The 115,343-nt window shown below is 61.4% G+C and carries 97 protein-coding genes, 5 tRNA genes, 3 rRNA genes, 2 pseudogenes and 1 other annotated feature (2 of these 108 running past the window's edge); of the genes and pseudogenes, 51 read left to right on the top strand and 56 right to left on the bottom strand.

The genetic code is table 11. From position 1 onward, the window contains the following. Together M1D78_RS05210 and M1D78_RS05205 are read left to right on the top strand one after the other, a co-directional pair. Positions 1-679: the 3' end of a nucleobase:cation symporter-2 family protein gene (locus M1D78_RS05210; RefSeq protein WP_243606330.1), read on the top strand. 821 nt of this gene lie to the left of the window's left edge; only the last 679 of its 1,500 coding nucleotides appear in the window; its start codon lies off the left edge, out of view; it ends in the stop codon at positions 677-679. 68 nt (positions 680-747) lie between these two features. Further along, the gene (locus M1D78_RS05205) at positions 748-1,569 is read left to right on the top strand and encodes an outer membrane protein OmpK (protein WP_437420257.1); all 822 of its coding nucleotides are present in this window, start codon (positions 748-750) and stop codon (positions 1,567-1,569) included. A gap of 74 nt (positions 1,570-1,643) precedes the next feature. Here M1D78_RS05205 and M1D78_RS05200 read toward each other — a convergent pair whose 3' ends face one another. Both M1D78_RS05200 and M1D78_RS05195 read right to left on the bottom strand, forming a co-directional pair. Continuing rightward, positions 1,644-2,348, bottom strand: a complete 705-nt coding sequence (locus tag M1D78_RS05200) for a methyl-accepting chemotaxis protein (RefSeq protein ID WP_457933578.1) — start codon at positions 2,346-2,348, stop codon at positions 1,644-1,646. A gap of 201 nt (positions 2,349-2,549) precedes the next feature. Beyond that, a pseudogene (locus M1D78_RS05195) lies at positions 2,550-3,530 on the bottom strand (cache domain-containing protein); the annotation flags it as partial. A gap of 301 nt (positions 3,531-3,831) precedes the next feature. Between M1D78_RS05195 and M1D78_RS05190 the strand changes: the two are divergent. Both M1D78_RS05190 and M1D78_RS05185 read left to right on the top strand, forming a co-directional pair. Continuing rightward, positions 3,832-4,455: a TetR/AcrR family transcriptional regulator gene (locus M1D78_RS05190; protein ID WP_437420259.1), complete on the top strand. Its 624-nt coding sequence runs from the start codon at positions 3,832-3,834 to the stop codon at positions 4,453-4,455. 171 nt (positions 4,456-4,626) lie between these two features. Then, a complete protein-coding gene (locus M1D78_RS05185; RefSeq protein WP_437420260.1) occupies positions 4,627-6,687 on the top strand; it encodes a putative bifunctional diguanylate cyclase/phosphodiesterase in 2,061 nt (686 codons plus the stop codon). 9 nt (positions 6,688-6,696) lie between these two features. Here the strand turns inward: M1D78_RS05185 and M1D78_RS05180 are convergent, their stop codons facing one another. Together M1D78_RS05180 and M1D78_RS05175 are read right to left on the bottom strand one after the other, a co-directional pair. Beyond that, positions 6,697-7,578, bottom strand: coding sequence for a GIDE domain-containing protein (locus M1D78_RS05180; protein ID WP_437420261.1), 882 nt, complete (start codon positions 7,576-7,578; stop codon positions 6,697-6,699). Further along, positions 7,578-8,156, bottom strand: coding sequence for a LemA family protein (locus M1D78_RS05175; RefSeq protein ID WP_437420262.1), 579 nt, complete (start codon positions 8,154-8,156; stop codon positions 7,578-7,580). The genes M1D78_RS05180 and M1D78_RS05175 overlap by 1 nt, the downstream gene beginning before the upstream one ends. Before the next feature lie 180 nt (positions 8,157-8,336). Here M1D78_RS05175 and M1D78_RS05170 point away from each other — a divergent pair, with 180 nt between their 5' ends. From M1D78_RS05170 to M1D78_RS05140, 7 genes are all read left to right on the top strand, one after another. Beyond that, positions 8,337-9,686 carry an imelysin family protein gene (locus M1D78_RS05170; RefSeq protein WP_437420263.1) on the top strand — a complete coding sequence of 450 codons (1,350 nt, stop codon included), beginning with the start codon at positions 8,337-8,339 and terminating at the stop codon, positions 9,684-9,686. Between the two features lie 161 nt (positions 9,687-9,847). Further along, a complete protein-coding gene (locus M1D78_RS05165; protein ID WP_437420264.1) occupies positions 9,848-11,266 on the top strand; it encodes a di-heme oxidoreductase family protein in 1,419 nt (472 codons plus the stop codon). 38 nt (positions 11,267-11,304) lie between these two features. After that, positions 11,305-12,378: an imelysin family protein gene (locus tag M1D78_RS05160; RefSeq protein WP_437420265.1), complete on the top strand. Its 1,074-nt coding sequence runs from the start codon at positions 11,305-11,307 to the stop codon at positions 12,376-12,378. A 1-nt stretch (position 12,379) separates the two neighbouring features. Then, a complete protein-coding gene (locus M1D78_RS05155) occupies positions 12,380-13,474 on the top strand; it encodes a DUF1513 domain-containing protein (protein WP_437420266.1) in 1,095 nt (364 codons plus the stop codon). A 110-nt stretch (positions 13,475-13,584) separates the two neighbouring features. After that, on the top strand, positions 13,585-15,210 hold the full coding sequence (locus M1D78_RS05150) for a methyl-accepting chemotaxis protein (protein ID WP_437420267.1): 1,626 nt from the start codon (positions 13,585-13,587) through the stop codon (positions 15,208-15,210). A gap of 248 nt (positions 15,211-15,458) precedes the next feature. Then, the gene (locus tag M1D78_RS05145; RefSeq protein ID WP_437420268.1) at positions 15,459-16,613 is read left to right on the top strand and encodes an efflux RND transporter periplasmic adaptor subunit; all 1,155 of its coding nucleotides are present in this window, start codon (positions 15,459-15,461) and stop codon (positions 16,611-16,613) included. A gap of 20 nt (positions 16,614-16,633) precedes the next feature. Then, positions 16,634-19,690: a multidrug efflux RND transporter permease subunit gene (locus M1D78_RS05140; protein ID WP_437420269.1), complete on the top strand. Its 3,057-nt coding sequence runs from the start codon at positions 16,634-16,636 to the stop codon at positions 19,688-19,690. A 62-nt stretch (positions 19,691-19,752) separates the two neighbouring features. On the opposite strand, the gene M1D78_RS05135 is transcribed toward M1D78_RS05140, so the two are convergent. From M1D78_RS05135 to M1D78_RS05115, 5 genes are all read right to left on the bottom strand, one after another. Beyond that, complete coding sequence (locus M1D78_RS05135) at positions 19,753-19,983, bottom strand: hypothetical protein (RefSeq protein WP_437420270.1); 231 nt, start codon at positions 19,981-19,983, stop codon at positions 19,753-19,755. A gap of 228 nt (positions 19,984-20,211) precedes the next feature. After that, entirely contained in the window at positions 20,212-21,852 is a 1,641-nt protein-coding gene (groL, locus tag M1D78_RS05130) for a chaperonin GroEL (RefSeq protein WP_437420271.1), read from the bottom strand. A gap of 57 nt (positions 21,853-21,909) precedes the next feature. Then, the gene (locus M1D78_RS05125) at positions 21,910-22,203 is read right to left on the bottom strand and encodes a co-chaperone GroES (protein WP_003294630.1); all 294 of its coding nucleotides are present in this window, start codon (positions 22,201-22,203) and stop codon (positions 21,910-21,912) included. A gap of 250 nt (positions 22,204-22,453) precedes the next feature. Then, positions 22,454-22,918, bottom strand: a complete 465-nt coding sequence (locus M1D78_RS05120) for an FxsA family protein (RefSeq protein WP_437420272.1) — start codon at positions 22,916-22,918, stop codon at positions 22,454-22,456. A gap of 115 nt (positions 22,919-23,033) precedes the next feature. Next, positions 23,034-23,738: a HugZ family pyridoxamine 5'-phosphate oxidase gene (locus M1D78_RS05115; RefSeq protein WP_437420273.1), complete on the bottom strand. Its 705-nt coding sequence runs from the start codon at positions 23,736-23,738 to the stop codon at positions 23,034-23,036. Positions 23,739-23,829: 91 nt separating this feature from the next. On the opposite strand from M1D78_RS05115, the gene M1D78_RS05110 reads away from it, so the two are divergent. Next, positions 23,830-24,588 carry an SDR family oxidoreductase gene (locus M1D78_RS05110; protein WP_437420274.1) on the top strand — a complete coding sequence of 253 codons (759 nt, stop codon included), beginning with the start codon at positions 23,830-23,832 and terminating at the stop codon, positions 24,586-24,588. A gap of 62 nt (positions 24,589-24,650) precedes the next feature. Here M1D78_RS05110 and M1D78_RS05105 read toward each other — a convergent pair whose 3' ends face one another. Further along, complete coding sequence (locus M1D78_RS05105) at positions 24,651-25,655, bottom strand: DUF481 domain-containing protein (RefSeq protein WP_437420275.1); 1,005 nt, start codon at positions 25,653-25,655, stop codon at positions 24,651-24,653. A 189-nt stretch (positions 25,656-25,844) separates the two neighbouring features. On the opposite strand from M1D78_RS05105, the gene M1D78_RS05100 reads away from it, so the two are divergent. Next, positions 25,845-26,213, top strand: a complete 369-nt coding sequence (locus M1D78_RS05100; protein ID WP_437420276.1) for an MGMT family protein — start codon at positions 25,845-25,847, stop codon at positions 26,211-26,213. A gap of 34 nt (positions 26,214-26,247) precedes the next feature. Beyond that, a complete protein-coding gene (locus tag M1D78_RS05095) occupies positions 26,248-27,954 on the top strand; it encodes an AmpG family muropeptide MFS transporter (protein ID WP_437420277.1) in 1,707 nt (568 codons plus the stop codon). A gap of 41 nt (positions 27,955-27,995) precedes the next feature. Here M1D78_RS05095 and M1D78_RS05090 read toward each other — a convergent pair whose 3' ends face one another. Further along, the gene (locus M1D78_RS05090) at positions 27,996-28,820 is read right to left on the bottom strand and encodes a mechanosensitive ion channel family protein (RefSeq protein WP_437420278.1); all 825 of its coding nucleotides are present in this window, start codon (positions 28,818-28,820) and stop codon (positions 27,996-27,998) included. A gap of 93 nt (positions 28,821-28,913) precedes the next feature. Continuing rightward, the gene (locus M1D78_RS05085; protein ID WP_437420279.1) at positions 28,914-29,393 is read right to left on the bottom strand and encodes a YajQ family cyclic di-GMP-binding protein; all 480 of its coding nucleotides are present in this window, start codon (positions 29,391-29,393) and stop codon (positions 28,914-28,916) included. A gap of 148 nt (positions 29,394-29,541) precedes the next feature. Between M1D78_RS05085 and M1D78_RS05080 the strand changes: the two genes are divergently transcribed. Genes M1D78_RS05080 through M1D78_RS05060 form a run of 5 tightly spaced genes read left to right on the top strand, consistent with a single transcriptional unit; the run spans position 29,542 to position 35,091 of the window. Continuing rightward, positions 29,542-30,507 (top strand): response regulator, encoded by a 966-nt coding sequence (locus tag M1D78_RS05080; protein WP_437420280.1) that lies wholly within the window; start codon positions 29,542-29,544, stop codon positions 30,505-30,507. Then, on the top strand, positions 30,507-31,418 hold the full coding sequence (locus tag M1D78_RS05075) for a putative 2-dehydropantoate 2-reductase (RefSeq protein WP_437420281.1): 912 nt from the start codon (positions 30,507-30,509) through the stop codon (positions 31,416-31,418). The genes M1D78_RS05080 and M1D78_RS05075 overlap by 1 nt, the downstream gene beginning before the upstream one ends. A gap of 43 nt (positions 31,419-31,461) precedes the next feature. Then, entirely contained in the window at positions 31,462-33,477 is a 2,016-nt protein-coding gene (locus tag M1D78_RS05070; RefSeq protein WP_437420282.1) for an ATP-binding protein, read from the top strand. Positions 33,478-33,491: 14 nt separating this feature from the next. Continuing rightward, positions 33,492-34,076, top strand: a complete 585-nt coding sequence (locus M1D78_RS05065; protein WP_437420283.1) for a cob(I)yrinic acid a,c-diamide adenosyltransferase — start codon at positions 33,492-33,494, stop codon at positions 34,074-34,076. Continuing rightward, on the top strand, positions 34,048-35,091 hold the full coding sequence (locus M1D78_RS05060) for an ion transporter (protein ID WP_457933485.1): 1,044 nt from the start codon (positions 34,048-34,050) through the stop codon (positions 35,089-35,091). Before M1D78_RS05065 ends, M1D78_RS05060 begins: the two co-directional genes overlap by 29 nt. Here M1D78_RS05060 and M1D78_RS05055 read toward each other — a convergent pair. From M1D78_RS05055 to secA, 7 genes are all read right to left on the bottom strand, one after another. After that, positions 35,088-35,864, bottom strand: a complete 777-nt coding sequence (locus M1D78_RS05055; RefSeq protein WP_437420285.1) for an alpha/beta hydrolase family protein — start codon at positions 35,862-35,864, stop codon at positions 35,088-35,090. The genes M1D78_RS05060 and M1D78_RS05055 overlap by 4 nt on opposite strands. After that, a complete protein-coding gene (locus tag M1D78_RS05050; protein ID WP_437420286.1) occupies positions 35,848-36,975 on the bottom strand; it encodes a DUF3182 family protein in 1,128 nt (375 codons plus the stop codon). Before M1D78_RS05050 ends, M1D78_RS05055 begins: the two co-directional genes overlap by 17 nt. 192 nt (positions 36,976-37,167) lie before the next feature. Next, on the bottom strand, positions 37,168-38,730 hold the full coding sequence (gene ahpF, locus M1D78_RS05045) for an alkyl hydroperoxide reductase subunit F (protein ID WP_437420287.1): 1,563 nt from the start codon (positions 38,728-38,730) through the stop codon (positions 37,168-37,170). A gap of 140 nt (positions 38,731-38,870) precedes the next feature. After that, positions 38,871-39,434, bottom strand: a complete 564-nt coding sequence (gene ahpC, locus M1D78_RS05040) for an alkyl hydroperoxide reductase subunit C (protein WP_046162591.1) — start codon at positions 39,432-39,434, stop codon at positions 38,871-38,873. Positions 39,435-39,616: 182 nt separating this feature from the next. Continuing rightward, on the bottom strand, positions 39,617-40,573 hold the full coding sequence (locus M1D78_RS05035) for a Nudix family hydrolase (protein ID WP_437420288.1): 957 nt from the start codon (positions 40,571-40,573) through the stop codon (positions 39,617-39,619). 93 nt (positions 40,574-40,666) lie between these two features. Further along, positions 40,667-41,884 (bottom strand): bifunctional glutamate N-acetyltransferase/amino-acid acetyltransferase ArgJ, encoded by a 1,218-nt coding sequence (argJ, locus tag M1D78_RS05030; RefSeq protein ID WP_437420289.1) that lies wholly within the window; start codon positions 41,882-41,884, stop codon positions 40,667-40,669. A gap of 108 nt (positions 41,885-41,992) precedes the next feature. Beyond that, the gene (secA, locus tag M1D78_RS05025) at positions 41,993-44,728 is read right to left on the bottom strand and encodes a preprotein translocase subunit SecA (RefSeq protein WP_437420290.1); all 2,736 of its coding nucleotides are present in this window, start codon (positions 44,726-44,728) and stop codon (positions 41,993-41,995) included. Between the two features lie 276 nt (positions 44,729-45,004). Between secA and M1D78_RS05020 the strand changes: the two genes are divergently transcribed. The 4 genes from M1D78_RS05020 to M1D78_RS05005 all read left to right on the top strand — a co-directional run bounded on the left by M1D78_RS05020 (position 45,005) and on the right by M1D78_RS05005 (position 46,687). Further along, positions 45,005-45,466, top strand: a complete 462-nt coding sequence (locus M1D78_RS05020) for a DUF721 domain-containing protein (protein WP_437420291.1) — start codon at positions 45,005-45,007, stop codon at positions 45,464-45,466. Between the two features lie 36 nt (positions 45,467-45,502). Further along, positions 45,503-45,967: a multidrug transporter gene (locus M1D78_RS05015; protein WP_437420292.1), complete on the top strand. Its 465-nt coding sequence runs from the start codon at positions 45,503-45,505 to the stop codon at positions 45,965-45,967. A gap of 102 nt (positions 45,968-46,069) precedes the next feature. Then, a complete protein-coding gene (locus tag M1D78_RS05010) occupies positions 46,070-46,324 on the top strand; it encodes a YebG family protein (RefSeq protein ID WP_437420293.1) in 255 nt (84 codons plus the stop codon). 93 nt (positions 46,325-46,417) lie between these two features. Continuing rightward, positions 46,418-46,687, top strand: coding sequence for a DUF3509 domain-containing protein (locus tag M1D78_RS05005; RefSeq protein WP_437420294.1), 270 nt, complete (start codon positions 46,418-46,420; stop codon positions 46,685-46,687). A 139-nt stretch (positions 46,688-46,826) separates the two neighbouring features. Here the strand turns inward: M1D78_RS05005 and M1D78_RS05000 are convergent, their stop codons facing one another. The 4 genes from M1D78_RS05000 to M1D78_RS04985 form a co-directional block, all read right to left on the bottom strand. After that, positions 46,827-49,448, bottom strand: a complete 2,622-nt coding sequence (locus tag M1D78_RS05000; protein WP_437420295.1) for a LuxR C-terminal-related transcriptional regulator — start codon at positions 49,446-49,448, stop codon at positions 46,827-46,829. A 239-nt stretch (positions 49,449-49,687) separates the two neighbouring features. Next, positions 49,688-51,049: a DUF1329 domain-containing protein gene (locus M1D78_RS04995; protein WP_437420296.1), complete on the bottom strand. Its 1,362-nt coding sequence runs from the start codon at positions 51,047-51,049 to the stop codon at positions 49,688-49,690. Between the two features lie 97 nt (positions 51,050-51,146). Further along, entirely contained in the window at positions 51,147-53,021 is a 1,875-nt protein-coding gene (locus M1D78_RS04990) for a DUF1302 domain-containing protein (RefSeq protein WP_437420297.1), read from the bottom strand. Between the two features lie 426 nt (positions 53,022-53,447). Further along, the gene (locus M1D78_RS04985; RefSeq protein ID WP_437420298.1) at positions 53,448-54,005 is read right to left on the bottom strand and encodes a hypoxanthine-guanine phosphoribosyltransferase; all 558 of its coding nucleotides are present in this window, start codon (positions 54,003-54,005) and stop codon (positions 53,448-53,450) included. A 175-nt stretch (positions 54,006-54,180) separates the two neighbouring features. Between M1D78_RS04985 and upp the strand changes: the two genes are divergently transcribed. Both upp and M1D78_RS04975 read left to right on the top strand, forming a co-directional pair. Next, complete coding sequence (upp, locus tag M1D78_RS04980; protein WP_437420299.1) at positions 54,181-54,819, top strand: uracil phosphoribosyltransferase; 639 nt, start codon at positions 54,181-54,183, stop codon at positions 54,817-54,819. 2 nt (positions 54,820-54,821) lie between these two features. Next, the gene (locus M1D78_RS04975) at positions 54,822-56,084 is read left to right on the top strand and encodes a uracil-xanthine permease family protein (RefSeq protein WP_437420300.1); all 1,263 of its coding nucleotides are present in this window, start codon (positions 54,822-54,824) and stop codon (positions 56,082-56,084) included. Between the two features lie 78 nt (positions 56,085-56,162). On the opposite strand, the gene M1D78_RS04970 is transcribed toward M1D78_RS04975, so the two are convergent. The 6 genes from M1D78_RS04970 to hemA all read right to left on the bottom strand — a co-directional run bounded on the left by M1D78_RS04970 (position 56,163) and on the right by hemA (position 61,552). Beyond that, complete coding sequence (locus M1D78_RS04970) at positions 56,163-56,681, bottom strand: acyloxyacyl hydrolase (RefSeq protein WP_437420301.1); 519 nt, start codon at positions 56,679-56,681, stop codon at positions 56,163-56,165. A gap of 84 nt (positions 56,682-56,765) precedes the next feature. Beyond that, complete coding sequence (gene murI, locus M1D78_RS04965) at positions 56,766-57,557, bottom strand: glutamate racemase (RefSeq protein ID WP_437420302.1); 792 nt, start codon at positions 57,555-57,557, stop codon at positions 56,766-56,768. After that, complete coding sequence (locus M1D78_RS04960; RefSeq protein WP_437420303.1) at positions 57,550-58,305, bottom strand: molybdopterin-synthase adenylyltransferase MoeB; 756 nt, start codon at positions 58,303-58,305, stop codon at positions 57,550-57,552. The genes murI and M1D78_RS04960 overlap by 8 nt, the downstream gene beginning before the upstream one ends. Beyond that, on the bottom strand, positions 58,295-59,155 hold the full coding sequence (gene prmC / locus M1D78_RS04955; RefSeq protein ID WP_437420304.1) for a peptide chain release factor N(5)-glutamine methyltransferase: 861 nt from the start codon (positions 59,153-59,155) through the stop codon (positions 58,295-58,297). The genes M1D78_RS04960 and prmC overlap by 11 nt, the downstream gene beginning before the upstream one ends. Positions 59,156-59,204: 49 nt before the next feature. Beyond that, positions 59,205-60,287: a peptide chain release factor 1 gene (gene prfA / locus M1D78_RS04950; RefSeq protein WP_437420305.1), complete on the bottom strand. Its 1,083-nt coding sequence runs from the start codon at positions 60,285-60,287 to the stop codon at positions 59,205-59,207. Beyond that, positions 60,284-61,552: a glutamyl-tRNA reductase gene (hemA, locus tag M1D78_RS04945; RefSeq protein WP_437420306.1), complete on the bottom strand. Its 1,269-nt coding sequence runs from the start codon at positions 61,550-61,552 to the stop codon at positions 60,284-60,286. Before hemA ends, prfA begins: the two co-directional genes overlap by 4 nt. 184 nt (positions 61,553-61,736) lie before the next feature. On the opposite strand from hemA, the gene M1D78_RS04940 reads away from it, so the two are divergent. The 10 genes from M1D78_RS04940 to M1D78_RS04895 all read left to right on the top strand — a co-directional run bounded on the left by M1D78_RS04940 (position 61,737) and on the right by M1D78_RS04895 (position 69,669). Then, positions 61,737-63,464 (top strand): tetratricopeptide repeat protein, encoded by a 1,728-nt coding sequence (locus tag M1D78_RS04940; RefSeq protein ID WP_437420307.1) that lies wholly within the window; start codon positions 61,737-61,739, stop codon positions 63,462-63,464. Between the two features lie 4 nt (positions 63,465-63,468). After that, positions 63,469-64,089, top strand: coding sequence for a lipoprotein insertase outer membrane protein LolB (lolB, locus tag M1D78_RS04935; RefSeq protein WP_437420308.1), 621 nt, complete (start codon positions 63,469-63,471; stop codon positions 64,087-64,089). Beyond that, on the top strand, positions 64,089-64,949 hold the full coding sequence (ispE, locus tag M1D78_RS04930; protein ID WP_437420309.1) for a 4-(cytidine 5'-diphospho)-2-C-methyl-D-erythritol kinase: 861 nt from the start codon (positions 64,089-64,091) through the stop codon (positions 64,947-64,949). Before lolB ends, ispE begins: the two co-directional genes overlap by 1 nt. 18 nt (positions 64,950-64,967) lie before the next feature. Beyond that, positions 64,968-65,042: transfer RNA gene (locus M1D78_RS04925), tRNA-Gln, on the top strand. Positions 65,043-65,072: 30 nt separating this feature from the next. Then, a tRNA-Gln gene (locus tag M1D78_RS04920) sits at positions 65,073-65,147 on the top strand. A gap of 83 nt (positions 65,148-65,230) precedes the next feature. Then, positions 65,231-66,172, top strand: a complete 942-nt coding sequence (locus tag M1D78_RS04915) for a ribose-phosphate pyrophosphokinase (protein WP_021208703.1) — start codon at positions 65,231-65,233, stop codon at positions 66,170-66,172. Between the two features lie 123 nt (positions 66,173-66,295). Then, positions 66,296-66,913: a 50S ribosomal protein L25/general stress protein Ctc gene (locus M1D78_RS04910; protein ID WP_437420310.1), complete on the top strand. Its 618-nt coding sequence runs from the start codon at positions 66,296-66,298 to the stop codon at positions 66,911-66,913. 34 nt (positions 66,914-66,947) lie between these two features. Continuing rightward, complete coding sequence (gene pth / locus M1D78_RS04905) at positions 66,948-67,532, top strand: aminoacyl-tRNA hydrolase (RefSeq protein WP_437420311.1); 585 nt, start codon at positions 66,948-66,950, stop codon at positions 67,530-67,532. A 128-nt stretch (positions 67,533-67,660) separates the two neighbouring features. Beyond that, positions 67,661-68,761 carry a redox-regulated ATPase YchF gene (ychF, locus tag M1D78_RS04900; protein ID WP_437420312.1) on the top strand — a complete coding sequence of 367 codons (1,101 nt, stop codon included), beginning with the start codon at positions 67,661-67,663 and terminating at the stop codon, positions 68,759-68,761. 209 nt (positions 68,762-68,970) lie between these two features. After that, entirely contained in the window at positions 68,971-69,669 is a 699-nt protein-coding gene (locus M1D78_RS04895) for a DNA-3-methyladenine glycosylase (protein ID WP_437420313.1), read from the top strand. Positions 69,670-69,676: 7 nt separating this feature from the next. Here the strand turns inward: M1D78_RS04895 and M1D78_RS04890 are convergent, their stop codons facing one another. The 3 genes from M1D78_RS04890 to M1D78_RS04880 form a co-directional block, all read right to left on the bottom strand. Then, complete coding sequence (locus M1D78_RS04890; RefSeq protein WP_437420314.1) at positions 69,677-70,792, bottom strand: metallophosphoesterase; 1,116 nt, start codon at positions 70,790-70,792, stop codon at positions 69,677-69,679. Between the two features lie 373 nt (positions 70,793-71,165). After that, positions 71,166-71,360, bottom strand: coding sequence for a hypothetical protein (locus tag M1D78_RS04885; protein WP_437420315.1), 195 nt, complete (start codon positions 71,358-71,360; stop codon positions 71,166-71,168). A gap of 78 nt (positions 71,361-71,438) precedes the next feature. Continuing rightward, on the bottom strand, positions 71,439-72,341 hold the full coding sequence (locus M1D78_RS04880) for a LysR substrate-binding domain-containing protein (protein WP_437420316.1): 903 nt from the start codon (positions 72,339-72,341) through the stop codon (positions 71,439-71,441). Between the two features lie 101 nt (positions 72,342-72,442). On the opposite strand from M1D78_RS04880, the gene M1D78_RS04875 reads away from it, so the two are divergent. The 5 genes from M1D78_RS04875 to M1D78_RS04855 all read left to right on the top strand — a co-directional run bounded on the left by M1D78_RS04875 (position 72,443) and on the right by M1D78_RS04855 (position 75,665). After that, positions 72,443-73,666: an MFS transporter gene (locus M1D78_RS04875; RefSeq protein ID WP_437420317.1), complete on the top strand. Its 1,224-nt coding sequence runs from the start codon at positions 72,443-72,445 to the stop codon at positions 73,664-73,666. A gap of 31 nt (positions 73,667-73,697) precedes the next feature. Further along, positions 73,698-74,498: a 2,5-didehydrogluconate reductase DkgB gene (dkgB, locus tag M1D78_RS04870; RefSeq protein ID WP_437420318.1), complete on the top strand. Its 801-nt coding sequence runs from the start codon at positions 73,698-73,700 to the stop codon at positions 74,496-74,498. A 117-nt stretch (positions 74,499-74,615) separates the two neighbouring features. Then, positions 74,616-74,692: transfer RNA gene (locus tag M1D78_RS04865), tRNA-Met, on the top strand. Between the two features lie 75 nt (positions 74,693-74,767). Further along, entirely contained in the window at positions 74,768-74,995 is a 228-nt protein-coding gene (locus M1D78_RS04860) for a hypothetical protein (protein ID WP_437420319.1), read from the top strand. Between the two features lie 277 nt (positions 74,996-75,272). Continuing rightward, positions 75,273-75,665, top strand: a complete 393-nt coding sequence (locus M1D78_RS04855; protein WP_437420393.1) for a VOC family protein — start codon at positions 75,273-75,275, stop codon at positions 75,663-75,665. Positions 75,666-75,827: 162 nt separating this feature from the next. On the opposite strand, the gene M1D78_RS04850 is transcribed toward M1D78_RS04855, so the two are convergent. The 4 genes from M1D78_RS04850 to otsB all read right to left on the bottom strand — a co-directional run bounded on the left by M1D78_RS04850 (position 75,828) and on the right by otsB (position 79,683). Next, positions 75,828-76,754, bottom strand: coding sequence for a DMT family transporter (locus tag M1D78_RS04850; protein WP_437420320.1), 927 nt, complete (start codon positions 76,752-76,754; stop codon positions 75,828-75,830). Beyond that, a complete protein-coding gene (gene can / locus M1D78_RS04845) occupies positions 76,754-77,401 on the bottom strand; it encodes a carbonate dehydratase (RefSeq protein ID WP_437420321.1) in 648 nt (215 codons plus the stop codon). The genes M1D78_RS04850 and can overlap by 1 nt, the downstream gene beginning before the upstream one ends. An 81-nt stretch (positions 77,402-77,482) precedes the next feature. Continuing rightward, on the bottom strand, positions 77,483-78,892 hold the full coding sequence (gene otsA / locus M1D78_RS04840; protein ID WP_437420322.1) for an alpha,alpha-trehalose-phosphate synthase (UDP-forming): 1,410 nt from the start codon (positions 78,890-78,892) through the stop codon (positions 77,483-77,485). Positions 78,893-78,906: 14 nt separating this feature from the next. Then, the gene (gene otsB, locus M1D78_RS04835) at positions 78,907-79,683 is read right to left on the bottom strand and encodes a trehalose-phosphatase (protein ID WP_437420323.1); all 777 of its coding nucleotides are present in this window, start codon (positions 79,681-79,683) and stop codon (positions 78,907-78,909) included. A 176-nt stretch (positions 79,684-79,859) separates the two neighbouring features. Between otsB and M1D78_RS04830 the strand changes: the two genes are divergently transcribed. Beyond that, on the top strand, positions 79,860-80,396 hold the full coding sequence (locus M1D78_RS04830) for a hypothetical protein (protein WP_437420324.1): 537 nt from the start codon (positions 79,860-79,862) through the stop codon (positions 80,394-80,396). A 48-nt stretch (positions 80,397-80,444) separates the two neighbouring features. Here the strand turns inward: M1D78_RS04830 and rimI are convergent, their stop codons facing one another. The 4 genes from rimI to M1D78_RS04810 form a co-directional block, all read right to left on the bottom strand. Next, positions 80,445-80,897: a ribosomal protein S18-alanine N-acetyltransferase gene (gene rimI, locus M1D78_RS04825; RefSeq protein WP_437420325.1), complete on the bottom strand. Its 453-nt coding sequence runs from the start codon at positions 80,895-80,897 to the stop codon at positions 80,445-80,447. 8 nt (positions 80,898-80,905) lie between these two features. Next, positions 80,906-81,733 carry an energy transducer TonB gene (locus M1D78_RS04820; RefSeq protein WP_437420326.1) on the bottom strand — a complete coding sequence of 276 codons (828 nt, stop codon included), beginning with the start codon at positions 81,731-81,733 and terminating at the stop codon, positions 80,906-80,908. Then, positions 81,730-83,277 (bottom strand): 2-isopropylmalate synthase, encoded by a 1,548-nt coding sequence (locus M1D78_RS04815; RefSeq protein WP_437420327.1) that lies wholly within the window; start codon positions 83,275-83,277, stop codon positions 81,730-81,732. The genes M1D78_RS04820 and M1D78_RS04815 overlap by 4 nt, the downstream gene beginning before the upstream one ends. A gap of 302 nt (positions 83,278-83,579) precedes the next feature. Beyond that, positions 83,580-84,512 (bottom strand): LysR family transcriptional regulator, encoded by a 933-nt coding sequence (locus M1D78_RS04810; protein ID WP_437420328.1) that lies wholly within the window; start codon positions 84,510-84,512, stop codon positions 83,580-83,582. 109 nt (positions 84,513-84,621) lie between these two features. Here M1D78_RS04810 and M1D78_RS04805 point away from each other — a divergent pair, with 109 nt between their 5' ends. From M1D78_RS04805 to M1D78_RS04795, 3 genes are read left to right on the top strand one after another with little or no spacing between them, the layout of a single operon-like run. Beyond that, a complete protein-coding gene (locus tag M1D78_RS04805) occupies positions 84,622-85,971 on the top strand; it encodes an acyclic terpene utilization AtuA family protein (protein WP_437420329.1) in 1,350 nt (449 codons plus the stop codon). Further along, positions 85,971-86,291 (top strand): AtuA-related protein, encoded by a 321-nt coding sequence (locus M1D78_RS04800; protein ID WP_437420330.1) that lies wholly within the window; start codon positions 85,971-85,973, stop codon positions 86,289-86,291. The genes M1D78_RS04805 and M1D78_RS04800 overlap by 1 nt, the downstream gene beginning before the upstream one ends. Positions 86,292-86,340: 49 nt before the next feature. Further along, positions 86,341-87,648: a CitMHS family transporter gene (locus tag M1D78_RS04795; protein ID WP_437420331.1), complete on the top strand. Its 1,308-nt coding sequence runs from the start codon at positions 86,341-86,343 to the stop codon at positions 87,646-87,648. A gap of 63 nt (positions 87,649-87,711) precedes the next feature. Here M1D78_RS04795 and M1D78_RS04790 read toward each other — a convergent pair whose 3' ends face one another. Both M1D78_RS04790 and M1D78_RS04785 read right to left on the bottom strand, forming a co-directional pair. Then, positions 87,712-88,956 carry a saccharopine dehydrogenase family protein gene (locus M1D78_RS04790; RefSeq protein ID WP_437420332.1) on the bottom strand — a complete coding sequence of 415 codons (1,245 nt, stop codon included), beginning with the start codon at positions 88,954-88,956 and terminating at the stop codon, positions 87,712-87,714. Between the two features lie 26 nt (positions 88,957-88,982). Continuing rightward, complete coding sequence (locus M1D78_RS04785) at positions 88,983-90,080, bottom strand: carboxynorspermidine decarboxylase (RefSeq protein ID WP_437420333.1); 1,098 nt, start codon at positions 90,078-90,080, stop codon at positions 88,983-88,985. A 316-nt stretch (positions 90,081-90,396) separates the two neighbouring features. Between M1D78_RS04785 and mksB the strand changes: the two genes are divergently transcribed. The 4 genes and pseudogenes from mksB to M1D78_RS04765 all read left to right on the top strand — a co-directional run bounded on the left by mksB (position 90,397) and on the right by M1D78_RS04765 (position 96,822). After that, the gene (gene mksB, locus M1D78_RS04780) at positions 90,397-91,638 is read left to right on the top strand and encodes an Mks condensin complex protein MksB (RefSeq protein ID WP_457933577.1); all 1,242 of its coding nucleotides are present in this window, start codon (positions 90,397-90,399) and stop codon (positions 91,636-91,638) included. Between the two features lie 105 nt (positions 91,639-91,743). Next, a complete protein-coding gene (gene mksE, locus M1D78_RS04775) occupies positions 91,744-92,430 on the top strand; it encodes an Mks condensin complex protein MksE (RefSeq protein ID WP_437420335.1) in 687 nt (228 codons plus the stop codon). Further along, positions 92,427-95,276 (top strand): Mks condensin complex protein MksF, encoded by a 2,850-nt coding sequence (gene mksF / locus M1D78_RS04770; protein ID WP_437420336.1) that lies wholly within the window; start codon positions 92,427-92,429, stop codon positions 95,274-95,276. The genes mksE and mksF overlap by 4 nt, the downstream gene beginning before the upstream one ends. Before the next feature lie 308 nt (positions 95,277-95,584). Next, positions 95,585-96,822 (top strand): annotated as a pseudogene (locus M1D78_RS04765) (IS3 family transposase). Continuing rightward, positions 95,863-95,994 (top strand) — a sequence feature (AL1L pseudoknot). It overlaps the preceding pseudogene by 132 nt. A 480-nt stretch (positions 96,823-97,302) precedes the next feature. Here the strand turns inward: M1D78_RS04765 and rrf are convergent. From rrf to M1D78_RS04710, 11 genes are all read right to left on the bottom strand, one after another. After that, positions 97,303-97,418 (bottom strand): 5S ribosomal RNA (gene rrf / locus M1D78_RS04760). Positions 97,419-97,553: 135 nt separating this feature from the next. Further along, positions 97,554-100,444 (bottom strand): 23S ribosomal RNA (locus M1D78_RS04755). Positions 100,445-100,696: 252 nt separating this feature from the next. Beyond that, positions 100,697-100,772, bottom strand: a tRNA-Ala gene (locus tag M1D78_RS04750). Between the two features lie 30 nt (positions 100,773-100,802). Beyond that, positions 100,803-100,879, bottom strand: a tRNA-Ile gene (locus tag M1D78_RS04745). Positions 100,880-100,970: 91 nt separating this feature from the next. Then, positions 100,971-102,507 (bottom strand): 16S ribosomal RNA (locus tag M1D78_RS04740). The 16S, 23S and 5S rRNA genes sit together here with 2 tRNA genes alongside, the layout of an rRNA operon. 570 nt (positions 102,508-103,077) lie before the next feature. Next, entirely contained in the window at positions 103,078-103,677 is a 600-nt protein-coding gene (gene msrQ / locus M1D78_RS04735; RefSeq protein ID WP_437422997.1) for a protein-methionine-sulfoxide reductase heme-binding subunit MsrQ, read from the bottom strand. Beyond that, positions 103,677-104,687: a protein-methionine-sulfoxide reductase catalytic subunit MsrP gene (gene msrP, locus M1D78_RS04730; protein WP_437422996.1), complete on the bottom strand. Its 1,011-nt coding sequence runs from the start codon at positions 104,685-104,687 to the stop codon at positions 103,677-103,679. The genes msrQ and msrP overlap by 1 nt, the downstream gene beginning before the upstream one ends. 57 nt (positions 104,688-104,744) lie before the next feature. Beyond that, a complete protein-coding gene (pssA, locus tag M1D78_RS04725; protein ID WP_437422995.1) occupies positions 104,745-105,578 on the bottom strand; it encodes a CDP-diacylglycerol--serine O-phosphatidyltransferase in 834 nt (277 codons plus the stop codon). A 147-nt stretch (positions 105,579-105,725) separates the two neighbouring features. Then, positions 105,726-106,742, bottom strand: coding sequence for a ketol-acid reductoisomerase (ilvC, locus tag M1D78_RS04720; RefSeq protein WP_437422994.1), 1,017 nt, complete (start codon positions 106,740-106,742; stop codon positions 105,726-105,728). Between the two features lie 43 nt (positions 106,743-106,785). Beyond that, entirely contained in the window at positions 106,786-107,277 is a 492-nt protein-coding gene (gene ilvN, locus M1D78_RS04715) for an acetolactate synthase small subunit (protein ID WP_243607532.1), read from the bottom strand. Positions 107,278-107,279: 2 nt separating this feature from the next. Continuing rightward, complete coding sequence (locus M1D78_RS04710; protein ID WP_437422993.1) at positions 107,280-109,004, bottom strand: acetolactate synthase 3 large subunit; 1,725 nt, start codon at positions 109,002-109,004, stop codon at positions 107,280-107,282. A 399-nt stretch (positions 109,005-109,403) separates the two neighbouring features. Here M1D78_RS04710 and M1D78_RS04705 point away from each other — a divergent pair, with 399 nt between their 5' ends. After that, positions 109,404-109,829 carry a DUF4124 domain-containing protein gene (locus M1D78_RS04705; RefSeq protein WP_437422992.1) on the top strand — a complete coding sequence of 142 codons (426 nt, stop codon included), beginning with the start codon at positions 109,404-109,406 and terminating at the stop codon, positions 109,827-109,829. Between the two features lie 39 nt (positions 109,830-109,868). Here the strand turns inward: M1D78_RS04705 and M1D78_RS04700 are convergent, their stop codons facing one another. From M1D78_RS04700 to mrcB, 3 genes are read right to left on the bottom strand one after another with little or no spacing between them, the layout of a single operon-like run. Further along, a complete protein-coding gene (locus M1D78_RS04700) occupies positions 109,869-110,201 on the bottom strand; it encodes a YqcC family protein (protein ID WP_437422991.1) in 333 nt (110 codons plus the stop codon). Further along, on the bottom strand, positions 110,201-110,914 hold the full coding sequence (locus M1D78_RS04695; RefSeq protein WP_437423000.1) for a tetratricopeptide repeat protein: 714 nt from the start codon (positions 110,912-110,914) through the stop codon (positions 110,201-110,203). Before M1D78_RS04695 ends, M1D78_RS04700 begins: the two co-directional genes overlap by 1 nt. Before the next feature lie 59 nt (positions 110,915-110,973). Further along, positions 110,974-113,286, bottom strand: coding sequence for a penicillin-binding protein 1B (mrcB, locus tag M1D78_RS04690; protein ID WP_437422990.1), 2,313 nt, complete (start codon positions 113,284-113,286; stop codon positions 110,974-110,976). Positions 113,287-113,441: 155 nt separating this feature from the next. Here mrcB and M1D78_RS04685 point away from each other — a divergent pair, with 155 nt between their 5' ends. Both M1D78_RS04685 and M1D78_RS04680 read left to right on the top strand, forming a co-directional pair. Then, positions 113,442-115,004 carry a bifunctional aminoglycoside phosphotransferase/ATP-binding protein gene (locus M1D78_RS04685; protein ID WP_437422989.1) on the top strand — a complete coding sequence of 521 codons (1,563 nt, stop codon included), beginning with the start codon at positions 113,442-113,444 and terminating at the stop codon, positions 115,002-115,004. A gap of 110 nt (positions 115,005-115,114) precedes the next feature. Further along, a protein-coding gene (locus tag M1D78_RS04680; protein WP_437422988.1) for a class I SAM-dependent methyltransferase crosses the window boundary here: on the top strand, positions 115,115-115,343 show its beginning. The gene runs 533 nt beyond the window's last position; only the first 229 of its 762 coding nucleotides appear in the window; it begins with the start codon at positions 115,115-115,117; the stop codon falls past the right edge of the window.

Genomic DNA, 115,343 nt, shown 5'->3' with positions numbered 1-115,343 from the left:
GGCGGGCGACCTCACCGCGAATTCGATGATTTCGCGTCAGCCGGTCAAGGGCCCGCTGTACCTCAAGCGGATCAAGGGCGGCATCCTGGGCGACGGCTGCAGCTCGCTGCTCGCCGCGACCTTCAACAGCCTGCCGATGACCACCTTCAGCCAGAACAACGGCGTGATCCAGCTCACCGGCGTGGCCAGCCGGCACGTCGGGCTGTACATCGCCGCGATCCTCATCCTGCTGGCGCTGTTCCCGGTCGTTGGCGGCGTGCTGCAACTGATGCCCAAGCCGGTGCTCGGCGGCGCGACCTTGATCATGTTCGGCACGGTTGCCATCGCCGGCATCAAGATACTCGCCGAAGCCGGGCTCAACCGCCGCAACATGCTCATCGTCGCCATCTCGCTGGGCCTGGGGCTGGGCGTGGCAGCGGTACCGGATGTGCTCAACCACCTGCCCGAGGTGCTGAAGAACATCTTCGGTTCACCCATCACCATCGGTGCCTTCAGCGCGATCCTGCTCAACTTCTTCCTGCCCCGCGAACCGGAGGAAGACGACAACTACGACCCGGACAACCTGATCGAGGACACGATCGGCACCAACACCCTGGCCGTGAACATCCCGGACTATTCCAAGACCGAGCCCAAGGCGATCACCCGCGATCCCTCCGCCCAACTCACCCCGACCGGCTGACCGCGCGCCGGGCATCGCAGCCTGGCGCGCCCCTCCGCCTACAACAACAAAACCAAAAGGGTATCCGCATGACCTCCAAGCTCGCACCGCTCTCGCTGGCTCTGGCCGGCACGCTTCTCGCTGCGCCCGCCTTCGCCGACGACATGCTGCACTGGCAGAACAACAGCCTCACCTACCTGTACGGCAAGGACTACAAGATCAACCCGCCCATCCAGCAGACGCTGACCTTCGAACACGCCAGCGGCTGGGCCTGGGGCGACATGTTCCTGTTCATCGACAACATCTTCTACAACGGCGTCAGCGGCAGCGATGGCCACACCTATTACGGCGAGTTCAGCCCGCGTCTGTCGCTGGGTAAGCTCAGCGGCCAAGACCTGGCCTTAGGCCCGGTCAAGGACGTGCTGCTCGCCGCCACCTATGAGCGCGGCGAGAGCACCGACGGCGTACCGAACCAGAACTACCTGCTCGGCCCGGCGGTTGACCTCGACGTGCCAGGCTTCGATCGCCTGGCCATCAACCTTTACTACCGCAAGCCGGACGGCAGTACCGGCAAACCGGCCGGCCAGTGGCAAGTCACGCCAACCTGGGCGATCACGATCCCGGTGGGCAAGTCCGACATCCTCTTCGATGGCTTCATCGACTGGGTGGTAAACGACGCCGGGTCCGAGCGCCGCGGGGACTTCGTCTCGAAGAACCTGCACATCAACCCGCAGATCAAGTACGACCTGGGCAAGGCACTCGACGGGGAGCCGGGACGGCTCTACGTGGGCTTCGAGTACGACTACTGGTCGAACAAGTACGGGATCGAGGATGGCGGGTTCGTCAGCCGTAACTTCGTGGGGCCAACCGACCAGAACACGGCGAGCTTCCTGGTGAAGGCGCATTTCTAGAGCCGCTGCCGCGCTTGTAAAGGAAAGGAAAAAGGCGACCTGCGGGTCGCCTTTTTCGTGGTCAGCGCTTTCGGCTACAACCGGAAACTTCCCATCTGCCGCCCCAGGTCTTCCGCCAGCTGCGAAAGCGCCTGGCAGTCGCTCCGGCAGGCTTGCACGTCCCGCGCCGTAGCCTGCGCCAGGTCGGCGATACCCTGCACGTTATGAGTGATTTCCTCGGTCACGCTGCTCTGCTCCTCGGTCGCCGCTGCGACCTGGGTGTTCATGTCGCTGATCGCCTCGACCTGCTCGGTGATGGCGCTCAGCGACTGTCCGGTGCGCTGGCTGGCCTGCACACCCGTCCCCGTCGCCGCCTGACCGGCATGCATCGAATTCACAGCGGTCTGCGCGCCGTTCTTGAGCCCCTGAATCATTTGCTGGATCTCATCGGTCGACGTCTGGGTACGGCTGGCCAGGGTACGTACCTCGTCGGCAACGACGGCGAACCCGCGCCCCATTTCGCCGGCACGGGCGGCCTCGATCGCGGCGTTCAGGGCCAGCAGGTTGGTCTGTTCGGAAATGCTACGGATCACCGCCAGCACCTTGTCGATGGACGCGACCTGCTGCGCCAGGTCAGTCACCGACTCGGCCGCGTGGCCGATCTCGCCGGACATCCGCTCGATATGCGCGATGGACTCGCCAACGACCGTGCGCGCCTGCATCGCCTCGCTGCGCGCACCTTGCGAGGCCTGCGCCGCGTTGCTCGCGTTACGGGCGATTTCCTGCACGGTGAGGCCCATTTCGTGCACGGCGGTAGCGACCATGTCCGTCATCTCGTGCTGGCGACCGGCACGCGTCGCCGTGTTGTCGACCACCTGCGCCACCTGGCCGACGGCCGTTCGCAATTGCTGGCTGGTCGTCAGCACGTCGCCGATCAACACTCGCAGGCTTGCGATGAAGCGGTTGAAGCCGCGAGCCAGGTCACCCAGCTCATCGGCGCGGCTCTCGTCCAGGCGTCGAGTCAGGTCCCCGCCGCCTCCGCCGATTTCGACCAACGCCTGGGTGACCTGCCGGATCGGCTTGACCAGCCCACGCGCGAGCCAGACGACCAAGCCCAGGAAGAACAGCGCGATACAGGCACCGATCAGGCTGATGGTCCACAAGGTGCGACGCGCCTCGGCGAAGATTTCCGCTTCCGGCACTTCGCTTACCAGGACCCAGCCTAGGCTTTCTAGCGGGCGGGCGATTGCCAGGTACGCTTCGCCGTCCCGATCGAAGCGCACCGCATCGCGTGTGCCGCCCAGCAGTTGGCGAGCGGCGTCGCTCCCGGCCAGCGTGCCAAGCTCAGTACGGTCGTTGTGCTCGGCACGTGGATGCACCTTGATCCGCCCGTCCGCGTTGACCAGATACACCTCACCCCGCTCGCCAAAACGGAAATTGCTGATCAGCTCGGACATGCTGCTCAAGCTGTAGCCGAGACCGGCGACGCCCAACGTGCGCCCGCCCGACTCAATCCGCTGGTTGATGAACAGCGTGGGCTGGCGGGTGGTCTTGTCGATGTCGATCTCGAAGCGCCGTTCGATGCTGCTGTCGGCCAGGCTATAGAACCAGGCATCACCAGCAGCACTGCGGCTGAGCGTGCGTGACAGCCCAGCCTCGGAATAGTAGTTGCCGCTCTCAAGCACGGCGATGGAGGTCGTCAACGCCTTCTGTTGAGCCTTGACGCCCTCCAGGTAGCGGCCGACCGCATCGGCATCGAGCCCCGTTTCGCCGCTGCGCAGCCAGTCATGGACCAAGGCATTGCTGGCGATCCCCGCCGTGGCAGTGATGGGCGCGGTCAACGTGCGCTCGATGTCCTTGCCGATGGCGCCGACGTTCGCCGGTAGCGCCTGCCCCACCAGGTAGCGCTCGGCCAGCCGATTGACCGCGGATGAATACACAAGGATCACGATCAGCAGGCTGGTCAGCAGGGCCGCCCCCATGCTGACGATCAACTGCCACTGGATACTGCGTTGCATGAAAGGCATAGGGTGACCCTCGAGCACAGGATTAAGTACACATCTATCAGCAAAAATGTATACAACTTGAATTTCTGACGCCAGGTATTTATCGACTGCACGGACGAGAGGCTGGAGGACCGTCCGGCGGACCGTCATGCATCAGGCGAACAGCAGCGTTGGCGACCGGCCAGCGAGCGTTCCGCTTCCTTGAGACGGCCGGGACGCAGGTGCTAGGATTCCCGCCCGGCCAACCGGCCTCGCAGGTAGTGAATCGAAGGGGCCCATGACCAGTATCCGCGAGCGCAACAAAGAACTGATCCTCCGTGCGGCAAGCGAGGAATTTGCCGAGAAAGGCTTCGCCGCGAGTAAGACGAGCGACATCGCCGAGCGCGCCGGGCTGCCCAAGCCCAACGTCTACTACTACTTCAAGAGCAAGGAAAACCTGTACCGCGAGGTGCTGGACAGCATCGTCGAGCCCTTGCTGCAAGCCTCCGAGCCGTTCAACCAGCCGGGCCATCCGGCCGACGTCTTGCGCGCTTACATTCGCACCAAGATCCGAATCTCGCGGGAGCACGCCTGCGCCTCCAAGGTTTTCGCCAGCGAGATCATGCATGGCGCACCACACCTACCCGCCGAGCGTGCCGAGCAGCTCAACGCCCAGGCGAGCCACAACGTCGCCTGCATTCAACGGTGGATCGACGACGGCTTGATGGCCCCGGTCGATCCTCACCATCTGCTGTTCAGCATCTGGGCGGCGACCCAGACCTACGCCGATTTCGATTGGCAGATTTCTACCGTGACCGGCAAGGCCAGGCTCGACGACTCCGATTACGATGCCGCCGCCGAGACCATCATCCGCCTGGTGATCAAGGGCTGCGACGTTCAGGACGCCGTGCCACACGGCTGATCGCCCCGGTCCGTCGCCCTGCCCGGCAAAGGCTTGAATCCTCGACGGGCGGCTCTGCGGCAAGCGATGTGTTTTGATAACGTTTTGCCATACAGGACGGCGCCAACTTTTGACGTATGTCCTGCGCGTATCAATACTGGCGAACAAGCGGCCCGGAAAAAGGAAATTCTTTTGAGCCACCTGCGCAGCAGCCTGTCGCGACAACTGTTACGTATCGTCCTGCTGTCGGCGCTGGCCGTCGGGCTGGTATTGAGTTGCTCGCAGATAATCTACAACGCCTATAGCACTCGCCAGTTGATAGATGCGGAGGCGCAACGCATCCTCCGCATGACGCGCGATCCGTCTACTCAGGCTATTTACAGCCTCGACAGGGAAATGGGCGCGCAGGTGATGGAAGGCCTTTTCCAGCACGAATCGATCCGCAAGGCAGCCATCGGTCACCCCGGCGAGGATCCGCTGGCGTTCAAGTCCCGTCCATTGTCCGAGCAGCCGACCCGCTGGATCACCGACCCCATCCTCGGGCGCGATCAGAATTTTTCGATCCCCCTGATCGGCCGACCGCCCTACAACGAATATTACGGCGACCTCAGCATCACCCTGGACACCGCGCGCTATGGCGAGGAGTTTGTCAGCAATTCGCTGGTCATCTTCATCGTCGGCATGCTGCGCGCGCTGACGCTGGGGCTCGTGCTCTACCTGATCTACGAGTGGCTGCTGACCCGGCCGCTGACCAAGCTCATCGAGCACCTGTCCAACATCAATCCCGATCGCCCCAGCGAGAACAAGCTGCCCATGCTAAAGGGGCACGAAGGCAATGAACTGGGCCTGTGGGTGGAAACAGCAAACGGCCTGCTCGCCTCGATCGAACGCAACATGCAGCTGCGCCACGCCGCCGAGAGCAACCTGGAGCGCATGACGCAGTTCGACTTCCTGACCGGCCTGCCCAACCGGCTCCAGCTGCAGCAGCAACTGGACCACATCCTGACCGAGGCCGCGCGGCTGCAGCGCCGAGTGGCCGTGCTGTGCCTGGGCCTCGACGACTTCAAAGGCGTTAACGAGCAGTACAGCTACCAGAACGGCGACCGCATGCTGATCGCCCTCGCCGACCGCCTGCGCAAGCAGAGCGGGCGCATCGGCGCGCTGGCCCGCCTCGGCGGCGACCAATTCGTGATGATCCTTTCCGGGTTCGACAAGCCCTACGAAGCCGCCGAACTGGCGCAGCAGGTGCTCGACGACCTGGAACGGCCCATCGTCCTTGACCGAGACAACGTCCGCCTGCGGGCGACCATCGGTATCACGCTGTTTCCAGAGGATGGGGACAGCACCGAGAAGCTCCTGCAAAAGGCCGAACAGACCATGACCCTGGCCAAGAGCCGGGCACGCAATCGCTACCAGTTCTACGTCGCCAGCATCGACAGCGAGATCCGCGAGCGGCGGGAATTGCAGAAAGACCTTGCCGAGGCCATCCAGCGCGGCGAATTCAGGCTGGTGTATCAGCCGCAGATCGATTACCGGCTCAAGCGCATCACCGGTGTCGAGGCCCTGCTACGCTGGTCGCACCCCAGCGGTCGGATGGTTCCGCCGGACATCTTCATCCCGCTGGCCGAGCAGAACGGCAGCATTATCACGATCGGCGAATGGGTGCTGGACCAGGCCTGCCGCCAACTTCGCGAGTGGCATCAGCAAGGCTTCACCGGGCTGCGCATGGCAGTGAACCTGTCGACGGTCCAGTTGCACCATGCCGAGCTCCCTAACGTGATCGGCAACCTGTTGGCGACCCACCAGTTGCCGCCGGAAACGCTGGAGCTCGAGGTAACCGAAACCGGGCTGATGGAAGACATCGCCGCCGCCACGCATAACCTGCACAGCCTGCGCCGCTCCGGCGCGCTGATCGCCATTGATGATTTCGGCACTGGCTATTCGTCGCTGAGTTATCTCAAGAGCCTGCCGCTGGACAAGATCAAGATCGACAAGAGCTTCGTCCGCGACATGGACGCCGACGAAGGCGATGCCACCATCGTGCGCGCGATCATCCACCTGGCACGCAGCCTTGGCATGCAGGTCATCGCCGAAGGCGTGGAAACCGCGGAGCAGGAGCGTTACCTGGTTACCGAGGGATGCGACGAAGGCCAGGGTTACTACTACAGCAAACCCGTTCCCGCCGACGAGCTGGTAAACCTGCTGCGCCAGTCCTTGCGCTTCGAACGCACGTTCAATCCCGAGACGCTCTGACGTGAACAGTCAGGTCCAGCTAGTTGCCACGAGTAGCGCACCGAGCATGCAGAATAAGGCGCCACCCAGCGCCTGCCAGCGATAGCGCCGCACCAGCACTTCCTCGCCATGGCTCGACAGTACGAAGGGCAGCCCCTCGTCCGGCTTGGCCAATAAATGCCGGACTGGTTGCACGCTGGCGAGACGATGCCTCGCTTCGGCTTCAAGCCCGGCAGCCAGCCGTACCCGCTGCCATTCGGCCACATCGAGCTGGCCGTCACGGTTGTTGTCGAAACGCCGCAACAGGCCATCGTACTCGCCCTTCCATTCTCGGATGACCTCCCCTCGCGCGGCCTCCAACGCCAGACCTGCTCGCCCACCACCGTCGCTACGAAAGTCTCCTACCGCATACAGGGGCTCACCCAGATGCAGCCGCTCCTCGGTATAGCGATAACGCCGGGTGCCGCCGAGCCACGCCCGCAGGCCGGTGACGGGCAGCCCGCGAGGATGACGCACGTCTCCCGACCACCGATCGCGACGGCTAGGCAGCACCTCCGCGCCGCGGGTGTCGATCAGGCAATCGCCGCTCCCGTCGAACAGCCTGAGCAAAGCGCTGCTGGCGCCTTGCTCGACGACCCGCCAGCTTCCACGCTTGCTGGTCTCACGATATTCCTCGATGCGGTAGCGCCACCACAGGCATGGTGTGCCTGTCAGCGGGGCGATTTGCTGGGGTGCGTCGACCAATTCGGCCAGCACGCCGGCGAGCTCGACGTAACCCTGTGCGGCCGAGCGGATTCGCGAGGTGGGGGTGTCCTGAAGATGACGCAGCCGCGTCCAGCGCCCGATCCAAAGCCAGCCACCGGCCAGCGCCAACGCGGCACCCACCGCAGGCTGCAGCCAAGCCCCATCCATCAGGTGCGGTCGAACAAGGGCTTGAGGTCGACATCCGCACGCTCGGCCTCGCTGAACTGCAGCAGCGCCGCTTCGCGAAAGCCAAAGGTGCGTGCCAGCAGCACATCCGGGAATTGTTCTATGCGGACATTGTTCAAGTTGACCGCCTCGTTATACAGCTCCCGGCGATCGGCGATTCCGCTTTCCAGCCCGCTGATACGCTGCTGGAGATGGCGAAAGCTCTCGCTTGCACGCAGCTCGGGGTAGCTTTCAGCCACAGCGAACAGCCTGCCAAGCCCCGCGCGCAAGCCCGTCTCCGCCTGGCCTAACGCCGCGACATCGCCCTGCTCGCGCGCGCTCGAGACGGCATTGCGCGCCTTGATGACCTGCTCCAGCGTGGACCGCTCATGCTGCATGTATTGCTTGCAGGCCTCGACCAGCTTGGGCAACTCCTCATGGCGCTGTCGCAACAGCACGTCAATGTTCGACCAGGCCTTGCCGACGCCATGCTTGAGGCGCACCAGCCCGTTATAGAGCACAACCGCATAGGTGACGGCGAGAAACAGCAGAACCAACAGGATCACGGCGCTCGGGCTCATTAGGCCACTCCATGGATAAGGGATAGCGGCATTCTAGCGACAGCCGTGCACCGCATACGCGATGGGCTGCACGCAATTTCTTTGCACAAAATGAAAATCTTTCGCATTATGCTCCGATACCGTTTGTCGCAGCCTGGCTGCCGACGCGTTCATACAAACCCGCAAGCAAAGGAACCCGCCATGCTACGCACACCCGTCTGGGCAACCGCCAGCCTGTTGGCTGTCGCCATTTCTCTCGCTGGTTGCGGCGAAGACAAAGCGCCCGCCGAACAGGCCAGCGCACCGCAAGCCACCACCCAGAGCGAGCCGGCAGCGGCTGCGCCCGAGGCTGCAGCAGCGACGGTGAACAGCGAAGCGGCCCAGGCCGTGGTCAAGCACTACGCCGACATCGCCCACGCGGTATTCAGTGACGCTCACAGCACGGCCCTCAAGCTTCAGGAAGCCGTTGACCAACTGCTGGCCAACCCGACCGACGAAACCCTGCAAGCTGCGAAAGAGGCCTGGTTGGCCGCTCGCGTCCCCTACATGCAGAGCGAAGTGTTCCGCTTCGGCAACCCGGTGGTTGATGACTGGGAAGGCCAGCTCAACGCCTGGCCGCTGGACGAAGGCATGATCGACTACGTGGACGGCGACTATCAGCACGCGCTGGGCAACCCGGGTGCGACCGCCAACATCATCGCCAACAAGGAAATTCAGGTTGGCGAAGACAAGATCGACGTCAGTGACATCACCGGCGAAAAGCTGGCCAGCCTGAACGAGCTGGCTGGCTCCGAAGCCAACGTCGCCACCGGCTACCACGCGATCGAATTCCTGCTTTGGGGCCAGGACCTCAACGGCACCGAAGCGGGCGCAGGTCAGCGTCCGGTCAGCGATTTCGTCGAGGGTGATGGCTGCACCGGCGGCAACTGCGACCGCCGTCGCGCCTACCTGAAGGCGGCCACCGAGCTGCTGGTCAGCGATCTCGAAGAGATGGTCAACGAGTGGAAACCGGGCGCCGACAACTATCGCGCCAGCCTGGAGAAGGAATCGGCGGAGAACGGCTTGCGCAAGATGCTGTTCGGCATGGGCAGCCTCTCGCTGGGTGAGCTGGCTGGCGAGCGCATGAAGGTCGCGCTGGAAGCCAACTCCCCTGAGGACGAGCACGACTGCTTCAGCGACAACACCCACAACTCGCACTACTACAACGCCAAGGGCATCCGTAACGTCTACCTGGGCGAGTACGACCGCGTCGACGGAAGCAAGCTGACCGGCCCAAGCCTGGCCTCGCTGGTCGAAGGCGTGAACCCGGAGCTCAACAGCACGCTGAAGGCGGATCTGGAAACCACCGAAGCCAAAATGCAGGTCCTGGTTACGAGCGCCGAGAACGGTGAAGCCTTCGACCAATTGATTGGCCCGGACAATAGCGAAGGCCAGCAAAAGGTTCGCGACGCGATTGGCGCGCTGGTCAAGCAGACCGGCTCGATCGAAAGCGCTGCCGCCGCGCTTGGCATCAGCGACCTGAACCCCGACACCGCCGATCACGAGTTCTGATCGCTGTCGACCGGCTGCAGCGCAAGGCTGCAGCCTTTCCAGCCCGCCAGCGCCTCATCCGAGCCTGCCTGGCGGGCCTGGCCTCCTGAATGAAAATTGCTCTTATTTAGCCGCGCCCGGCCTGCTAAGATTGCCGCCCCTTACAAGGTCCTGGTCACTCGATGCGCCCGTCATGCCGTTCAGCTCTCGTCCTGCTATTTGCGCTCGCGCTCGGCGCCTGCGACAAGTCGGCCCCTCGCTTCGAGCAGGCTGAACCTGGCGAAGCCCTCTCGGCTGGCAGCGCAACGATCAAGCGATTCGACCAGAACGCCTTCTCCATGCCCGCCGCCAACCTGGCGCCGATCAGACGTGTGGATTTCAGCGTCGGCAACAGCTTTTTCCGCAACCCCTGGGTGATCGCGCCCGCCTCGACAACGGCCCGCGACGGCCTCGGGCCGCTGATGAACACCAATGCCTGCCAGAACTGCCATATCAAGGACGGTCGCGGGCACCCGGTCGAAGGCGACGCGGGCCATGCCGTTTCGATGCTGGTACGCCTTTCCATACCCGCCCAAGACGGCCATGCGGAGGTGCTCAGGCAGCGCGGTATCGCGCCGGAGCCGACCTATGGCGGGCAGCTACAGGACATGGCCATCCCTGGCGTCGCGCCAGAGGGCAAGGTCCGTCTCGACTACCGCACCCATACCGAACGGTTCGCCGATGGCCATGAAGTCGAGCTTCGCACGCCCCTGTTGAAAATCTCGCAGTTGGGCTATGGCCCTCTGCATCCGGAGACGCTGTTTTCAGTGCGCGTGGCGCCACCGATGATCGGTCTCGGGCTCCTCGAAGCCATCCCCGAAGCGGCGCTGCTGGCTCATGCCGACCCGGATGACCGCAACGGCGACGGCATTTCCGGCCGCCCCAACCGCGTGTTCGACCAGGCGACCGGCGAAACGGTGATGGGCCGCTTCGGTTGGAAGGCCGGCCAGCCTTCGCTCAACCAGCAAAATGCCGACGCGTTCTTCAACGACATGGGATTGAGCACCCGCTTGTTCAACGGCACCAGCTGCACCGAGCGCCAGCAGGAATGCCGCGCGCTGCCCAACGGCGGTGAACTTGAGGTGAGCGACAATATTCTGGCCCAGGTGCTGTTCTACAGCCGCAACCTCGGCGTGCCGGCGAGGCGCAACGTGGGCGACGCTCAAGTGTTGGCCGGCAAGGGCCTTTTCCACCAAGCCGGCTGCCAGCGCTGCCACGTGCCCGCCTTCACCACGGCCGCCGACGCCGCCGAACCGGAGCTGGCCAACCAGCTCATCCGCCCTTATACCGACCTGCTGCTGCATGACATGGGTGAAGGCCTCGCCGATGGCCGGCCCGAGTTCGAAGCCAGCGGCCGCGAATGGCGCACGCCGCCCCTCTGGGGAATCGGGCTGACCGAAACGGTCAATGGGCATACCCAGTTTCTGCACGATGGCCGTGCGCGCAACCTGCTCGAGGCGATCCTCTGGCACGGTGGCGAAGCGGAGCAGGCAAAACAGGCCGTGCTTGGCTTTGGCCAGGTCGAACGCCAGGCCCTATTGGCCTTTCTCGAATCACTCTAGTCATGAAACAGCGATTCCATTCCACAGCGAGGAGCACCATGTACGCGAATTCCTGTCTACGGCTAGCCGCCGTCACTGCCGTGGGATTGTTACTCAGCGCCTGCGCACCTAGCGATCCTTACGCCGAAACGAGCCAAGCGCTTGCCGACGACGTCCTGCTCCCCGCCTACACCCAGTGGGCCGAGGCCAACCGGCGCATGGCCGCCAGCAGCATCGCGTTCTGCGCCGGCAACGAGGAACTGCAGGCCACACGCGAGACCTTCCTCGCCGCGCAGTTCGCCTGGGCCGGGCTGCAACCGATACTCATCGGCCCCATGGGCGAAGGCAACCGCGCCTGGCAAGTGCAGTTCTGGCCTGACAAGAAGAACCTTGTCGGCCGCCAGGTCACCGCCCTGCTCAAGCGCAAACCCAACCTCACGCAAGCGGACATCGAGAATGGCAGCGTCGTGCTGCAGGGTCTGACTGCTTACGAGTACGCGCTGTACGACAAAGCCGTGGACCTCACCGACAAGGCCACCAAGGCACGCTATTGCCCTCTGCTGGAGGCCATCGGCGAGCACCAGCAGAAGCTGTCCGCGGACATGCTGCAGGTTTGGGAAGCGGAAGATGGCATGGCTGCACAGCTCAAGGAATTTCCCAACGAGCGCTACGCCGACGCCAATGAAGCCATTTCCGACATCATGCGCGTTCAGGTCACGGCATTGGACGGCCTGAAGAAAAAGCTCGGTGCGCCACTGGGGCGTCAGAGCAAAGGCCATCCCCAGCCGTTCCAGGCTGAGGCCTGGCGCAGCGATGCCACCCTTGGCAGCATCGACGCCGCATTAGCCGGTGCTCAGCGCCTATGGCAAGGCGCGGATGATGACGGCCTGAAGCGCTTGGTGCCCGCTGATCAGAAGGAGCTGGTGTCTCGCATTGATGTCGCTTACGCCACCACGCGCAAGCACCTCGCCGACGCCATGGTGCCGTTCAGCGAGCTCATCGCCGACGAACCGGGACGTGAACGCCTCAACGCCCTCTATGACGACTTGAACACCCTGCACCGTCTGCATCAGACCGAACTGGCGCGCGCGCTGGGCGTACAGATAGGCTTCAACGCTCACGACGGAGATTGATATGAAGCGCCGCGCATTCCTAGGCCTGGGCGGTGCCCTGGTCGCTGCTACCGCAGTCGGTGGCTGGACACTCACCCACGCCTCGGATCAACCGCTCCTGTTGTCTGCACGCGACGATAGCGATGGCAGGCACTACGCGGTGGGCTATCGCCTCGACGGCACTCGCGTGTTCGCCACGCCGGTGGCCGAGCGCTGCCACGATATCTACGCCCACCCGCACCTGCCACTGGCCGTATTCGTCGGCCGCCGCCCTAGCCGCGAGAGCTACCTGATCGACAGCCGTGACGGCACCTTGCTACAGGTCATCACCGCGGCGCCGGATCGCCACTTCTACGGGCACGGCGTCTTCCATGCCAGCGGCGATCGCTTCTACGCCACCGAAAACGACACCTCCGATGCCGGCCGCGGCGTGCTTGGCGTCTACCGGGTCGAGGAGCGCCAACTGGTTCGCATCGGCGAGCACGCCACCCATGGCATCGGCCCGCACCAACTCCTCTGGATGCCGGATGGCGAGACGCTGGTCATCGCCAACGGTGGCATCCGCACCGAAGCCGATAGCCGAGAAATGATGAACCTCGACGCCATGGAGCCGAGCCTGGTGCTGCTGCGCCGCGATGGCACCCTGGTGAGCAAGGAGCAGTTGCCCGAGCAGATGAACAGCGTGCGTCACCTCGCGGTCGCGGCCGACGGTACCGTGGTATCCGGCCAGCAGTACGAAGGCGACGCCATGGACCGCGCGCCGCTGCTGGCAATCAAGCGCCCCGGCCAGCCCTTCCAGCCCTTCCCGCTTGAAGAGGCGCAGCGCATGGCGATGAACCAGTACACCGCCAGCTTGGCAATCCACGATCGCCTGCGGTTACTCGCCGTCACAGCGCCGCGCGGCAACACCGTGTTCGTCTGGGACCTGGATAGCACGGCGCTGCGTGCCGAGATCCACCTGCCCGATTGTGCTGGCGTCGCCTCGGTCGAGACCGGTTTCGTGGTGACCTCAGGCCAGGGGCGCTGCCGCTTGCTCGACTGCACCGGTGACCGCTTCGCCAGCACTCCCCTTCAACTCCCGGCAGGGCTTTGGGACAACCACATGCGCTTGGTCTGAGCACGTTCAAGTATCGAGGCCGTAGGCCGAAATAGGGTGCGACATGGACGTCGTCGGCCATCGGCGCGCCCTGCGTCAGCGGCAATACCTCACTCGATGCGAGACCGTTCATGACGCTCAATAAATCCCTGCGTGCACAAATGCTGGCGCTGATCGCCGGCAGCCTGGCGACGATGCTCATCATCGCGCTGGCCAGCTTTTCCTTCCTATCCAAGGACATTGCGGCTTACCAGCAGCTGCTTAAAGGCCCCATCGAAGCCTCACGGTTGATCGATCAAGCCAATCTTGAATTCAAGATTCAGGTGCAGGAATGGAAGAACGTCCTGCTGCGGGGCAAGTCCGTCGAAAACCTCGATAAATACTGGCAGAGCTTCGAATCGCAGGAAGCCAAAGTGCAAGCGCTCCTAACCACCCTGGTACAAGCCAACCAGCACGACGCCGCTCTGGCCACTCAACTGCAAAGTCTGCAAAACGAACACCGCAAGCTGGGTGCCGCATACCGAGTGGGTCGCGATGCATTTCTCGCCGCTGATGCAGACCCCAGCGCTGGAGACGCCGCCGTCAAGGGTATCGATCGTGCGACCAGCGACCAGCTCAGCGCACTGGTCAATCAATTGCGCAACTCCGCGCAGCAAAGCGCCTCGACGATCAGCCAGGCGGCAGACCAGGCAATCGTCGCGGGGTCACTGATCATGTTGGCCGCTGGCGTGCTGGTCTCGCTGTTCAGCCTCTGGCTGGTCAACCGCAACCTGATTTCGCCGATCCGCCATTTAATCGACCACATCGCCCGCCTCAGCCAGGGGCAGTTCGCCGAGCGGGTCGACAGCAGCCGCCAAGATGAACTGGGTCGCCTGGCCGTAGCGGCCAATGTGCTTCGAGATTTCCTCGCCGACACGTTCACCCGTCTCCAGCGCAGTACCTCGGACCTGGACAGCGCCAGCGGCGAGTTGAACGCGATTGCCGCCCTCATGGGCCAGGGCACCCGCGACCAGTTCTCGCGCACCGACCAGGTCGCCACCGCTATGCATGAGATGTCCGCCACAGCGCAGGAAGTCGCGCGCCACGCCGCCGAAGCGGCACGTGCCGCTGACGCTGCCGACGGCTCGGCCCAAGACGGCGAACAGGTCATGCGCTCAACCATCGACACCATCACGTACATGCGCGGTGAGATCAGCAACACCGCCAACGTCATCCGCCGGCTTGAAGCCGACAGCGGGCGCATCGGCAAGGTGCTCGAGGTGATTAGGGGGATCGCCGACCAGACCAACCTACTTGCCTTGAACGCGGCGATCGAAGCGGCACGTGCCGGCGACGCCGGGCGGGGGTTCGCCGTGGTGGCCGACGAGGTTCGCACCTTGGCGCGCCGCACTGCCGATTCGACTGCTGAAATCCACCAGATCATCGACACCGTACAGACCGGTGCCGTGGACGCGGTCAAAGCGATCGAAAGCGGGCAGACCCATAGCGACAAGGGTGTCGAGCAAGTGACCGAGGCGGGCGACATGCTGCAGCGCATCACCCAGGAGATCGAGGCGATTCGCGATATGAACCGTCAGATCGCCACCGCTGCCGAAGAGCAGACCTCAGTGGCCGAGGACATCTCTCGCAACCTGATCGAGATCACCCAAATCGCGACGACCAATCTGGACAACGTCAATCGCACCGAGAGGGCCAGCCAAAATCTGCATGACCTGTCGACCGGCCTGAGCGACGTCACCCGCCGCCTGGCCAGCTGACCCGGCACACCGTGGCAGGCCGGCCACTCTGTCGTGCCTGCCTGCCCTGTCCGCTTTCGCCGGCCGCGAATGCCCGCCCTCCCCTTTACTTGCGTTCGCTTCGCGGCTAACGTCTCTCGCCTCAGTGGACTGCCTGGTCCAGATAACAACACAACGAGGCTAGCCGAAGGCTGCACTCGTGATGCGTGTCCCTCGGCTGCCTCTCAACGGCATTAGCAGCCGGCTCATCTCTCCAAGGAATACGGAACATGTGGCGCCGCATGCTGTTCATGCTCGGCGCGGTGATCGTCGTGGTACTGATCCTCGCCGCGCTCAAATTCAACACCATCTACTCGCAGATCCAGCAGTTCAAGGCGCCCAAGCCACCCATCGCCGTGGAAGTCCACGAAGCACGCCGTGAGCCATGGCAGAGTCGACTGCCGGCCATCGGTACGCTGACCGCCTCGCAAGGTATCGACCTCACCGTCGAGATTGCCGGCACGATCAGTGACGTCCAGTTCCGCTCCGGCGAACGAATCGCGAAAGGCCAGCCCGTGGTACTGCTCGACAGCGAGGTCGAACGCGCCAGCCTGGCCGCCGCCGAGGCCGACCTGCGCCTGGCCAAGGCCGAGTTCGAGCGTGCGCGCAGCCTGGTGGACCGCCAGGCCATCTCCCGCAGCGAATACGACCGTCTCAACGCCGAGTCGCAAAAAGCCGCTGCCACCGTGGCGCAACTCAAGGCCACCCTGGCGAAGAAGCGCATCGTTGCGCCCTTTTCCGGGACCATCGGCATCCGTCAGGTCGACGTCGGGGATTTCGTCGCTGCCGGTACGCCATTGGCGACCTTGCAGGATCTGTCCACCCTCTTCGTCGATTTCTATTTGGCTGAGCAACAGGTGCCGCTACTCGCCCTCGACCAAACGGTGCAAGTCCGAGTCGCGGCGTTTCCTGGCGAGCGGTTCGACGGCCGGATCGTGGCCATCAACCCCAAGGTCGAGGTCACCACGCGAAATGTTCAGGTTCGTGCCGAGCTGGCGAACCCCGGTCAACGCCTGCTGCCCGGCATGTTCGCCGATCTGCAGGTCGTGCTGCCGAAGAACGCGCCGCAAGTGATCGTTCCAGAGACGGCGATCACCTACACCCTCTACGGCAACTCGGTGTTGGTGGTGAAGGAAGGTCAGCCGCCCGAAGGTGAGGAAGCAGAGGCAACGGACCGGGGCACCGAACCCTACCTGGTTGTCCAGAGACGCTTCGTCAGGACCGGCGAGCGTCGGGATGGCCAGGTAGTGGTCCTCGAAGGCCTCGAGGCTGGGGAGCAGGTGGTCGTAGCGGGCCAGCTCAAGCTCGACAATGGCGCCCACGTGTCGATTGCCGAGTCACGCACCCTGGAGCGCGCACCAGACGCTCCTTCCACCTCCCGCTGATTGGGCGCTAGGGACACGCTATGGCCTTTACAGACCCCTTTATCCGTCGTCCGGTGCTCGCCAGCGTCATCAGCCTGCTGCTCGTGCTGCTCGGGCTCCAAGCGTTCACTAGCTTGGTGATCCGCCAATACCCGCAGATGGAAAGCGCGCTGATCACCGTGACCACCGCCTACCCCGGCGCCAATGCCGAGACCATTCAGGGCTACATCACCCAGCCGCTGCAGCAGAGCCTGGCCAGCGCCGAAGGGGTCGACTACATGACCTCGGTGAGCCAGCAGAACGTTTCCATTATTTCCGTCTACGCCCGCATCGGCGCCGATACTGACCGGCTCTACACCGAGCTGCTCAGTCAGGCCAACTCGGTCAAGAACCAGCTACCGCAAAATGCAGAAGACCCGGTACTGAACAAGCAGGCCGCCGATTCGACCGCGCTGATGTATATCAGCTTCTACAGCGACCAATTGACCAACCCGCAAATCACCGATTACCTGTCGCGCGTGATCCAGCCGAAACTGGCGACGCTCCCAGGGATGGCGGAAGCGGAAATCCTCGGCAACCAGGTGTTCGCGATGCGCCTGTGGCTGGACCCGGTGAAACTGGCTGCCTACGGCCTGGCCGCCTCGGACATCAACGATGCCATTCGCAAATACAACTTCCTCGCCGCCGCTGGCGAGGTGAAAGGCCAATACACCGTCACCAGCATCAACGCCGACACCGAACTGAAGACACCGGAAGCCTTCGCCCGCATTCCGGTCAAGACCGAAGGCGACAGTCGGGTGCTGCTCGGCGACGTAGCGCGGGTCGAGATGGGCGCCGAAAGCTACGACGCCGTCAGCTCCTTCGACGGTATTCCTTCGGTCTACATCGGCATCAAGGGCACACCCAGCGCCAACCCGCTGGACGTGATCGAAGAAGTCCGCGCGGTGATGCCACAGATCGAGTCGCAGCTGCCGCCCGGCCTGAAAGTGACCATTGCCTATGACGCGACGCGCTTCATCCAGGCGTCCATCGACGAGGTGGTCAAGACGCTCGCCGAAGCGGTAGTGATCGTCATCGTCGTGGTATTTCTCTTCCTCGGGTCGCTGCGCTCGGTGCTGATCCCGGTGGTGACCATCCCGCTGTCGATGATCGGCGTGCTGTTCGTCATGCAGGCCATGGGGTACTCGATCAACCTGCTCACCTTGCTGGCGATGGTTCTGGCGATCGGCCTGGTGGTGGACGACGCGATCGTCGTGGTGGAGAACATCCACCGGCACATCGAGCAGGGCAAGACGCCCTTCCAGGCGGCAATCGACGGCGCCCGCGAGATCGCTATGCCCGTGGTCACCATGACCATCACGCTGGCGGCGGTCTATGCACCCATTGGCTTCCTGCAAGGGCTGACCGGTGCGCTGTTCCAAGAGTTCGCGTTGACGCTGGCGGGCGCCGTGCTGATCTCCGGCATCGTGGCGCTGACCCTGTCGCCGATGATGTGCTCGCGGCTGCTGCGCCACGAGGAGAATCCCAGCGGCCTTGCCCACCGGCTGGATCTGCTGTTCGATCGCTTGAAGCGGCGATACCAACGTGCCCTGCACAGCACGCTCGACACCCGCCCGGTCGTGTTCGTTTTCGCGGTGATCGTACTCGGCCTGATTCCGGTATTGCTGATGTTCACCGAAAGCGAACTGGCGCCCGAAGAGGACCAAGGCATCATCTTCATGATGGCAAGCGCGCCGCAGACCGCCAACCTCGACTACCTGAACGCCTACACGGACCAGTTCCTCGAGATTTTCAAGTCGTTCCCCCAGTACTACTCCTGGTTCCAGATCAATGGATTCAACGGCGTGCAGAGTGGCATTGGCGGCTTTCTCATGACGCCGTGGGATGAACGCGAGCGCACACAGATGGAGGTGCTCCCCGAGGTGCAGGCTAAGATCGACCGAATCCCAGGGCTGCAGGTGTTTGGCTTCAACCTGCCTTCGTTACCTGGCACGGGCGAAGGCTTGCCGTTCCAGTTCGTGATCAACACGGCCAGTGACTATGAGTCGCTGCTGCAAGTGACTGAACGCATCCGGGAGAAGGCGCAGGCCTCAGGCAAATTCGCTTTTCTCGACGTCGACCTGGCATTCGACAAGCCCGAGGTGGTCGTGGACATCGACCGGGAAAAGGCCGCGCAGATGGGCGTCAGCATGGAAGACCTCGGCCTGACCCTGGCGACTCTACTCGGTGAAAGCGAGATCAACCGCTTCACCATTGAGGGCCGAAGCTACAAGGTGATCGCCCAGGTAGAGCGTGCCTACCGCGACAATCCAAGCTGGCTGAGCAATTACTACGTGAAGAACGAGCGCGGCGAGATGCTGCCGCTGTCGACGCTGATCACCGTCAGCGACCGTGCCAGGCCAACCCAGTTGACGCAATTCCAGCAACTCAACGCGGCGACCATTCAGGGCTTCCCCATCGTCAGCATGGGCGAGGCCATCGAAACGTTACGCAGTATCGCCTCCGAGGAAGCGCCGCAGGGCTTTACCTTCGACTATGCCGGGGCGTCGCGCCAATACATTCAGGAAGGCACCGCCCTGTATGCGACCTTTGGTCTCGCGCTGGCAGTGATCTTTCTGGTGCTTGCTGCGCAGTTCGAAAGCTTCCGCGATCCGCTGGTAATCCTGGTCACGGTACCGCTGTCGATCTGCGGCGCGCTGGTGCCCCTATTCCTGGGGCTATCGAGCATGAACATCTACACCCAGGTCGGGCTGGTGACGCTGATCGGCCTGATCAGTAAACACGGGATCATGATCGTCGAATTTGCCAACCAACTGCGCCGCGAGCGTGGCCTAAGCCGCCGGGAGGCGGCCGAAGAAGCCGCGGCCATTCGCCTGCGGCCCGTACTGATGACCACCGCGGCGACGGTGTTCGGCATGGTTCCGCTTATCGTTGCCAGCGGGGCCGGCGCGGTCAGTCGCTTCGACATCGGCCTGGTGATCGCTACCGGCATGACCGTAGGTACGTTGTTCACACTGTTCGTGCTGCCGGCCGTCTACAGCCTGTTGGCGAGCCCCGACCGGCAAACGGATGGGCAGGAACACGCGCACCTGGCATAGCAGGCCGCTCGGTGGCTCGTCCGTTGACGGGCCTCCGCCCGTTTTTGGAATGTGCCGCGCTGTCAGCTACGGCTGACCAGGCTCTGTGACAGCCCGTACATGAACAGCAAGAGATCATGATCCGGCCGAACGTCCGCTGGAGAGGCCTGGACCACACGCGGAGTGGGACACAGGCTGCCGAGGTCGCTTCGGGCGATCACTCGGGCGTCGGGCTCGCTCCAAGCCGCGGCGCACAACGAAGCGACGCCCAGCGCGCCGACCATGAACAGTCCTCGAGCTAATTCCAGCTTCATCGCGCAACCCTTTGATATGTCGTGATTCGAGAACCTGACCATAGACCAGGGAAAAGCCTGTCGCTCGGTCTAGCGACCAACGGTCAATCGCTTCTGTGCAGCGAGCCGACAGCGTCGCGATCCAGGTTGCCAGCGACGGATGACGGCGCCATGACTTGCACGCGGCGGGCAAAAAAAAGCCCCGCACGAGGCGGGGCTTTTTTTACAGCGAGGCAGGTGCCAGTCGGCTTACATCATGCCGCCCATGCCACCCATGCCGCCCATGTCCGGCATGGCCGGAGCAGGCTTGTCTTCTACGATCTCAGCGATCATGGCTTCGGTGGTGATCATCAGGCCGCCAATGGACGCCGCCGCCTGCAGAGCAGAACGGGTGACCTTGGCCGGGTCGAGGATACCCATTTCGATCATGTCGCCGTACTCGTCGGTCGACGCGTTGAAGCCGTAGTTGCCCGAACCCTGCTTGACCTTGTCGACCACGACGCTCGGCTCGCCACCGGCGTTGGCGACGATCTGGCGCAGCGGTGCTTCGACAGCACGACGCAGCAGCGTGATACCGACGTTCTGGTCTTCGTTCTCGCCCTTGAGCTCGGAGATGGCCTGCAGCGCGCGCACCAGGGCAACACCGCCGCCAGGTACCACGCCTTCTTCGACGGCTGCACGAGTCGCGTGCAGGGCGTCTTCGACGCGGGCCTTCTTCTCTTTCATCTCGACTTCGGTGCCGGCACCGACCTTGATCACGGCAACACCGCCAGCCAGCTTGGCCAGACGCTCTTGCAGCTTCTCTTTATCGTAGTCGGAGGTGGTGTCTTCGACCTGCTTGCGGATCTGCGCAACGCGGGCTTCGATGTCGACCTGCTGACCAGCGCCGTCGATGATGGTGGTGTTTTCCTTGTTCAGCACGACGCGCTTGGCGTTACCCAGGTGCTCCAGGGTAGCGGTTTCCAGGCTCAGGCCGACTTCTTCGGAAATCACGGTACCGCCAGTCAGGATGGCGATGTCCTGAAGCATGGCCTTGCGGCGGTCGCCGAAGCCAGGCGCCTTGACAGCCGCGACCTTGACGATGCCGCGCATGTTGTTGACGACCAGGGTCGCCAGCGCTTCGCCTTCGACGTCCTCAGCAACGATCAGCAGCGGACGGCCAGCCTTGGCAACACCTTCCAGCACCGGCAGCAGTTCGCGGATGTTGGAGATCTTCTTGTCGACCAACAGCAGCATCGGGCTGTCCAGTTCGGCAACCATGGTGTCCGGCTTGTTGATGAAGTAAGGAGACAGGTAGCCGCGGTCGAACTGCATGCCTTCTACGACGGACAGTTCGTTTTCCAGGCCCGAGCCCTCTTCAACGGTGATCACACCTTCTTTACCAACTTTTTCCATGGCTTCGGCAATGATCGCGCCGATGGAGCTGTCGGAGTTGGCAGAGATGGTGCCAACCTGAGCGATGGCCTTGAAGTCAGCGCAAGGCTTGGACAGGTTCTTCAGCTCGCTGACGATGGCGATGGTCGCCTTGTCGATGCCGCGCTTCAGGTCCATCGGGTTCATGCCAGCAGCGACGGCTTTCAGGCCTTCGTTGACGATGGCTTGAGCCAGAACGGTCGCGGTAGTGGTGCCGTCACCGGCCTCGTCGTTGGCCTTGGACGCGACGTCCTTGACCAGCTGTGCGCCCATGTTCTCGAAGCGATCCTTAAGCTCGATTTCCTTGGCAACGGAAACGCCGTCCTTGGTGATGGTCGGAGCGCCGAAGCTCTTTTCCAGAACCACGTTGCGGCCTTTCGGGCCGAGGGTCGCTTTTACCGCGTCAGCCAGGACGTTGACGCCAGTGAGCATCTTCTTGCGAGCGGAGTCGCCGAACTTAACTTCTTTAGCAGCCATGTTGATTCTTCCTCAAATTCTGTTGATGGAACGCAGTCGCTTAGCAGCGAGCGCTGATCAGGCTTCGACGACGGCGAGGATTTCGTTCTCGCTCATCACCAGCAGGTCTTCACCGTCGACCTTGACGGTGTTGCTGCCGGAGTAAGGGCCAAACACGACCTTGTCGCCAACCTTGACGGCCAGGGCGCGCACTTCGCCGTTGTCCAGAACGCGGCCAGTGCCAACAGCGACGACTTCGCCACGGTTCGGCTTTTCGGCAGCGGAGCCCGGCAGGACGATGCCGCCTGCGGTCTTGGTTTCTTCTTCGCTGCGACGAATCACGACGCGGTCATGCAGAGGACGAAGCTTCATTGTCGATCTCTCCTAGTACGGTGGTTTCCATGCCGACGCTCATGCATCGGCGGGTTGGGCAAATCCGGCGGTGCCGGTTGCGGCCCGCAATGCGAGCCGCGGAAGACGGACTGTCAAATCGCGACAGCGACCTTTCGGTGTCCGCTACATGCGGGCGGGCAAAATGAATTCAAGGGGCGAGTCGCGATTTTTTTCATTGAGAAACGAAAAAGGCATGCTGGAGCATCCCTTTGATCGATCGCCTCGTTTCTTACTTGTCGCGGCGCTCCCACTCCCCTTCGATCACATTCGGACGCTGGTTGGCCGGCTGCTCGCCGCTTCGCTGGCGCAGGTCATCCTCGAAGGCGCGGCGGCGCTGCGCCTGGAGCTCGATACGGCGCCCGACCATGCCCAGAAAAAAGCGGCGGGTCGGCGGAAACAGCACCAGCAGCGCGATCACGTCGCTGATGAATCCTGGCAAAAACAACAACCCACCGGCGACCGCCATCATCAGGCCCTGGAGCATTTCCTGCTCTGGTAGTTCGCCACGTGCGAGTCGCTCGCGGGCGCGCCAGGCCGTGGCGAAGCCGGCCAGACGCAGTAACAGGATGCCGGCCATGCCACTGATGACCAGCAATAGTAGGGTCGCCAGCACCCCAATAGCGCTGCCGACCTTGATCAGCACGGCCAATTCGGCGATCGGAAAGAGCAGAAACAGAAGCAGGAAGATACGCATCGAAGATCCTTTGGCGGAAGAACGGCTTCCGAAGTGGTGTAGATGACGTCGAGTGGGAGCGGATTCAACCCATGACCGCACCCACCCTGTAACGAATTATTGGTGCCTCGTTCGATCAGGCGCGTGCCATCGATACCAACGCCTGGCGCACAGCACCAGGGTTCCTGCATGGCTCGGGAAACGCCAACCAGTGGATGGCCTGGCCGATGCGCAGGTGAAAGCCTTCGCTGTCGATGCCCACTAACTGTGCTGGCTCGCTTGTCGGCAGGCCGGCCTGCCGGACGTAATGGGCAATCGCAGCGGCATGGTCGGCGTTCATGTGCTCGATCATGCCGCGCTCGAGATCGCTCTCACCGGCAAACGGATTGGCCAACGCGACCTGGTCAAGCCAATGGATGGCACCGAAACCTCCGATGAAACGCCAGCGCACCGGCTGTAGGCACCAGAAATCGAAGTCGTGCGCGCGGTGATAATCACGCGACTCGGGAAAGTATCGGTAGTAGCGCACGGCGGCGGCTTCGATGGCAGACGCACTCTCAAGCTGTCGAGCCTCGGCCAGCACGGTCAATCGACCAGCCGCTTGCACATCCTCGGCGCCGCGCTCCCCCACCAGCAGCGAGCAGCGCAGATCGGCCTTCAGATTGCGGGTGTGCTGGGCGATCCGACTGATCAGCAACAGCGGCCAACCGGCCTCGTCGAGGCAATAGGGTACGGCCGAACCGAAGGGAAATCCTGGCAAGGCATGGGAGTGCGTGGAGAGCACGCCGCGGTATTCCTTGAGCAACAAGAGTCGGGCATGCTTGGTGGCTTCTGCGCTCACGGAGGCTCCTCGGGGCGGGTCGCGACTGGGTCGCACCAGCATACCGATTCGACTTCGCGGCGTCGCGAGCGCCTCGACAGCAGGAGATCACATGCAGCTCGACGACAAGGTCATCATCATTACCGGGGGCGGCCAGGGGCTCGGCCGCGCCATGGGCGAATATCTCGCGGCCAAAGGGGCAAAAGTGGCGCTGGTCGATCTGGACCAGGCGCGACTGGACGACGCGGTGGCCGCCTGCAAGCAGGCCGGTGGTGACGCCCGTGCTTATCTATGCAACGTGGCCGACGAAGCACAGGTCAGCCAAATGGTTGCACGGGTCAGCGAGGATTTCGGCGCACTGGACGGCCTGGTCAACAATGCTGGAATCCTGCGCGACGGGCTGACTGTCAAGGTCAAGGATGGCGAGCTGTCGAAGATGAGTCTGGCTCAGTGGCAGGCCGTGATCGATGTGAACCTGACCGGCGTATTCCTTTGCACGCGGGAGGTCGCAGCCAAGATGATCGAGCTGAAGCGCCCGGGCGCAATCGTTAACATCTCGTCGATCTCACGCGCCGGCAACATGGGCCAGGCTAACTATTCAGCCGCAAAGGCAGGCGTCGCAGCAGACACCGTCGTCTGGGCAAAGGAACTGGCTCGATATGGCATTCGTGTCGCAGGCGTAGCGCCCGGCTTCATCGAGACCGAGATGGTGGCCAGCATGAAGCCCGAAGCACTGGAGAAGATGGCGGCGGGCATCCCGCTGAAACGTCTGGGCAAGCCGATGGAGATTGCCCACTCGGTCGCCTACCTCTTCGAGAATGACTACTTCACCGGACGCATCCTGGAGCTCGACGGCGGGCTGCGCTTGTGATGACAGGCAATTGATCGAGCAGGGGCGCTTGCCACCAGCGCCCCTTCTCGTTTCAGCCAGCCTTACCAGCCGATACCGAAGCCGATGCTATAGCGGGTTTCGTCGAGGTCGCTCTCAGCGCCGCTAACGATGTCCTTCTCGGCCTTCATATTAAGGGACGCCCAGTCGGTCACTTTGTAGCGCAGGCCGACGGCCGCATCGAGTTCGTAATCCGCGACGTTTTCCAGGGGCTTGCCGATCTCGCCCTGGCTGAACAGCTCGAACGTCTTGCCGACGAGGTAGCGGTTGTAGTCCCACTTCATTGCCAGCGAGTAGAAGTCTTCCTTTTCGCCGCTGGCAAATTCGTAGTCACTGCGGTTGAGCAGCGACGCCAGCGAGAACGCGCCAAGCTCGTTGTCCCAGAACTGATAACCGGGACCGGTACCGATGGTGCGCTGGCGGCGCACGTCCTCGATCTTGTCACGCTTGTACTGTAGCCGCCCCTGCCAGAACCAATGCTCGTCGATGAAACGGTCGAGCGCGTACTCAGCGTCCCAGTTGTCGGTGGCCGTTACGCCGTCACGGTATTCACGGTTGTAACTGCCCTTGCCGTTATGCCGCCACAGGCCGTGACGGGCCGAGGTGTCGAAGGCGATGTCGTAGTCGTCCGTGTCGGTTTCGGCGCGCTTGTAATCCACTGCGACGTCGACATTCCCTTTCCAGGTCAGATCTTGAATCAGCGGCTTGGGATGGATGATCTGGGTGATGCTCTTCAACGCGACCGTGCGCGGCGCGTCACCATTGGTCAGGGTGACCTTGCCGTCATCGGCAGCCTGAAGGGATTTCGCGACCTCACCGGTCACGTCATCCTGCTTGACCAGCAGTTGCTGGTCGCTCTCCAGGGTCGCTACCTGGCTCCACTTCACGGGGATGGAGCCGCCGTATTCGGTTTCGATCAGCAGCTTGCCACCGTCGAGCACGCTGATCTTGCCGGTCAAACGGTCGCCATTCTTCAGCCATACGGTATCGGCAAGTGCCGGCAGGGTCAGGGTCGACAGGGCTACGCAAAGCAGGGTTCTGGGAAACATCTTGGGAGGTCTGCGAGAGGGCTAAATGAGAAAGCCTGCCATTATCCTGATGCGCTCGCGGACAACAAGGGCAGACCGCTGAACGGAGCCGCCTGCACACCATCCAGCCCCTGCTTGCCCACGAACCGAGCATGGCCGAAGCTTTGCCGATACGCCCGGCCGATGCCGGCTCACCAGCGGATGCACATGATGAAAGCCAACGAAGAGCGGCACCCAAACGCGCTGCACCCTCTTGATGCCGAGAGCCGCCGGGCTGCCCTGTATCTGGTGCTGGCGCAGATCCCTGAAGGCTGCGTCACCAGCTATGGCGAACTTGCCGCCATGGCCGGCCTCGGTCGCGCGGCTCGCTGGGTCGGACGTGTGCTGTCGCAGCTGCCAGACGATACTCGCCTGCCCTGGCATCGCGTGATGGGTGCCGGCGGGCGGCTGAGTCTGCCAGCCGGCAGCGCGGCTGGCGACGAGCAGCGCGCACGGCTTCGCGCCGAGGGAGTGATGGTCGTCAATGGCCGCGTCGACATACGTCGACACGGCTGGCATTCGCCGGAGCACAGCGGGTAGAGTGCGCGTTCACTTGCCCATGCCCGATTTGCCCATGTCCCGTGAAACCTGGCGTGCCGCACTGGCCGCCTATGCCAGCCCCGCCTCGCTAACCCTGTTGGTCCTCGGGTTCGCCGCCGGTCTTCCCGCGATCCTGGTGTTTTCCACCTTGTCGGTCTGGCTACGCGAGGCTGGGGTTTCCCGGGAAACCATCGGGTTCGCCAGCTGGATCAGCCTAGCGTACGCCTTCAAGTGGGTGTGGTCACCGATGCTCGATCAATGGCGGCTGCCCTGGATCGGCAAGCTGGGCCGGCGGCGTTCCTGGCTCGTCCTATCGCAGGCGGCCATTGCGGTCGGGCTGGTCGGTATGGCGCTATGCAACCCGCAAACCAGCCTGACCATGCTGATCGCGCTGGCCGTGGCCGTCGCCTTCGCCTCGGCCACCCAAGACATCGCCATCGATGCCTACCGGCTCGAAATCGCCGAGGACAAGCTGCAGGCGACGCTCGCCGCCAGTTACATGACCGGCTACCGCATCGCCATGCTGCTAGCCAGCGCCGGCGCCCTGTTCCTGGCCGAATGGCTGGGTTCGAGCAACCTTCAATACAGCCAGTCGGCCTGGACCACGACCTATATCGTCTTCGCGCTGCTGATTTTGCCGGGCCTGCTGACCAGCCTGCTGATTCCCGAACCGGACGCTGGCGTGCCACTGCCCAGCGAGCCTTCACGCTACAGCTTCAATCATCAGTTGGCCGCGGTAGGCCTGCTGCTGGTGCTGCTGATTTCGGTGCCGGCACTGATCAATGCACTGATCGCCCAGGCCTGGCCACGCGCCACGCTTTACCTGTTGTTCATCGTCGGTTCGCTGTCCCCGGCGGGCCGCAGCCTGCTGGTGCCCGTTCGCCAGATGCTCGGCCAGGCGAAACAGCGACAACGCCCGCTGCACTTCGATTTCGTGCATCAGGCCGTCTCGGTGATCCTGCTGATCATTCTGCTGGTCGCCACGGGCGGCATGTTCCAATCCTATTGGGGTGGCTACTGGCCGCGCGGAACCATGTACCTGCTGATCGTCTGGGGTTGCCTATCCGCACCGGGGCGCATCCTCATGGGGCCGGTGCTGACGCCGATCACCGATTTCATCCTGCGCTACCGTTGGCAAGCCTTGCTGCTGCTCGGGCTGATCGCGACCTACCGGATGTCCGACACGGTCATGGGCGTGATGGCCAATGTGTTCTACATCGACCAGGGCTTTTCGAAGGATGAAATCGCCAGTGTGAGTAAGCTGTTCGGCCTGGTGATGACACTACTGGGGGCTGCGTTTGGCGGCTTGCTGATCGTCCGGTTCAGCATCCTGCCGATCCTCTTTCTCGGCGGTGTGGCCTCGGCGGCGACCAACCTGATGTTCGTGCTGCTGGTGGGCATGGGCGCCAACCTAAACATGCTGATCGTCACTATCTCTTGCGACAACTTCAGCGGCGGCCTGGCCTCGACGGCCTTCGTCGCCTACCTGTCGAGCCTGACCAATCTCAAGTTCTCGGCGACTCAATACGCCCTGCTGAGCTCATTGATGCTACTTCTGCCCCGGCTGATCGGCGGCTACTCCGGCGTGATGGTCGAACACCTGGGCTACAGCGATTTCTTCCTGGTGACGGCGCTGCTCGGCGTGCCGACACTGGTGCTCATTGCGTGGCAATGGTCGCGTAGCCGCAACCCGCCTCAAGCGAGTGCGCCGCTACCCGGCACCGAGCAATCTTCACCATGAAAAAAAGCCGGCATTGCCGGCTTTTTTTCATGTTCGCGGTTTCAGCTCTGCACCAGGTGCACCACCCGCTGCGGGAACGGAATGCCGATGCCCGCCTCGTCGAAACGCTCCTTCAGCCGCTCGGTGAAGCTGAAGGTCACGGGCCAGAAATCACCAGTGGCCACCCACACACGCAGCGACAGATTGACCGAGCTGTCGCCCAGGCCGGTCACGAATACCACCGGCTCCGGATCACGCAGAACCCGCTCGTCTTCCGCTAGCTCGAGCAGGATCTTGCGGGCCAGCTTGATATCCGCGCTGTAGTCGATGCCAACATTGATGTCCGCACGCCGGCGCGGCTCGCGTGAATAGTTGGTGATGTGCCCGTTGGACAGGCTGCCGTTGGGGACGACGATGGTCTTGTTATCGGCGGTCTTGAGCACCGTGTGGAAGATCTGGATCGAATCCACGGTGCCCGCCACGCCCTGGGCTTCGATCCACTCGCCGACGCGGATCGGGCGGAAAATCAGGATCAGCACGCCGCCCGCGAAGTTGGCCAGGCTACCCTGCAACGCCAGGCCGATCGCCAGGCCCGCCGCACCGATCATCGCGATGAACGAGGTGGTCTCGACACCGATCATCGAGGCGACGCTGATCAGCAGCAACACCTTGAGGATGATGCCCGCCAGGCTCTCGATGAAACCGTGCAGGGACGGATCGATCTGGCGCCGCTTGAGCAGGCTGCCCACCTTGCCGATGAGCGCGTTGATCAGCCACCAGCCGATCAGGAACGTGACCAGCGCCAGAGCCACTTGGGCGCCATATTGAAGAACGATCGGTAGCCAGGCCTCGGAAAGATCGACCAGGTAATCGACACTCAAATCCATCAGTAAAAGTCTCCTTGAAACAACCGAGCACACACGGGCAGGCGGATGCGCAGCGGTTCGAACGGAAAGGCTCCCCAGGGGAGCCGGAGGGGATCAGTCGCGGAAGTTGTTGAACTGCAGGGGCATGCCCAGGTCCTTGCTGCGCAGTAGCGCGATGGCTTCCTGCAGGTCGTCACGCTTCTTGCCCGTGACGCGCACCTGCTCGCCCTGAATGGCAGCCTGCACCTTGAGCTTGGCATCTTTGATGAAGGCAACGATCTTCTTCGCCAACTCCTTGTCGATGCCTTCGCGTAGCACGACGTCTTGCTTGACCATCTTGCCGGAAGGATAGGCGTCCTTTATTTCAAGGCACTGGATATCGATCTTGCGCTTTACCAGGCTCAGCTTGAGAATCTCGAGCATCTGCTCCAACTGGAAATCCGCATCGGCGGTCAGGGTGACGGTCAGTTCCTTGAACTCGAAACTGCCTTTGCCGCGAAGGTCGTATCGCCGGTCAAGTTCCTTGACGGCGTTGTCGACGGCGTTGGTCACTTCGTGCTTGTCCAGCTCGGACACCACGTCGAACGAGGGCATGGGCTTCCTCCATTGGTTGATATGACGGCGCTATGCTGTGATCCAGCGCGCGTAGCTTGACGGTTCAAATGGGCCATCATTATAACTGCTTCACGTTGACAACCCGGCCGCCGAATGCGTTTAGGCTGCTACCCCCACCGAGCATCGCATGCCTAACCCCCAACTCAGCATCCTGGTCGTCGATGACGCCAAGTTTTCCAGCGTCATGATCGGCCGCGCATTGACCAAGGCAGGCTATGAGGACGTACGCTTCGCCAACAGCGCCGGCGCCGCGCTGAAGCTGATCGAGGAGCGGCCCGCCAACGTTCTGCTCGCCGACTGGCTCATGCCCGAAATGGATGGGCTCGAACTGACGGCACAAGTGCGTCAGCAGGACGAGATGACCGATCACTACACCTACATCGTCCTGCTCACCGGCCGAGACGGCCCCGACGTGCTTGGCCACGCCTTCGACCGCGGAGTCGACGACTTCATCAGCAAGTCCACCATGAATGAGCAGCTGGTCCCGCGCGTCTATGCTGCTGACCGCATCTGCGGCTCGTTCCAACGCCTGATGCAGGAAAATCGCCTGCTCACTCAGAACATCGCCAGCCTCGAGCAGCGCAACCTGATCGACGCCGTGACCGGCCTCGGCAACGCCCGCTATCTACACCAGCGACTCGGCGACAGCCTGCGCCAGCTCGAAAGCCGCGGCGGCGCGCTCTGCTACCTGCTGATCGGTCTGCCCGAGATCGAGGCTCAACGGCAGCGCTACGGAGACCCGTTCCACCACGAGTTGCTGCGCGGCGTCGCCCGGCGGCTGCAGCAACTGGTGCGTCCGCTTGACACGCTCACGCGCCTGGACGATCACCACTTCGGCCTGCTGACCATGATCGAAGACCTCAAAGCCTGCTCGCCGAGCAGCTTCAAACGTTTGCACGAAGGGCTCAACCTCAAGGCATTCAAGACCAGCGAAGGGTTTATTTCCATCAAGGCCGGTGTCGGGCTCGTCAGCCTGGACGCCAGCGCCCTGCCGGTCGACGGGCGCCAACTCACCGAGCGCGCCGAGTCGCTGCTGGCGGATGCCTACACCACCGGGCGCATCGTCCCCTACCGCTTCAAGCACCCGTCCTGATGACATGGCACGTGCTGGGCGCGGGAAGCCTGGGCTGCCTCTGGGCCGGGCGCCTGCACCGTGCAGGCATTGCCACCCGCCTTATCCTGCGCAACGAGCAACGGCTCGCTGCTTACACGATTGCCGGTGGCCTTCGGCTGGTCGAAGCAGGCGTGAGCCAGCGGTTGGCGGTGCCAGCGGAACTACCAGATTCAGCCGGCGCGATCGACCGGCTCCTGGTGGCCTGCAAAGCCTACGATGCCGAGGCGGCCGTAGCGTCCGTTTCGGGGCGCCTGCATGAAGGCAGCGAGATTCTGCTGCTGCAGAACGGCATAGGCAGCCAGCAGGCCGTTGCGCAGCGCTGGCCCGCGCAGCGATGCATCATGGTGTCCGGCACCGAGGGCGCCTATCGGCGTGATGCGTTCGAGATCGTGCATGCCGGGCTCGGGCAAAACTGGCTGGGTGACCCGCGCGACCCCGCACCGCCGCACTGGTTAAGCGACCTGGACGTAGCCGGCATCCCCTACCAGTGGACAGACACGATCCTCACACGGCTCTGGCGCAAGCTGGCCCTCAACTGCGCCATCAACCCGCTGACGGTCCTGCATGATTGCCGCAACGGCGCACTGCTCGCCCACCGCGACGAGCTGCACGCGCTCTGCGTCGAGTTCGAACGCATCCTGCAGGCGTGCGGGCAAACCGATGCGGCCCGAGGGCTCGAAGCGGACGTATTCGTGGTCATCGAGAAAACGGCGCAGAATTATTCATCGATGCATCAGGACGTGACCAACGGTCGACGCACCGAGATCGCCTATCTGCTTGCCCAGATGTGCCAAGCCGCGACACAGAATGGCATCCCGGCCCCAAGATGCAGCGCCCTGCTTCTTCGTCTGCAGGCACGGCTACGCCAGCTCGGATTGCCGGCCGACTGAGGCACCGCTACCCTGCGGGAAGGTTCCTCCACCGTGCCCCGCCATGACCTTGCGCCAACGCCTCGAAAATTTGCCCGTCGGCCGCAAACTGCTGATCGCCCTGCTGGTGCTGCTGGCCGCCGTGCTGCTGGTGTCCAACCTGGCCTTCATCAGCGCGGCGTATTGGATTTCGCGCCAGAGTGTCGCCCCCCAGGCGATGCACACGCTCGGCGCCCTGTTCGCGACACCGGAGCTGAGCGAGCGCGCCCTGCAATCGCAGGCCGCGGCAAACGCACTGCTGCGCAAGCTCGACGACTATGCGCCCCTGCGTGCGGCGGTCATCTACGACAGCGCCGGCAACAGCCTCGGCCAGCTCTACCGCGGAGATTCCCTCCACCTTCCGCAGCGCCTTCAGGGCCTGCCTGAATGGCAGAAGACTGAAATGCGCGCCAACCTGCTGGTCGAACTTCCGCAACCAGACGGGCCGCCCGGGCATCTGCTGATGGTCGCCAGCAGCGAGCTACCAGGCGCGTTCTACACCGGCACACTGACCGCCAGCCTGGCGATTCTGCTCGCTAGCCTGCTGCTCTGGCTGTTGGTCGCACGGCAGATACGCCAATTCGTTACCCGACCGATCCGCGACCTGGAGTCGCTCTCCCGACAGGTCACGCGTGAAGAGAATTACTCCCTGAGGGCCGCCGCCCGAAGCCAGGACGAAATCGGGCGGCTGGCCGATGCCTTCAATACCATGCTGTCACGCATGGAAGCCCGTGAGCAGCAGCTCAAGCGGGCACGCGACGACGCCCAGGAAGCCTTCGATCATGCCCAGGGGCTGGCTGAGGAAACCCGCCACTCCAACCGCAAACTGGAGCTGGAAGTCCAGGTGCGCAGCAAGATCGAAAAGAAACTCACGGGGTTTCAGAACTACCTGAACAGCATCATCGACTCGATGCCCTCTGTGCTCATCGCCCTGGACGAGCAACTCTACGTCACCCAGTGGAACCAGCAGGCAAGCGTGCTTTCCGGTACCTCGCTGGATGACGCACTGAACCAGCCGGTATTCATCGCCTTCGAGCCGCTGAAGCCCTTTCTCACGCAGATCCGTCGGACCTCGGAACGGCATCAGGTGGAGAAAGTCGAGCGCGTCACCTGGACCGTCAACGAGGAACCCCGGCATTTCGCCCTGACGCTCTACCCCCTAATGGGTGGCGGCGGGCGCGGCGTGGTGATCCGCATCGACGACATCACCGAGCGCATCAATATGGAAGAAATCATGGTGCAGTCAGAAAAGATGCTCTCGGTCGGCAGCCTCGCCGCCGGCATGGCGCACGAGATCAACAACCCGCTCGGCGCCATTCTGCACAACGCCCAGAACATTCGCCGGCGGCTTTCGCCGGACCTCGAACGCAACCGTGAAGCCGCCGACGAAACCGGCGTGTTGCTCGACGCGGTGAACCAGTACCTGCAGCGTCGCGAGATTCCGCAACTGCTCGACGGCATCCAACAGGCCGGCTCGCGCGCGGCGAAGATCGTCAGCCATATGCTGAGCTTCAGCCGCCTGAGCAACCGCCAGCTCGCCGACTGCCAGCTACCGGTACTGATCGACCAGGCGCTGGAGATCGCCGGCAACGACTTCGCCCTGATCGAAGGCTTCGATTTTCGCGCCATCGACATCGTGCGGGACTTCGACCCTCAGGTCGATCGCGTGCCGTGCATCGGCAACGAACTCGAGCAGGTGCTGCTCAACCTATTGAAGAACGCCGCGCAAGCGATCCATCAGAAACCGGAACGCGCGCAGGGCCAAATCATCTTGCGCACGCGCCTGAATCCCCCCTGGGCGGAAATTCAGGTCGAGGACAACGGCGGCGGCATACCCGAGCACATCCGCAAGCGGATTTTCGAACCCTTCTTCACCACCAAGGAAGTCGGCCAGGGAACCGGACTGGGGCTTTCCGTTTCGTATTTCATCATTACCAACAACCATAAGGGGCAGATGGAAGTGCAGAGCCGGCCAGACCAGGGGACGACATTCACCCTGCGCCTGCCGCTGACCTCGCCGTCCGAAGCCACCGACAGCTAGACAAGGACTGATCCATGGGTAACCGCCTCTCGAAGCTCTACACCCGCACCGGGGATGCCGGGCAGACCGGCCTGGCCGATGGCCGCCGCGTCCCGAAGGACCACCCGCGCATCGAAGCCATGGGTGAAATCGACACGCTCAACAGCGAGTTGGGCCTGCTGTTGGCCGAGCTCGCCGAGGCGCAAGCGCAGTGGCCTGCGCTGGCCGAGCTGATCGAAGTTCTCAGCCCTTGCCAACACCGTCTGTTCGACCTCGGCGGCGAACTGGCCATGCCGGAGTACAAGGCGCTGAACGAGGCCGAGGTTTCCCGTTTGGAGTCGGCCATTGACCATTGGAACGCCGAGCTAGGGCCGCTCGAAGACTTCATCATGCCAGGCGGCTCTCGACTGATCGCCCTCGCCCACCTCTGCCGCAGCGTGGCGCGGACCTGTGAGCGCCGTTGCCAGCAGCTCAATGCCGTCGAGCCGCTGCGGCCGGTCGGCCTGGCCTATGTGAATCGGTTGTCGGACTTATTCTTCGTCGTGGCACGCCTGATCGCTCGTCGCCAGGGCTGCGCCGAAATTCTTTGGCATGCCGCCAGTGCCCCTGCCGATGCCTGATCAGGCTAGGGCTCGCCAGCGCAGGCTCGATGGGCTGCATGCCGGCTGGGAAGCGTTCATCGTCCTGCTGGTGTGCATCAATCTGGGTCTGATCCTGTTTGACAGCCTGTTTGCACTGACGCCCCTGCGGGAGCTGTTCGCCACGTGGCTGCCGAATTTGCACGATCGCTACGAGGCGTTGATTCACCGGAATTTCCAGCACATCGACCTGGCCTTTGTCGCCATCTTCATTCTGGACGTGCTGCTCGGCTGGACCATTGCGCTGTTCGAGCGTCGCTATGCGCGCTGGTACTACTACCCCTTCGCCCACTGGTACGACGTGCTCGGCTGTATTCCGCTGGCCGGGCTGCGCTGGTTGCGTGTACTGCGCGTCGGTAGCCTGCTGATCCGCCTGCAGCGCCTCGGGCTGATCGACATGCGCAAGTGGGCTATCTACGGCGTCGTTCGCCGGTACTACGTACTCGTGCTGGAGGAACTGGCCGACCGGGTCATGGTGCGCCTGTTTAGCCGGATGCAACAGGAGATCGGCGCCAGCGATGACCTCTCGCGTCGGCTACTTGAGGATGTAGTACGCCCCCGAAAGGAACGCCTGCTCAACGACCTGTCGCGGCGTATGCACGCCATGCTCGAAAGCGGCTACCGCGATAACCGAGGCGCCATCGAAGGTTACGTGGGTGGCCTCATCCACCAAGCCTTGGCGAACAACCCCGAAGTGGCCGGCCTGCGTCGGTTGCCCTTAGGCGGGCGGGTTGCCGACACGCTCGACGATGCGCTGGCGGATATCGCTGCCCGCCTGATCCAGGGCGCCGCCGATGGGCTACAAAGCGCCCAGTTCCAGCGTCTGGCGCGGAATTTAGCGGATGAATGCTTCGAGGCCTGGGTCTATCAGGACGACACAACCGACCTGGCACTCGAAGAACTCTTGGTCGACATTATCGAAGTGCTCAAGCAGCAGGTCTTGGATAGGCGCTGGAGCCGTTTCGTTGGCCCCGTCGAGCCGCCGACACCCCGCTAGCGCAGGCTTGTCGCGGCTTTCGCCCCTTCGCCTTGGTCCAGGCGCGCCCCGACGACCATCTCCGTAGCCCAGTTCACCAGGATGCCCGTGTAGGCCTTCTGGCAACATTCGCTGGTGAGCGCATGGTCGGCGCCCAGGATAATCCGGTGGGTCAGGGAATGCGTCTGCTGGAACGCTGCGCGGTAGCTCATGATGGTCGCATGCGGCACCAAGTGGTCGTGCTCCGACTCCACCAGCAGGACATCGCCTCGGAACGCGGCACAGGCAGCCAGCGCGCGGTTTTCTTCCGCCGTCACACGGCGGGCGCGCAGCTCATTCAGGCGGTCCCGGCTCAGCATGCGCTTCGGCACTTGCCAATCGTCGTCGGCATACAGCGCCGGCACGCGCATCGCGAGCCATTTAACCGGGCGCAGCGCTGTGAGCAAAGCTGACAGATATCCGCCGTAACTGGTGCCGACCACGGCGATCGCGGATGGATCGATATTCGGATGCTGTGCGAGCAAGTCATAGGCGGCGAGCAGATCGTTGAGGTTCTGCTCACGTGTCACCGTCTGTTGCTGCGCCAGCGTCAGGGCATGGCCGCGCAGATCGAACGACAAACAAATGCAGCCCAGCCCGGCGATGCCCCGGGCGCGAGTCAGATCGCGTTCCTGGCTGCCCCCCCAGCCATGCACGAAAAGCACACCGGGAAGTTTCGTCGGAGGTGACAGAAAAGTGCCGGCGATGTGCTCGCCATCCACCAGGATGTCCACGCATTCACTTTGAGTTGCCATCGCGCTCTACCGTTACGTACTTGGTGATGAAGCCAACCTCGGGATCCTCGCCACGAAACAGCACAGTGGCACCGGCCGGCACTCGTTCCTGCTCGCCATACACCTCCACCGTGGACGCGTGAACCAGGCCGTGGGCCCCTTCGATGACCGCTTCGAGCGCAGCGATTTCGGCACCGCTCGCGCCACCAATGCGCCAGGACTGCTCCAGCACGCCCGAGCAAGCACGCCCACGGCCATCGATGCCCTGAGCGATATCGTAGTTACGCCGGGATGCAAAGAAGCCGCGGAAGCACGCCGATGCTGCCGCGTCGTACTCCTGCGCCTGAGCGACGGCAAGCTGAGTGCGTTCAGGCAGGTCGACCGCCAGCAACGCATCGAAGCCTCCATCCACTACGAACAGGTCGGACCCACCGTAGACCATCTCACCGGCGTTGTCGGTGGTCAGGCGCTGCGTGCCGTAATAGCTCAGGGTGTGCCCAGCGGTGCGAATCTGCCCGACGCTGAAGGTGGTGACGTGCTCGAGGTTGGCCTCCAGCACCAGCCCTCGCTGTTCCAACTCGGCGACATCGACGCGCTCCAGCGCCTGATCCAGCGCCAGCTCATTGTCGATGCGCTCCTGCCCACGGCCGCCCGTAGCACCTACCGGTTTCAATCGGATCGGCCCTTCGGGCAGCAACCGCCGCCCAGCTTCACGCGCGTCCGCCAGCGAGAAAACACTGTAGCCAGGCAATACGCTGCCCCTGACCCGCTCGGCGAAATCCCGTGACCAGCCATAGGGCGCATCGGCATCCGGCCGCACCAAAGGATGGGTGATGACCTTGGTCTCGACGAACGCCTGCGGCACTACGCCGCCGAACAGGTCGTGTTCATCGTCGAGCCCGAGCTTGCGTGCGTCGTCCGTCCCGACAAGCGTGCCGGACGGTACGAAATACAACGGCCGCCCATAGTGGACGTCGGGATCGAAGGCCCCCAGGAACTCCATGCCCTGAAGCATGGCGAGTTTGCGCGCCAGCTGTTCGTGGACGACCGCCTCGTGTTGCGGTTCCCGCGTACGGCTGGCCAGGGTTACGGCTGCTCCACGAGCAGCCTGCGGTTTGTCCGCATTGGTCATATTGCTTCGCCCCATGGACTGCATGTACAGGTGCGATGCGAGGCTGGGCCGCGCTGGTCGCTCGTGCTGACCGGCCCGATGGCAGGCCGGTACACTCGGTAGACCCCGTTGCGACGCTATCTATCCTTCGTCCTGACAGGCGCTAGATACAAAAAGGGGAGCCCATAGGCTCCCCATTCGCTCACGCTGTGCTCAGTGAACCGAACTGCGGATCAGGTGATCGAAGGCACTCAGCGAGGCCTTGGCGCCCTCACCGACGGCGATGACGATCTGCTTGTAGGGCACGGTAGTCACGTCGCCCGCTGCGAAGATGCCGGGCAGCGAGGTCTCGCCACGTGCATCGACGATGATCTCGCCGCGCGACGTCAACTCCACGGTGCCCTTGAGCCAGTCGGAGTTGGGCAGTAGGCCGATCTGCACAAAGATGCCTTCGAGCTCAAGCTGGTGGAACTCGCTGGAGTTACGGTCCTTGTAGGTCAGCCCGGTGACTTTCTGGCCGTCGCCATGCACTTCGCTGGTCAGCGCGCTGGTGATCACCGTGACGTTGGGCAGACTGTGCAGCTTTTTCTGCAGCACGGCATCGGCACGCAGCTGGCTATCGAACTCGAGCAGCGTCACTTGAGCGACGATGCCAGCCAGATCGATAGCTGCTTCGACGCCGGAGTTGCCGCCGCCGATGACTGCTACACGCTTACCCTTGAACAGCGGGCCGTCGCAGTGCGGGCAGTAGGCAACGCCACGGGCGCGGTATTCCTGCTCGCCGGGCACGTTCATTTCACGCCACCGGGCACCAGTCGCGAGAATCAATGTCTTGGCTTTCAGCGAACCGCCGTTCTCCAGCTTGATCTCGTGCAGGCCGCCTTCGCTTGAGGCTGGGATCAGCTGGGCGGCGCGCTGCAGGTTCATGATATCGACGTCGTATTCGCGTACATGGTTTTCCAGCGCGCGGGCCAGTTTCGGACCTTCTGTCTCGTTGACCGAGATGAAGTTTTCGATGGCCATGGTGTCCAGCACCTGACCGCCGAAGCGCTCGGCGGCAACCCCGGTGCGGATGCCCTTGCGCGCCGCGTAGATGGCCGCAGCAGCACCTGCAGGTCCGCCACCTACAACGAGCACGTCGAAGGCATCCTTGGCGCTCAGCTTCTCCGCATCACGTGCCGAAGCGCCGGTGTCCAGCTTGGCCAGGATCTCTTCCTCGCCCATGCGGCCCTGGCCGAACAGCTCGCCATTGAGGTAGATGCTCGGTACGGACATGACCTGGCGAACCGTGACTTCTTCCTGGAACAACGCACCGTCAATGGCGACGTGGTGGATGTTCGGATTGAGCACGGCCATCAAATTCAACGCCTGGACGACGTCCGGGCAGTTTTGGCAAGACAGCGAGAAGTAGGTTTCGAAGTGGTACTCGCCGTCGAGACTCTTGATCTGCTCGATGATCTCCGGCGCGGTTTTCGACGGATGGCCGCCGACCTGCAGCAGTGCCAGGACCAGCGAGGTGAACTCATGCCCCATCGGGATGCCGGCAAAACGCAGGCTGATGTCGCCGCCGATGCGGTTGAGCGCGAACGACGGCTTACGGACATCGTTGCCGTCGGTGCGCAGAGTAATCTTGTCGCTCAGGCTGGTGATTTCTTGCAGCAGGCCGAGCATTTCTTCGGACTTGGCGCCCTCACCGAGGGACGCAACGATCTCGAATGGCAGGGTGACCTTTTCCAGGTAGGTTTTCAGTTGCGCTTTGAGATTGGTGTCCAACATGAGCAGCGGGCCCCTTCTTTCGGGTTTCGGTAAGTAAAACGCCCGGACGGTTCGCGTCCAGGCGTTCGATTGCGGACCTACTCGATCCGCCGACAGTGCAGAGGCGCTGCGAACGATCGCAGCGCCACGCTAGGCCTGTCTTAGATCTTGCCAACCAGGTCCAGGGACGGAGCCAGAGTGGCTTCGCCTTCCTTCCACTTGGCCGGGCAAACTTCGCCCGGATGGGCAGCGGTGTACTGGGCAGCTTTCAGCTTGCGCAGGGTTTCGCTGACGTCACGAGCGATTTCGTTGGAGTGGATTTCCACAGTCTTGATCACGCCTTCCGGGTTGATCAGGAAGGTGCCACGCAGGGCCAGACCTTCTTCTTCGATGTGCACGCCGAACGCGCGGGTCAGCTGGTGAGTCGGGTCACCGATCAGCGGGAACTGAGCTTTGCCGACCGCAGGAGAGGTTTCGTGCCAAACCTTGTGGGAGAAGTGAGTATCGGTGGTGACGATGTACACCTCGGTACCGGCCTTCTGGAACTCAGCGTAGCTGTTGGCAGCGTCTTCGATCTCGGTCGGGCAGTTGAAGGTGAAGGCTGCCGGCATGAAGATCAGCACCGACCACTTGCCCTTCAGGGACTCTTCGGTGACTTCGATGAACTTGCCATTGTGGAAAGCGTTGACTTTGAACGGCTGGACTTGGGTGTTAATCAGAGACATCTACTAACTCCTGTGGGATTTAGAAATTCAACGGGTGCCTACGATAGCGCAAGATTCTAAATAAGGTAATTGATTGACGGAATTGCTCCGATAGCTTTTGACTATCCGATCCGTATGAAATCTTCGCCGCACACGCTGCGACAGCATGATCGAACAGGAATTCACCGAAGCTTCCCCGGCATTCACAACCGCGCTGAGGTCTCAGGCCAGAGCCCTCGAATGGCCGCAACACCCTGGCTTCCGATCGCCCTGGCCTGCGTCAGATCGGTCTCGCTCAGGCCGCCTAGCAGATAAACCGGCTGCGGAAATCCGAGAAGCAATTGTGCAGCGCAGGACCAACCCAGGGGTTTGGCATCAGGATGCGACGCCGTATTCAAGACCGGCGACAGCACGACGAAGTCGACGCCGATTTGCGCCGCCATTTCCAACTCCGCTGCATCATGGCATGACGCTGCGAGCCAGCGCCCCGGCTCGACCGGCCTTTGCGAAGCGGCAAACTGTCGCAGCTGCTCGGATGTCAGGTGCCAACCGGCAGTGGGGAAATCGTCGATCCAGTCGAGTGGGCCCTTGAGCATCACCAGCGCTCGCCCAGCACAGCACGCGGTTACCCGTGCGGCGAGGGCACGGTATTCAGCCAAGGGCAGCGACGGCGCACGCAGCTGAACCAGCCGGATACCCTGATCCAGCGCCGTAGACACGCCTGCCAGCAAAGCATCCGGCGCTAAGAGATCCGGCGTAATGAGATACCGGTCCGGCAGCCGTGCGGCCGCGATGATCGGTCGGTTCGCGGCAGGAAACGGATAGCGCGGCAACTCATCGGGCGCGACCCAAGCCAGCGGCTGGCCTTCCGCCCCATGCGGCTCACCGGTAAAGGCGAGCACCTCGTGAACGTCCAACAGGACCTGCTTGTCCGGATAATCGTGGCGGACCTGGATCAGCGGCCGCGACGCGGTCACCGTGATGCCCAATTCCTCGTCCAGCTCGCGCGCCAGAGCAACCGTGACGGACTCCCCCGGCTCGACCTTCCCACCGGGAAATTCCCATAAACCGCCCTGGTGCTTGTCCAGAGGGCGCTGGGCGATCAGCACCTGTCCATTGGCGGAGCGAATGACGGCAGCGGCAACGTGGAGGCGGGACATGGGCGCTCAGAAGTGGAGGAAGGCTGGAAGTGGGCGCGGCGCCGGTGACAGGATCGTCAACCGGCTCCATTTGGTTCGTGCGGCAGGTTCGGATTAGGTCCGGTATTCGGCATTGATCCGAACGTATTCGTGGGACAGATCGGTTGTCCAAATCGTCTCGCTGCAGTCGCCGCGACCCAGTTCGATGCGGATCTGGATTTCCTCCTGAGCCATGACTGCGGCGCCCTGCTCCTCGGTGTAACTCGGCGAACGCCCGCCTTGCGCCGCGATGCAGACGTCCCCCAGGAAAACGTCGATCCGGCTAACATCCAGTTGTGGAACACCGGCACGCCCTACCGCTGCCAGGATGCGTCCCCAGTTCGGATCGGAGGCAAACAATGCGGTCTTGATCAACGGCGAGTGCGCGACGGCATAGCCGACATCAAGGCACTCCTGATGATTTTCACCACCGTTGACGACCACGGTAACGAACTTGGTCGCCCCTTCGCCGTCTCGAACGATGGACTGCGCCACGTCCATGCTGACCTCGAACACGGCTTGCTTGAGCTTTTCGAACAATGCGCCGCTGGCCTCGCTGATTTCAGGCAGCGCCGCCTGGCCGGTCGCAACGAGCATGCAGCAGTCGTTGGTCGAGGTATCGCCATCGATGGTGATGCGGTTGAACGACTTGTTCGCCGCATCGCGTACCAATTCCTGCAGCACATTTTGCGCAACCTTCGCATCGGTCGCGATGTAGCCCAACATGGTCGCCATGTTCGGCCGGATCATGCCAGCCCCCTTGGAAATACCCGTCACGGTGACCGTCACGCCATCATGCTGGAACTGGCGGCTCGCGCCCTTGGGCAGCGTATCGGTCGTCATGATGCCCGTCGCGGCGTCAGCCCAGTGATTTTCGTCCAGGTCGGCGAGAGCTGCCGGCAACGCCGCCTCGATCTTCTCCACCGGCAACAATTCACCGATGACGCCGGTGGAAAACGGCAGGACAGCCTTATCCTCGACGCCCGCAAGGCGGGCCAGACTGGCGCAACTGCGAATCGCCGCTTGCATGCCCGGCTCACCGGTGCCGGCATTAGCGTTGCCGGTGTTGGTCAGGAAATAACGAACACCCTCGCCTGCACGCTGCTTGGCAAGGATCACCGGTGCGGCGCAGAACGCGTTGAGGGTGAATACCCCGGCGACGGTCGAGCCTTCGGCACAGCGCATCACGACGACATCCTTGCGCCCGGGGCGCTTGATGCCGGCCGATGCGATGCCCAGTTCGAAGCCAGGCACAGGATGCAGGGTAGGTAAGGGACCAAGACCGACGGCCATCGTTACGCTCCTCGAGGAAATGGGTGGCTCACACCACCGGAAAACAGGGCGAAAAACGCCGCGAGCGGCAGTGCCGGTCGCGGCGTGGGTCAAACAGGACGTGTCCGCTTATTGGACCTGCCCATGGCAATGCTTGTACTTCTTACCGGAGCCGCAAGGGCAGGGCTCGTTGCGGCCGATCTTCTGCTCCGCCCGTGCAGGTGCCGCAGCCGTGGCCACATCGGCATCCTGCTCGGCCTCGTCGACCGGCTCCAGGGCCGAGACCTCTTCGTGTTGGAACTGCATGCGGCGCGCCAGTTCCTCGGCCTCGCGGCGCAGGCGCTGCTCTTCCTCGACCGGGTCTTCCCGGCGAACCTGCACGTGGGACAGGACGCGGATGCTGTCCCGCTTGATCGACTCCAACAGGTCTTGGAACAGGGCGAAAGACTCGCGCTTGTACTCCTGCTTGGGGTTCTTCTGCGCATAACCACGCAAATGAATGCCGTGGCGCAGGTGGTCCATGGTCGACAGATGATCTTTCCAGAGATCATCCAGCACACGCAGGACGATTTGCTTCTCGAAGGTGCGCAGCGCCTCGGCCCCCGCAAGCTCTTCTTTCTCTTTATACGCTTCGACCAGCGCCTCGAGGATGCGCTCGCGCAGGGTTTCCTCGTAGAGTTTTTCGTCTTCGTCGAGCCACTGCTGGACCGGCAGGCGCGCACCGAAGTCGCTGTAGAGCACAGCCTCGAGCCCGGCGATATCCCATTGCTCAGGCAGCGACTGCGGCGGGATATGCTGGCTGATGGCGTTGTCGAGCGCCTCGCGGCGGAACTCGCTGATGGTCTCGCCGATCTCTTCGGCGCTGAGCAGGCTGTTGCGCATGTGATAGATCACCTTGCGCTGCTCGTTGGCGACATCATCGTACTCGAGCAATTGCTTGCGAATATCGAAGTTGCGGCCCTCGACCTTGCGCTGGGCCTTCTCGATGGCGTTGGTGACCATCCGGTGTTCGATCGCCTCGCCCGACTCCATTCCCAGGGCCTTCATGAAATTCTTCACGCGGTCCGAGGCGAAGATACGCATCAGGCTGTCTTCGAGAGACAGGTAGAAACGGCTGGAGCCGGCGTCGCCCTGGCGACCGGCGCGGCCGCGCAGCTGGTTGTCGATACGTCGCGACTCGTGCCGTTCGGAGGCAATTACATGCAGACCGCCGGCCTCGAGTACGGCCTGGTGACGTTTTTGCCAGTCAGCCTTGAGCTGAGCGACTTGCTCGTCGGTCGGGTTCTCGAGTGCCGCGACTTCGACCTCCCAGTTGCCGCCGAGCAGGATGTCCGTCCCGCGGCCGGCCATGTTCGTGGCAATGGTCACCGCACCCGGGCGACCGGCCTGCGCGATGATTTCGGCTTCCTTGTCGTGGTGCTTGGCGTTAAGCACCTTGTGCTCGATGCCTTCCGTTTGCAGCAGTTGCGAAACATATTCGGAGCTCTCGATGGTCGCGGTCCCGACAAGCACCGGCCGGCCGTTGTTCTGGCAGTCCTTGATGTCGGCAATGATGGCGGCGAATTTTTCTTCCTGGGTCAGGTAGACCAGGTCGTTGTAGTCCTTGCGCGCCAGCGGCTTGTTGGTCGGAATGACCATTACCGGCAGGTTGTAGATCTGCATGAACTCGAAGGCTTCGGTGTCGGCGGTGCCGGTCATGCCCGACAGCTTCTTATACAGGCGAAAGTAGTTCTGGAAGGTCGTGGACGCAAGCGTTTGGCTTTCCGGTTGGATCGGCAGACCTTCTTTTGCTTCGATCGCCTGATGCAGACCTTCCGAGAGCCGCCGCCCCGGCATGGTCCGGCCGGTATGCTCGTCGATCAGCAGGACCTGGTTGTTCTGCACGATGTACTCGACGTTGCGGTGGAACAGCTTGTGCGCACGCAGGCTGGAATAGACGTGAGTCAGCAACCCCAGGTTATGAGCCGAGTAGAGGCTTTCACCCTCGGCCAACAGGTCGGCACGCGTCAGCATTTCCTCGACGAACTGGTGGCCCGACTCGTTGAGCTCGACCTGGCGAGTCTTCTCGTCGATGGTGAAGTGGCCTTCCTGGGTAACGACGCCCTCTTCTTCTTCGATGTGCTGCTTGAGAAGCGGAATCAGTTGGTTGATCTGTTGGTACAGCTTGGAGCTGTCTTCCGCCTGCCCGGAGATGATCAGCGGCGTACGGGCCTCGTCGATGAGAATCGAGTCGACTTCGTCGATCACCGCAAAGTTCAGCTCGCGCTGGTTCTTTTCCTGCAGGCTGAACGCCATGTTGTCGCGCAGGTAATCGAAACCGAACTCATTGTTGGTGCCGTACGTGATGTCGGCAGCGTAGGCGGCGCGTTTCTCTTCGGGCGGCTGGAATGGCGTGACGATGCCTACTGTCAAACCCAGGAATTCATATAAAGGACGCATCCAGTTGGCGTCGCGACGGGCCAGGTAGTCGTTCACCGTGACCACGTGTACACCCTTGCCGGCGAGCGCGTTCAGGTAGACCGCCAGGGTCGCTACCAGCGTCTTGCCTTCACCGGTACGCATTTCGGCAATCTTGCCCTCGTGGAGCGTCATGCCGCCGATAAGCTGTACGTCGAAGTGCCGCATCCCCATCACGCGCTTACCCGCCTCGCGGCATACCGCGAAGGCTTCTGGAAGGATCTGATCGAGCGTCTCGCCTTGGGCAAGGCGGGCCTTGAACGCTTCGGTCTTGCTTCGCAACTGCTCATCGGAAAGCGAAAGCATCTGCTCTTCGAGCGCATTGACGGCTTGTACCGCCTTGAGCATGCGCTTGACCTCGCGGTCATTCTTGCTACCGAAGAGCTTCTTCATTAAAGGCGCAAACATATCGACAAATACTTCCATGCTGAGGATGGAGGCACGCCTGCGGGGCCACCACGGAACGTGCAAAGGGGGCATTCTACTCGGAAACGCCAGGGAGGAAAGCGTGCCTACCGCGCAGCTGTGCAGGCACCAGGGAGCAAATGTGCGGGCATCTTGGCGAATTTCAACCGCAACCCGAAACGCAGCCTTGCCGCCTCGTGACTGGCACGGACGACCACGGCGGTCGGCCCAAGGCCGTCTGCTATGATGGCCGCACTTTACTCGCTATTCCGGTCGCCCATGTCCTTGCGCCCCTCCCCCGCCCGCCCACCGGCCGCCCTGCTACGCGAAGCGAAACCGCTACGCGCGCTGTTCGGCGAGGCCAGGCGGCTGGATCGGCTGCAAGCGTTGGTCAACAGCCAGTTGCAACCCGCGGCACGTGCGCATTGCCATGTGGCCTCGCTGCGCGATGGCACGCTGCTCCTTATCGTGACCGATGGGCATTGGGCAACTCGGCTGCGCTACCAGCAGCGCCGCTTGCATCGGCAACTGGCGGCCATCGAAGAGTTTGCAGGCTTGGTTCGCATCCTGTTCAAGGTCCAGCCCCCAGATACCCCTCGCTACAAACCGGCACCGCCGCCAAAACTGTCTTCCCAGGCTGCGGGGAATATCGAGGAGACGGCGCAAGGTATCCGCGACCCGCGACTCAAGGCCGCGCTCGAGCGCCTGGCCAGTCATGCTCGGGACCATGACCGAGGCTGAGCGCATGTCGACCAATCCAGCCACTGAGGAACTTTCATGCTCATCGGCGCGCTACTGATCCTGACTTGGGTGATTCTCCTGGTTCGTTATCCGATGCGAGCGGTGCCCATCTCGCTGGGCGCATTGCTTGGCCTGGGCCTGGTCGCTGCGTGGGTCATCTGGCAGGAACAGCGCGAAGCGCATCTGCTCGGGCAGATACATGTTCGCGTGGAGTACGACCCCAAGCGTTGCGGTGCCGGTCAGCCGTTGCGCGCCGAATTGGAGAATCGCAGCCCAAGGACGTTGACCGCCTTGCGCTGGGACCTCAAAGCGCACTCGCCCGGCTCGGACCTAGACCTGGTGCAGTCCGGCTACGACAACCCGCGCTACAGCGGGCCCGGTGATTTACAGCCTGGCGAGCAGTGGACGGCTTGCCTGCCGCTTCCACCGCTTCGGCCCGGATATCAGGCCAGCCAGCTCAGATTCCAGGCGCTGCGTTTGCAGGGCCGCTTCGCCGATTGACGCGACGAGCCGCCGCTGCGTGCACGCCGCTCTTTGCAAGCCGAACGGCAGCGCTTATGCTGTATATCCAAACAGTATCAATCAACAGAGCCGAGGTGGTAGATGGCCGTCGAAGTGGTGTACCGCAGCAGCCGGGACCTGGAGCGCTTGTTCATGGATAAAGCCGAAGCCGATCGTCACGACAAGATGCTGGAGCTTGCCGAAGCACTCTCGGCCGCGCTTCACAAAGCAACCCCATCCCTGAGCGAGCAACAGGCGGAAGACCTTGGCATTTTCATGGCCAGGCACCGTGATCTGTTCGCCAAGGCCTTCAAGAACAACCCCGAAGCCCTCGCTGAGCTACCTGTCGAGCCTTGATGCTTCGTTTTGTCGCAGCCCGCTCGCCGAGCGGGCGAAACTAGTCAAACGGCACCCGGTCCATTGAGTGCAGTCACTCAACAGGTAATCGGCATGGAAAGTCCATTCAAGAAGATCAGCGACGTCTTCCAACCCAGCTACAGCGTAAACTTCAGTATCGAGAAGCCCGACGGCAGCATCCTGCTCACCCTCACCGATGCCGCCGGCGTAGCAGTGAAGCGCTACATTGCGGCGAGCCAGTGGCGGGACGAGCAACAACTCGAGCGGTTGATCACCAGCCTGCAATTCAGCCTCGCGATCGAGCGCGGCGAACAAACCAGCACTTACCGCCTGACCAAGCACGCATTCACCGCCGCGCAATAAACGAACCCAGCCTGACGCCTGCAGGCTGCAACCGCTTAATTCTGATAACAAGAACCCACTGAACGCCTGATGCCGCCGCCTATGCAGCGACGCGCGTCCCTGCGCGCGGCTCGCGGGCCCGGCGACCGGACCGTTTCGCTCAGAACCAGCCCAGCGCCTTGGCTCGTGCCACGGCCTGCGTACGCCTGGCCACGCCAAGCTTGGTGTTGATTCGACGTGCGTGGGTCTTGACCGTGTGCAGGGAGATAAACAGCTGCTCGGCGATTTCCTGGTTGGAAAAGCCTTGCGCGATCAGGCGCAGCACCGTCAATTCTCGGTTGCTGAGGATCATGTCATCCGCGCCACTCATGCCCTCTTCGGGCTCACGCTCGAACTGTAACAGGCGGTCGCGCAGGCTCTCGCCTTTACCGGCAGGCAGAACCCGCGCGAGCCATTGCGGCTGACGGTGCTGAAATTCATACAGTGGCTTGACTAGCTGCTGCCGGGCCGCCTCGTCCACCGCCTTACGCAACTCCTGCTCGGCCTCGACCTGCTGGCCATGCATATGGAGGGCTTCGGCGAGCGTGAACCGGCACTCACATGCCAAGGCGAACCGCTGGGTCCGCACGCTCTGCTCGATCAATTCGCGCAAGGTCTCGATCGCCAGCGCACTGCGCCCGCCGAGCATGTCGATGACGGCCAGATAGCGATGCACCCGCGGGAGAATTTCGTAGAAACCGGACGGGGCGAGAAAGGTGTGCCCGTCGTACAGATCGAGTACCTGAACGAAGATCGAACGCGCCTTCTTCAGTTGCCCCTGGTGCAGCCAGGTCGCTCCGGTTAACAACGCGAGAATGCCGCGAAACCGAGCCTCAGGTACGTGCCGCCACTGGGTCAACCGCTCGACTTCACGGAGCCAGTGATAGGCCGAAGGAAACTCCTGATTACGTGCCGCGAGTTCCGCCAGGCCTGCATAGCCGAAAAAGACATAGGAATCGCCGCACGTCTCGGTCTCGATGCGCCCTTGCTGAAACGCCTCACGCGCCGCGTCGTCAAGGCCCTGATATGCCAGTAGATGTCCTTGCAAAAGCTTCAGCCTGCCGATGATAGGGCTATGGCGCACGCTGTCGCGCAGCGCCATGAGCGATTCGTCAAGCACGCCCGCGGCCCGCTCGAATTCCCCTGCAAGCTCGAGCAATTGGATGCGATCGACGCTCAGCATCGCCTCGTACAACAGGCTGCCCTTGAGCCTGGCGAGCTTCATGCCCTCGCTGTTGTAGTGCTGCGCCAGCTCGAGCTTGCCCTCGGCCATTGCCTGCTGCGTCAGTACCTGAAAACACAACACTCGCTGCGCCCAGGCATGGTCGGACAGCACATCCAGCGCCTGCAGGCAGTAATCACGGGCTTCGGGTTCGCCGCGCAAGCGCGCCTGAAATCCCCGAAGCGCCTGCCATTGAGCCAGCAGTTGAGCCTGCCGCCGCGCATCGGGTTGTGGAAAGAACTTCGCCAGGTTGGCAAGGCACTCATCGACCTCATCGAGCCTAGCCGAGAGAATCAGCGCCCAACCGTGCAGCACGATCAGCCGTGTCGTGCTGTTGAATAGATCCTGCGGCAGCTCGCTGCGCCAGCGCATGAACTCCGAAACGTTGTCGCCAATGAGCAATTGCTCTTGCCCGTAGCGCTGAAGAAAATTGGCCGCAACCTCCGGCTGGCCTGCCCAAAGGGCGTGTTCGACCGCCTCGCGCATCTCGCCGCGGTTGGCAAACCATTGGCACGCCCGCAGATGCGTTTGCGTAGGTGATAGGCCGGCAGACATACGTTGAAGGATCGATGCGAGCGGCCGCCAAAGGCGGAACCACTCGCCGCAATTGTCGATCTGCCGAATGAACAGCTGATTGCTCTTGAGCGAATCGAGTATTTCACCCCCATTGCCGTCAAGTACGTGCTCGCACAGATGCTGCGAAAACCTGGGCATGCGTGCCAAGGCGAAAAGCGACCGCCGAACCTCCTCGCTCTGCGGCTCGAGCACCTCCCGCTGGACGTAGTCCCGCAAGACTGGCGTACCAGCGCCCAAGCGCTCGCGCACCGCCTGCTCATCAGCGTTGAACAGCAGCAGGCTAACACCAGCCAACCACCCCTCACTGCCTGTCATCAGCTGCCTGAAGGTATCGTCGGCCAGATCCAACCGATGCGCCCGCAGCAGCTGCCGCAGCTCTGCCGAGCCAAGCGCCAGCGACTCGGCCTGCACCTCAAGCAAGTCGCCCTGCAACAAAAGGCGAGGCAGTTTCCAGGCTGGCTGGCGTCGGCTGGTCACCCACCAGCTGATGGACTCCGGTCCTTGTTCAAGCAACATGTCAAGGCAGGCATCGAACGCCGCATGCGGCTGCCGGGGGAAGTCATCGAGCATGACCCACAGCGCGCCACGAGCGGCGCGCAAGAGCTCGAGCAGGTCACGCTGCGCGTCGCCGGTCGGTAGCGGCGCACCGGATAGGTATTTGCGCAGCCGCTCGTACAAGTCATCCGGGGTGAGCTGTCGCCCACCAATATCCAGCCATATCAGTTGCGTGTCGGCCGGTATCTGGCGCGCGCACTCGCTCATCAAAACGCTCTTGCCGAACCCTGCCGGTGCGCAGATCAGACGCAAACGGCACCGGGCTTCTACCAGCGGATTGACGAGCCGAGGCCGGGGCACATGGACCGGCGGTAGCCGCGGAATAGTCGCTACCTGGACCGGCGCAGCGGCATCCGTGCCGAGAGCGACAGGGTTGAAGCGTACGGACATAACCATCTTTCTCTTGTTCTGTATCAGTCCATTGACGGCCGCGTACCGGTTGGCAATCCTCGGCAGCGTGCCTTTGTGCGGCCAACGCTGCACCATCCGGAGCGCTTTGTCGATATCGGGCGGACCGACCGTCGCGGTCGTACCCAGCCGCTACTGGCCAGAAACTATCACTGTCACGTACTTGGGCAAAAAAAAGGCGACCCGAGGGCCGCCTTATTCACAAGCTAAATGGACTGCGATTAACGCACCCCTGCATTTCGCAGCGCAGCAGGTGTGAAATCGCGCGCCGAAGCCTTGTAGCCAAACTCATGCGGCTTCTCTTCGTTGCTCATGCCGATCGCAATGTAACGGCCAGAGATGACGTCATATAGGGCTTCGAAGGCAAACGCCGGTACTTTGTGCTGGTAGTACTGGACCAGATGGCCTTCACCCACACGCCACAATTGACCGCGACCGTCATACAGCTCGGACTGGACGATGGTCCAGGTATCTTCATCAACGAAGAAACGGCGCTTGGCATAAATGTTCCGCTCGCCATTCTTAAGCGTCGCCTCAATCTCCCAGACGCGATGAAGCTCGTAGCGCGCCAGATCCTGGTTAACGTGACCTGCCTTCAGGATGTCGCTGTATTTCACATCGCTGGAGTTGATCTCATAGCTGTTGTACGGAATGTAGAGCTCCTTCTTGCCGATCAGCTTCCAGTCGTAACGGTCGGGCGCACCGCTGAACATGTCGAAGTTATCGGTGGTACGCATCCCGTCCGATGCAGTACCCGGGCCGTCATAAGCCACCTGCGGTGCGCGGCGTACGCGGCGCTGGCCAGCGTTGTAGATCCAGGCTTGACGAGGCTCCTTCACCTGATCGAGCGAGTCGTGGACGAGCAGTACGTTGCCTGCCAGGCGCGACGGGGCAGTCACGCGTTGCTTGAAGAACAGCAGCGCGTTCTTTGCGCGTTCCGGATCCAGGTCCGTCATGTCGCTCGGGAAGGCGACTTCATCTTCAAAATGTACGAGCGTGTAGCTGCCGTTGGTCTGTGGCGTCGCCTGGACGATGTTGCGCCGGACGTTGCCACCGCGGTAGCGCGTGATGTGGTTCCAGACTACCTCGAGGCCGTTCTTCGGGATCGGGAACGCGTAGTAGCGACTGTCCGAGAAGTTGGCGATGCCGTTGCCGCCGTCAACCAGTTCGGCGTTCAGCGCGCTCTGTTTGGCGGCCTCATAGATGCGGTCTGGCAGCGCCGCGGTACGGTGCGTCGGAAACACCCGAATCTTGTAGGTTTCGGGGTAGCGTTTGAACATCGCCAGTTGGCCAGCGGTGAGCTTGTCTTTGTACTGATCGACGTTCTGGGCGGTGATGACGAACTTCGGTTGCTCGTCTTTGAAGGGGTTGGTCAGATGGCCATCGTCTAATGGCGCCGCATTCTCCGACAAGCCGCCCGTCCAGGCTGGAATGGTGCCGTCGGCGTTGCCGGATTTTTCCGCGCCCAGGGGCGTGAGCGATTCACCAAGCTTTGCCGCTTCCTCAGGGGAAACGGCGGCCGTCACGCTGCTCGCAAGCAACGAAAGGGCCAAGACACTGAATAGTTTTCTTGTTGTTTTCATACGCTTCCAGTTCCTCTTGATCTTGTATGGCCGGAGGCCTTGCGTAACGCATCTTGCACAACGGGACCAAGCGGCCCCGTGCGCCGAAAAAACCTCCTTAGAAGTTCACACCCACGCTAAGCGCGAGGAAGTCACGATCGACCAGCGTGTTGTAGTCACCGCCGAAGAAATCGGTGTACGACAAGCTGGCGGTATAGGCGTTCTGGTAAACGGCATCGACGCCTACGCTTATGGCCTTGGAACCTTCGTTGAACAAGCCGTTCGGGCCGTAGCCGTCCACGTCATGAGAGAAGGAAATGTTTGGCGTCAGGTTCACGCCAGCGAAGACGTTGCTGTAATCAGCCAGTGCGCGAAGGCGATATCCCCAGGAGTTGGCGGTTACGAAGCCGTCATCCCCATATGCGGCGAGTTGTGTGGCATCGTCTGGCGTTCCATATATCGCATCACGCCCATAACGAAGCTCGCTTTTGCTTTCTAGCGCGCCAACATGCGCATAGCCCACTTCACCAACAAGAGTGACGCGGCCAGCACCAAGCACCTGATCAAAGAAGTGCGTAAAGGTTGTTTGGATCTGAGTGATTTCCTTGCGGTTATACCCTCGGTTATCAGCGCCGAAGGTGCTGGCAACCGGCGAAGTACCCGGGGCGATCGGATTGAGCAGCGCGCGCGTTACGTCCGTGGTGTTGATCTGTACGGGGGCGTTTGGTCGATAGCTTATCTCCCCCGCCCACGCTGTACCGGTGGGCAAGGTGGTCGAAAAACTCAGGCCGTACAATCGGATATCTTCTGGATATTCCAGGTAGTACTGGCCATTGCCGAGCATCACACTCTGCGCCAGCCCGGCTACTGTTGATCCATATGCAGGGTTACCGTAGCAACCAGGCGCACCTCCGAAAGCGATACCACAAACGCTTCCAAGAATGCCTCCAGTTGGTCCGGCAAGTGGGTTGCCGTTTCCTAACGCTGCCGCAGTACCCAACCCAGCCGATTGAGTGCTAACGATCGGGGTCCGGCTGTGATAATTCATAAAATAAGCGCCGTACTCGGTCGCGTCACCAAGCCAGCGAAGGGCCAGGCCAAACTGCCCCGAATCTTTCGCATCGCGATCACCACCGCGCGGCAGTACAACGCCTTCTGAACTGACGTCGAATCCCTGGCCGAACGCCGCAGCAACAGGTTGTAGCGGTGCGATAGCCGGACTACCTACGTTGTAATTGTTGTTGCAGCCATCTTGGGCAACATCAACGGCGAAGAAGGTCCCGCAGTTGTCGACAATCGTCTGGTCCCACTCAAGCTGATAAAAAGCCTCCATGCTCAACCGATCAGTCACGCTCTGGGACACGTAGAGCATATTAACGGGAATGAGACCTTCCTTGATTTCGGCACCCGGTCGGCGAAACGCAGCGGCATCGAGCGGGTTGATCGAGTTAATTGAGTTACCGATAAAGGTACTTTCACCCCAGCTGACCACCTGCCTGCCGACACGAACAGTTCCTGGTAAATCGCCGAGGTAATAGTTGTGATAGAGAAATGCGTCGAGAATCTGCGCACCGGAAGACTGTGCTGCTTCTTTTCGATTGCTGTCACTGATGTCTTTGAACAGACGACCCTCGTCTTTCAGTTCAAAGTCATACCAGTACTTGCCACGAATGAAAGCGCCGCTATCACGGTAACGGAGCTCAAGATCGTGAACCCCTTTAAAAATCTTGGAGAAGGTTTCACCTTTCTTGAAGTTCAACCGACCGTCATCACCCGTCTGGGTATAACCGGTACCCCCATTATTGATACCAACCAGATCCATGTCCCGATCAGTTGTCGACCAACTGGCCCCAATGGAAAGCGATGAGTCGAACTGCCCCTCCACTTCGCCGATATTGAAATTCACGGCATAGGCCGGTGCAACGGTCCCAAGGGCTACGGCAAGTGCCAAAGTCCTGGGCTGGAAGATTCCTTGCCTTGTTGTTTTTGTCATGAGGCGCTCCTGGTTGGTTCGAAGTACGCTCACCCTAGCGACACGGCGGCAGAGGGTTAAGCGCACTAAGGTTTGATTTGTTTTGTAATTCTTAAGTATGAACAGCCTTCCCACTGCTGGGCTTCAAGCCCGTAGGGCAGCGGGACGCCGGTGAAGCTAACGGAGAGCTTAGTCGCGCCCCGGCCATGCGCAAGCCCCGTAATAGAGCGTTTGCGAGCCGGTAGGCGAATTTAACGAAAGGTAATCCAGGCACAAGGCCACCATGCCGACTGTGCGCTTGCACCCGTCGGCCGTCGAGCGGGCACAGTCAGCCCTTGCCCGAACGGAAAGTTCGGAAGTAGGCGTTACCGCCAGCGGTGGAATTGGGGAGAAAGGAAACAGGGGGATCAGCGGCGCGATAATCACGCCGCTGCAAAATGGAGCCTGTTACAGGCCCTTGACTGCATAGATACCCGGGGCGTTGCGCCAGTAGCCTTTGTAGTCCATCCCGTAGCCGAAGACATACCGGTCCACGCATGTGAGTCCGACGAAGTCTGCCTTGAGATCGGGACGCGCCTTGCGCTCGTGCTCCTTGTCGACAAGCACCGCGGTGTAGACGTTGGACGCACCGGCGTGCCGGCAAAAGTCGATGATCGCGCCGAGGGTGTGCCCCTCGTCCAGAATATCGTCGACGATCAGCACGTCTCGATCGATGAACGAAATCTCAGGCTTGGCCTTCCAGAACAGTTCGCCCCCGCTGGTTTCATTGCGGTAGCGCGTGGCATGAAGATACGAAAGCTCCAGCGGGAAGTTCAGTTTAGGGACCAACTTGCCGGAGAAGATCAAGCCGCCGTTCATGACGCAGAACACGACTGGGTTCCGATCGGCCAATTGAGCATTGATGCTCGTGGCGACGGCATCGATAGCCGCTTCGACTTCGGCCTCTGGGTGGAGGCAGTCGGCTTCCGCCATGACTTGGCGGATATGAGCAAGATCGGCGGACATTGGCGATGCTCCATTTAAAAGTGCGACAGGGCGCGGCAGTCCCGCCCAAGAAATCGAAGGGGCGCGACGATACCGATGCAATGACAGACACGGCAAGTGCTTATTTGACTCATCAATAGCCGCCCCAGGCACGATGCATTAATCTACGCCGGTTTATCTACCCGCCGGAGCCGCCATGAGCATTCGAGAAATTCGCCACCCCTTGATTCGTCACAAACTGGGGCTCATGCGCCGGGCGGACATCAGCACCAAGAATTTCCGCGAGCTGGCGCAAGAGGTTGGCTCCATCCTGACGTACGAAGCTACCCGTGACCTGCCGCTGGAAAACTACAACATTGAAGGCTGGTGCGGCCCGGTCCAGGTCGAGAAAATTTCCGGGAAAAAGATCACCGTCGTGCCAATCCTGCGCGCGGGCATCGGCATGCTCGACGGCGTACTCAGCCTGATCCCCGGCGCAAAAGTCAGCGCGGTAGGCATCGCGCGCAACGAAGAAACGTTGCAGGCCCACACCTACCTCGAGCGCCTAGTGGACGATCTGGACCAGCGCCTGGCGATGATCATCGACCCTATGCTGGCTACCGGCGGCTCGATGGTCGCCACTATCGACATGCTCAAGAAAGCCGGCTGCAAAGAGATTCGGGCGCTGGTGCTGGTCGCTGCGCCCGAGGGCATTCAGGCAGTCGAAGCGGCGCATCCGGACGTCATTATCTATACCGCGTCGATTGACGATCATCTGGATGAAAACGGCTATATCGTCCCTGGTCTGGGCGATGCCGGCGACAAGATTTTCGGCACCAAGCAGAAGGACGTCTAAGCATGTCGCATCCGATGGAGGAGTCGCTCGGCCGTCAGGTGCTCGCGGGCGCGCAGATGTTATTCGTAGCCTTCGGCGCGCTGGTGTTGATGCCGTTGATCACCGGGATGGACCCCAACGTTGCGCTGTTCACTGCCGGCCTTGGCACGCTGCTATTCCAATTGGTGACCAAGCGCCAGGTGCCGGTCTTCCTGGCATCGAGCTTTGCTTTCATTGCCCCGATCATTGCTGCCAAGGCCGATTTTGGCCTGCCGGCGGTGCTTGGCGGCGTGGTCGCGGCCGGCGTCGTCTATATCCTGCTGAGCTTCGCGGTCCAGCTGAAGGGGCCTGGTTTCATCGACCGGCTGCTGCCGCCGGTGGTGATCGCGCCGGTGATCATTTCTATTGGCCTGGCACTTTCTCCTGTCGCGGTGAACATGGCGATGGGGAAATCCGGTGACGGCAGCGCCCAGCTCGTGCCTTACGAAACCGCCATGCTCATTTCCATGCCGGCGCTCGTCACGACCTTGCTCGTCGCGGTGCTTGGCCGGGGGCTGTTCCGCCTGGTGCCGATTCTCGCGGGTGTCGCGGTGGGCTACGGCCTGGCGTTCGCCTTCGGCGTCGTCGATACCACCGGGATCGCTGCGGCGCCGTGGCTGGCGATCCCCAAGTTCGTGGCGCCGGAGTTCCACTGGGGCGCCATCCTGTTCATGGTGCCGGTTGCTCTGGCACCCGCGATCGAGCACATCGGCGGCGTAGTTGCCATCGGGGGAGTCACTGGCAACAACTTCATCAAGAAGCCCGGCCTGCACCGCACCCTGCTTGGTGACGGCCTGGCCACGTCCGCTGCCGGGCTATTCGGCGGCCCGCCCAATACCACCTACGCCGAGGTGACGGGTGCGGTAATGCTGACGAAAAACTACAACCCGAAAATCATGACCTGGGCCGCCATTTTCGCCATCGTGCTCGCCTTCATCGGCAAGTTCGGCGCCGGCCTGCTGAGCATTCCAGTGCCAGTAATGGGCGGCATTCTCTGCCTATTGTTCGGCTCGATTGCGGTGGTCGGCCTGAGTACCCTGATTCGACACCAGATCGATCTTTCCGAGGCGCGCAACCTGATCATCGTCTCCGTCACGCTGGTGTTCGGTATCGGCGGCATGGTCGTCGGGCACGGTGAGTTCAGCCTGTCGGGTATTTCCCTGTGCGCGATCGTCGCGCTGGTGCTGAACTTGCTGCTACCCGGCGGTGAAGGCTGGAAGAACAAGCAACTCGAGGAGCAACCCTGACCCTGCAGCCCGGCCATGCGCCGACTGGCTTCGGGGTGACTGGCACGCAACGGCGCCGGTCACCGTGAAGAAATGGGGTCAGAACGCAGCCCGGTAATGAATCGAATAGCTCTCGATCCCGTCGTTGGGCTTCTTGATCCCGGCATTGGAATAGTGGATCGCACGCAGGCCTACCTCGTGGCCGCCAGCAAAACGCAGTCCTGCACCGAAACGGTCTTCGAACTGGAATGAAGACCCCAGCTCATTGCCCTCCACCTCGGTATTTTCGAACGCTGCGATGCCAATCCCCGCCTCCAGGTAAGGCTTGACCGACCCACCGTTGAACTCATAGACGAAAACCGGGGCGAGCGAGATGCTGTGGTTGCTCGAGGTTTCATCGCCTTCCCAGTAAGTGTAGCCCGCATCCCAATAGCCCGTGAGGCGCCCCACCCCGCTCTGGAACCAACTACGGTTGAAATCCATTTGTGCCCCAAGGCGATAGGTCATGGTCGATTCGCCCGTACGCCCAACGGCGGCGGTTAGATCCAGCGCATTGGCGGTCGCTGCCTGACCCAGCAGAACAGCCGCAACGGTCGCGAAGGACATCAGCTTCTTCATACGAAATTTCCTTATCGAAATTAGGCATCGCTTTTATTTGTTCGGTGCCTCCAGAGTTCAGAGGCTGGACGAAGCGGGGAGTTCCTAAACAGAACAGTTCGAAACTGTACCGTTTTCGCCCCAAAGTATAGGAAGAACCCGGGACATTCGCGAGGGATCGCCACTGCTCCAGAACTGGACCGAAGCGCTGCCACTAGCCAGTTGGTTACGCATTTGCAGCAACGTTTCGAGGTGCCGCGCCACGGCCTCGCCCGTATCCACCAGCGCGACGCCCGGAGGCACCATGGCGCGCAGAAGCGGCTTGATGAAAGGATAGTGCGTGCAACCCAGGATCAAGGCGTCACAGCCCGCCTCCAGCAAGGGCTGGACGAACCCGGCGAGCAAGGCGCGGGTGGCGGGCGTATCCAACTCACCCGCCTCGATGCACTCCACCAACCCCGGGCAGGGCTGGGTAACGACGCGAATGTCGCTGGCGAAGCGGTCGAGCAGCGCCGCGAACTTCGCGCTCTTGAGCGTGCCGGTGGTGGCCAGTACCCCTACGACCCCGCTGCGGGTGGCCTGCGCGGCAGGCTTTACAGCAGGCTCCATGCCGACCACGGTCAACCCCGGGTAGCGCTCACGAAGATCCGAAATACCTGCCGCCGTAGCGGTATTGCACGCCAGCACCAAGGCCTTGACGTCGCGCTCCAGTAGAAAGTCGGCGATGGCTCGGCAACGCTCACGGATGAAGTCCGGGCTCTTTTCGCCGTAAGGCACATGCCCGCTATCAGCCACGTAAAGCAGGGATTCATGAGGCAGCCGTACCCGAATCTCGCGCAAGACCGACAAGCCGCCCACACCGGAATCGAACACACCGACGGGCGCCTCGTCAGTCATGCAGCCCTCCGCAAACGGCACACGCCGGATCGCGCTTGACCTTCAATTCCCGGAACCGGCCGGCCAGCGCATCGATCAACAACAGGCGCTCCACCATCGGCTCGCCAAAGCCCGCCAGCAACTTCAACGCCTCGAGCGCCTGCAGGCTGCCGACCATCCCGACCACCGGCCCCAACACACCCGCCTCGCTGCAGGTCAGCTCGGCTTCGGTACCGTGCCCGTACAGGCAGTGGTAACAAGGGCTGTCTGGCTGCCGAGAGTCGAATACCGACAGCTGACCTTCCAGGCGGATAGCCGCACCACTGACCAAGGGCTTGCGTGCTGCCACGCAGGCGACATTGATCGCCTCGCGGACCGCGAAGTTGTCGGTGCAGTCGAGCACAAGATCGACCTGGGCGACCGCCTCCCCCAATGAGTCCGCATCCAGGCCGGCATGGTGAGCGACCAGTTTGATGTGCGGATTGATCGCCGCCAGGCGAGCCATCGCCGAATCGACCTTGGGCTGGCCGACCGACGCCGCGTCATGGAGAACCTGACGTTGCAGATTGGACAAATCAACCCGGTCGAAATCAGCCAGATGCAGCTCTCCCACCCCGGCGGCGGCAAGGTACAGCGCGACAGGCGAACCAAGGCCGCCCATACCGACAATCAAGGCGCGACTGCGTTTGAGCCGAAGCTGACCCTCGATATCGAATTGCTTGAGCAGGATCTGCCGGCTGTAGCGCAGCAGCTCTTCATCATCCAGCATCGCGATTCCCCGTTGTGTTGGCGCCAGCCAAGCGGCCAAGGCTGATCCGCTCGTGCCCACCGAGATCACGCCGGCTGGCCGCGTCGACGAAACCAGCCGCAACGAGCAAAGCCCGCACGGTCGCGGCCTGGTCGTAGCCATGTTCGAGCAGCAGCCAGCCACCCGCTTCCAGGTGCGCCGGTGCGCCGTCGATGATTCGGCGGATATCGTCCAGCCCGTCGTCACCAGCGACCAGCGCACTGGTCGGCTCGAAACGCACATCACCCCTTCCCAGATGCGGGTCACTCGCAGGAATGTAAGGCGGGTTGCTGACGATCAGGCCATAGCGGCGGCAGGCTAGCGAGGCGAACCAATCGCTGTGCTCGAAGTTCAGGTTGGTCAGCCCGAGGCGGGCGGCATTGCGCTCTGCCAGAGCCACCGCCTCAGCGACGCGGTCGACGCCGGTCACTTGCCAGGCGGGGCGCTCAGTCGCCAATGCCAACGCGATGGCGCCGGTTCCGGTCCCAAGGTCCAAAGCCTGCACGGGGGTGCGGGGCGCCAGGCCCAATGCCGTTTCGACCAGCAATTCGGTGTCCGGCCGAGGGATGAGCGTGTGCGGTGCGACTTCCAGCTCGAGGCTCCAAAAGCCCTGGCGGCCGAGAATATAAGCCACCGGCTCGCCCGCCCGCCGGCGTGCCAGGCTCGCTTGGAACCGCGCCTCGGCTACCGCGCCTACCTCACGATCGGACCAAGTACGCAAATAACTGGACGGTTTGCCCAGCGCGTCGGCGAGCAGCCATTCGGCGTCCAACCGCGCAGTGGGCGAGTCGGGTAGTTCGGCGCTACGCAGCAGCGATTCGATCGTGGCCATGGTCACCTAGCGAAAGATGGGCGTCTTACTGCACGCACGTTGCGCGCCATCAGTCGCCGAGCGCGGCGAGCTGGTCGGCCTGGTATTCCTGCAGCAGCGGCTCGATGACTTGCTCGACCGCGCCGCCAATCACTTCATTCAGCGAATAGAGCGTGAGATTGATGCGATGGTCAGTCACCCGCCCCTGCGGGAAGTTGTAAGTGCGGATGCGCTCGGAACGATCGCCGGAGCCGACCAGCAACTTACGAGTCTCGGAAATTTCCTTGTGCGCGGCGCTGTCCTGCACGTCCTGCAACTTTGCCGCTAACCAAGCCATGGCTCGCGCACGATTCTTGTGCTGCGAACGTTCTTCCTGGCATTCGACGACGATGCCGCTCGGCAAGTGGGTGATGCGTACCGCCGAGTCGGTCTTGTTGATGTGCTGCCCACCCGCGCCGGACGCGCGGTAGGTGTCAATGCGCAAGTCAGCCGGGTTGATCTCGATGGCGACCTGCTCGTCCGGTTCGGGCAGTACCGCGACCGTGCAGGCAGACGTATGGATGCGTCCCTGGGATTCGGTTTCCGGCACGCGCTGCACGCGGTGCGCACCGGATTCGAACTTGAGCTTTGCGTAGACGTTATCGCCCTCGACGCGCGAAATGACTTCTTTATAACCGCCATGTTCGCCGGGGTTCTCGGAAAGAATCTCGACGCGCCACCCCTGCCGCTCGGCGTAGCGTGAATACATGCGGAACAGGTCACCCGAGAAGATCGCCGCCTCATCGCCGCCAGTGCCGGCGCGGATTTCGAGGAATACATTGCGCCCGTCCTTCGGGTCCTTCGGTAGCAGCATTCGCTGCAGTTGCCCCTCCACCTCGGCCAGCTGACCGTGAGCCTCGGCAACCTCCTCCTCGGCCATTTCGCGGACATCCGGGTCCGTGTCCTTTAACAGTGCCTGGGCACCTTCAAGGTCGGACTGAAGCTTCAGGTAGCGGCGATAGGTCGCGATCACCGGCTCGACCTCGGCGTATTCACGCGAATAGGCCCGGAAGCGTGTCTGGTCGCTGATGACCTCGGCGTCCCCGAGCAGCGCCGTCAGCTCTTCGAAACGGTCCTGCAGAATGTCGAGTTTGTTCAGCAGCGACGCTTTCATGATTTTTCCGTGCTGTTCTGTAGGGCAAAGAGTTCCTGAACGATGCTCAGCGCCTCGACGCGCCCTTCGGCAGAAAGTTTTTTCAGCTGCACGCTGGGGGCATGCAGCAACTTGTTCGTAAGCCCTCGCGCCAACTGCGCCAGGGCCTCCTCGGCCGTCGCCCCATTCGTCAGCAGCCGCTGAGCCTTGACCAACTCGTCGTCACGAATGCGCTCGGCATGCTGGCGGTAGGCCTTGAGCACATCCACGGCGGCCAGCTCGCGCAGGCGACCCATGAAATCCTCGGTACCGGCGGCGACCAGCTCTTCGGCGGCCTGCGCCGCTCCCTGGCGGCTCTTCAGATTTTCCGCGACTACCTCATGCAGGTCGTCGACCGTGTAGAGATAGACGTCATCCAGCTCGCCAACCTGCGCTTCTATGTCGCGGGGCACGGCGATGTCGACCATGAACATCGGCTTGTGCTTGCGCTTTTTCAGCGCCTGCTCGACCGCTCCCTTGCCCAGGATTGGCAGCTGGCTGGCCGTCGAGCTGATGACGATGTCGCTGTTGTAAAGCTCCTGGGGAATGTCGGCGAGCAGGATCGCGTGGGCGCCAAACTGCTCGGCCAGGGCACTGGCCCGCTCCAATGTCCGGTTGGCCACAACGATTCGCTTGACGCCCTGCTCATGCAGATGCCGAGCGACCAGCGTGATGGTCTCACCGGCACCGATCAGCAGCGCCTGGCTGCGATCGAGGCTGGCGAATATCTGCTTGGCCAGGCTGACCGCGGCAAAGGCGACCGACACGGGGTTCTCACCGATGGCGGTGTCGGTACGCACGGTCTTGGCGGTGCTGAACGTCGCCTGGAACAGCCGCCCCAGCAGCGGCCCGACGCTACCCGCCTCACGCGCCACAGCGTAGGCGGACTTCATCTGACCGAGAATCTGCGGCTCGCCCAGCACCATCGAATCCAGGCCAGAAGCGACACGCATCATATGGCGCACGGCTTGGTCATCGACGTGCACGTAGGCACAGGCCTTGAGGTCGTCGAGGTTCAACCGGTGGTACTGCGCCAACCAGGCGAGCACGGTCTCAGCCTCGACCTGATCCTGTTCCAGATACAGCTCACTGCGATTGCAGGTCGACAGAATCGCCGCTTCGCGCGTCGGCGTGACACGGCACAGCTGCTGCAGCGCCTCGACCATCTGCTCGGGCGTGAACGCCACACGCTCGCGCACATCCACCGATGCGGTCTTGTGATTGATGCCAAGCGCGATGAAAGCCATGCAGGTCGCTGATTCGAAAAACGGAGCGCGCGATTCTCCTACTTCGCCTGACTTAGAACAACCGTTGCAGGTCATTGTCTGTACCTGACCAAGCCGACCCAAGAGGCCGGCCCGGCGGCCCATGGGCTTGCCCGGCCGCTTGTGTCATCATGCCGCGACCGCAGATAAGCCAAACCTCCCTTATATGAACAAACTCCTCGTCCTCAGTGCCGCGCTGTTCCTGGGTGGCTGCCAAAGCTTCATGCAGAGCACGCCCGATGCCGGCCCGCCAGTTGAGGACGCAACGCCCGCGCCGGTCGCCAGCGAGCCAAGCGAGTACGGTTCGTTCCGCGCCGACACGCTCTATGCGCTGCTGGTTGCCGAACTCGCCGGACAGCGCAATCGGTTCGACATCGCCCTCGGTAATTACGTCCAGCAGGCCAACGCCACCGAGGACGCTGGCGTTGCCGAGCGGGGCTTTCGCATCGCCGAGTACCTGAGGGCCGATCAAGCAGCGCTTGATACCGCGCTGATCTGGGCACGCAACGCTCCAGAAAACCTGGACGCTCAGCGCGCTGCCGCTGTGCAACTGGCGCGCGCCGGTCGTTACGAGGAATCGCTCGCCTACATGGAAACCGTCCTGCAAGGCCAGGGCGATACGCACTTCGACTTCTTGGCCCTGTCGGCCGCCCAGACCGATCCTGACACGCGTGCTGGCCTGCTTCAGAGCTTCGACCAACTGCTGGTCAAGCATCCCGACAATCCGCAGTTGAAGTTTGGAAAAGCGGTGCTGCTGCAGCAGGACGGCAGGCCCGAAGAGGCGCTCGACCTGCTCGAGGCGCAGCCGGCGCGCAATCAGGAAATACCCTCGATTCTTTTGCAGGCACGCCTGCTGCAAGTGCTGAACCGGGGCGAGGAAGCGCTTCCGCTGCTCGAGAAGAGCTTACGCCAGCATCCGGAAGACAAGCGTCTGCGCCTGACGTATGCCCGTCTACTGGTCGAGCAGGAGCGACTCGAGGACGCCATGGGCGAATTTGCGACCCTGGTCCAGCAGTATCCGGGCGACGATGACTTGCGCTTTTCCATGGCGCTTGTCTGCCTGGAAGCCGAGGCCTGGCGTGAGGCGATCGTCTATCTGCAGGAATTGATCGCCCGAGGCAGTCACCTGGACGCCGCCCAATTCAACCTTGGCCGTGCCTACCGCGAACTGGGTGAGCCAGAGCAAGCGCTGGAGGCGTTCGCCAAGGTCGGGCCCGGTAACGAGTATCTGCCAGCGCAGCTCATGCAGAGCGAAGTGCTTTTCTCGCTCGGCCGCCACGACGAAGCCTCCCGCCTGCTCGCGCAAGCCCGGGACGAGCAGCCCGACTATGCCATCCAGCTCTACCTGATCGAGATCGAGGCGCTGTCCAACCAGCAGCAAACCGAACAGGCCTGGCAACTTGCCGAGCAGGCCCTCAAGCAATTCCCCGAAGATCTGACTCTCCTTTACACGCGTGCGATGATCGCGGAAAAACGCGGCGATCTGGCGCAGCTGGAAAAGGACCTGCGCTTCATCATTGAACGCGAGCCGGACAACGCCATGGCGATCAACGCGCTGGGCTATACGCTGGCCGATCGCACTGACCGGCACGAAGAAGCCCTCGCCCTTATTCAGCAGGCGTACCGGCTCAATCCAGATGACGCCGCCATCCTCGACTCCCTTGGCTGGGTCAACTACCGACTGGGCAACCTTCAAGAGGCCGAAGCTCAGCTGCGCCAAGCCCTCGAGCGCTTTCCCGACCACGAAGTCGCTGCCCACCTCGGCGAAGTGCTCTGGGCGGCTGGCAAACAACGCGAAGCCCGCCGGGTGTGGGCCGAAGCACTCGAGCAGGAGCCTGACAGCCAGATTCTGCGCGACACCATCAAACGCCTGACAGGCTCGGAGACCCTCTGACGTTATGAGACCAATGCGCAACCTGCTGATCTACGCCGTTGCTTTGCTGCTTGCTGGCTGTGCCGGGCTCGCTCCTCAGGAGACGGTCGAGGGCCCCGGCAACCCCGAGGACTGGAGCGCACATAAAACGCGCACCAGCGAGATAGACGGCTGGCAGATCAACGGCAAGATCGGTATTCGCGCGCCGCAGGACTCGGGCAGCGGAACCTTGTTCTGGCTGCAACGCCAGGACTACTTCGATATCCGGCTTTCGGGCCCGCTGGGACGCGGCGCGACCCGATTGACCGGCCGGCCCGATGCCGTCGCCCTCGAAGTCGCCGGCCAGGGCCGTTTCGAAGCCGACTCACCTGAAGCATTGGTGGAAACTCAATTAGGTTGGCGCCTGCCGGTGTCGAACCTGCTCTGGTGGGTGCGCGGTCTGCCCGCGCCGGGTAGCCGCAGCCGCATCGCAATTGATGCTGACGGTCGCCTCGCCAGCCTCCAGCAGGATGACTGGGATGTTCAGTATCTGAGCTATGCCGATGAGGATGGCTATGCCCTGCCGACACGCATCAAGCTGGCGGGTCGCGACCTGCAGATCACCCTGGTGATCAAGGACTGGCAGCCACGCCAGCTGGGCCACTGATGCCTCCGCTGGTCCTGCCTGCGCCCGCCAAACTCAACCTGATGCTGCACATTCTCGGTCGGCGCGACGACGGCTATCACGAGCTGCAGACGCTATTCCAGTTTCTCGACCACGGCGACGAACTCAGCTTTACCTTGCGCGAGGACGGTTGCATCCGCCTGATCACGCCGCTGCCGGGCGTCGATCACGACAGCAATCTGGTGGTTCGCGCGGCGCGCCTGCTCCAGGCCGAAAGCGGCTGCACCTTGGGGGCCGATATCGAGCTGACCAAGCGACTGCCCATGGGCGGCGGTATCGGGGGTGGCAGTTCCGACGCCGCGACCACCCTGCTCGGCCTCGACCGCCTCTGGCAAACCCATCTGGGCGAAGAGCGCCTGGCGCGGATTGGCCTTACGCTCGGTGCTGACGTACCAGTGTTCGTCAGAGGCCGCGCGGCGTTTGCAGAGGGGGTCGGAGAGCGTCTCGAACCAGTCGAACTCAGCGAGCCCTGGTTCCTCGTGATCGCGCCGCAAGTCTCTGTTAGTACAGCGGAAATATTTTCCGACCCAGAGTTGACACGTAATACCCCGGCCATTACAGTTCGCAGCCTTCTTGAAGGGGGTGGTCGTAACGACTGCCAGCCGGTTGTAGAGAGGCGTTACCCCCAAGTGCGTAACGCCTTGAGCTTGTTGAACAAATTTGTTCCAGCAAGAATGACCGGCACTGGGGCTTGTGTGTTTGGGAGCTTCCCAAACCAGGGTGAGGCTGATAAAGTCTGCCGCCAACTTCCAGCTGACTTGCCAGCGTTCGTCGCCCAAGGTCGCAACATCTCGATGCTGCACCGCAGGCTTGCGCAACTGGCACAGGAAGTGAGTGTCTAGCATCAGGTTATACGTTACAGGGGCGTCGCCAAGCGGTAAGGCAGCAGGTTTTGATCCTGCCATGCGTTGGTTCGAATCCAGCCGCCCCTGCCATAACCTTTCCAGACATTCAGCTAGACCTATAGGGGCGTCGCCAAGCGGTAAGGCAGCAGGTTTTGATCCTGCCATGCGTTGGTTCGAATCCAGCCGCCCCTGCCATATCTCACGAAAGCTGTTCAAGAAGCCTGGCCTTTTGAACAGCTTTTTGTTTCATCGGATCCACCCTCAGGCAGGTACTGCGCGTGTCCAAGATGATGGTCTTCACGGGGAACGCCAACCCCGACCTGGCCCGGCGTGTCGTACGTCAGCTGCATATCCCGCTCGGTGATGCTTACGTCGGTAAATTCTCCGACGGCGAGATCAGTGTCGAGATCAACGAAAACGTTCGCGGCAAGGACGTTTTCCTGATTCAACCGACCTGCGCCCCCACCAATGACAACCTGATGGAACTGGTAGTGATGGCCGACGCCTTCCGCCGCTCCTCCGCCACACGCATCACGGCTGTCATCCCGTACTTCGGTTATGCCCGCCAGGATCGGCGCCCGCGTTCTGCACGCGTGCCGATCAGCGCCAAGGTTGTCGCGGACATGCTCGACGTCGTAGGCGTCAACCGCGTTCTGACCGTCGACCTGCACGCCGACCAGATCCAGGGTTTCTTCGACATGCCCGTGGACAACATCTACGGCTCGCCCGTACTGGTCGATGACATCCAGGCCCAGCGGTTTGAAAACCTGATGATCGTCTCCCCCGACATTGGTGGCGTGGTACGTGCTCGCGCCGTTGCCAAGTCGCTGGGTGTTGATTTGGCCATCATCGACAAGCGTCGCCCGAAGGCCAACCAGTCCGAAGTGATGCACATCATCGGTGATATCGAAGGCCGTACCTGCATCCTCGTGGACGACATGGTCGATACCGCGGGCACCCTGTGCCACGCAGCTACCGCTTTGAAAGATCATGGCGCAGCCAAGGTCTTCGCGTATTGCACTCACCCTATCCTCTCCGGTCGCGCCATCGAGAATATCGAAGGCTCCGTACTCGACGAGTTGGTGGTGACCAATACCATCCCGCTGTCCGCAGCGGCCCAAGCCTGTACCCGTATTCGCCAATTGGACATCGCGCCAATGGTCGCTGAAGCGGTCCGCCGCATCAGCAATGCCGAATCGATCAGCGCGATGTTCCGCTAAGCCTCGAGCTCAGCTTTCGCGCCGAACGAAAATGTGCCCCGCCTCGTGCGGGGCTTTTTGCCCAACCGCCCGGCGGTGCTGGTCGCGAGCACCTCGGGCGCGTTGTCATCTTGGAGAAACACAATGACTGACTTCACCCTGAATGCCCAAGTGCGTTCCGACCTGGGGAAAGGTGCGAGCCGCCGCCTGCGTCGTAACGCCAACCTCGTCCCGGCCGTAATCTACGGCGGCGACAAAGCTCCGCAATCCATCAGCCTGCTGGCCAAAGATCTGGCCAAGCTGCTGGAAACCGAAGCGTCCTTCAGCCACGTGCTGACCCTGAACGTCGACGGCCAGAACGAATCCGTTCTGATCAAGGCGCTGCAGCGTCATCCGGCCAAGAGCTTCGTACTGCACGCTGACTTCGTCCGCGTCGTCGAAGGTCACAAGCTGACCGCTACCGTCCCGCTGCACTTCATCAACCAGGAAACCTCGGTTGGCGTGAAGCAGCAGGGTGGCGAAATCCTGCACAACATCAACGAAGTTGAAGTGTCCTGCCTGCCGCAGGATCTGCCGGAGTTCATCGAAGTCGACATGGCCAAAGTTGAAGTCGGCCAGGTTCTGCACATGACCGACCTGACCCTGCCGAAGGGCGTCGAGCTGGTTTCCCTGGCCCACGGCAGTGACCTGCCGGTCGCCAACGTTCATGCCCCGCGCGTGAACAAGGAAGACACTCCGAAAGAAGAAGGCGCTGACGAGTAATCCACTCGCCAAGACCTGAGGAAGGGCCTCTGTCGTGACTGCCGTAAAACTGATCGTCGGCCTGGGTAACCCAGGCCCAGAATACGACCAGACCCGGCATAACGCAGGGGCCCTTTTCGTTGAGCGTCTGGCAGCCCGCGAGGGCGTCAACCTCAGCGTGGATCGCAAGTACTTTGGTCTGGTCGGCAAGTTCCGCCATCAGGGCGAAGACGTCCGGCTATTGATCCCCACCACTTTTATGAACCGCAGCGGTCAGGCGGTGGCGGCACTTGCCGGCTTTTTCCGAATTCCCCCTGAGTCCATCCTGGTCGCCCATGATGAACTCGACATGCCTCCTGGCATCGCCAAGCTCAAACAGGGCGGCGGCCACGGCGGCCATAACGGGCTACGCGACATCATCGCCAAGCTCGGCAACCAGAATAATTTCTACCGTCTGCGTCTGGGCATTGGGCATCCGGGGCACAGCAGCCTGGTAACCGGCTATGTGCTGGGGCGTGCGCCCCAGGCCGAACGCGAGAAACTGGACGCCAGCATCGATTTCGCATTCGACGTGCTTCCCGAAATTCTTGTTGGTGACTGGACGCGCGCGATGCAGCGTCTGCATAGCCAGAAGGCCTGATCGAGCTCGACGCAGGAACGCAAAACAAGGCAACGGCTTGGCATTAACTGCACGTTACGAAGCCGTTTAACGCAGTTTGGCAACGCCGGTAGCGCATTCGCTGCCAGCCAGTACCGAGGCAAGACACCATGGGATTTAATTGCGGCATCGTCGGCCTGCCCAACGTCGGCAAATCTACCCTGTTCAACGCGTTGACCAAGTCCGGTATCGCTGCGGAAAACTTCCCCTTCTGCACCATCGAGCCGAACAGCGGCATCGTACCGATGCCCGATGCGCGCCTGCAGGCGTTGGCTGATATCGTCAATCCCGAGCGCGTCCTGCCGACCACCATGGAGTTCGTGGACATCGCCGGCCTCGTCGAGGGTGCCTCCAAAGGCGAAGGCCTGGGCAACAAGTTTCTCGCCAACATCCGCGAGACCGATGCCATTGCGCACGTGGTGCGCTGCTTCGAAGACGAGAACGTCATTCACGTTTCCAATTCGGTCGACCCCAAGCGCGACATCGAAATCATCGAGCTGGAGTTGATCTTTGCCGATCTGGATAGCTGCGAGAAGCAATTGCAGCGTGTGGCGCGCAACGCAAAGGGCGGCGACAAGGAAGCGGTGGCGCAGAAGGCGCTGTTGGAAAAACTGATCCCCCACTTTACCGAAGGCAAGCCGGCACGCACTCTGCTGAAAAAGCTCGGCGAGGAAGAGGCTCGCATGGCGAAGGGCTTCCACCTGCTGACCAGCAAGCCGGTGATGTACATCGCCAACGTGGCGGAGGATGGCTTCGAGAACAACCCGCACCTCGACGTGGTCAACGCCATTGCAGCCGAGGAAGGCGCAGTCGTGGTGCCGGTGTGCAACAAGATCGAAGCCGAAATTGCCGAACTCGATGACGGCGAGGAAAAAGACATGTTCCTCGAGTCGCTCGGTCTCGAGGAGCCCGGCCTTAACCGCGTCATCCGCGCCGGCTACGAACTGCTCAACCTGCAAACCTATTTCACCGCTGGGGTGAAGGAAGTACGCGCCTGGACCGTGAAGGTCGGCGCTACCGCACCGCAGGCCGCCGGCGTCATCCACACCGATTTCGAGAAAGGCTTCATTCGAGCCGAAGTGGTCGCCTACAACGACTTCATCCAGTACAAGGGCGAAGCCGGGGCCAAGGAAGCTGGCAAGTGGCGACTGGAAGGCAAGGAGTACATCGTCAAGGATGGCGACGTAATGCACTTCCGCTTCAACGTTTAATAAGATGCGCCCCAGAAAGCCCCGCGAGCAGTAGCAAGCGGGGCTTTTCGTTTCCGGCCGTTAGTAACGACCGAACGGTCTAACCTCGAACGATCGACGACTCCCCGGGGTACTTATCGACGACCGGCAGGTAATCCTGGTCGCTGTTGCGGAATATTCGCGCCGTTTATGCGGTCGGAACAGGCAGACTTGCCGAAGCCGGAGTTCCGATGAACAGCCTTGCCGAACCGCCGTTGCACCACCTCGATGACAGTTTTTTCGACCGCGACGCCCAAGTTGTCGCACAGGATCTCCTCGGGACGGTGATTCGTCACTGCGTCGACGGGCTATGGCTGTCGGCCCGAATCATCGAGACGGAAGCCTATTATGTCGATGAAAAAGCCAGCCACTCCTCACTGGGCAACAGCCCTTCGCGACGCGCGATGTTCATGCCGGCCGGCCATCTCTATCTCTACTACTCCCGTGGCGGAGACTCGCTGAATTTCAGCGTCCGCGGCGATGGCAACGCCGTCTGCATCAAGGCGGGCTATCCCTGGGTCGACTCACTCTCGTGCGAGGAATCCATCGAGCGGATGCGAACCAATAGCCCAGCTGCCGCAGGTGGTCTGCGGCCCCTCACCCGCCTCTGTTCTGGCCAGACGCTGTTGTGCAAGGCGCTGGGCCTGACCGTGACAGAGTGGAACGCACAGCGCATGGACCCCGCCCGGCTGCGCGTGGACGATATCGGCGCACGCCCAGACATCGTCCAGACCACTCGCCTCGGCATCCCGACCGGTCGCGACGAACACCTGCCGTACCGTTTCGTCGATGCGGGCTTTGCCGCCCATTGCACCCGCAACCCCCTGCGCCGCGGGCAGCAGGAGGGCCAGGACTACGTCGTGCTGCGCCGCGAACTGCTGGCGAGCTAGCTCTCGATCAGCCGGCGCCGACCAGGCGAATCCGAGTAATTTCCGACGGCGCGCCGAAGCGCAATGGCGGCCCCCAATAACCGGTGCCACGGCTGATGTAGATCTGCATCGCTCCGAGACGCTGCAGCCCCGCCACCCACGGCTGCTGCCATCGCACGAAGTGCATCCATGGCCAGAACTGACCTCCATGGGTGTGACCGGACAACTGAAGATCGCAGCCGGCCTCGACCGCCGCCTTCGCCGAGCGCGGCTGATGCGCCAGCAAGATGCGCGGCACGTCATCGGGCGCACCGGCGAATGCTGCGACCGGATCGCTTCGATGGCTAGGCCGGAACAGCTCAGCTGAATAGTCAGCGATGCCCGCCAGGACCAAGCGAGCACAGCCATGCTCGAGCTGAACATGACGATTGAGCAGCACCGCCATGCCCAGGCGCTCGAACTCGGCAATCCAGCTGTCGGCACCGGAGTAGTACTCGTGGTTACCGGTCACTACAAAGGTGCCGTGATGGGCGCTCAGCTGAGCCAGCGGCGCAATGTCATCGGCCAAGTCGGCCACACTCCCATCCACCAGATCACCGGTGATGACGATGAGGTCCGGCGAAAGCCCATTGACCCGTTTGACGATCGCATCGATATAGCCCTGCTTGATCGTAGGCCCTACATGGATGTCGCTGAGTTGCACAATGCTGAACCCCTCCAACGCGGGTGGAAGATTCCGCAGGACGATGTCGCGCTCGACGACCCGAGCCGTGCGCCGCGCATTGAGCACACCGCACAGGGTGACCGCTGCCACCGCAACGATGACTGCCAGCGCCGAGCCCTGAGCAACAGCAGCCGACTCCCAGCCCAGCAGCGAGCCCACCACCAATACAAAGGCTCGCAGCAAGGCGAAAATCGCGAGACTGGAAAAGATGCCCATCGCCAACAACCCGGTCCACGCCAACAGCGCATTGCCTGCACCGCGCACCAGCACCCCGTAGCGCATCAGCACAGCCGAGAGCGCAAGATAGCCCCACGCCAGAACGCTGCCGAAGCGGCCCAGGGAAAGATCTGGAATCAACGTGATACCGACGAACACATGCAAGCCAATCAGCAACACAACAACCAATAACCGCCTGATCATGCGTTACGTCTCTTGAGCGAAGGGAGCACATTGTTACGCACCCAGCCGACTGGCTGCGTATCGATATATAAGAATTTTGAATGGGCGACGGGCAAGGAGCCGTCTCGCTGCGGAAGCCAAAGTGCATCCACTATCGGCAAGCCCCTTGGCCGCGCATGAGCCCAGAAACTTGTTGAGCCACAAAGCCAAGGAAAAAGGCTGCGGCCGAGATTCGAGATCCTATCCATGGGATCAGCCACAAGACTCCGATGAGCACGGCTCAGCAACGCCCTCGCGCGTGCAAGCTGAAGTTCGCTGCATGTAACGGAGCCCGCCAATCAAAGCCGCAAGTCGCTAGTACCGCAGGGTCCGGAAGCTACAACCAACCGATCCTTTACATCACGCCTGGATCAGGCATCGGGTCTGGCGGCGGTGGCTCCTTCTCTAGCTGTTCCAGCACCTCGTCCGGCAGCGTATCGCCGTCGTCCAGCTCGGTATCGCTTTCGGCGTCATCCAGGTCGTTCAGCGGGGATTCATCTGCCAGCCAGGGATGGAGCGGCGGATCGCTTGGTAGGGTCACGCTGAGCATGGGGATATTCTCACAGGTTTGCCTGTTGGATTAGGCAGGCCTAGCCCCCCATCGTTCGGCCCGGTCGTCTCCTGCGCACTACCGCGTCCACAGCTGCTCAGCCAAACACTCGCTCAGGTAGTCGAGGAAACAGGTGATGCGCGCGGCCAGCGCGGTGTTGCGGTAGTAGACCGCATGGATCGGCTGCAGCACCTCGGTATTCGCCTCGGCCAACACCTCGACCAGCGCTCCCTCGGCGCGATCGCGAGCGGTCATGAGGTCCGACAGGCAGGCGATACCCTGCCCGGCCAGCGCCAGGTGCCGCACGGTCTCGCCGCTTGATGCCCACAGGCTCGGCACGATGGGCCAGGTCTCGCCGAGCGGATGACGCAGCGGCCAATGATTGAGGCTCTCCGGCTGGGTGAAGCCGATCAGGCTGTGCTTCGCCAGGTCCTCGACCTGCTGCGGCATGCCGCGCTGCGCCAGATAGTCAGGGCTGGCCACGGCCCGAATCCGGCTGCGCCCCAGCGGCCGTGCATGCAGGGTGGAATCGCGCAGCGGCCCGTGGCGCAGCGCCAGGTCGGTACGGTGCTCGAGCAGATCGATGATCTGGTCGCTGCTGTGCAGCTCTAGCTCGATGTCCGGGTAGCGCTCGCGGAAGCCGCCAATAAGCGGCACCAGTACATGCAGCATGAAAGGTGCGGAAGCATTCACCCGCAACCTCCCGGCCGGGCGTTGCAAGCGGCGCGACATCTGCTCTTCGGCCTCTTCCACCGCTTCGAGAATCCGCCTGGCCTGAACAAGAAAGGCCGCGCCCTCCTCCGTCAGCTCCAGGCGCCGAGTCGTGCGGCGCAACAGCGTGGTGGCGAGCTTGGTTTCCAGCCGGCTCAGGGCCCGGCTGACGCCCGAGGCGGTCTGCCCCAGCTGCATCGCCGCGCTAGAGATGGAGCCGGTATCGATGACAGCCGTGAACGCCTGCAATTCGTCGAGCGTGGTTTTCATCTGTGACTCACAGTCAATTATGTTTGGCCTGAGACCCGGTTTTTCCGCATGAGTCTGCGGTAGACACTGCGCGCCATGCAATCCAACCGGAGTTTCATCCCATGCCCATCGCTTTGTTCGCGCTAACCCTCAGCGCATTCGCCATCGGCACGACGGAGTTCGTCATCGTCGGCCTCATCCCCACCATTGCCGGAGACCTCGGCGTCAGCCTGCCCTCGGCCGGGCTGCTGGTCAGCCTCTACGCCTTGGGCGTCGCGGTCGGCGCCCCGCTGCTTACCGCCCTGACCGGCAAGGTCCCTCGCAAGCTGTTGCTGCTGTCGTTGATGGTGCTCTTCACCGCCGGCAACCTGCTAGCCTGGCAGGCGCCGGGCTACGAGTCGTTGATACTGGCGCGCATCGTCACCGGCCTCGCCCATGGCGTGTTCTTCTCCATCGGCTCGACCATCGCCACCAGTCTGGTCTCGAAAGAAAAAGCCGCGAGCGCCATTGCCATCATGTTCACTGGGCTCACTGTCGCGCTGGTCACCGGCGTACCGCTCGGTACCTTCATTGGCCAGCAGTTCGGCTGGCGGGAGACCTTTCTCGCGGTGTCGCTGCTCGGCGTGATCGCCTTCATTGGCAGCCTGCTCTTCGTGCCGCGCAACATTCAGCACAGCAAACCCGCTTCCCTCGTCCAGCAGCTGGCCGTACTGAAACAACCCCGCCTGCTCCTGGTCTATGCCATGACCGCGATCGGCTACGGCGGCACCTTTATCGCGTTCACCTTCCTCGCGCCGATCCTGCAAGAAATCAGCGGCTTTGGTGAAGGCGCGGTGAGCCTGGTTCTGCTTGTCTATGGTGTCTCGGTGGCTGTGGGCAACATCTGGGGCGGCAAACTGGCCGACCGCCGCGGGCCGATCAGCGCGCTCAAACTGATCTTCACGCTCCTAGCGGTCGTGCTGTTCGCCCTCTCCTTCACCGCCGGCAATCCCTGGCTGGCGCTGGCCACCGTACTGCTCTGGGGCGTCGTGGCCTTCGGCAACGTGCCCGGCTTGCAGGTCTACGTGGTGCGCCAGGCCGAGCACTACACACCGAAGGCTGTGGACGTCGCCTCAGGCCTGAACATCGCCGCTTTCAACCTCGGCATTGCCGGTGGGGCATGGCTCGGCGGACATATCGTCGCCTCCATGGGTCTCATCCATACCGCTTGGATCGGCTCGCTGGTGGTGCTGGCTGCCCTGACGCTCACCTACTGGAGCGGCCACCTGGATCGCAAGGCCGGTACAGCACCAGCCCATACCCCAGGTACAGATACGCACGAGCCAGTGCTTACCGCCTCGCAGTGACTTCATCAAAGAACCTACAGGAGAACGCTCAATGACCATTCCTGCATTCGGCCTCGGCACCTTCCGCCTCAAGGGTCAGCAAGTCATCGACTCAGTGAAGATGGGCCTCGAACTCGGCTACCGCCACATCGACACCGCGCAGATCTACGACAACGAAGCGGAAGTCGGCCAAGCCATTGCAGAGAGCGGCATCCCGCGCAACGAGCTATTCGTGACCACCAAGGTCTGGACGAGCAACCTCAGCGCCGACCGCCTGATCCCCAGCCTTGAGGAAAGCCTGAGCAAACTGCGCATGGAACAGGTCGACCTCACCCTGGTGCACTGGCCGTCGCCCAACGATGAACTGGCAGTCGCCGACTACCTAGCCAGGATGCTGGACGCCAAGCAGCGAGGCCTGACCCGCGCCATCGGCATCTCCAACTTCACCATCAGCCATATGCACCAGGCCATCGACGCCATCGGTGCCGAGAACATCGCCACCAACCAAGTCGAGGTGCATCCCTTCCTGCAGAACCGCAAGGTCATCGAGTTCGCCCGCAGCCAGGGCATCCACATCACCGCTTACATGCCGCTCGCCTACGGCAAGGTGATGCAGGACGAGGTGCTGCAACGCATCGGCGAAGCCCACAACGCCAGCCCCGCGCAGGTCGCCCTCGCCTGGCTACTGCAACAGGGCTTCGCCGTTATCCCCTCCTCCACCAAGCGCGAGAACCTCGCCGCCAACCTCGAGGCGCAGAAGCTGCGGCTGATGGACGGAGAGATGCAACAGATCGCCGAGCTGGACCGTAACGAGCGCCTGGCCAACCCCGGATTCGCGCCAAAATGGGACTGATCGACAGCGCACCGGCAACCGCCGGACCGGCGGCATAAGCATTTGAAAAAGCAGGTAGAAAAAGCGCATCAGGAGGGTTGACACACAACCGCGCGGCGCGAATAATGCGCGCCACTTGGCTACGTAGCTCAGTTGGTTAGAGCATAGCATTCATAATGCTGGGGTCCGGGGTTCAAGTCCCTGCGTAGCCACCAAATTCAAGAAAGGGTTCAGCGAAAGCTGAACCCTTTTTTTGTGCCTGCCGTTTAGCCAACCGCACCGAGAGCACCATGAGAGACAGCTTCGACAACATCCGCGCCGAGCGCGAAACGCCCTACCGCACCACCTCAGCAACCCAATCCAATCAATACGCCGGGCTTTGGAAACAGATCGCCATCGGCATCGTTGTCGGGCACCTGTCGTTGGGGTTGATGGGTGCGGTGGTCTGGATGGTGGCGGCGCAGCTGCTGGTTGGGGATTTGCAGATCCTTGTGCCGTGGGCGGGGAAGCAAGGTTAGGGAACCATTGCAGGGCGCTACTAGCGCATCGTTACTCGAAAATAAGTGTCCGTTTTCCACTTCACTTGCCCCCAATGTTTACTCGCGGAATGGGCCTGTCTGCACATGGAAAGCAATGCACGAGCGCCAGCGCGTGAAATGAAGAAGCGCTCGACCGTTCTGCTTTTGACTTACCAGCCGTACATGAATGGTTGCGCGAGTCTTGGCGGCCCTCTTCGTGCCGGTGCTACAGTTCGGCACCCATACTGTTCATCCAAAACCACGTAGCGAGGCCCTTATGCTCAACCATGTGATGGTCGGTTCGAATGATCTCGAACGGTCGAAGCGGTTCTACGATGCAGTACTCGGCGTGCTCGGTGCTGGCGAGCCGATCCGAAACACCGGCCCCACCGGGCATACCCGCCTCTTCTACCGGCACGACGGCAGCTTGTTCGGCGTCACTGAACCTATCAACGGTGAAGAAGCCACCGTCGCGAACGGCGGTACGATCGGCTTCAAATGCAGCTCACCCGAGCAGGTACAGGAATTTCACGACGTCGCGGTCGCCCACGGAGGCACCAGCTGCGAAGACCCGCCGGGCTTGCGCGAAAGCAGCCTGGGCGCAATGCATCTGGGCTATGTTCGCGACCCCGACGGCAACAAACTGTGCGCCATCTATCGCGCTCCCTAAGCGTCAACCCGGCGCCACACGACCCACGTTCGGCGTGAGCCTGAACGGCCAAGCAATCCTCAAGCGGGGCATTCGGTGTACTGACGAAACAACGCGGAACGTCTCGCATCATCTCGCTCCGGTCGCCCCCGGCACGCAGGGTCAGCCTTGTAAGCCTTTGCCTTATTGTTTCGCCTGTTGTGCCGTTGCGCTGCAAGCTGTGGTGCGGGTCGCCAGCAACAACCCGGCGAAGATCAGACCGCCGCCGATCCAGTGGAACGTCTTCAGGCCTTCTCCCAGCAGCAGCCAGCCAAGAATTGCAGTGAACACCGGCATGAGGTAGGTAGCCATTGCCGCCCGGGCGGCGCCGACGGTTTTCACGCCATGATTCCAAGACAGGTAGGCGACCAGCGAGGCGAATATCGCGGTATAGGCGATCACCGAGAGGTTAGCCAGGCTTGGTGTAAAGCCGCCGACACGGGCGAGCTCGAGCAGGTAAAACGGCAGGATAAGGGGCGTGCCCAGCGCCATCAGCACGCCGAGCAAGGTAAGCGGTGGCAGTTGCAGAAAGCTGGCCCAGCGCCGCAATGACAGCGTGTAGAGCGCCCAGACCAGTACCGCCACGAGCATGATCAGATCGCCAGCCTGGAATGCCAAGCCGGTGAAAGCCACCCAGCTACCGCGGCTGATCAGGTAAACGAGGCCGCCTGCGGCGATCAGCATGCCGAACCAGGCGCGGCGCGCGGGCCACTCCCCCAGGAGCAGCCCGCCGCCAATGAAAGTAAACAGCGGCAGACAGGTGTTAACCAACGTCAGGTTGATCGCTTCGGTGCTCTGCGCTGCAGTGTAGAGCAGTGAGTTGTAGCTGCTGACACCCAGCGCGGCGACGACTGGCAGGCGCCAGCCTGCAGCACGAAGCGTGGCGCGATGGGCCCAGATCGAGCGCGCCACAAAGGGCAGGAGCAGGCAAGTCGCCAAGACCCAGCGCCAGAACGCCAGGGTCAGCGGCGGTATGGCGTCGTGAAACGCGCGCGCCACGAGTGCATTGCCGCTCCAGCAGAGCACCGCCAATAGCAGGCCACCAAAGGCCCATCCCTGATGGCCTCGCATCAAACGGCTCGGTTCGGGCGCAGGCGATACTGCGGGGGCAGCTGGTCAAGCCCGCTGACGGTGACGTTGAGATTCTTCCAGATGCCGTCTTTGATGCCATAGATGCAGCCATGCACCGACAGCGGCTGGCCGCGGTGCCACGCATTCTGGACGATGCCGGTGTGGCTGACGTTGGCGACCTGCTGGATGACGTTGAGCTCGCACAGCCGGTCGACCCGCGCCTCCTCGTTGGGAAAGCCAGCCAAATGGTCACGGTGCTCGTAGTAAAGGTCGCGGATAGTACGCAGCCAGCCGTCGATGAGACCCAGCTGGTCGTCCCGCATCGAGGCGCGCACGCCGCCGCAACCATAGTGGCCGGTGACGAGGATGTGCTTCACCTTCAGCACGTCCACCGCGTACTGGATCACCGACAGGCAATTGAGATCGGTGTGCAGCACGACATTGGCGACATTGCGGTGCACGAACAGATCACCGGGCAACATGCCGACGATTTCATTGGCGGGCACTCGGGCGTCCGAGCAGCCGATCCAGAGGTATTCGGGGACCTGCTGCTTGGCCAGCTTGGTGAAGAACTCAGGATCCTCGTCAAGGATGGCCTCGGCCCAGCGCGCATTGTTATCGAACAGCTGTTGAAGATCGTTGCTCATCGCCTGCCCCTTACATTCGGACCCGCACGTTACGAACCGCTCGGGTTTTTGACAAGCACGCGAGCCCCAACCACCCTCGGCTCAGACCGTGAACAAGGGATTCGATGGCACCTCTGCACGCGGCCTGGATGAAAACGCGCGTAGATCTCTAAGGAAATTGTCTCGCCAGGCATTGAGGTCCGCCGCCCGTATTGCACGCATCATGTGCTCGTAACGATCCTTACGCTCGGTCAGCGACATGCGCATCGCTCGGTCGAGCGCCTCGGCCATGCCGATGCAGTCGTAGGGGTTGATGATCAGCGCGGAGGTGAGTTCGCGCGCCGCACCGGCGAAACGAGAGAGCACCAGCACGCCGGGGTCTTCCGGGTCTTGCGAGGCGACATATTCCTTGGCGACGAGGTTCATGCCGTCGCGCAGGGGTGTGACGAAGCCAATGTCGGCCTGACGGAACAGGCCCATCAGCGTCCGACGATCATGGCTCTTGTTGAGGTAATGAAGCGGCGTCCAGTCCAGGTCCGACAACCAGCCATTGATGTGCCCGGCCAGGCTTTCGAGTTGCTGACGGATGGTCTGGTACGTCTTCACATCAGAGCGAGAAGTGGGCGCAATCTGGATGAAATCGACAGCGCGACGGTGCTCGGGGTAACGCTCCAGAAAGGCCTCGTACGCTCTGAAACGCTCCAGCAGCCCCTTGGAATAGTCGAGCCGGTCTACGCTGATGATCTTCTTGCGGGCCACGTCGGTCGTGCGCCGCTGATGCCGTGGCCCCACCTTCGCGGTTTCAGCGAGCTGCTGGATCTCGTCCGGCACCACGCCAATCGGGTACACCCCAGCCCGGAAGTTCTGCCCGTAAGCCGTTAGGCTGCCGTCCGATTCGAGGATGCCGCGAACTTCGCGAGTCATGTAGTCCTGGAAGGCCAGACGGTCTGTTTCGGTCTGGAAGCCGATCAGGTCGTAGAAGCACAGCGTCTTGAGCAGCTCGTTATGCGGCGGGATGACGGTAAGGATTTCCGGCGGCGGGAAAGGAATGTGCAGGAAGAAGCCGATGCGGTTACGAATGCCAAGTTGACGGCAGGCCTCGGCGAAGGGAATCAGGTGGTAGTCATGAATCCAGATGATGTCGTCGGGCTTGAGCAGCGGCTTAAGTTTTTCCGCCAACATGGCGTTGACCCGTCTGTACCCTTCGTATTCCTGGCGGTTGTAGCGGGCAAGGTCGATGCGGTAATGAAAGATCGGCCACAGCGTGGCGTTGGAGAAGCCCCGGTAATACTGGTCATAGTCCTGTTTGGTCAGGCCCATCGTCACGTAAGTGATATTGCCGACCACCTCGGTATTGGTCTGCGGCGTGCTGCTGACGTCGCCGCTCCAGCCGAACCAGATGCCGCCGGCCTGTCGCAACGCATCGTAGACGCCGACCGCAAGCCCGCCCGCGGCGACCTTCCCCGCCTTGATTGGCGCTACTCGGTTGGAAACCACAACTAGTCGGCTCATGGGCAGTTCTCGCTTCAGTCTGGTTGTGTTGGATGTGCTCGCTGCTCGGACAGGGCCTGTTGCAGCTGGTCGAGCCAGTCGGCGACCGCCGAAACCGATTCGAGGCGGCCGGTGGCCTCCGTTTCGCCGCTGCCGACCTTGATGCTGACGCCACCCAGTTCATTGACGACGGCGAAACCGGCTTCATCGGTCAGGTCATCGCCGACGAAAACCGGCCTGTGATCGGCGAATGGCGGCTCCTGCATAAAGGTGCGGATGACCTCACCCTTGCTGGCACCGCGCGGCTTGAGTTCGAACACGCATTTACCTGGCTGCAGCGCCAGTACGTCGCGATAGCGGTTGACGAAATCCTCGGCGAGCCACCTGGCCACGTCTTCCAGATGCGGTGCCTGGCGAAAATGCAGAGCGAAAGCGACGCCCTTGTTTTCCAGGTCGAGGCCAGGCTGTTCGGCACACGCAGCGGCCAACTCTTGCTGAATGGCGTCGAATACCTGGTCATCGAGCGCCAGGTTTTGCATCGCTCCACTGGCCGGGCGTCGCTGCGCACCGTGCACACCAGCCGCCGGTAGCACCAGTGGTTGTAGCAGCGCATCAAGCTGTTCGATCGGGCGTCCTGACACCACGGCCACCGGGACGCCCCTCTCATGCAGGTATCGCAATGCAGCCAGTGAGCGGGGCGGGATGAAGACGAGTTCAGGGCGTGGCTGGATCTCGGCAAGCGTGCCATCCACATCGAAGAAAAAGGCGCAGCGGTGCGGTGCTAGCGCAGGCAGATCGTTTTGTTTGCTCATGGGTTGTGAGACTCCCGATCAACGGCAGTGGTTCGCGTTTTTTTCCGCCCAACGGCCGTCTCATTGCCGCATGCAGTCCCCTTCCCGCCGATACGGACCGGTTAGCGGCGTGCCTGAATCTTCCTATCCGGGCCGGGTCACAACCTGCAAGACGAAGGTTCAAGCAGGAGGTTGTCATGAACGATCGCAAGCCCTACACACCCCAGGAAATCGACGACACCGAAGACCGCATGGGTTCTATCGAGCAGCTCGATTTTGACCAGCACCGCGACGACCGCAAAGGCCGGATTGGCGATGAAGTCCCGGCGCAAGAGCTCGAAGACGAATTCCCGCCGGAGCGCGTAGCCGAGGCCGGGATGACCACCGGAGAAGTGCCTGGCGGCCAGCCGACGATGGACGACCTGGCGCCTGAAACGCAGATTCCCGACGACGGCGCGCGGTCGCCGCACGAACGCGGCCATGGGGGGCCGGTAGACCAGGACCTGAGTGTCGTCTCGGAGCATGAGATTGGCGCCGACGTGGAGTTGGACGAGGCCGAAGCGGCCCGCTACGACCCGTTGGATGGCAAACCGTGGGATGGTCCGGCCGATGGCGACCCGGACACCGGGTTAGGCGGCGGCGATGCCGTTCTTCATGAGAACGACGACGTGCTGGATGACAACGAGCTGGAAGGCGACGCCCCGCTCGACTCTGGTCGTGACAGGGCCCCTTAACGACTGTGGCCGGCAGCGGCCTGCCCAACTGGCGAGGCCGCTAGCCGTCTAATCGATGAGCGTACAAGCCATCACCAGCGCATCCTCACGACCATCGGCCGCCGGATAGTAGCCGCGCCGCCGGCCCACCTCATTGAATCCGTAACGCTCGTACAGCCGATAGGCTGCTGCATTGCTCGCGCGCACTTCCAGAAAGCACTCCCGGCCGCCGCGAGCCTGGGCTCGCTGCATGAGGTGGTCAAGCAGGCACAAGCCGAGCCCGCGCCCCTGGCTTTGCGGTTTGACGGTGATATTCAGCAGATGCGCTTCGTCGAGGATCACATTGATCACGCCATGCCCAACCTGCTGTTCACCCTCGAACATGACCCAGCACTCGTAGGTCGTCAGGGCATCGGTAAAAATGCCGCGCGTCCACGGATGACTGAAGGCCGCATACTCAATTTTCAGCACGGTTTCGAGGTCCGCCGGGGTCATCGGGCGGAAGCTCACTGCATCATTCATCACGGCGCTCATAAGCCCATCACCCAACGCGGCATGCTACGCCGCATGGCCTGCCACAGCTGTGCTTTGCTATCAGGCTGCTCCATCAGCTGCTCGAGTCCAGGCATGGTCAACGCCGGCCCGAGCCCTTCAATAGTCAGTTCGCGGAAGCAGGCGTCAGCCTCGACTTCCCCGGCGAAGCGCAGCGCTGGCGCGCCAATCAGCCAGAGGCAGGCGCAACCCATGCCTTCCAACTCGGCGGCAACGACGCCTTGGACGTAATCGCGTGCGGCGTCGGCGCCCTGGTCAAGGCTGCCGCGATGCAGCAGCGGCCAGCGAATCGGCTCACCGTCGCCGACCTGCTGGGGGCTGTCCGGCAGGCGCGCTGCTCGCAGGATGTCTTTGAGCAGGATGTAAGCCGGGTCTCGGCTCTGGAACGATTCGCCTGTGGGCAATTCGACCAGTAGAAGCACATTACCTGCGCGCATCAACTGCAACGCAAAGCGAGGCGGCGGTGCGATGGAGGGCTGCTCCGTCGCCTCTCCTTGCGATTCGTCGGCGGACACCACCGGCTTCTTGGGATCGGGCTTGGCGACACGCTGCATGGCCGCTCGCACGGCGTCCGCTGCAGGACTCGCCGATGCGGCGACCGCCTCCTCCACTGGCTGGGCAGCAGGCCTGCTCGGCTGCTCAGCAGGTCGAACCGGCACCTGGGCCGGGGCCGGCTCGGCTGGCATGCTCTCGAATTGCAGCAGCTCCAGCCGGGAGGGAGCGGCAAAGGGCAATTCGCTGCGTGGCAGCCAGACGGCTACCTGCATGGCCTCCAAATAGGCGCGGCGCCTCTGTTCGCTGATCAAACGCCTTCCACCTGCGGATGCGCCTTGGCGCCAACCTGCATGAGGTTCAGCGCGTTGAGATAAGCCTTGGCCGACGCGACGACGATGTCGGTGTCCGCACCATTGCCGTTGACGATACGCCCACCCTTCTCCAGCCGCACCGTGACCTCGCCTTGCGAGTCGGTGCCCTTGGTGATGGCGTTGACCGAATAAAGCTGCAGCGTGGCGCCAGAGCTGGCGACCGACTCGATGGCCTTGAAGGTGGCATCGACCGGCCCGGAACCTTGGGCGGATGCCGGGCGCTCGCTGCCCGCCACGTTAAGCACAATCTTCGCGTCCGGCGTCTCGCCAGTCTTGCTCGCGACTTCCAGCGTCACCAGCCGGAAATGCTCGGGTAGCTCTTCAGCCAGCGTGTCGGACACGAGCGCCTGCAGGTCTTCGTCGAAGATTTCATGCTTCTTGTCCGCCAGTTCCTTGAAACGCGCAAAGGCTGCGTTCAGCTCACCCTCTCCTGGCAGAACGATGCCCAGCTCCTCGAGCCGGGAGCGGAACGCCGCACGCCCGGAATGCTTGCCCATGACCATCTTGTTGGCGTTCCAGCCGACCGATTGGGCGGACATGATTTCGTACGTCTCGCGGTGCTTGAGCACGCCGTCCTGGTGAATGCCGGACTCATGCGCAAAGGCATTGGCGCCGACAATCGCCTTGTTCGGCTGCACCGGAAAGCCAGTGATGCCCGAGACCAGGCGCGAGGCGGCGAGGATGTGCTCGGTCTCGATGCGGGTGTGCACGTCGAGCAGGTCTTGACGGGTCTTGATCGCCATGACGATTTCTTCCAGCGCGGCGTTGCCGGCACGCTCGCCAAGACCGTTGATGGTGCACTCCACCTGGCGCGCACCGGCGACCACTGCGGCCAGCGAGTTGGCGACGGCCAGGCCGAGGTCGTTGTGGCAATGCACGGAGAAGACTGCTTTGTCGGCATTGGGGATGCGTTCGAGCAACTGGCGAATGGTATCGGCGTACTGGTGCGGGATCGCATAGCCGACGGTGTCCGGAATGTTGATGGTCCGCGCGCCGGCATCGATAGCGGCCTCGATGATGCGGCAGAGGAAGTCGATCTCGGAGCGGCCGGCGTCCTCGCAGGAGAATTCCACGTCAGCACACAGGCTGCGCGCCTTCTTCACCGCACGCACCGCCTGCTCGACCACCTGATCCGGCTGCATGCGCAGCTTGTACTGCATATGGATCGGGCTGGTGGCGATAAAGGTGTGGATGCGCCCGGAGTTGGCGCCGGCCAAGGCTTCAGCGGCGCGCTCGATATCGGCATCCACCGCACGCGCCAGGCTGCAGACAGTGCTGTCCTTGATGTTGTCAGCCACGGCCTTCACCGCGGCGAAGTCACCCGGGCTTGCGATCGCGAAGCCCGCCTCGATCACGTCCACCTTCAGCCGCTCCAGCGCCTTGGCGATGCGCAGTTTTTCTTCGCCAGTCATGGACGCACCGGGGCTTTGCTCGCCGTCGCGTAGGGTCGTGTCGAAAATGATGACGCGGTCGTTGCTGCTCATAGGACTGTCCTCACGGCTGCCGAGCGCCTCAGGCAGGGCGCTTGTCGCCTGGGGATTGTCGCGTGAAATGGACGGGGCGGGAAGGAGCAGCTGCAGGCTGCACGGCGGACGCCCCCAAGCGCACCAGGGTGGGCGCCGCAAGTCAGTCACCGAGGTATCGCCCACCTTGCCCTGTAGCGGTAAGAGTGGCTCCTCAGCTCGACGGCGCGGCGAGGTCGGCCCGGAGCGTGACGACGCGAGCGCCGCCGGCATGGCGTCAGGCGAACATTGGCGCTTTACTCGAGCTATCCAGCGCGATCGGCTCAAGAGCCGAAGTCGTTGCGTGGCTCGGTAGTCGTGGGTATGCCCCAAGCCCCACCCACCTGCTGTTGCAACAGCGAGACAAAGACCTGCGCCGGCGGGCTTAGGTAGCACGGCTTGCGCTGCAGCAGGCCGATGCTGCGCGCAGGCGCCTCGTCGAGCTGGTGCACGGCGAGGCTGCCGTCGCCGTTGAAGGTATCTGCGACGCTGGCCGGCAGCAGGGCGAAGCCCAATCCTGCACGCGCCAGCGCGGCGGCGCTGCTCATGTACGCCACTTCCCAGGCAGGATCGCGCAGCAATCCCATACGGAGCAGAGTTTCATCGGCCATGCCGCGCAGGCTGGTATCGCGGGTGGTGGCGATGTAGTCCTGCTCACGTAGCGCTGCGAGCAACGCTTTGCCGCGCAGGCGCTCGTGGCCGCGTACCAGCAGCACTAGGCTGTCGTCGTACAGCGGCTGGAAATCCAGCGCGCCGAGGTCGTCGGCCGCCGAGGTGATGGCGAAATCCACCTCGGCCGCACTCACCCACTGGCGGATTTCCCCGGCGCGACCGTCGTGCAGGCTGATGTCGATACCGGGATAGCGCCGCCGGTATTCCTGCAACACCCGTGGCAGAGGCTCGATGGCCACGGACGGCAACACAGCGATGCGCAGCGAACCACTCTCCAGATGCAGTTGCTCATGCGCGTCGTGCACGGCGTTGTCCATGTCACGCAACAGGCGGCGAGCCTGTTCGAGAAAACGCAGGCCGGCGGCGGTCAGCTCCACGCTGCGCGTGTTGCGCGCCAGCAGCGACAAGCCGAGGGCGTCTTCGAGCTTGCGCAGGCTGTAGCTAAGCGCCGGCTGTGACAGATGAACCTGCTCGGCGGCGCGACTGAAACTGCGGTGTTCGGCAATCAGGACGAAGGCCTGAAGCTGGCGAAAGCTGATGTCCATAGCTCGGCAACTTATAAAATTCTCTTATCAATTCATATCACATTTCGAATTCACAACTAAATCCACAGGCATCACCCTGGCTGCATACCTGACCGTAAATGGATCGACAATGACCACAACAGCTCATATCGGGTGCGGCGCGGGCTTCGCCAATGATCGCCCCGATGCCGCGCTGGCGCTGGCCAACGACCTCGCCGGTCGCGACGGCCGACGCTTCCTGTTCTTCGAACTGCTGGCCGAGCGCACCCTGGCCGAAGCCCAACTGCGTCGTCTCAACGATGTCCAGAGCGGCTACGCCCTGCGCCTGTTCGACTTTCTCGAACCGGTGCTGGAGACCTGCTTGGATGCCGGCATCGCCATCGTCACCAACGGCGGCGCTGCCAACCCCACCGCCGCCGCCACACGCCTGCGTCAGCAGTTGCAGGGCACGCGACACGCTTCGGCGCGCATCGCCTGCGTACTGGGTGACGACCTGCTCGACAGCGGCATCAATCTGCAGCAGTGGCTGCCCGCGCAACTCGATGGCGAGGTGGTCTCAGTCAATGTCTACAGCGGTGCCGGTGGCATCGTCCAGGCGCTGGATCAAGGCGCTGACATCGTCCTCTGTGGCCGTGTCGCCGACCCCAGCCTGGCGGTCGGACCGCTGCGCCATGCTTTCGGCTGGCAGGCCGATGACTGGGACCGCATCGCCCAGGCCACGGCAGTCGGTCATTTGCTCGAATGCTGTACCCAGGTCAGCGGCGGCTACTTCGCTCATCCCGGCCTGAAAGACGTACCGGACCTGGCCAATGTCGGCTGCCCCATCGCCAGCGTCACGGCCGATGGGCAGATCGTCATCGGCAAGGCGGCTGGCACCGGAGGTTGCGTCACCGAACGCACGGTCAAGGAACAACTGCTCTACGAGGTGCACGACCCGGCCAGCTACCTGACGCCGGACGTGGTCATGGACCTGAGCCAGGTGCGTGTCCGGCAGGTCGCAAGCGATCAGGTGGCGGTCGAGGGCGTGCGCGGCAAACCGCAGCCGAAGCACCTCAAGGGGCTGGTCGGCCTGCGCGGCAAGTGGTTCGCCGAAGCGGAGATTTCCTACGCAGGCCCTGGCGCCGTGGCTCGGGCCGCGTTGGCGCGCGACATCCTGAAGCAACGCTGCGCCAAGCTGGCGCCGCAGCTCACGCCGTGGATCGATGTGATCGGCGTCGCCAGCCTGTTCAACGACGCTGGCGGTCAGTGGCTTCAGCAGCGCCTGACTCAAGCGGTCGATTGCCAGGACGTGCGCCTGCGCATCAGCTTCCTGGATCGCGACAAGGCCCTGTTGGAACGCCTGCTGCTCGATGCCGAATCGCTCTACACCAACGGCCCCGCCGGCGGTGGCGGCGTACGCCGGCATATCGGCGAATCCCTCGGCACCGCCAGTTTCTTTATCGAGCGCACCGCGGTGCGGCAACGACTGGAGTGGTTCTGATGACCGACGTACTGCTGTGCGACTACGCCCACGCCCGCGCTGGCGACAAGGGCAACACCCTGAGCGTGGCGGTGTTCGCCTTCGCCGCCGAGCACTATGCCTGGCTGGCCCGTGAGCTGACCTGCGACCGAGTCGCCGGCTGCCTGAACCACCGCGCCATCGGCACGGTGAAACGCTACGAGCTGCCGAATCTGGGCGGCCTCAACTTCGTGGTAGAGCACGCACTGGAAGGTGGCGTCAACGCCAGCCCCGGGCTGGACCGTCACGGCAAGAGCCTGAGTTACGCGCTGCTCGGCCTGAGGCTGCCGCCTCCGGACTGAGCCGCCATTTCACCCTGTCTCCAACAATAACAACACCGGAGAGATCGACATGATCACCGCCCTGGGCTTCGGCCTGATGTTTCTCATCGTCACCCTGATCCTGCTGCGCCGGATCAGCCCGCTGGTCGCCTTCGTCACTCTGCCGGTGATCGCCAGCGCCCTCGCCGGTTTCGGCCTGGGGGAAATCGGCAAGTTCATCACCGAGGGACTGAAAGCCGTGGCTCCAACAGCCACGCTGTTCATCTTCGCCATCCTCTACTTCGGCGTCATGCGCGAGCGTGGCCTGTTCGCGCCGCTGGTCAACTTCCTGCTGCGCAGCACCGGCGGCAAGCCGCTGGCGGTAGCGGTGGTCACTGTCGCGGTGACGGCGGTGACCCACCTGGACGGTATCGGTGCAGCCACCTTCCTGCTGGTGATTCCGGCTCTGCTGCCGCTGTATCTGCGCTTGGGCATGAAGCGAGAAATGCTCCTTTGCCTGGTGGTGCTCAGCGCCGGGGTGATGAACATGGTGCCTTGGGGCGGCACCACCGCACGCGCCTCGGCGGTGACCGGCATCGACGCCTCGCTGCTGTGGGTCTCGCTGATTCCCGTGCAGGCGGTAGGCCTGGCACTGGTCATGGCGCTGGCGGTATTCCTTGGCCTGCGTGCCCAGCGCAGCTTCCATGGCCATGGCGTGGTCGCCGGCCACCAAGCCGCGCAGACTGCTGAAGCTGGCGACGACAGCCGTCAGCTGAGCCCAATGAACTGGCGCTACTGGGCCAACCTGGCGCTGACCCTGATCATCCTCGTCTGCCTGTTCACTGGCGCCTTTCCGCTGTTCGCCTGCTTCATGGTCGGCCTAGGCGTCGCCCTGGTGCTGAACTACCCGAGCCTGGCGGAGCAGAACCAGGCCGTCTTGCGCCATGCCAGCGATGCCATGCAGATGGCCCTGGTGATGCTTGCGGCCGGCATCCTGCTCGGCGTGCTGTCCGGCGCCGGCATGTCCGACGGTATGGCGCACTGGATGATCAACGTGCTGCCCGAAGGCTCGGCCAACTGGCTGCACTTGATCATCGGGGCCTTCGGCGTGCCGCTGGGCATGCTGTTCTCGCCGGACGCCTACTACTTCGCCCTGCTGCCGGTGATTCGCGACGTTGCCGTGGCTGCGGGTGTCGATGCCCAAGCCGTGGCCAGCGCCATGCTGATCGGTGAGAACACCGGCTTCGGCATCAGCCCGGTGGTGCCGAGCGTTTACCTGGCCATCGGCCTGGCCGGTGTCGAGCTGTACAAGCACATTCGCTACACCGTGCTGTGGGCCTGGGGCATCAGCTTGGTGATGCTCGCAACGGCCGTGCTGTTCGGCGTGGTCACGGTCTGAGGTTAGGTCTGAAACGAAAAAAGGATCGCCGAGGCGATCCTTTTTTCATTCAGCAGAGAGGAATCAGAGAGCCTGATCCCACGCCCGGTCGCCGTGCTCGTCTTTAATCCGGGTTGGCAGCCCCATCACATCGAGCAACTTAAGGAACGGCTGGGCCGGCAGCTCTTCGACGTTGACCATGCGCTTGGCATCCCACTCGCCACGGGCGATCAGGAGCGCGGCGGCGACCGGCGGCACGCCAGCGGTGTAGGAGATGCCCTGGCTGTCGGTCTCGGCGTAGGCCTCTTCGTGGTCGGCGACGTTATAGATGAACAGCTCGCGCGGCTGCCCGTCCTTGGTGCCCTTGACCAGATCGCCGATGCAGGTCTTGCCGGTGTAGCCCGGCGCCAGCGAGGCGGGATCGGGCAGTACGGCTTTGACGACCTTGAGCGGCACGACTTCAAGCCCTTCGGCCGTGCGCACCGGCTGCTCGGAGAGCAGACCGAGGTTCTTCAGCACGGTGAAGACGTTGATGTAGTGATCACCGAAACTCATCCAGAAGCGGACGTTCGGTACGTCGAGGTGCTTGGAGAGTGAGTGCACCTCGTCATGCCCGGTCAGGTAGAGGTTTTGTTCGCCCACAACCGGCAGGTCGTCGGTGCGTTTGACCTCGAACATGCGGTTGGTCGTCCACTGGCTGTTCTGCCAGCTGTACACCTGGCCGGTGAATTCGCGGAAGTTGATTTCCGGGTCGAAATTGGTGGCGAAATACTTGCCGTGGGAACCGGCGTTGACGTCGAGGATGTCGATCGACTCGATCTTGTCGAAGTATTCCTGCTGCGCCAGGGCAGCGTAAGCGTTAACCACGCCGGGGTCGAAGCCGGCACCGAGGATGGCGGTGATGCCCTTCTCCTGACACTCGGCCAGGTGCTTCCACTCGTAGTTGCCATACCACGGCGGCGTTTCACAAATCTTGTTCGGCTCTTCGTGAATGGCGGTGTCGAGATACGCGGCGCCGGTTTCGATACACGCGCGCAGCACGGCCATATTCAAGAAGGCTGAGCCGACATTGATGACGATCTGCGATTCAGTTTCGCGAATCAGTGCTTTGGTCGCTTCCACGTCCAAAGCGTCCAGCGCATAAGCCTTGATGTCGCCGGGCTGCTTCAGCCCGCCCTTGGCCTGAACGCTGTCGATGATGGCCTGGCATTTGGAGATGCTGCGCGACGCGATAGCAATACGACCGAGTTCGTCGTTGTGCTGCGCGCACTTGTGGGCCACCACCTTGGCAACACCTCCTGCACCAATGATAAGAACGTTTTTCTTCAATTGTTTCACCCCCTTGTACTGTGGCCTTAGGAAAGGCTGGACAGGTAATCGTTAAAGTCGAACTCACGAACCACCTCGACGCTGCCGTCGAGCTGCTTTACCACGATGGACGGCATTTTCAGGCCGTTGAACCAGTTTTTTTTGACCATGGTGTAGCCTGCCGCGTCGATGAACGACAGCCGATCGCCGATGGCCAGCGGACGATCGAATTGGTACTCGCCGAAGATGTCGCCGGCCAGACAGGATTTGCCGCACACCATGTAGCTGTGCTCGCCGTCGTTGGGCGCCATCTTGGCGTTGAGGCGGTAGATCAGCAGGTCGAGCATGTGCGCCTCGATGGAGCTGTCGACCACCGCGAGGTTCTTGCCGTTGTACAGGGTGTCGAGCACCGTGACTTCCAGCGAGGCGCTCATGGTGATCGCCGCTTCGCCGGGCTCCAGGTAGACCTGTACGCCGAACTTTTCCGAGAACGCCTTCAGCCGTGCGCAGAAGGCATCGAGCGGGTAGCCTTCGCCGGTGAAGTGGATGCCACCGCCGAGGCTGACCCACTCCACTTTTTCCAGCAGATGGCCGAAGCGCTCCTCGATGGTTGTCAGCATCTGGTCGAACAGCTCGAAGCTCGCGTTCTCACAGTTGTTGTGGAACATGAAGCCGCTGATCTTGCCGATCACCGCCTCGATCTTCGTCGGATCATGCTCGCCCAGGCGGCTGAACGGGCGTGCCGGGTCGGCCAGCAGGTAGTCGGAGCTGCTCACCTGCGGATTGACGCGCAGGCCGCGAATGGTGCCCTCGGTGCCCGCTTCGAAGCGCTCCAGCTGCCCGATGGAGTTGAAGATGATCTTGTCGCAATTGGCGACCATCTCTTTGATCTCGTCGTCGGCCCAGGCCACGCTGTAGGCATGGGTTTCGCCCGCGAACTTCTGCCGACCGAGCTTGAGCTCGTACAGCGAGGACGAAGTGGTGCCGTCCATGTATTGCTGCATGAGGTCGAACACCGACCAGGTGGCGAAGCACTTGAGAGCCAGCAACGCCTTCGCGCCGGACTGTTTGCGCACGTAGGCGATCTTCTCGAGATTGCCCAGCAGCTTCTGTTTGTCGATGAGGTAGTACGGCGTCTTGATCATGTCTACGTGCCCCCAAGGTAGTTTGCTGCCAGGAGCCGCCAGCTCCCCGTTTGCAAAAGCGGCGAATTGTGCCGATTACGGAAGCAGATCGAAATAGATTTTCAACACTTCGTCACCATTGAAAGACGTCCGGCAGTTCCGAGCGGCCCCCGAAGGCCGACGCTAGACAAGCTAGCGCGTGAGCGATGACGCCCCGGTGAATCGCCTCGTTACTTGAGTGAGGTCGCTTTCGGCGCGTCCAGTTGTCCGGCCGGCCTTCACCCAGCCGTCAATGCAGTACAATTTGCGCTTTTTTACTGGCTGGACTGGCGCCACGATGATCGAACCCAAGCGCGTACTGCGTGCCCTCGCCGAACACTGGACGTTGCTTGAGCCGCTGTGCGAACGCTTCGACGCCGGCACCCTGAGCCTGGTCGAACTTCGTCATCAGCTGGCCGCGCAATTGCCGGAAGGCACGCCCACCGATATCACAGCCCTGCTCGACCAGTGGATCCGCCTGGATATCCTGGTGCCAGTGGCGAAGAGCCCCAATCGCTTCGAGCTGAACGCACAGATCCACGACTTCCTTGCCTACCTGCGCCGCGAACATCGGCTGGGCTTATGCCTGGAAATCGAAGCGTACCTGCGCCATCTCGAACGCCTGGCCGGGCATATCCTCGATGCGTTTGAGATCCGAGACGGCCAGGACCTGGCCCGCCAACTGCGCCTGCTCGACATGCGCGTGCGCGACGTGCTGAAGAAGCTCGCCAACGACGAGCAGGCGCTTATCGGCGTAGCCGATCGGGCCAAGACCAGCGACCGGCAGATCCCGCTGCGGCAACGTTACGCCGAGGTGCTGGCGACCTGGGACGAGTATGTCGAGCCGATGATCCAGCTGGTCGCAGCCGACGGCGCCTTCGAGCAAGGCGTCTATCGCGTCGAGCAGGTATTGATGAAGCTGCTCGGTGAACAGCAGAGGCTGGGTCAACTGGTCGACGACGATCTACTGCTACGCACTCATGCACGCATCCTGGACATGCAGAGCACCGCGCAACTGACGCTGCGGCACGCCCGGGAACTGCTCCTGCCGCTGCGCGAGGAAGCGCGCCGCCACAATGCGGTTACCCGCGGCGCCGCGCTGGCCCTGTCGGCAATTCGCAAGAAGGGGCTGGACGCTGTACCGCAGGCCTCGATGCCGCTGTTCACCCGGCCTCAGAGCACTTTCCTTGGATCGGCCAGCCAGGTCGAAGCCTATGTCTATGCGCTGGCCCGCTTCGAGGCAAAACCCGCGCAATTCCCCAAAGGCGGCGGCAAGCGCAGGGCCGAAGCGCCACGCTCACCGCTGACGGCGCGCGAAATGCTCGATCGCTGCGAGCAGGCGCTACCACTGCCGGACCTGATGCAGTGGCTGCTGGAGCAGGAGCCCGAAGGCGCAACCGACGAGCTCCTCTACTGGTTCTCACGCCTCTCTCGCGACGGCCGCTTTCAACGCGACCGACTGGAGCGCCGCGAATACCTGACGCGCGATCATCAAGTCAGCCTGAGCTCTTACGCGCTTTTGGGGAATGCCGATGTGTGAATCGCGCATAGCCTGGGCGACACGCTTGCCCCGCGTTTATTTTCTGAATGTCCCGATGAAACTGGCCTTGCCGCGTTCCATCCCCAGCCTCTCCGAGCCCCGCTAATGAACATCGATCTCAAGGAAATGACCCAGCTAGCCCCGATCTTCCGGGAGCTTTTCAAGGGTTATCACCTGTCTCGCAGCGAGCCTGAGTGCTACGCCCAACTCTCGAACATGCAGGACCAGTACCGCGCACTCTTCAAGGCGCTCGGCTTCGAGCTGGTCTGCGACCCGCGCGGATTCTATTACTTCGTCCCTGAGCAGATGGGCGCGCAGGTCAACAAGACGGCCCAGCGCCTGGCGCTGTTTACCTTCATCCTGGTCGAGCACCTGGCTGATCAGGGGCGCGATCCGCTCGCCGTGCTGGATGGGGGCAGCCTGGGCCGCGACGAGCTGCCCGCCCTGCTGGAAAAGTACCGCGACCTGTTTGTGCAGGCCGAGATCACTACGCAGGAGGAGCTCGAAGAGAAGGTGGTGCGCCGCCTGACGCAACTGGGGTTTGCCGAGGACAGCAATGGGGTCTACCGATTCCTGCCGCCCATGCACCGCTTCCTCGACGTCTGCCTGTCGGTGCAGCAGGACCGCGACCTCGCCGCAAACCTGCACAGCAGCGACCTGTCCCTACCTGTGCCGCAACTGATGGCCGAGGATGATGAGGAAATCATCGTTCTGGACCGAGCCGAGCACGATGCGTCCGAAGAGGATGCCTTAGCGCGTGCCATCGCCGAAGAAAAGGAGCTTGAAGCATGAGCCAGGAACGCTACGGCATTCGCCGCTTTGCCCTGCTGAACACCGCGGGCTACAGCTTGGGAGTCTTCCCGCTGGAAACTCCGCTGTCGGTCTACGGCGCGAACAACCTCGGCAAGTCCGCCTCGATCAACGCACTACAGTTTCCGATCCTGGCGCGCATGTCCGACATGAGCTTCGGCAAGTACAGCCTGGAGCAGTCGCGCAAGTTCTACTTCGGCAGCGATACCAGCTATATCCTCGTCGAAGTCGCGCTGCCCCAAGGTCCGCACGTGATCGGCGTTGCTGGCCGTGGACCGGGTGGTGGCTTCGGGCATCAGTTCTTCGTCTATCAGGGCTCGCTGGACCTCGATCATTACCAGTTCAACGGCACGTGCCTCCGTCAGCGCGAACTGTTCAACAATCTCGAGCGCGCCGGTATCAAGGCCTATGAGGCCAAGCCGGACGAGCTGCGCCGACTCCTGGTCGGCGGGCACACCTCGATCCCGCTGGACATGACGCTGATCCCGCTGCGTTCGACCAGCGAGCAGAGCCTGAAGACATTTCGCGCTCTGTTCATCAACTTGCTGCACATGCGCGAGATCACCGCCGCCAAACTCAAGCAGCTGTTTCTCGACGCGTTCGAGCACAGCCTGCGCTCTGGCAGCGTTGACTACATCGCCGCTACCGAAGAAGCCTTCCGCGACGTGCGCCGCATGGAGCAGGATTACCAGGCTTTGGTCGCCGCCGGCCCGCTGGTCGAAGCGCTTGCCGCTGGCGTAGCGCAACGCGAAACCCTGCGTGGCAAGCTGCATCGCCTGTCACCCTTGCTCGACTCGCTACTCGGCACGTGGCAGGACTATGCCGGCGCGCGCAAGGAGGAGTTGGTCATACAGGCTGAACACTATCGTCGCGAACAGGACGGCCTGCAGAACGAACAGCGTGGCAGCACTGCCGAACTGATGCGTCTGGAACGTGCGATCAGCGAGATTCAACGCTGGCTGGGCGAACTCTCGGCGTTGAAGAACCGCTTTGCGCTGGTCGAAGATGCGCACGTGCTCGAACAACAGCTGCTGGCCGCTAAGGACGCCCACGACGAGCTGGCAGGTGCGCTGTCGCAATCGCGCCAGTTCTCCAGCGAAGATCTCGACGAGCGTCTGCGCGATCTGGAAAAGCGCCTCAAGTCGGTACGCCAGCAACTGGACCATGCGGACAACAACAGCTATTCGCGCCTGCGCGAAGAGTTCTCCCAAGCCGATGTCGATCGTCTGATGCGCCTGTTCAACGCGCAGCTGTTCAGCCTGCCGCTGGGTGACAAAGGTATCGCCACAGACGACGGCGATACTTGGGTCAAATCGCTCGAAGCGGTGCTCGACGGCTTCAAGGGCGAGCGATTCGAAGCGCCCGGGCTGTCCATCGACCTGTCCCATATCGAGCCACCGGCCTTGCAGGCGCTGGCTGACCGCGCTGCGTTGCGAGACCAGAAAGACCGACTGGAGCGGGAACTGAAACAACTCAAGGCTCAGCATTCGGTAGCGGTCGACCGCGCCGCGAGCAAGGCGCAGGCCGAGCAGCTGTACCAACAGGTGCTAGACGCTCAAAAGGCATTGGAGGATTTCCGTAGCTGCCAGACGCTCACAGCCGAAGAGGACGGCAAGCTTGAGCAGCTGGCGCAGGCCGAGGCGGCGCAGGACGAACTCAAGCGGACCAGCGACGCCTTCACCGAACGAGTCCAGCACCTCTCGGCAAAACTGCAGCTGGTCGGCCGACAGCTGGCCGATCTCGAGGCCAAGGAGCGTACGCTGGAGGACGCGCTGCGCCGCCGCCAGTTGCTCCCAGCCGACCTGCCATTCGGCACACCGTTCATGGATCCGGTGGACGACTCGCTGGATAACCTCCAGCCGCTGCTTAACGACTATCAAGACAGCTGGCAGGCATTGCAGCGAGTCGATGGTCAGATCGAAGCGCTTTATGCGCAGGTGCGTCTCAAGGGCGTCGCCAAATTTGATAGCGAAGAAGATCCAGAGCGCCGTTTGCAGCTACTCGTGAACGCCTATGCACATCGCCAGGACGAAGCCCTGACGCTCGCCAAGGCGCGCCGCGCCGCGGTGACCGACATTGCCCGCACCTTGCGCAACATCCGCAGCGATTACGACAGCCTCGAGCATCAGCTAGCTCTGTTCAACCGTGAGATCAACAAGCGGCAAGTCTCGAACCTCGAAAGTTTCCGTATTGTCCTGGCGCCGAACAAGGATGCACTCAAGCATATCGATCAGATCATTCACAGCGCCGGCCAATACGAGCAAGGCGAAACGCTGTCGGTGTTCGACCTACAGCAAAGCAGCGAACAGGACAGTAAGAACGAGGAAGCTAAGGAATACCTGGCCCGCCTGGTCGCTGCCAATAGCAACCAGTTGGGCCTGAAGGACTTGTTCGAGTTGGCGTTCGAAATTACCAAGGTTGGCGGCCAGCCTGTGATTCATACGGATATCGACGGTGCTGCTTCGAACGGGACGACCATGACCATCAAGGCACTGACCAATATGTACCTCCTGCTGCACTTAATGGACCGCGAACAGGCGGCTCGCATCCGGCTTCCGTACTACCTTGACGAGGCCGCGGACATCGATGAGCGCAACCAGCAAGCCCTGATCGAGACCAGCCAGCAACTTGGCTTCGTCCCAATCCTGGCCTCCGTCAAGCCTCAAGTCTCCGCCGACGTTGCCATCGACCTGGAAGGCGGAAGCGGCCCAAGCGGAATCTACATCGACGAAGCGGACTGGAAATTCATCAAACGACGCCAGCCAAGCGGACAGATGGGCACCGTAGCGGTCGAACGTAGAGCTGAAGAAGCCGAAGCAGCTGGATAATTAGGCATAACACGTCGGCACGACATCAACGCTGCGCCCATTTGAACCGCAGCGTTGCGGCCGGCTAGTCTAGGCAGTAATCGAAATCATCAGAACGGGCCGAACTTTGCCGCGCCATGGCAGTGCCGTCTCGATTGAGCAATAGCAACCGCGCCGAGTGCCGCTTTCGACAGGGCGCGATGCTTCTCCTATCTGAACAGTAACGACGCTAACATTAAGCAGACCTACTGATTTCAGTCTTGCTCAATCTCCTGCGTCTGAATCGCCCCGGGTTTCGTAGAGGCCTCAACTCTTGAGAAGATGAGGCCATGAGAAAGACTACTACCTACTCCCCTGAAGTCCGTGAACGTGCTGTGCGCATGGTTCTGGAACACCTGAACGACTATCCGTCCGAGTGGGCAGCCATTGAGGCCATCGCTCCGAAGATTGGCTGTGCCGCGCAAACCCTGCATGGGTGGATTCGTCGCCAGCAGACCGATGCGGGGCAGCGCCCCGGTCAGACCAGTGAAGAGCGCGAGCGCATCAAAGCCCTGGAGCGCGAAAACCGCGAACTGCGTAAGGCAAACGAGATATTGCGCCTGGCTAGCGCGTATTTTGCCCAGGCGGAGCCTGACGGGCAGGCCTTCCTGCGCCGCACCAAGTCCTGAGGGCATTTGTCGATCAGCATCGTGACCGTCTCGGGGTCGAGTCGATCTGCCGCGTGTTGCAGATCGCCCCGTCCGGTTACCGCAGGCACGTGGCTCAGCAGCGCAACCCGGCACTGCGCTGTTGTCGTGCTCAGCGCGATGACGCATTGACCCTGGAAATCCAGCGAGTGTGGGATGCCAACATGCAGTGCTATGGCGCGGTGAAGGTCTGGAAGCAGCTGCGGCGAGAAGGCATGGAGGTCGCCAGATGCACGGTGGAGCGATTAATGCGTCGAGCCGGATTGCAGGGCATCAGACGTGGCCAGATCGTGCGGACAACGGTGGCCGGCGACAAGGCCTTTTGCCCGCTGGATCGTGTCCAACGCCAGTTCCATGCCGACCGCCCGAACCAGTTGTGGGTGTCGGACTTCACCTATGTATCGACCTGGCAGGGCTGGCTGTACGTGGCGTTCGTGATCGACGTCTTTGCACGCCGGATCGTCGGCTGGCGAGTCAGTACCAGCATGAAGACCGACTTCGTATTGGATGCCCTGGAGCAAGCCTTGTATGCCCGTCAGCCGCATTGCACGGGTGGTCTGATCCATCACAGCGACCGTGGAAGCCAGTACGTCTCGATCCGCTATACCGAACGGCTGGCAGAGGCCGGCATTGAGCCCTCGGTGGGTAGCAAGGGCGATAGCTACGACAACGCCTTGGCCGAAACCATCAACGGGCTGTACAAATCCGAGCTGATTTACCGTCAGTCATGGAAGAGCCGCGAAGCCGTCGAAATGGCGACCTTGAAATGGGTGCACTGGTACAACCACCAGCGCCTGCTGAGCTCAATCGGTTATATCCCGCCTGCGGAGGCTGAGGCAAACTTCCACCAGCAACAAACAGGTCAGGCCATGGCGGCCTAACTTAAACGAAACGGCCTCCACAAAAGCCGGGGCGATTCACCTAACGCGCCTCAAAATGCTTTCAAACGAGGCTCTTTAGGGAGCCGATTCAACCGAGCCCGGTGGCGAGCACAGCGAATATGTGAAGTTTCTGCATTCAGGGCTTTTAGGCTCGGCATGAAGTCGGGCCGTCAGAGCAGCTTTTGTCGATTCGCCGCCTCCACACCGCTGGCTAATGCAGACGTCCCTGAACTCGCTCCTAGACTCAGGTCGCCCCGCCTACATCACAGCGCATGACTTTGCCCTCAGGGGCACCAACAACAGGCGAACATTCACGACAGGCAAGACAACAGCTTTGCGTGCTTGCGCAGCGGAGCGGATCTCAGCAACCAATACACCGCGAACAAGCCTGGCAGATACCGCCACCCGCCCGTAGCTTATTTTCGAGCCCGCAAAGACAAACCCCCGGCCATCATAGATGGTCGGGGGTTTGGTGTATAAGCTTGACGATGACCTACTCTCACATGGGGAAGCCCCACACTACCATCGGCGATGCGTCGTTTCACTTCTGAGTTCGGGATGGGATCAGGTGGTTCCAACGCTCTATGGTCGTCAAGCAATCTGGTTGGGGAGTCGGTGTTGAGTCGCTTCCCCGAATTGGGCATGTGGTGTTTTGCGAGTGATGCTGATTTTCGGTTTGTTTGTCGACTTCGACCGTCTGACACACAAACATCAAATTGTTTGGGTGTTATATGGTCAAGCCTCACGGGCAATTAGTATGGGTTAGCTCAACGCCTCACAGCGCTTACACACCCCACCTATCAACGTCGTAGTCTTCGACGGCCCTTTAGGGAGCTCAAGGCTCCAGTGAGATCTCATCTTGAGGCAAGTTTCCCGCTTAGATGCTTTCAGCGGTTATCTCTTCCGAACATAGCTACCCGGCAATGCCACTGGCGTGACAACCGGAACACCAGAGGTTCGTCCACTCCGGTCCTCTCGTACTAGGAGCAGCCCCTCTCAAATCTCAAACGTCCACGGCAGATAGGGACCGAACTGTCTCACGACGTTCTAAACCCAGCTCGCGTACCACTTTAAATGGCGAACAGCCATACCCTTGGGACCGGCTTCAGCCCCAGGATGTGATGAGCCGACATCGAGGTGCCAAACACCGCCGTCGATATGAACTCTTGGGCGGTATCAGCCTGTTATCCCCGGAGTACCTTTTATCCGTTGAGCGATGGCCCTTCCATACAGAACCACCGGATCACTAAGACCTACTTTCGTACCTGCTCGACGTGTCTGTCTCGCAGTCAAGCGCGCTTTTGCCTTTATACTCTGCGACCGATTTCCGACCGGTCTGAGCGCACCTTCGTACTCCTCCGTTACTCTTTAGGAGGAGACCGCCCCAGTCAAACTACCCACCATACACTGTCCTCGATCCGGATAACGGACCAGAGTTAGAACCTCAAAGTTGCCAGGGTGGTATTTCAAGGATGGCTCCATGAGAACTGGCGTCCCCACTTCAAAGCCTCCCACCTATCCTACACAAGCAAATTCAAAGTCCAGTGCAAAGCTATAGTAAAGGTTCACGGGGTCTTTCCGTCTAGCCGCGGATACACTGCATCTTCACAGCGATTTCAATTTCACTGAGTCTCGGGTGGAGACAGCGCCGCCATCGTTACGCCATTCGTGCAGGTCGGAACTTACCCGACAAGGAATTTCGCTACCTTAGGACCGTTATAGTTACGGCCGCCGTTTACCGGGGCTTCGATCAAGAGCTTCGCTTGCGCTAACCCCATCAATTAACCTTCCGGCACCGGGCAGGCGTCACACCCTATACGTCCACTTTCGTGTTTGCAGAGTGCTGTGTTTTTAATAAACAGTCGCAGCGGCCTGGTATCTTCGACCGGCATGAGCTTACGGGGTAAACCCTTCACCCTCACCGGCGCACCTTCTCCCGAAGTTACGGTGCCATTTTGCCTAGTTCCTTCACCCGAGTTCTCTCAAGCGCCTTGGTATTCTCTACCCAACCACCTGTGTCGGTTTGGGGTACGGTTCCTAGTTACCTGAAGCTTAGAGGCTTTTCCTGGAAGCATGGCATCAACCACTTCTCCTTCTAAAAGAAGGATCGTCATCAGTTCTCGGCATTAAGATCCCGGATTTACCTAAGATCTCTGCCTACCACCTTAAACTTGGACAACCAACGCCAAGCTGGCCTAGCCTTCTCCGTCCCCCCATCGCAGTAACTAGAAGTACGGGAATATTGACCCGTTTCCCATCGACTACGCTCTTCAGCCTCGCCTTAGGGGCCGACTCACCCTGCGTCGATTAACGTTGCGCAGGAACCCTTGGTCTTTCGGCGTGCGAGTTTTTCACTCGCATTGTCGTTACTCATGTCAGCATTCGCACTTGTGATACCTCCAGCAAGCTTCTCAACTCACCTTCACAGGCTTACACAACGCTCCTCTACCGCTCATCTTGCGATGAACCCGTAGCTTCGGTACCTGGTTTGAGCCCCGTTACATCTTCCGCGCAGGCCGACTCGACTAGTGAGCTATTACGCTTTCTTTAAAGGATGGCTGCTTCTAAGCCAACCTCCTAGCTGTCTAAGCCTTCCCACATCGTTTCCCACTTAACCAGGATTTTGGGACCTTAGCTGACGGTCTGGGTTGTTTCCCTTTTCACGACGGACGTTAGCACCCGCCGTGTGTCTCCCGTGCTGACACTTGCTGGTATTCGGAGTTTGCATCGGTTTGGTAAGTCGGGATGACCCCCTAGCCGAAACAGTGCTCTACCCCCAGCAGTGATACACGAGGCGCTACCTAAATAGCTTTCGAGGAGAACCAGCTATCTCCGAGCTTGATTAGCCTTTCACTCCGATCCACAGGTCATCCGCTAACTTTTCAACGGTAGTCGGTTCGGTCCTCCAGTCAGTGTTACCTAACCTTCAACCTGCCCATGGATAGATCGCCCGGTTTCGGGTCTATTCCCAGCGACTAGACGCCCTATTAAGACTCGCTTTCGCTACGCCTCCCCTATTCGGTTAAGCTCGCCACTGAAAATAAGTCGCTGACCCATTATACAAAAGGTACGCAGTCACCTAACAAAGTAGGCTCCCACTGCTTGTACGCATACGGTTTCAGGTTCTATTTCACTCCCCTCTCCGGGGTTCTTTTCGCCTTTCCCTCACGGTACTGGTTCACTATCGGTCAGTCAGTAGTATTTAGCCTTGGAGGATGGTCCCCCCATATTCAGACAAAGTTTCTCGTGCTCCGTCCTACTCGATTTCATTGACAAGAGACTTTCGCGTACGGGGCTATCACCCACTATGGCCGCACTTTCCAGAACGTTCCGCTAATCTCAAATCAACTTAAGGGCTAATCCCCGTTCGCTCGCCACTACTAAGGGAATCTCGGTTGATTTCTTTTCCTCAGGGTACTTAGATGTTTCAGTTCCCCTGGTTCGCCTCACACACCTATGGATTCAGTGTGTGATACCTGACTTGTGTCAGGTGGGTTCCCCCATTCAGATATCTCCGGATCAAAGTCTGTTTGCCGACTCCCCGAAGCTTTTCGCAGGCTACCACGTCTTTCATCGCCTCTGACTGCCAAGGCATCCACCGTATGCGCTTCTTCACTTGACCATATAACCCCAAGCAATCTGGTTATTGTCTATAACGTGAAGACGACATTCGCCGAAAATCCGCATTCGCTCTTTCGAGCAACTCGCAAATTTTGCCTTGACTTGAACAATCACCAGTGAAAATGATTGTTCAAATCTACTTCTATCACATGCCCAAATTTTTAAAGAACAGTTCTGGCGCAAAGACCAGAAATCAATACACTCCAAGCGGAACGCATTCATTTCTGAGCTTTCAGCGATTTGTCGAGAATAATGGTGGAGCCAAGCGGGATCGAACCGCTGACCTCCTGCGTGCAAAGCAGGCGCTCTCCCAGCTGAGCTATGGCCCCATCTACAGATCGGCCACATCCCATGACAATTGGTGGGTCTGGGCAGATTCGAACTGCCGACCTCACCCTTATCAGGGGTGCGCTCTAACCAACTGAGCTACAGACCCAATCGTCTCTCTCGGGTCGAAACCCAATCGCTTTTCGCTAGTGAATCAAGCAATTCGTGTGGGTACTCATGACGCAGCTGTGATCGTCGATTAAGGAGGTGATCCAGCCGCAGGTTCCCCTACGGCTACCTTGTTACGACTTCACCCCAGTCATGAATCACTCCGTGGTAACCGTCCCCCCGAAGGTTAGACTAGCTACTTCTGGAGCAACCCACTCCCATGGTGTGACGGGCGGTGTGTACAAGGCCCGGGAACGTATTCACCGTGACATTCTGATTCACGATTACTAGCGATTCCGACTTCACGCAGTCGAGTTGCAGACTGCGATCCGGACTACGATCGGTTTTATGGGATTAGCTCCACCTCGCGGCTTGGCAACCCTTTGTACCGACCATTGTAGCACGTGTGTAGCCCAGGCCGTAAGGGCCATGATGACTTGACGTCATCCCCACCTTCCTCCGGTTTGTCACCGGCAGTCTCCTTAGAGTGCCCACCATAACGTGCTGGTAACTAAGGACAAGGGTTGCGCTCGTTACGGGACTTAACCCAACATCTCACGACACGAGCTGACGACAGCCATGCAGCACCTGTGTCAGAGCTCCCGAAGGCACCCATCCATCTCTGGAAAGTTCTCTGCATGTCAAGGCCTGGTAAGGTTCTTCGCGTTGCTTCGAATTAAACCACATGCTCCACCGCTTGTGCGGGCCCCCGTCAATTCATTTGAGTTTTAACCTTGCGGCCGTACTCCCCAGGCGGTCGACTTAATGCGTTAGCTGCGCCACTAAGATCTCAAGGATCCCAACGGCTAGTCGACATCGTTTACGGCGTGGACTACCAGGGTATCTAATCCTGTTTGCTCCCCACGCTTTCGCACCTCAGTGTCAGTATTAGCCCAGGTGGTCGCCTTCGCCACTGGTGTTCCTTCCTATATCTACGCATTTCACCGCTACACAGGAAATTCCACCACCCTCTGCCATACTCTAGCTTGCCAGTTTTGGATGCAGTTCCCAGGTTGAGCCCGGGGCTTTCACATTCAACTTAACAAACCACCTACGCGCGCTTTACGCCCAGTAATTCCGATTAACGCTTGCACCCTTCGTATTACCGCGGCTGCTGGCACGAAGTTAGCCGGTGCTTATTCTGTCGGTAACGTCAAAACACTAACGTATTAGGTTAATGCCCTTCCTCCCAACTTAAAGTGCTTTACAATCCGAAGACCTTCTTCACACACGCGGCATGGCTGGATCAGGCTTTCGCCCATTGTCCAATATTCCCCACTGCTGCCTCCCGTAGGAGTCTGGACCGTGTCTCAGTTCCAGTGTGACTGATCATCCTCTCAGACCAGTTACGGATCGTCGCCTTGGTGAGCCATTACCTCACCAACTAGCTAATCCGACCTAGGCTCATCTGATAGCGCAAGGCCCGAAGGTCCCCTGCTTTCTCCCGTAGGACGTATGCGGTATTAGCGTTCCTTTCGAAACGTTGTCCCCCACTACCAGGCAGATTCCTAGGCATTACTCACCCGTCCGCCGCTGAATCATGGAGCAAGCTCCACTCATCCGCTCGACTTGCATGTGTTAGGCCTGCCGCCAGCGTTCAATCTGAGCCATGATCAAACTCTTCAGTTCAATACTGCTTGGGTTTTGAGAAAACCCTAAACTTGGCTCAGCAATCGCAAACTCTTCTCCTAAAAGAAGAGCACTCAATGATTTCTCGTTGAGTATTTGTGATGCTGATAATCTTGCAGATCATCAGTCTTACCTCACAAGCACCCACACGAATTGCTTGATTCAGTTGTTAAAGAGCGTTTCGATCAAGCCTTTCGTCTCAACCGAGGCCGCGCATTCTACAGCAGCCTTGCTTCTCGTCAAGCTGTTTTTGAAGAATTTCTTTCCTTCTCAACCGCTTGCGCTTCCGTTCAGCTTTAAGCCTCTCGTCAGCGGGAGGCGAATCATACAGCGTCTAAACCCGCTGTCAACCACCTCTTTCAACCCTCTCCGATCAACCTGACCAGAGCCACCAACAGTGCCAAACCACCACCCTGTCAGCGCGGCGCATTCTACTCGAATTCGCCCTCCGTGCAAGCCATTATTTTCGTTAACCTATTGATTATAAAGGGGTTTATCGAAAGGTCTGCGCCGGAGAAGGTGCGCATTATAGGGCGACAAGCGAGACCGTCAATAAGAAATTTAGCATCGTCACATTTTTATCCGCTTTGCCGCAGCCCAACGTTGGACGCTTGGAAATCGAATAACGAGCAGAGCCGCACCAATGGATGCGTAGAGCGCCCAACGGCCGGCGTCCGCTCTAACGACCCATAACATATGCAACAGGGCCAACAGCAATACCGGATAGACCAATCGATGAAGACGCTTCCAACGCTTGCCAAGCTTGCGCATGCTCCAGCGACTTGACGTAGCTGCCAAGGCGAGCAGCGCTAGCCAAGCAAGTGCGCCAACCATGATGTAAGGACGCTCCAGCAACTCGGCTGGCAGACTTGCGAAATCCAAGCCGAGAAGAAACACCAAATACCCGGCGACATGCAACGTGGCATAGGCGAAACACCAGAGCCCGAGCTGACGGCGTATCGCCATCCAGCCCGACCAACCCGACAATCTCTGCAGCGGTGTCATGGAAAGCGAACACAGCAAAAAGACCAATGCGCCCTGCCCTAGGTTATCGACTAAGACCTTGCCCGGATCCGGCGCCAGCGCGCCGGTAACACCCAGGTAAAGCCAATAACCCAGCACACAGGTTGCAACGACAAAGACAAACAACCGCAACGACAGGTGTCGCATCAATAGTCCTTGCTCAGATCCATCCCAGCGTACAGAGCGGACACTTCATCGGCATACCCATTGAACATCTGGGTATCGCGAACGTTGGGATTGAACAGCGATCCAGGCAGCCTCCTCTCGCGAGCCTGCGACCACCTTGGGTGGGACACCTGCGGGTTAACGTTCGCATAGAAGCCGTATTCTTGAGGAGCCATGGTTTGCCAAGTCGTGCTCGGCTGCTCTGCCAAGAAACTGATCCTGACGATCGACTTGATACTTTTGAAACCGTACTTCCAAGGTACGACGAGGCGAAGCGGCGCTCCATTCTGATTGGGCAAGATTCGGCCATACATCCCGATCGCCAGCAAGGTCAACGGATGCATGGCTTCATCCATGCGCAACCCCTCAACGTAAGGCCAATCGATCAGCGAGAAACCACCGCGCATACCAGGCATCTCTTCTGGTCGCGCAAGCGTTTCGAACCTTACAAACTTGGCCTGCGAGGTTGGCTCGACGCGACGAATCAGCTCCGACAATGGGGAACCAAGCCAAGGAATGACCATCGACCATGCCTCTACACAGCGCAGCCGATAAATGCGCTCTTCAAGCCGAGGGGGGGCGACGAGATCTTCCACCGCAAAGCGTCCCGACTTGGCGACCTCACCGTCAATCGTTACGGTCCAGGGGTCAGTCTTCATACCGGAGGCGTGTCGCGCCGGGTCGTCCTTATTCGGGCCGAACTCATAAAAATTGTTGTACGACGTCGCGTCGGGATAGGGCGTGACAGCCTCGCCATCGGTATCCGTCGTCTCCCACCGGGCATCCGACAACTTTCTCTCGAACCACTCGGGGGCGTCTACCGGATCGACGCTGGCATAACGCGCATCGTCCGCATGCACGGGTAGCGGCAGTACCGAAGCAGCTCCCGCCAACAGCGAACCTTGAATGAATCGGCGTCGATCAAGGTAGAGCGCCTCCGGTGTGACCTCCGATTCGTGACACTCGCTGCGCCGACGACTTTGGATAAGCATGATGTGCTCCGCTGCCCATGGTTGGGACCACCAATAGACAGCGGAACAGGAGAGAAATCAACCTTCGGCGCGCCGACGACGACGCATCAGAAACTGGACGGGACCGGATACGGCGTAGGCCAGGAAGATGAGGAGCAGCACACGAGGAGGATCACTGAAGACAACCGCAAAAACCAGCACTACTACGAGAATTGCTACGAAAGGCACGCGCCCTTTCAAGTCGAGGTCCTTGAAACTGTAGTACTTGATGTTGCTGACCATCAACAGGCCAGCACCAGCCACGAGCATCGCAAACAACATGACCGCGGCAAGGGGAAGGTCAAGGCCCCGTATGCCCGGCTCGTCGAGCGCCCAAATTGCCCACACCGAACCGGCCACCACGCCTGCGGCTGCCGGGCTCGCGAGCCCGATGAACCAGCGTTTATCTACCTTGCCAATCTGAGTATTGAAGCGGGCCAACCTGAGCGCGGCACAGGCGACGTATATGAACGCGACCGTTAGCCCTACGTTTCCGAGGCTCGACAGCGCCCACTCATATGCCAGAACAGCCGGAGCAAGACCAAAAGCGACCATATCCGACAGCGAGTCATATTCGGCGCCGAACGCACTTTGCGTATTGGTCAAACGAGCCACACGACCATCGAGACTATCGAGAACCATCGCGACGAACACCGTCGCGGCAGCAACATAAAAATTGCCGTTGATGGCTGTAATGATGCAGAAAAAACCTGCGAATAGGTTCGCGGTCGTAAATAGGTTCGGCAGGAGATAGATGCCACGATGCCTGACCTTGCGGCCTTCCGAGTCCTGCGTCTCCTCGACGTGCTCGTCAATCGGAAGCAAGCTCTCCGGCTCGACGGGGTTGTTTGGCTCTTCGGGACGCTCATTCATGCACTTCACCCTACAGCTGCTTTAAATTTTTTCGACATAGACCGGCTTGGTGGGTTCACCTGGGACGGCGCCGCTTTTATATCAGAGTTGTGCTGACCTAACGAAAGAACGCGGCCGAGGCCGCGTTCTTGTTGGATCAGGACTGGTTCAGTTCTTGGCTTTGTCGACGATCTTGTTCGCAGCGATCCAAGGCATCATCGAACGCAGCTTTTCACCCACTACCTCGATGCCGTGCGCCGCATTGTTACGACGGTAGGCGGTCATGGATGGATAGTTCGCCGCACCTTCAGTGATGAACATCTTGGCGTACTCACCGTCCTGGATACGCTTGAGCGCATTACGCATGGCAGCGCGTGACTCCGCGTTGATCACTTCCGGACCAGTTACGTATTCGCCGTACTCGGCGTTGTTGGAAATCGAGTAATTCATGTTGGCGATGCCGCCTTCGAACATGAGGTCAACGATCAACTTCAGCTCGTGCAGACATTCAAAATAAGCCATCTCAGGGGCATAGCCCGCTTCGACCAGCGTTTCGAAACCTGCCTTCACCAACTCGACGCAACCACCGCACAGAACAGCTTGCTCGCCGAACAGGTCGGTTTCGGTTTCGTCTTTAAACGTCGTCTCGATGATGCCGGTGCGACCGCCACCAACGCCCGAGGCGTAGGAAAGCGCGACGTTCTTCGCGTTGCCGGACGCGTCCTGGTAGATGGCAATCAGATCGGGGATGCCACCACCTTTCACGAACTCGGAACGAACGGTGTGCCCTGGCGCCTTCGGTGCGATCATGATGACGTCCAGATCCGCGCGCGGCACGACCTGGTTGTAATGAATAGAGAAGCCATGTGCGAAAGCCAGCGTCGCGCCCTTCTTGAGGTTCGGCTCGATTTCGTCACGGTACAAGCGTCCCTGAAATTCGTCAGGCGTCAGGATCATCACTACGTCAGCAGCAGCAACGGCGGCAGCAACATTATCAACTTTGAGGCCATGGGCTTCGGCCTTGGCAACCGAGGGGGAGCCAGCGCGCAGGCCTACGGTCACGTCAACGCCCGAATCCTTCAGATTGCATGCGTGTGCATGGCCCTGCGACCCGTACCCAATGATCGCTACTTTCTTTCCCTGGATGATCGAAAGGTCGCAGTCTTTGTCGTAGAAAACTTTCATGGTGTTACCCCTGTTGCCGGCCGTTCGGCCATTCGATAGATGATTAGATGCTCAGTACTTTGTCGCCACGGGATATTCCGGTGACGCCGCTGCGCACGACTTCCAAAATGGAGGTGGTGCCGATGGCCTGTATAAAGCTGTCGAGCTTGTCGCTCGTTCCGGCCAGCTGAATGGTGTAAACGTTCGACGTTACGTCCACGATTTGCCCGCGGAAGATGTCGGTGGTGCGCTTGACCTCGGCGCGCTGGGCACCCGTTGCTTTCACCTTGATGAGCATCAGCTCGCGTTCGATGTGGGCGCTTTCCGAGAGGTCAACCAACTTCACCACCTCGATCAGCTTGTTGAGGTTCTTGGTAATCTGCTCGATCACTTCCTCATGGCCGATCGTAGTCAACGTCAACCGCGACAGTGTCGGGTCTTCCGTCGGCGCAACGGTCAAACTCTCAATGTTGTAGTTGCGCTGAGAGAACAGACCGACCACACGGGAAAGTGCCCCCGGCTCGTTTTCCAGCAACAGAGAAATGATGTGTCTCATGATCAGGTCCGCTCCGTCTTGCTGAGCCACATGTCCCGCATCGCACCATCCTTGATCTGCATCGGGTAGACGTGCTCGCTCGTGTCCACGGCGATGTCGAGGAAAACCAGGCGATCCTTCATTGCGAACGCCTCTTCCATGCGCGGGCGCAAATCCTTCAGATCGGTGATGCGCATGCCGACGTGCCCGTAGGCCTCAACGAGCTTCACGAAATCAGGCAGCGATTCCATATAGGAATGCGAGTAGCGGCTGTTGTACTGCATGTCCTGCCATTGCCGGACCATTCCCAGCGCGCCATTGTTCAGGTTTACGATCTTCACCGGCAGGTCGTACTGCAAGCAGGTGGAGAGCTCCTGAATGTTCATCTGGATACTGCCTTCGCCAGTCACGCAAGCGACATCGGCATCGGGGAAATTCAGCTTGGCGCCCATGGCTGCCGGGAAGCCGAAGCCCATCGTCCCGAGCCCGCCCGAGTTGAGCCAACGATTAGGCTTGTTGAACCGGTAGTACTGTGCAGCGAACATCTGGTGTTGGCCCACGTCGGACGCAACATACGCCTCGCCCCGCGTCACCTCACAAAGCATTTCCACGACGGCCTGCGGCTTGATGATGGTCCCGTCACCCTTGTCGTACGGAAACAAGCCGCGGCTGCCGCGCCATTCTTCGATCTGCTTCCACCAGCTCGCCACTGTTTCGGCATTCGGCGCCTGGCCGATTTCCTTGACGATCGCGACCATTTCAGTCAGCACGCTATCGACCGGGCCGACGATCGGAATGTCCGCCTTGATCGTTTTAGAGATCGACGCAGGATCAATATCGATATGGATGATCTTGGCGTTCGGGCAAAATTTCGTCGCGCCGTTGATGACCCTGTCATCGAAACGCGCGCCAACGGCCAGAATGACATCGGAGTGATGCATGGCCAGGTTGGCGGTGTAGCTTCCATGCATGCCCAGCATGCCGACGAACTGGCGATCGCTACCCGGATAACTACCCAATCCCATCAGGGTGTTGGTGACCGGAAGATTGAGCATTTGGGCCAGTTCGGTCAGCTGGGCCGAAGCGTCGCCCATGATCACGCCACCGCCTGCATAGATGATCGGGCGTTTGGCCGAGAGAAGCAGCTCGGCTGCTTTGCGGATCTGCCCGGAATGACCGCGCACCGCAGGGCTATATGACCGCAGCTTTGCCTTCTTCGGGTATACGTACTCGAACTTTTCGGCCGGATTGGTCATGTCCTTCGGAATATCTACGACAACCGGGCCTGGGCGACCAGACTGGGCCAGGTAGAAAGCCTTTTTCATCACTTCGGGGATCTCCGAAGGATGCTTGATCATGAAACTGTGCTTAACGATCGGACGCGAAATGCCGATCATGTCGGTTTCCTGAAAGGCATCGGTACCGACCATATTGCTCGCAACCTGGCCGGAAATGACGACCATCGGAATGGAATCCATGTACGCGGTTGCGATGCCGGTAATCGCATTAGTCGCGCCGGGGCCTGACGTCACCAGCACAACGCCCGCCTTGCCCGTCGCGCGCGCATAGCCATCAGCCATATGAGTCGCAGCCTGCTCATGACGGACGAGGATGTGAGTGACTTCCTTTTCCTTGAACAGCGCGTCGTAGATGTGCAGCAGGGCGCCGCCCGGATAACCGTAGATGTGCTTAACGCCTTCGTCGCGCAAGAAGCGGACGACCATTTCAGCGCCGGATAAAAGTTCCACGTTGTTCACCTCTAGAACGCCAGTTAGCCGCTCCGCGTCGGGCCGGCCAGAATGTAGGTTTACTGCCAAACAGCGGCGTGAGCGACGGTGGTCGCCGACTACGTCAGCTGCTGACTTGGCAATCAGGAAGGTCCCAAAGTGTTGCGGGACGCTCCTCCCAGCGCGAGGTAACGCGTTGCGGGTGTAGCAAGTCGGCGCGGGTGAGCGCCTATTGAAGGACCGAGCGCACCACTACGTGGGCGCTCGGAACAGCAAGCCCTGAATTGTTGGGATTAGACAACGGCAAGTCAAGCCCAGCGTCTAGTTCCGAGCTGCTTCAGCTGTGATACAGCGCAGCATGAGCGGGGCGCGTAATTGCGTATAGTAGGGCTCGGTTTCGCTTCAGGAAAAGGGATAAGCATGCGATTGACGATACTTGCGGGTACGTTACTGCTCGCATTGAGCGGTAACGTAATGGCGGGGCAGGTCTACAAATGGGTGGATGCGCAAGGCACCACCCATTTCGGTGCCCAGCCGCCAGCAGGCCAGACCGCCGAAGCTTTCAGTACTGCCGTTCCCGTGCCCAGGCCAGCCAGCCCACCGCCGCACCAGGACGAGGCTGAGCAAGAGCAGCAGGCGATCGACAAGAAAGTGAAACAACAGGTCGCTAAGCAAGAGGCGGAACTCAAAAGCTATTGCACGACCCTGCGCACCAATCTCGCACAGCTTGAAAACAATCCGCGCGTCAGGATCGAAGAAGCGGGAAAAATGCGTCGCTTAGGTGAAGAGGAACGACAGCAGCGCATCAGCGAAACCCAGCGGAAGATTAGCGAAACGTGCTCCTGATCGAGGCCGGGCCAGGCTGTTCGCCTGGCCAATGCCCGATTATTTCGTCCCTATCCCGATTAGCACATCGAAGCGCTCGAGTGCCTGAATCAGGCCCGCAGCTCGCTGCGCATCGTCGCGATAAACCATCTCAGCCATGGCACAAATCCCGGAAGTTGCGGGGAGCGCTCGTCCCTCCTCGAGAATGACCTTCATCCGCGGCAGAAAGATCCACTGTAGCCACTGCTCGAATGACAGCGTGTCCACACAAAACGGCTCCTGGCTGGCCAACGCCTGAGGCTCAGGCTGCTGCTCACCCCACAGCCTCAGGGCACGCAACTCCTTCTCGATAAGCAAAAGCTGCTCGGCCAGCATTGCAATTCGCTGATCCATCACAGGCGGACCTTGGCACGTTCCCGCGCCTGTGTAGCACCAGCCGTGTCGCCCTGCCGCTCGCGAGACTGAGCGATCAATTCCCACAAGCTGGCCTGAAGCGCCGGCCGATCCGTTGCATATCCTAATGCCCGCCGCGACAACTGCTCAGCCTGTACGGCATCGCCTTGCGCCAAGCGCACTTGGGCCAACCGGTAAAGAACCTGCGGCTCACGTGGTGCAATACGCTGGGCCCGCTCCAGGCTCGACGCCGCTCCGTTAAGATCGCCGCCGCCTTGCAGCTGCTGAGCGGTGGTCAGCAATGCGAGCACCGGACCGTCCAGCTGTTCGTCTGCAGACAGCGTGCCCGCCGAGGGAATACCGCTTGGCGCTGGGCGCTCCGCAGGCACCGATGAAGGATAAGGCGCCGGTTGTGCTGTCTGCGTTGGCTGCGACGGCGGGGTCCATTGACCGGGCGCATTCGCCGACCCGCCGGAAAACGCGCCATCTGGGGCTGCGAATGTTTGCAACGGTTCGGAGCGCTGGGGCGGCACCATGACGGTGACGCCCGAATCTTGTGTCGCAACGCCAGGGGCCATGCCCGCCGGAGCCCCTGACGCAGCAGCCCGCCGAGACGCGACCTCTTCTGAAACCGGCGCACCCGCATCGACCACGGGAATCGCCCCCCTTTTTACCGAGGCGCAGCCCTGTATCAGCACAATGCCCGCCGCCATGGCCACCCAGTACTTTTTCAATATTCCATCCTCAACAAATCAACCCCAACAGGCCGAGATCAGGGCAGCCAGCCGCGCACCCAATCCATCACGGATTCGGCAGGCGCTCTCAAACCGCACCCAGGGCCGGGCGCGGGCTCACTGCCCCGTATATAAGGCATCTGCACGGCATCCGGGCAATTCTCCGCCGTACCTTGACCGGTATGAGCGTCAACCCAGGCCATGACTACGTTACTTGGTACCGGCGTCTGCAGGGGCAGCGGATCGGCCCGGCGCATGAAGTCCGCCCATACCTGCAGCGCACCAGTCGCGCCGGTCAGGCTGGTTTTGCCATTGTCGTCGCGGCCAAGCCAAACAACAGCCAGCAGGTCTTGGCTAAAGCCCGCAAACCAGCTGTCTCGCGAATCGTTGGTGGTTCCGGTCTTGCCGGCTAGCGCCAACGACCTTGGGACGTAGTTGTAGGCGGACCGCCCCGTGCCCTCGAGCATTGTCCGTTGCATCGCATACTGCGTGAGGTAGATCGCACCGGCATCGAAACGCTGCTGGATCTTGAAGGGGTAGCGGTTGAGCGGCTCACCATTGGCTGCCACGACACTCCTGATGGCACGTAACGGGGTATTGAAACCGCCATTGGCCAGGGTTTGATAAATGTCGGCCACCTCGATCGGCCGCAACCCGCCCGCGCCCAGCAGCATGGACGGGTACGCCGGCCACTGGGGAGACGCACCGAGCCGCTCAAGCGTGCGCAGGACATGCGGAACGCCAAGATCCATTCCAAGCCGTGCAGTCGACAGATTGTAGGAGTTGGCAAGCGCCTGGTAGAGATAAACCGTACCGTGCGCCGTTCGCCCGTAGTTCTGCGGCTTCCAGACCTTGCCGTCTGCGCCTTTGACAGAAAAAGGCTCGTCCTGGAGGAGACTGGTCAAGGTGTACTCGCTAGGCTTTTCCAAAGCCGCGAGGTAGATGGCCGGCTTGATCAGCGAACCGATGGGACGCGACGCATCCAGCGCCCGGTTGAACCCTGCAAAACCGGGTTGCCGGCTACCCAGCATGGCCTGCAGTTCCCCAGTTTCGGGATTGGTCACAAGCATCGCACCCTCGACACCGTCGGCAGCCTTGCCCAACCGCTTGAGCGTCTCAGTCATGGCCTTTTCGGCTTTAAGCTGCAGAATCGGGTCGAAACTGGTAAAGACCCGAAGCCCCTCTTCCGTAAGATCCTCGTCGCGATAATCCTCGCGCAACTGCCGCTTGACCAGATCGAGAAAGGCCGGATAAGAACTGTCTGCCATACTGCCGCGCTGGGTGACGCCCAACGGCGCCTTGCGGGCGTCAGCCGCCTCCTCGGAGCCCACCACTTGCTGCTGTTCGAGCAGATCGATGACCAAGTTGCGCCGCTCCAGAGCGCGCTCCGGGTGGCGCCGCGGGTTGTAGTAGGTTGGCCCTTTGACCATGCCAACCAGCAACGCAACGTGTTGGAGTTTCAACTCAGCCAGCGGCCTGCCGAAAAAGTACTGACTGGCCAGACCAAAGCCGTGAATGGCGCGCCGACCGTCCTGACCGAGAAAAACCTCGTTGAGGTAGGCTTCAAGAATCTCTTCCTTGTCGTAATGCAGCTCCAGCAGCACCGCCATCATTGCCTCGGTGGCCTTACGGCTTAGGCTGCGCTCGTTGGTCAGGTAAAAATTCTTCACCAACTGCTGCGTCAGGGTACTGCCGCCTTGGCGCACCTCGCCGGCAGTCAAATTCACCCAAACGGCGCGGGCGATGGATTTGGGCGATACGCCGAAATGATCAAAAAACTCTCGATCCTCGACCGCCACGAGCGTTTCCACTAGATAAGGCGGGACCTGATCCAGCTTGATCAGAATGCGATCCTCGTTGTGCGCCGGATATAGACCGCCGATCACGAGCGGCTCAAGCCGGGCCACGGGAAGCTCACCGCCGTCGGCCTGCGTGAGGCCGGCCACGAAATCGCCGGAGAAACGCACGCGGATGCGCCTCGATTCCTCGAGCCCCTCATAGAACTGAAAACCGCGGGTTTGCAACTCTATGGCGTTGCTGGCTACGGATACCGACCCTGGGCCGCCAACGGCACGCTCGCGTCGATACCCCAGCGCATCCAACTCGGCGAGAAAATCATCCTTATGTAGCTTTTGTCCCGTAAAGAGTTCCAGCGGCCGAGCATAGACGGTGGCCGGAATGGTCCAACGCTTACCAGAGAACTTCTCCTGCACCACCGCGTCGAGATAGACGGCGACGCCAGCGAGTATCACCAGCGCGACGATGGACAGTTTTACGACCCAGCCCAACCAGGGGCGTGAGCCGCCAGAACGGCGTTTGTTGCGGGAACGAGCGGAGCGAGATTTAGTCATGGCGGCGGATTATACGCACTTCTATCTGGCTGCAAGACGGCCTCCTGGCGGTTTGCACACGTGAGCGGGATCTACATAATGGTGCGTTTCCAGACTGTGTGAACTGTGTCCCGAAGTGCTCACACGCCCGTCCAAACGCTTCGAAAGGAATGACCGTGAGCCAAGCATTGATCGCCGCGCTGCAAAACCCCGCCCTGTACCCGCACCCTGTCGACGGATTCAAAGTCATTGAAACCCATATTTCCTGGGTAATCCTGACTGGCGCCTACGCCTACAAAATGAAGAAACCGGTAGATTTCGGCTTTCTCAACTTCACCGAACTCGCCTCGCGTAAGCATTTTTGCGAAGAAGAGTTGCGCCTGAACCAACGCATGGCGCCTGCTCTGTATTTGCAAGTTCTACCCGTGACGGGCAACCCAGACGCGCCCATCCTTGGCGGCGACGGCGAGCCCATCGAATACCTGTTGCAGATGCGTGAGTTTCCGCAAAGCCAATTGCTCGCAGAGGTCCAGGCCCGGGGTGAGCTGAGCGACGTCCACATCGATGCCCTCGCCGAGCAGATCGCCCAGTTCCACCTAAAAACCCCTCAGGTGGCACATGACCATCCGTTGAATAGGGCCGACGCCATCGTCGCCCCCATGCGCCAGAACTTCGAGCAGATCCGTCCACTGCTGACGGAGCCGGCCGACCTGCTGCAGCTCGACGCGCTTCTGGACTGGACCGAAACCAGCATCGCTCGGTTGTGGCCGCTGCTCGAGCGCAGATCCGAGGATGGTTTCATTCGCGAGTGCCACGGCGACCTTCACCTGGGCAACGCGACGCTGATAGATGGAGCGGTCGTGCTGTTCGATTGCATCGAGTTCAACGAGCCATTCCGCTTGATCGACGTAGCCTCCGATGCCGCGTTTCTGGCGATGGATCTGGAGGATCGGGGTCTCAAATGCCAGGCCCGACGGTTTACCAATGCCTGGCTAGAGCGCACCGGCGACTATGCGGCGCTCGAACTATTCAACCTTTACAAGGCTTATCGCGCACTGGTTCGAGCGAAGGTCAGCCTGTTCCGTCTGGATCAGGAGCAGGATCCGGTCCAGCGCAAGGTCATCGTCCGCCAGTACCGAAGCTATGCAAATCTTGCCGAAAGCTACAGCGCTATTCCGTCACGCTTCCTGGCGATCACGCATGGCGTGTCGGCCGTAGGCAAGAGCGGAGTCGCACTGCGACTGGTCGAAGCACTCGGAGCGATCCGCCTGCGTTCCGACGTCGAGCGCAAGCGTCTATTTGCGGACCAGTCCGATGCCGGCGCTGGACAGACCGGGCAAGGTATCTACAGCGCCCAGGCAAACCAGGCGACGTATGAACACCTGCACGACATGGCCACCCGTGCGCTCAACGCAGGCTTCTCAGTGGTGATCGATGCCACCTATCTCAAGCATGAACAGCGCCGAACGGCCTGCCAGGTCGCAGAGGCCACCGGCGTGCCTTTCGTGATTTTGGATTGTCAGGCGCCGGATGCGGTCGTTGCGCAGTGGCTGGCCCAGCGTCAGGCGGACGGGCGCGACCCGTCCGACGCCACGCTCGAGGTCGTCAACGCACAACAGGCGAACCGCGAGCCGCTGACCGACGCCGAGCACCTCCTGGCGCGACGCGTGGATACTCCGGACGCGGGCAGCCTCGACGAAGTGGTCGCCGCGATCCGATCGAAACTTCCAGGGCTCTGAGCATTGGACGCGGCGCCAGCAGAACCTGGCGCCGCATCTATACTCATGCAGATATCTGCGGAAGATAGCCATGCCAAGCCGTCCGACAATCCTCCAAACGCGCTACCGCCATGGGTGACAGCGTCCGCCTGTTCTCGATTGATACGGGTAGCTACGCTCAGTTCCGGCCGACCTATCCCGACGTCCTATTCGCCTGGCTCGCGAGCCAGAGCAATGCCCACGCCCGCGCGCTCGACGTCGCGGCAGGTACTGGCCAGGCGACCCTCGGACTGCTGCCCCACTTCCAAACCGTAGTGGCCTGCGACGCTAACATCACGCAATTGCAAGGCACGCCTAGTT

Source organism: Pseudomonas sp. SA195, assembly GCF_054131565.1.
This window is presented reverse-complemented; position numbering and strand designations above follow the sequence as displayed.

Excerpts from the sequence above, each read along its gene's own strand:
- M1D78_RS05205 (WP_437420257.1), top strand. The coding sequence starts at position 748 with ATGACCTCCAAGCTCGCACCGCTCTCGCTGGCTCTGGCCGGCACGCTT.
- M1D78_RS05200 (WP_457933578.1), bottom strand. The coding sequence starts at position 2,348 with ATGGGCCTCACCGTGCAGGAAATCGCCCGTAACGCGAGCAACGCGGCG.
- M1D78_RS05190 (WP_437420259.1), top strand. The coding sequence starts at position 3,832 with ATGACCAGTATCCGCGAGCGCAACAAAGAACTGATCCTCCGTGCGGCA.
- M1D78_RS05180 (WP_437420261.1), bottom strand. The coding sequence starts at position 7,578 with ATGGATGGGGCTTGGCTGCAGCCTGCGGTGGGTGCCGCGTTGGCGCTG.
- M1D78_RS05175 (WP_437420262.1), bottom strand. The coding sequence starts at position 8,156 with ATGAGCCCGAGCGCCGTGATCCTGTTGGTTCTGCTGTTTCTCGCCGTC.
- M1D78_RS05170 (WP_437420263.1), top strand. The coding sequence starts at position 8,337 with ATGCTACGCACACCCGTCTGGGCAACCGCCAGCCTGTTGGCTGTCGCC.
- M1D78_RS05165 (WP_437420264.1), top strand. The coding sequence starts at position 9,848 with ATGCGCCCGTCATGCCGTTCAGCTCTCGTCCTGCTATTTGCGCTCGCG.
- M1D78_RS05160 (WP_437420265.1), top strand. The coding sequence starts at position 11,305 with ATGTACGCGAATTCCTGTCTACGGCTAGCCGCCGTCACTGCCGTGGGA.
- M1D78_RS05155 (WP_437420266.1), top strand. The coding sequence starts at position 12,380 with ATGAAGCGCCGCGCATTCCTAGGCCTGGGCGGTGCCCTGGTCGCTGCT.
- M1D78_RS05150 (WP_437420267.1), top strand. The coding sequence starts at position 13,585 with ATGACGCTCAATAAATCCCTGCGTGCACAAATGCTGGCGCTGATCGCC.
- M1D78_RS05145 (WP_437420268.1), top strand. The coding sequence starts at position 15,459 with ATGTGGCGCCGCATGCTGTTCATGCTCGGCGCGGTGATCGTCGTGGTA.
- M1D78_RS05140 (WP_437420269.1), top strand. The coding sequence starts at position 16,634 with ATGGCCTTTACAGACCCCTTTATCCGTCGTCCGGTGCTCGCCAGCGTC.
- M1D78_RS05135 (WP_437420270.1), bottom strand. The coding sequence starts at position 19,983 with ATGAAGCTGGAATTAGCTCGAGGACTGTTCATGGTCGGCGCGCTGGGC.
- groL (WP_437420271.1), bottom strand. The coding sequence starts at position 21,852 with ATGGCTGCTAAAGAAGTTAAGTTCGGCGACTCCGCTCGCAAGAAGATG.
- M1D78_RS05125 (WP_003294630.1), bottom strand. The coding sequence starts at position 22,203 with ATGAAGCTTCGTCCTCTGCATGACCGCGTCGTGATTCGTCGCAGCGAA.
- M1D78_RS05120 (WP_437420272.1), bottom strand. The coding sequence starts at position 22,918 with ATGCGTATCTTCCTGCTTCTGTTTCTGCTCTTTCCGATCGCCGAATTG.
- M1D78_RS05110 (WP_437420274.1), top strand. The coding sequence starts at position 23,830 with ATGCAGCTCGACGACAAGGTCATCATCATTACCGGGGGCGGCCAGGGG.
- M1D78_RS05105 (WP_437420275.1), bottom strand. The coding sequence starts at position 25,655 with ATGTTTCCCAGAACCCTGCTTTGCGTAGCCCTGTCGACCCTGACCCTG.
- M1D78_RS05100 (WP_437420276.1), top strand. The coding sequence starts at position 25,845 with ATGAAAGCCAACGAAGAGCGGCACCCAAACGCGCTGCACCCTCTTGAT.
- M1D78_RS05095 (WP_437420277.1), top strand. The coding sequence starts at position 26,248 with ATGTCCCGTGAAACCTGGCGTGCCGCACTGGCCGCCTATGCCAGCCCC.
- M1D78_RS05090 (WP_437420278.1), bottom strand. The coding sequence starts at position 28,820 with ATGGATTTGAGTGTCGATTACCTGGTCGATCTTTCCGAGGCCTGGCTA.
- M1D78_RS05085 (WP_437420279.1), bottom strand. The coding sequence starts at position 29,393 with ATGCCCTCGTTCGACGTGGTGTCCGAGCTGGACAAGCACGAAGTGACC.
- M1D78_RS05080 (WP_437420280.1), top strand. The coding sequence starts at position 29,542 with ATGCCTAACCCCCAACTCAGCATCCTGGTCGTCGATGACGCCAAGTTT.
- M1D78_RS05075 (WP_437420281.1), top strand. The coding sequence starts at position 30,507 with ATGACATGGCACGTGCTGGGCGCGGGAAGCCTGGGCTGCCTCTGGGCC.
- M1D78_RS05070 (WP_437420282.1), top strand. The coding sequence starts at position 31,462 with ATGACCTTGCGCCAACGCCTCGAAAATTTGCCCGTCGGCCGCAAACTG.
- M1D78_RS05065 (WP_437420283.1), top strand. The coding sequence starts at position 33,492 with ATGGGTAACCGCCTCTCGAAGCTCTACACCCGCACCGGGGATGCCGGG.
- M1D78_RS05060 (WP_457933485.1), top strand. The coding sequence starts at position 34,048 with ATGCCGCCAGTGCCCCTGCCGATGCCTGATCAGGCTAGGGCTCGCCAG.
- M1D78_RS05055 (WP_437420285.1), bottom strand. The coding sequence starts at position 35,864 with ATGGCAACTCAAAGTGAATGCGTGGACATCCTGGTGGATGGCGAGCAC.
- M1D78_RS05050 (WP_437420286.1), bottom strand. The coding sequence starts at position 36,975 with ATGACCAATGCGGACAAACCGCAGGCTGCTCGTGGAGCAGCCGTAACC.
- ahpF (WP_437420287.1), bottom strand. The coding sequence starts at position 38,730 with ATGTTGGACACCAATCTCAAAGCGCAACTGAAAACCTACCTGGAAAAG.
- ahpC (WP_046162591.1), bottom strand. The coding sequence starts at position 39,434 with ATGTCTCTGATTAACACCCAAGTCCAGCCGTTCAAAGTCAACGCTTTC.
- M1D78_RS05035 (WP_437420288.1), bottom strand. The coding sequence starts at position 40,573 with ATGTCCCGCCTCCACGTTGCCGCTGCCGTCATTCGCTCCGCCAATGGA.
- argJ (WP_437420289.1), bottom strand. The coding sequence starts at position 41,884 with ATGGCCGTCGGTCTTGGTCCCTTACCTACCCTGCATCCTGTGCCTGGC.
- secA (WP_437420290.1), bottom strand. The coding sequence starts at position 44,728 with ATGTTTGCGCCTTTAATGAAGAAGCTCTTCGGTAGCAAGAATGACCGC.
- M1D78_RS05020 (WP_437420291.1), top strand. The coding sequence starts at position 45,005 with ATGTCCTTGCGCCCCTCCCCCGCCCGCCCACCGGCCGCCCTGCTACGC.
- M1D78_RS05015 (WP_437420292.1), top strand. The coding sequence starts at position 45,503 with ATGCTCATCGGCGCGCTACTGATCCTGACTTGGGTGATTCTCCTGGTT.
- M1D78_RS05010 (WP_437420293.1), top strand. The coding sequence starts at position 46,070 with ATGGCCGTCGAAGTGGTGTACCGCAGCAGCCGGGACCTGGAGCGCTTG.
- M1D78_RS05005 (WP_437420294.1), top strand. The coding sequence starts at position 46,418 with ATGGAAAGTCCATTCAAGAAGATCAGCGACGTCTTCCAACCCAGCTAC.
- M1D78_RS05000 (WP_437420295.1), bottom strand. The coding sequence starts at position 49,448 with ATGTCCGTACGCTTCAACCCTGTCGCTCTCGGCACGGATGCCGCTGCG.
- M1D78_RS04995 (WP_437420296.1), bottom strand. The coding sequence starts at position 51,049 with ATGAAAACAACAAGAAAACTATTCAGTGTCTTGGCCCTTTCGTTGCTT.
- M1D78_RS04990 (WP_437420297.1), bottom strand. The coding sequence starts at position 53,021 with ATGACAAAAACAACAAGGCAAGGAATCTTCCAGCCCAGGACTTTGGCA.
- M1D78_RS04985 (WP_437420298.1), bottom strand. The coding sequence starts at position 54,005 with ATGTCCGCCGATCTTGCTCATATCCGCCAAGTCATGGCGGAAGCCGAC.
- upp (WP_437420299.1), top strand. The coding sequence starts at position 54,181 with ATGAGCATTCGAGAAATTCGCCACCCCTTGATTCGTCACAAACTGGGG.
- M1D78_RS04975 (WP_437420300.1), top strand. The coding sequence starts at position 54,822 with ATGTCGCATCCGATGGAGGAGTCGCTCGGCCGTCAGGTGCTCGCGGGC.
- M1D78_RS04970 (WP_437420301.1), bottom strand. The coding sequence starts at position 56,681 with ATGAAGAAGCTGATGTCCTTCGCGACCGTTGCGGCTGTTCTGCTGGGT.
- murI (WP_437420302.1), bottom strand. The coding sequence starts at position 57,557 with ATGACTGACGAGGCGCCCGTCGGTGTGTTCGATTCCGGTGTGGGCGGC.
- M1D78_RS04960 (WP_437420303.1), bottom strand. The coding sequence starts at position 58,305 with ATGCTGGATGATGAAGAGCTGCTGCGCTACAGCCGGCAGATCCTGCTC.
- prmC (WP_437420304.1), bottom strand. The coding sequence starts at position 59,155 with ATGGCCACGATCGAATCGCTGCTGCGTAGCGCCGAACTACCCGACTCG.
- prfA (WP_437420305.1), bottom strand. The coding sequence starts at position 60,287 with ATGAAAGCGTCGCTGCTGAACAAACTCGACATTCTGCAGGACCGTTTC.
- hemA (WP_437420306.1), bottom strand. The coding sequence starts at position 61,552 with ATGGCTTTCATCGCGCTTGGCATCAATCACAAGACCGCATCGGTGGAT.
- M1D78_RS04940 (WP_437420307.1), top strand. The coding sequence starts at position 61,737 with ATGAACAAACTCCTCGTCCTCAGTGCCGCGCTGTTCCTGGGTGGCTGC.
- lolB (WP_437420308.1), top strand. The coding sequence starts at position 63,469 with ATGAGACCAATGCGCAACCTGCTGATCTACGCCGTTGCTTTGCTGCTT.
- ispE (WP_437420309.1), top strand. The coding sequence starts at position 64,089 with ATGCCTCCGCTGGTCCTGCCTGCGCCCGCCAAACTCAACCTGATGCTG.
- M1D78_RS04910 (WP_437420310.1), top strand. The coding sequence starts at position 66,296 with ATGACTGACTTCACCCTGAATGCCCAAGTGCGTTCCGACCTGGGGAAA.
- ychF (WP_437420312.1), top strand. The coding sequence starts at position 67,661 with ATGGGATTTAATTGCGGCATCGTCGGCCTGCCCAACGTCGGCAAATCT.
- M1D78_RS04895 (WP_437420313.1), top strand. The coding sequence starts at position 68,971 with ATGAACAGCCTTGCCGAACCGCCGTTGCACCACCTCGATGACAGTTTT.
- M1D78_RS04890 (WP_437420314.1), bottom strand. The coding sequence starts at position 70,792 with ATGATCAGGCGGTTATTGGTTGTTGTGTTGCTGATTGGCTTGCATGTG.
- M1D78_RS04885 (WP_437420315.1), bottom strand. The coding sequence starts at position 71,360 with ATGCTCAGCGTGACCCTACCAAGCGATCCGCCGCTCCATCCCTGGCTG.
- M1D78_RS04880 (WP_437420316.1), bottom strand. The coding sequence starts at position 72,341 with ATGAAAACCACGCTCGACGAATTGCAGGCGTTCACGGCTGTCATCGAT.
- M1D78_RS04875 (WP_437420317.1), top strand. The coding sequence starts at position 72,443 with ATGCCCATCGCTTTGTTCGCGCTAACCCTCAGCGCATTCGCCATCGGC.
- dkgB (WP_437420318.1), top strand. The coding sequence starts at position 73,698 with ATGACCATTCCTGCATTCGGCCTCGGCACCTTCCGCCTCAAGGGTCAG.
- M1D78_RS04860 (WP_437420319.1), top strand. The coding sequence starts at position 74,768 with ATGAGAGACAGCTTCGACAACATCCGCGCCGAGCGCGAAACGCCCTAC.
- M1D78_RS04855 (WP_437420393.1), top strand. The coding sequence starts at position 75,273 with ATGCTCAACCATGTGATGGTCGGTTCGAATGATCTCGAACGGTCGAAG.
- M1D78_RS04850 (WP_437420320.1), bottom strand. The coding sequence starts at position 76,754 with ATGCGAGGCCATCAGGGATGGGCCTTTGGTGGCCTGCTATTGGCGGTG.
- can (WP_437420321.1), bottom strand. The coding sequence starts at position 77,401 with ATGAGCAACGATCTTCAACAGCTGTTCGATAACAATGCGCGCTGGGCC.
- otsA (WP_437420322.1), bottom strand. The coding sequence starts at position 78,892 with ATGAGCCGACTAGTTGTGGTTTCCAACCGAGTAGCGCCAATCAAGGCG.
- otsB (WP_437420323.1), bottom strand. The coding sequence starts at position 79,683 with ATGAGCAAACAAAACGATCTGCCTGCGCTAGCACCGCACCGCTGCGCC.
- M1D78_RS04830 (WP_437420324.1), top strand. The coding sequence starts at position 79,860 with ATGAACGATCGCAAGCCCTACACACCCCAGGAAATCGACGACACCGAA.
- rimI (WP_437420325.1), bottom strand. The coding sequence starts at position 80,897 with ATGAATGATGCAGTGAGCTTCCGCCCGATGACCCCGGCGGACCTCGAA.
- M1D78_RS04815 (WP_437420327.1), bottom strand. The coding sequence starts at position 83,277 with ATGAGCAGCAACGACCGCGTCATCATTTTCGACACGACCCTACGCGAC.
- M1D78_RS04810 (WP_437420328.1), bottom strand. The coding sequence starts at position 84,512 with ATGGACATCAGCTTTCGCCAGCTTCAGGCCTTCGTCCTGATTGCCGAA.
- M1D78_RS04805 (WP_437420329.1), top strand. The coding sequence starts at position 84,622 with ATGACCACAACAGCTCATATCGGGTGCGGCGCGGGCTTCGCCAATGAT.
- M1D78_RS04800 (WP_437420330.1), top strand. The coding sequence starts at position 85,971 with ATGACCGACGTACTGCTGTGCGACTACGCCCACGCCCGCGCTGGCGAC.
- M1D78_RS04795 (WP_437420331.1), top strand. The coding sequence starts at position 86,341 with ATGATCACCGCCCTGGGCTTCGGCCTGATGTTTCTCATCGTCACCCTG.
- M1D78_RS04785 (WP_437420333.1), bottom strand. The coding sequence starts at position 90,080 with ATGATCAAGACGCCGTACTACCTCATCGACAAACAGAAGCTGCTGGGC.
- mksB (WP_457933577.1), top strand. The coding sequence starts at position 90,397 with ATGATCGAACCCAAGCGCGTACTGCGTGCCCTCGCCGAACACTGGACG.
- mksE (WP_437420335.1), top strand. The coding sequence starts at position 91,744 with ATGAACATCGATCTCAAGGAAATGACCCAGCTAGCCCCGATCTTCCGG.
- mksF (WP_437420336.1), top strand. The coding sequence starts at position 92,427 with ATGAGCCAGGAACGCTACGGCATTCGCCGCTTTGCCCTGCTGAACACC.
- msrQ (WP_437422997.1), bottom strand. The coding sequence starts at position 103,677 with ATGCGACACCTGTCGTTGCGGTTGTTTGTCTTTGTCGTTGCAACCTGT.
- msrP (WP_437422996.1), bottom strand. The coding sequence starts at position 104,687 with ATGCTTATCCAAAGTCGTCGGCGCAGCGAGTGTCACGAATCGGAGGTC.
- pssA (WP_437422995.1), bottom strand. The coding sequence starts at position 105,578 with ATGAATGAGCGTCCCGAAGAGCCAAACAACCCCGTCGAGCCGGAGAGC.
- ilvC (WP_437422994.1), bottom strand. The coding sequence starts at position 106,742 with ATGAAAGTTTTCTACGACAAAGACTGCGACCTTTCGATCATCCAGGGA.
- ilvN (WP_243607532.1), bottom strand. The coding sequence starts at position 107,277 with ATGAGACACATCATTTCTCTGTTGCTGGAAAACGAGCCGGGGGCACTT.
- M1D78_RS04705 (WP_437422992.1), top strand. The coding sequence starts at position 109,404 with ATGCGATTGACGATACTTGCGGGTACGTTACTGCTCGCATTGAGCGGT.
- M1D78_RS04700 (WP_437422991.1), bottom strand. The coding sequence starts at position 110,201 with ATGGATCAGCGAATTGCAATGCTGGCCGAGCAGCTTTTGCTTATCGAG.
- M1D78_RS04695 (WP_437423000.1), bottom strand. The coding sequence starts at position 110,914 with ATGGCGGCGGGCATTGTGCTGATACAGGGCTGCGCCTCGGTAAAAAGG.
- mrcB (WP_437422990.1), bottom strand. The coding sequence starts at position 113,286 with ATGACTAAATCTCGCTCCGCTCGTTCCCGCAACAAACGCCGTTCTGGC.